The organism is Pseudomonas sp. GW821-FHT10C09 (assembly GCF_059415465.1).
In genome coordinates, this window is the sequence record NZ_JBWKNG010000028.1 from 1 (window position 1) to 87,456 (window position 87,456).

The 87,456-nt window shown below is 59.7% G+C and carries 82 protein-coding genes, 2 tRNA genes, 2 pseudogenes and 1 riboswitch; of the genes and pseudogenes, 38 read left to right on the forward strand and 48 right to left on the reverse strand.

Annotated features, from left to right (window positions below):
- Positions 1-174: 174 nt before the first annotated feature.
- Genes AC07N8_RS24840 through AC07N8_RS24850 form a run of 3 tightly spaced genes read left to right on the forward strand, consistent with a single transcriptional unit; the run spans position 175 to position 3,740 of the window.
- Complete coding sequence (locus AC07N8_RS24840) at positions 175-834, forward strand: paraquat-inducible protein A (RefSeq protein WP_483842769.1); 660 nt, start codon at positions 175-177, stop codon at positions 832-834.
- Positions 821-1,444 carry a paraquat-inducible protein A gene (locus tag AC07N8_RS24845; protein WP_483842770.1) on the forward strand — a complete coding sequence of 208 codons (624 nt, stop codon included), beginning with the start codon at positions 821-823 and terminating at the stop codon, positions 1,442-1,444. The genes AC07N8_RS24840 and AC07N8_RS24845 overlap by 14 nt, the downstream gene beginning before the upstream one ends.
- Positions 1,437-3,740, forward strand: coding sequence for a PqiB family protein (locus AC07N8_RS24850; RefSeq protein ID WP_493146272.1), 2,304 nt, complete (start codon positions 1,437-1,439; stop codon positions 3,738-3,740). Before AC07N8_RS24845 ends, AC07N8_RS24850 begins: the two co-directional genes overlap by 8 nt.
- A 183-nt stretch (positions 3,741-3,923) precedes the next feature.
- Here the strand turns inward: AC07N8_RS24850 and mksF are convergent, their stop codons facing one another.
- The 3 genes from mksF to mksB are packed head-to-tail and all read right to left on the reverse strand — an operon-like array spanning position 3,924 to position 8,741.
- Complete coding sequence (gene mksF / locus AC07N8_RS24855; RefSeq protein ID WP_493146270.1) at positions 3,924-6,764, reverse strand: Mks condensin complex protein MksF; 2,841 nt, start codon at positions 6,762-6,764, stop codon at positions 3,924-3,926.
- On the reverse strand, positions 6,761-7,474 hold the full coding sequence (gene mksE, locus AC07N8_RS24860) for an Mks condensin complex protein MksE (RefSeq protein WP_483842773.1): 714 nt from the start codon (positions 7,472-7,474) through the stop codon (positions 6,761-6,763). Before mksE ends, mksF begins: the two co-directional genes overlap by 4 nt.
- Complete coding sequence (gene mksB / locus AC07N8_RS24865; RefSeq protein ID WP_483842774.1) at positions 7,464-8,741, reverse strand: Mks condensin complex protein MksB; 1,278 nt, start codon at positions 8,739-8,741, stop codon at positions 7,464-7,466. The genes mksE and mksB overlap by 11 nt, the downstream gene beginning before the upstream one ends.
- Before the next feature lie 206 nt (positions 8,742-8,947).
- Here mksB and AC07N8_RS24870 point away from each other — a divergent pair, with 206 nt between their 5' ends.
- Both AC07N8_RS24870 and rimI read left to right on the forward strand, forming a co-directional pair.
- A complete protein-coding gene (locus tag AC07N8_RS24870; RefSeq protein ID WP_493146277.1) occupies positions 8,948-9,697 on the forward strand; it encodes an energy transducer TonB in 750 nt (249 codons plus the stop codon).
- Positions 9,690-10,142 carry a ribosomal protein S18-alanine N-acetyltransferase gene (gene rimI, locus AC07N8_RS24875; RefSeq protein WP_046030107.1) on the forward strand — a complete coding sequence of 151 codons (453 nt, stop codon included), beginning with the start codon at positions 9,690-9,692 and terminating at the stop codon, positions 10,140-10,142. Before AC07N8_RS24870 ends, rimI begins: the two co-directional genes overlap by 8 nt.
- 110 nt (positions 10,143-10,252) lie before the next feature.
- On the opposite strand, the gene AC07N8_RS24880 is transcribed toward rimI, so the two are convergent.
- Positions 10,253-10,657 (reverse strand): serine kinase/phosphatase, encoded by a 405-nt coding sequence (locus AC07N8_RS24880; protein WP_493146267.1) that lies wholly within the window; start codon positions 10,655-10,657, stop codon positions 10,253-10,255.
- A 141-nt stretch (positions 10,658-10,798) separates the two neighbouring features.
- Between AC07N8_RS24880 and can the strand changes: the two genes are divergently transcribed.
- Entirely contained in the window at positions 10,799-11,443 is a 645-nt protein-coding gene (gene can / locus AC07N8_RS24885; protein WP_027925919.1) for a carbonate dehydratase, read from the forward strand.
- A gap of 5 nt (positions 11,444-11,448) precedes the next feature.
- Here the strand turns inward: can and AC07N8_RS24890 are convergent, their stop codons facing one another.
- From AC07N8_RS24890 to AC07N8_RS24910, 5 genes are all read right to left on the reverse strand, one after another.
- Positions 11,449-11,973: an SET domain-containing protein-lysine N-methyltransferase gene (locus AC07N8_RS24890; protein ID WP_493146266.1), complete on the reverse strand. Its 525-nt coding sequence runs from the start codon at positions 11,971-11,973 to the stop codon at positions 11,449-11,451.
- Between the two features lie 168 nt (positions 11,974-12,141).
- The gene (locus tag AC07N8_RS24895; RefSeq protein WP_493146264.1) at positions 12,142-13,314 is read right to left on the reverse strand and encodes a hypothetical protein; all 1,173 of its coding nucleotides are present in this window, start codon (positions 13,312-13,314) and stop codon (positions 12,142-12,144) included.
- Between the two features lie 73 nt (positions 13,315-13,387).
- Positions 13,388-15,085: a J domain-containing protein gene (locus AC07N8_RS24900; protein ID WP_493146262.1), complete on the reverse strand. Its 1,698-nt coding sequence runs from the start codon at positions 15,083-15,085 to the stop codon at positions 13,388-13,390.
- 10 nt (positions 15,086-15,095) lie between these two features.
- On the reverse strand, positions 15,096-16,793 hold the full coding sequence (locus AC07N8_RS24905) for a molecular chaperone HscC (protein WP_493146261.1): 1,698 nt from the start codon (positions 16,791-16,793) through the stop codon (positions 15,096-15,098).
- A 107-nt stretch (positions 16,794-16,900) separates the two neighbouring features.
- On the reverse strand, positions 16,901-18,601 hold the full coding sequence (locus AC07N8_RS24910; RefSeq protein ID WP_493146259.1) for an acid phosphatase: 1,701 nt from the start codon (positions 18,599-18,601) through the stop codon (positions 16,901-16,903).
- Between the two features lie 147 nt (positions 18,602-18,748).
- Between AC07N8_RS24910 and AC07N8_RS24915 the strand changes: the two genes are divergently transcribed.
- The gene (locus AC07N8_RS24915; protein WP_483842782.1) at positions 18,749-19,039 is read left to right on the forward strand and encodes a nucleotidyltransferase family protein; all 291 of its coding nucleotides are present in this window, start codon (positions 18,749-18,751) and stop codon (positions 19,037-19,039) included.
- A 178-nt stretch (positions 19,040-19,217) separates the two neighbouring features.
- Here AC07N8_RS24915 and AC07N8_RS24920 read toward each other — a convergent pair whose 3' ends face one another.
- Positions 19,218-20,636, reverse strand: coding sequence for a short-chain fatty acid transporter (locus AC07N8_RS24920; RefSeq protein ID WP_483842783.1), 1,419 nt, complete (start codon positions 20,634-20,636; stop codon positions 19,218-19,220).
- A gap of 202 nt (positions 20,637-20,838) precedes the next feature.
- Between AC07N8_RS24920 and AC07N8_RS24925 the strand changes: the two genes are divergently transcribed.
- The 4 genes and pseudogenes from AC07N8_RS24925 to AC07N8_RS24940 all read left to right on the forward strand — a co-directional run bounded on the left by AC07N8_RS24925 (position 20,839) and on the right by AC07N8_RS24940 (position 24,243).
- Entirely contained in the window at positions 20,839-22,152 is a 1,314-nt protein-coding gene (locus tag AC07N8_RS24925; RefSeq protein WP_493146257.1) for an MFS transporter, read from the forward strand.
- Between the two features lie 210 nt (positions 22,153-22,362).
- Positions 22,363-23,049: pseudogene (locus AC07N8_RS24930) on the forward strand (PAS domain-containing protein); the annotation flags it as partial.
- 102 nt (positions 23,050-23,151) lie between these two features.
- Positions 23,152-23,589: pseudogene (locus AC07N8_RS24935) on the forward strand (methyl-accepting chemotaxis protein); the annotation flags it as partial.
- Between the two features lie 57 nt (positions 23,590-23,646).
- Positions 23,647-24,243: a flavin reductase family protein gene (locus AC07N8_RS24940; protein ID WP_483842785.1), complete on the forward strand. Its 597-nt coding sequence runs from the start codon at positions 23,647-23,649 to the stop codon at positions 24,241-24,243.
- A gap of 4 nt (positions 24,244-24,247) precedes the next feature.
- Here AC07N8_RS24940 and AC07N8_RS24945 read toward each other — a convergent pair whose 3' ends face one another.
- Together AC07N8_RS24945 and AC07N8_RS24950 are read right to left on the reverse strand one after the other, a co-directional pair.
- Positions 24,248-24,616, reverse strand: a complete 369-nt coding sequence (locus AC07N8_RS24945; RefSeq protein ID WP_483842786.1) for a cupin domain-containing protein — start codon at positions 24,614-24,616, stop codon at positions 24,248-24,250.
- Between the two features lie 76 nt (positions 24,617-24,692).
- Positions 24,693-25,505 (reverse strand): AraC family transcriptional regulator, encoded by an 813-nt coding sequence (locus AC07N8_RS24950; RefSeq protein ID WP_483842787.1) that lies wholly within the window; start codon positions 25,503-25,505, stop codon positions 24,693-24,695.
- 144 nt (positions 25,506-25,649) lie between these two features.
- On the opposite strand from AC07N8_RS24950, the gene AC07N8_RS24955 reads away from it, so the two are divergent.
- Together AC07N8_RS24955 and ddlA are read left to right on the forward strand one after the other, a co-directional pair.
- On the forward strand, positions 25,650-26,291 hold the full coding sequence (locus tag AC07N8_RS24955; protein WP_483842788.1) for a LysE family translocator: 642 nt from the start codon (positions 25,650-25,652) through the stop codon (positions 26,289-26,291).
- Positions 26,292-26,301: 10 nt separating this feature from the next.
- The gene (gene ddlA, locus AC07N8_RS24960; protein ID WP_493146253.1) at positions 26,302-27,396 is read left to right on the forward strand and encodes a D-alanine--D-alanine ligase; all 1,095 of its coding nucleotides are present in this window, start codon (positions 26,302-26,304) and stop codon (positions 27,394-27,396) included.
- Between the two features lie 79 nt (positions 27,397-27,475).
- Here ddlA and AC07N8_RS24965 read toward each other — a convergent pair whose 3' ends face one another.
- From AC07N8_RS24965 to ggt, 3 genes are all read right to left on the reverse strand, one after another.
- A complete protein-coding gene (locus tag AC07N8_RS24965) occupies positions 27,476-27,847 on the reverse strand; it encodes a helix-turn-helix domain-containing protein (protein ID WP_483842791.1) in 372 nt (123 codons plus the stop codon).
- A gap of 2 nt (positions 27,848-27,849) precedes the next feature.
- Positions 27,850-28,152, reverse strand: coding sequence for a type II toxin-antitoxin system HigB family toxin (locus AC07N8_RS24970; RefSeq protein ID WP_493146251.1), 303 nt, complete (start codon positions 28,150-28,152; stop codon positions 27,850-27,852).
- A 253-nt stretch (positions 28,153-28,405) separates the two neighbouring features.
- A complete protein-coding gene (ggt, locus tag AC07N8_RS24975) occupies positions 28,406-30,238 on the reverse strand; it encodes a gamma-glutamyltransferase (RefSeq protein ID WP_493146249.1) in 1,833 nt (610 codons plus the stop codon).
- 165 nt (positions 30,239-30,403) lie between these two features.
- Here ggt and AC07N8_RS24980 point away from each other — a divergent pair, with 165 nt between their 5' ends.
- Positions 30,404-31,513, forward strand: a complete 1,110-nt coding sequence (locus AC07N8_RS24980; RefSeq protein WP_493146247.1) for a DUF2817 domain-containing protein — start codon at positions 30,404-30,406, stop codon at positions 31,511-31,513.
- Between the two features lie 89 nt (positions 31,514-31,602).
- On the opposite strand, the gene AC07N8_RS24985 is transcribed toward AC07N8_RS24980, so the two are convergent.
- Positions 31,603-31,679, reverse strand: a tRNA-Met gene (locus AC07N8_RS24985).
- Between the two features lie 116 nt (positions 31,680-31,795).
- Positions 31,796-33,850, reverse strand: a complete 2,055-nt coding sequence (locus AC07N8_RS24990; RefSeq protein WP_493146245.1) for a methyl-accepting chemotaxis protein — start codon at positions 33,848-33,850, stop codon at positions 31,796-31,798.
- 333 nt (positions 33,851-34,183) lie between these two features.
- On the opposite strand from AC07N8_RS24990, the gene AC07N8_RS24995 reads away from it, so the two are divergent.
- Positions 34,184-35,401, forward strand: coding sequence for an MFS transporter (locus tag AC07N8_RS24995; RefSeq protein WP_483842796.1), 1,218 nt, complete (start codon positions 34,184-34,186; stop codon positions 35,399-35,401).
- Positions 35,402-35,602: 201 nt separating this feature from the next.
- Here AC07N8_RS24995 and ychF read toward each other — a convergent pair whose 3' ends face one another.
- From ychF to AC07N8_RS25035, 8 genes are all read right to left on the reverse strand, one after another.
- Positions 35,603-36,703 (reverse strand): redox-regulated ATPase YchF, encoded by a 1,101-nt coding sequence (gene ychF / locus AC07N8_RS25000; RefSeq protein ID WP_007942650.1) that lies wholly within the window; start codon positions 36,701-36,703, stop codon positions 35,603-35,605.
- Between the two features lie 22 nt (positions 36,704-36,725).
- Complete coding sequence (gene pth, locus AC07N8_RS25005; RefSeq protein WP_046030136.1) at positions 36,726-37,310, reverse strand: aminoacyl-tRNA hydrolase; 585 nt, start codon at positions 37,308-37,310, stop codon at positions 36,726-36,728.
- A 168-nt stretch (positions 37,311-37,478) separates the two neighbouring features.
- A complete protein-coding gene (locus tag AC07N8_RS25010; protein ID WP_123435132.1) occupies positions 37,479-38,081 on the reverse strand; it encodes a 50S ribosomal protein L25/general stress protein Ctc in 603 nt (200 codons plus the stop codon).
- Positions 38,082-38,222: 141 nt separating this feature from the next.
- Positions 38,223-39,164 (reverse strand): ribose-phosphate pyrophosphokinase, encoded by a 942-nt coding sequence (locus AC07N8_RS25015; RefSeq protein ID WP_003208392.1) that lies wholly within the window; start codon positions 39,162-39,164, stop codon positions 38,223-38,225.
- 46 nt (positions 39,165-39,210) lie between these two features.
- Positions 39,211-39,285, reverse strand: a tRNA-Gln gene (locus AC07N8_RS25020).
- Positions 39,286-39,321: 36 nt separating this feature from the next.
- The gene (gene ispE / locus AC07N8_RS25025) at positions 39,322-40,173 is read right to left on the reverse strand and encodes a 4-(cytidine 5'-diphospho)-2-C-methyl-D-erythritol kinase (protein WP_493146239.1); all 852 of its coding nucleotides are present in this window, start codon (positions 40,171-40,173) and stop codon (positions 39,322-39,324) included.
- 2 nt (positions 40,174-40,175) lie between these two features.
- On the reverse strand, positions 40,176-40,793 hold the full coding sequence (lolB, locus tag AC07N8_RS25030) for a lipoprotein insertase outer membrane protein LolB (protein ID WP_493146237.1): 618 nt from the start codon (positions 40,791-40,793) through the stop codon (positions 40,176-40,178).
- A gap of 4 nt (positions 40,794-40,797) precedes the next feature.
- Positions 40,798-42,522 (reverse strand): tetratricopeptide repeat protein, encoded by a 1,725-nt coding sequence (locus AC07N8_RS25035; protein ID WP_493146235.1) that lies wholly within the window; start codon positions 42,520-42,522, stop codon positions 40,798-40,800.
- Positions 42,523-42,704: 182 nt separating this feature from the next.
- Here AC07N8_RS25035 and hemA point away from each other — a divergent pair, with 182 nt between their 5' ends.
- From hemA to AC07N8_RS25065, 6 genes are all read left to right on the forward strand, one after another.
- Positions 42,705-43,994, forward strand: coding sequence for a glutamyl-tRNA reductase (gene hemA / locus AC07N8_RS25040; protein ID WP_123435128.1), 1,290 nt, complete (start codon positions 42,705-42,707; stop codon positions 43,992-43,994).
- Positions 43,991-45,073 (forward strand): peptide chain release factor 1, encoded by a 1,083-nt coding sequence (prfA, locus tag AC07N8_RS25045; protein ID WP_483842800.1) that lies wholly within the window; start codon positions 43,991-43,993, stop codon positions 45,071-45,073. The genes hemA and prfA overlap by 4 nt, the downstream gene beginning before the upstream one ends.
- Entirely contained in the window at positions 45,074-45,904 is an 831-nt protein-coding gene (gene prmC / locus AC07N8_RS25050; protein WP_493146233.1) for a peptide chain release factor N(5)-glutamine methyltransferase, read from the forward strand.
- Positions 45,898-46,653, forward strand: a complete 756-nt coding sequence (locus AC07N8_RS25055) for a molybdopterin-synthase adenylyltransferase MoeB (RefSeq protein WP_123435125.1) — start codon at positions 45,898-45,900, stop codon at positions 46,651-46,653. Before prmC ends, AC07N8_RS25055 begins: the two co-directional genes overlap by 7 nt.
- Positions 46,646-47,437 (forward strand): glutamate racemase, encoded by a 792-nt coding sequence (gene murI, locus AC07N8_RS25060; protein ID WP_483842802.1) that lies wholly within the window; start codon positions 46,646-46,648, stop codon positions 47,435-47,437. The genes AC07N8_RS25055 and murI overlap by 8 nt, the downstream gene beginning before the upstream one ends.
- 114 nt (positions 47,438-47,551) lie before the next feature.
- Positions 47,552-48,070 (forward strand): acyloxyacyl hydrolase, encoded by a 519-nt coding sequence (locus AC07N8_RS25065; protein ID WP_483842803.1) that lies wholly within the window; start codon positions 47,552-47,554, stop codon positions 48,068-48,070.
- Positions 48,071-48,186: 116 nt separating this feature from the next.
- On the opposite strand, the gene AC07N8_RS25070 is transcribed toward AC07N8_RS25065, so the two are convergent.
- The 12 genes from AC07N8_RS25070 to AC07N8_RS25125 form a co-directional block, all read right to left on the reverse strand.
- The gene (locus AC07N8_RS25070; protein ID WP_007942663.1) at positions 48,187-48,492 is read right to left on the reverse strand and encodes a YkgJ family cysteine cluster protein; all 306 of its coding nucleotides are present in this window, start codon (positions 48,490-48,492) and stop codon (positions 48,187-48,189) included.
- A gap of 53 nt (positions 48,493-48,545) precedes the next feature.
- Entirely contained in the window at positions 48,546-49,049 is a 504-nt protein-coding gene (locus AC07N8_RS25075) for a DUF2878 domain-containing protein (protein WP_493146227.1), read from the reverse strand.
- Positions 49,042-50,313, reverse strand: coding sequence for a class I SAM-dependent methyltransferase (locus AC07N8_RS25080; protein ID WP_493146223.1), 1,272 nt, complete (start codon positions 50,311-50,313; stop codon positions 49,042-49,044). The genes AC07N8_RS25075 and AC07N8_RS25080 overlap by 8 nt, the downstream gene beginning before the upstream one ends.
- Positions 50,300-51,115 (reverse strand): DUF1365 domain-containing protein, encoded by an 816-nt coding sequence (locus AC07N8_RS25085; protein ID WP_493146221.1) that lies wholly within the window; start codon positions 51,113-51,115, stop codon positions 50,300-50,302. The genes AC07N8_RS25080 and AC07N8_RS25085 overlap by 14 nt, the downstream gene beginning before the upstream one ends.
- Complete coding sequence (locus tag AC07N8_RS25090) at positions 51,112-52,359, reverse strand: NAD(P)/FAD-dependent oxidoreductase (protein ID WP_483842808.1); 1,248 nt, start codon at positions 52,357-52,359, stop codon at positions 51,112-51,114. The genes AC07N8_RS25085 and AC07N8_RS25090 overlap by 4 nt, the downstream gene beginning before the upstream one ends.
- A complete protein-coding gene (locus AC07N8_RS25095) occupies positions 52,356-53,138 on the reverse strand; it encodes an SDR family NAD(P)-dependent oxidoreductase (RefSeq protein ID WP_493146219.1) in 783 nt (260 codons plus the stop codon). The genes AC07N8_RS25090 and AC07N8_RS25095 overlap by 4 nt, the downstream gene beginning before the upstream one ends.
- Positions 53,135-53,557: a nuclear transport factor 2 family protein gene (locus AC07N8_RS25100; protein WP_483842810.1), complete on the reverse strand. Its 423-nt coding sequence runs from the start codon at positions 53,555-53,557 to the stop codon at positions 53,135-53,137. The genes AC07N8_RS25095 and AC07N8_RS25100 overlap by 4 nt, the downstream gene beginning before the upstream one ends.
- The gene (phrB, locus tag AC07N8_RS25105) at positions 53,550-54,995 is read right to left on the reverse strand and encodes a deoxyribodipyrimidine photo-lyase (protein ID WP_483842811.1); all 1,446 of its coding nucleotides are present in this window, start codon (positions 54,993-54,995) and stop codon (positions 53,550-53,552) included. The genes AC07N8_RS25100 and phrB overlap by 8 nt, the downstream gene beginning before the upstream one ends.
- 20 nt (positions 54,996-55,015) lie before the next feature.
- Positions 55,016-55,957 (reverse strand): MerR family transcriptional regulator, encoded by a 942-nt coding sequence (locus AC07N8_RS25110; protein ID WP_483842812.1) that lies wholly within the window; start codon positions 55,955-55,957, stop codon positions 55,016-55,018.
- Complete coding sequence (locus tag AC07N8_RS25115) at positions 55,958-56,920, reverse strand: YbgA family protein (protein WP_493146216.1); 963 nt, start codon at positions 56,918-56,920, stop codon at positions 55,958-55,960.
- A 109-nt stretch (positions 56,921-57,029) separates the two neighbouring features.
- Positions 57,030-57,245, reverse strand: coding sequence for a TIGR02450 family Trp-rich protein (locus AC07N8_RS25120; protein WP_493146214.1), 216 nt, complete (start codon positions 57,243-57,245; stop codon positions 57,030-57,032).
- A complete protein-coding gene (locus tag AC07N8_RS25125; protein ID WP_493146212.1) occupies positions 57,242-58,228 on the reverse strand; it encodes an NAD(P)/FAD-dependent oxidoreductase in 987 nt (328 codons plus the stop codon). The genes AC07N8_RS25120 and AC07N8_RS25125 overlap by 4 nt, the downstream gene beginning before the upstream one ends.
- Before the next feature lie 196 nt (positions 58,229-58,424).
- Here AC07N8_RS25125 and AC07N8_RS25130 point away from each other — a divergent pair, with 196 nt between their 5' ends.
- The gene (locus AC07N8_RS25130) at positions 58,425-59,327 is read left to right on the forward strand and encodes a TIGR01777 family oxidoreductase (RefSeq protein ID WP_483842816.1); all 903 of its coding nucleotides are present in this window, start codon (positions 58,425-58,427) and stop codon (positions 59,325-59,327) included.
- Between the two features lie 13 nt (positions 59,328-59,340).
- Positions 59,341-60,366, forward strand: a complete 1,026-nt coding sequence (gene hemH / locus AC07N8_RS25135) for a ferrochelatase (protein WP_493146210.1) — start codon at positions 59,341-59,343, stop codon at positions 60,364-60,366.
- 129 nt (positions 60,367-60,495) lie between these two features.
- Here the strand turns inward: hemH and AC07N8_RS25140 are convergent, their stop codons facing one another.
- On the reverse strand, positions 60,496-61,770 hold the full coding sequence (locus AC07N8_RS25140) for a uracil-xanthine permease family protein (RefSeq protein ID WP_483842818.1): 1,275 nt from the start codon (positions 61,768-61,770) through the stop codon (positions 60,496-60,498).
- A gap of 2 nt (positions 61,771-61,772) precedes the next feature.
- Positions 61,773-62,411: a uracil phosphoribosyltransferase gene (upp, locus tag AC07N8_RS25145; RefSeq protein ID WP_027925972.1), complete on the reverse strand. Its 639-nt coding sequence runs from the start codon at positions 62,409-62,411 to the stop codon at positions 61,773-61,775.
- Between the two features lie 164 nt (positions 62,412-62,575).
- Between upp and AC07N8_RS25150 the strand changes: the two genes are divergently transcribed.
- From AC07N8_RS25150 to AC07N8_RS25165, 4 genes are all read left to right on the forward strand, one after another.
- Positions 62,576-63,133: a hypoxanthine-guanine phosphoribosyltransferase gene (locus tag AC07N8_RS25150; protein WP_493146207.1), complete on the forward strand. Its 558-nt coding sequence runs from the start codon at positions 62,576-62,578 to the stop codon at positions 63,131-63,133.
- 4 nt (positions 63,134-63,137) lie between these two features.
- Positions 63,138-63,611, forward strand: a complete 474-nt coding sequence (locus AC07N8_RS25155) for a WbuC family cupin fold metalloprotein (protein ID WP_483842820.1) — start codon at positions 63,138-63,140, stop codon at positions 63,609-63,611.
- A 112-nt stretch (positions 63,612-63,723) separates the two neighbouring features.
- Positions 63,724-64,209, forward strand: coding sequence for a hypothetical protein (locus tag AC07N8_RS25160; RefSeq protein WP_493146205.1), 486 nt, complete (start codon positions 63,724-63,726; stop codon positions 64,207-64,209).
- 63 nt (positions 64,210-64,272) lie between these two features.
- A complete protein-coding gene (locus tag AC07N8_RS25165) occupies positions 64,273-64,560 on the forward strand; it encodes a PA4642 family protein (RefSeq protein WP_090180157.1) in 288 nt (95 codons plus the stop codon).
- A 110-nt stretch (positions 64,561-64,670) separates the two neighbouring features.
- On the opposite strand, the gene mqo is transcribed toward AC07N8_RS25165, so the two are convergent.
- Positions 64,671-66,179 carry a malate dehydrogenase (quinone) gene (gene mqo / locus AC07N8_RS25170; RefSeq protein ID WP_483842822.1) on the reverse strand — a complete coding sequence of 503 codons (1,509 nt, stop codon included), beginning with the start codon at positions 66,177-66,179 and terminating at the stop codon, positions 64,671-64,673.
- A 738-nt stretch (positions 66,180-66,917) separates the two neighbouring features.
- On the reverse strand, positions 66,918-67,151 hold the full coding sequence (locus AC07N8_RS25175; protein ID WP_027925979.1) for a hypothetical protein: 234 nt from the start codon (positions 67,149-67,151) through the stop codon (positions 66,918-66,920).
- 204 nt (positions 67,152-67,355) lie between these two features.
- On the opposite strand from AC07N8_RS25175, the gene AC07N8_RS25180 reads away from it, so the two are divergent.
- Entirely contained in the window at positions 67,356-67,940 is a 585-nt protein-coding gene (locus AC07N8_RS25180; protein ID WP_027925980.1) for a YajG family lipoprotein, read from the forward strand.
- Between the two features lie 87 nt (positions 67,941-68,027).
- Here the strand turns inward: AC07N8_RS25180 and AC07N8_RS25185 are convergent, their stop codons facing one another.
- Complete coding sequence (locus AC07N8_RS25185) at positions 68,028-68,234, reverse strand: hypothetical protein (RefSeq protein ID WP_483842823.1); 207 nt, start codon at positions 68,232-68,234, stop codon at positions 68,028-68,030.
- A gap of 194 nt (positions 68,235-68,428) precedes the next feature.
- Between AC07N8_RS25185 and AC07N8_RS25190 the strand changes: the two genes are divergently transcribed.
- Entirely contained in the window at positions 68,429-68,707 is a 279-nt protein-coding gene (locus AC07N8_RS25190) for a hypothetical protein (protein ID WP_123435105.1), read from the forward strand.
- Positions 68,708-68,846: 139 nt separating this feature from the next.
- Here AC07N8_RS25190 and AC07N8_RS25195 read toward each other — a convergent pair whose 3' ends face one another.
- On the reverse strand, positions 68,847-70,010 hold the full coding sequence (locus AC07N8_RS25195; RefSeq protein ID WP_483842824.1) for a 1-acyl-sn-glycerol-3-phosphate acyltransferase: 1,164 nt from the start codon (positions 70,008-70,010) through the stop codon (positions 68,847-68,849).
- A gap of 142 nt (positions 70,011-70,152) precedes the next feature.
- Between AC07N8_RS25195 and AC07N8_RS25200 the strand changes: the two genes are divergently transcribed.
- Genes AC07N8_RS25200 through AC07N8_RS25210 form a run of 3 tightly spaced genes read left to right on the forward strand, consistent with a single transcriptional unit; the run spans position 70,153 to position 71,267 of the window.
- The gene (locus AC07N8_RS25200) at positions 70,153-70,335 is read left to right on the forward strand and encodes a CPXCG motif-containing cysteine-rich protein (RefSeq protein WP_007947091.1); all 183 of its coding nucleotides are present in this window, start codon (positions 70,153-70,155) and stop codon (positions 70,333-70,335) included.
- 12 nt (positions 70,336-70,347) lie between these two features.
- Positions 70,348-70,608, forward strand: a complete 261-nt coding sequence (locus AC07N8_RS25205) for a putative signal transducing protein (RefSeq protein WP_123435102.1) — start codon at positions 70,348-70,350, stop codon at positions 70,606-70,608.
- Positions 70,609-70,643: 35 nt separating this feature from the next.
- Positions 70,644-71,267, forward strand: coding sequence for an SOS response-associated peptidase (locus AC07N8_RS25210; protein WP_027925985.1), 624 nt, complete (start codon positions 70,644-70,646; stop codon positions 71,265-71,267).
- Between the two features lie 106 nt (positions 71,268-71,373).
- Here AC07N8_RS25210 and AC07N8_RS25215 read toward each other — a convergent pair whose 3' ends face one another.
- Complete coding sequence (locus tag AC07N8_RS25215) at positions 71,374-73,515, reverse strand: methyl-accepting chemotaxis protein (protein ID WP_495065928.1); 2,142 nt, start codon at positions 73,513-73,515, stop codon at positions 71,374-71,376.
- A gap of 213 nt (positions 73,516-73,728) precedes the next feature.
- Here AC07N8_RS25215 and AC07N8_RS25220 point away from each other — a divergent pair, with 213 nt between their 5' ends.
- Positions 73,729-74,544 (forward strand): M48 family metallopeptidase, encoded by an 816-nt coding sequence (locus AC07N8_RS25220; RefSeq protein ID WP_483842825.1) that lies wholly within the window; start codon positions 73,729-73,731, stop codon positions 74,542-74,544.
- A 124-nt stretch (positions 74,545-74,668) separates the two neighbouring features.
- Here the strand turns inward: AC07N8_RS25220 and AC07N8_RS25225 are convergent, their stop codons facing one another.
- The 3 genes from AC07N8_RS25225 to AC07N8_RS25235 all read right to left on the reverse strand — a co-directional run bounded on the left by AC07N8_RS25225 (position 74,669) and on the right by AC07N8_RS25235 (position 77,504).
- Positions 74,669-75,250: a TMEM165/GDT1 family protein gene (locus tag AC07N8_RS25225; protein ID WP_027925988.1), complete on the reverse strand. Its 582-nt coding sequence runs from the start codon at positions 75,248-75,250 to the stop codon at positions 74,669-74,671.
- Positions 75,251-75,341: 91 nt separating this feature from the next.
- Positions 75,342-75,466, reverse strand: a riboswitch (yybP-ykoY riboswitch).
- A gap of 40 nt (positions 75,467-75,506) precedes the next feature.
- Positions 75,507-76,505 (reverse strand): methyltransferase, encoded by a 999-nt coding sequence (locus AC07N8_RS25230; protein ID WP_493146199.1) that lies wholly within the window; start codon positions 76,503-76,505, stop codon positions 75,507-75,509.
- Positions 76,506-76,538: 33 nt separating this feature from the next.
- Positions 76,539-77,504: a 2-hydroxyacid dehydrogenase gene (locus tag AC07N8_RS25235; RefSeq protein ID WP_483842827.1), complete on the reverse strand. Its 966-nt coding sequence runs from the start codon at positions 77,502-77,504 to the stop codon at positions 76,539-76,541.
- 263 nt (positions 77,505-77,767) lie between these two features.
- Between AC07N8_RS25235 and AC07N8_RS25240 the strand changes: the two genes are divergently transcribed.
- From AC07N8_RS25240 to AC07N8_RS25260, 5 genes are all read left to right on the forward strand, one after another.
- A complete protein-coding gene (locus AC07N8_RS25240) occupies positions 77,768-78,397 on the forward strand; it encodes a LysE family translocator (protein ID WP_109787839.1) in 630 nt (209 codons plus the stop codon).
- A gap of 153 nt (positions 78,398-78,550) precedes the next feature.
- Entirely contained in the window at positions 78,551-80,233 is a 1,683-nt protein-coding gene (locus tag AC07N8_RS25245; RefSeq protein ID WP_483842828.1) for a fatty acid--CoA ligase, read from the forward strand.
- Between the two features lie 337 nt (positions 80,234-80,570).
- Positions 80,571-82,472, forward strand: coding sequence for a DUF1302 domain-containing protein (locus AC07N8_RS25250; RefSeq protein ID WP_483842829.1), 1,902 nt, complete (start codon positions 80,571-80,573; stop codon positions 82,470-82,472).
- A gap of 28 nt (positions 82,473-82,500) precedes the next feature.
- Complete coding sequence (locus AC07N8_RS25255; protein ID WP_483842830.1) at positions 82,501-83,865, forward strand: DUF1329 domain-containing protein; 1,365 nt, start codon at positions 82,501-82,503, stop codon at positions 83,863-83,865.
- A 352-nt stretch (positions 83,866-84,217) separates the two neighbouring features.
- Positions 84,218-86,956, forward strand: coding sequence for a winged helix-turn-helix domain-containing protein (locus AC07N8_RS25260; protein WP_493146196.1), 2,739 nt, complete (start codon positions 84,218-84,220; stop codon positions 86,954-86,956).
- A gap of 81 nt (positions 86,957-87,037) precedes the next feature.
- Here AC07N8_RS25260 and AC07N8_RS25265 read toward each other — a convergent pair.
- Positions 87,038-87,456: calcium-binding protein (locus tag AC07N8_RS25265; RefSeq protein WP_495065929.1), on the reverse strand; the 419-nt coding region annotated here is incomplete at its 5' end.

The following is an 87,456-nucleotide window of genomic DNA, read 5'->3' on the forward strand; positions in this document are numbered from 1 at the left end:
TCCCCATGTGAGAGTAGGTCATCGTCAAGATTAAATTCCGAAACCCCAATTGCGAAAGCAGTTGGGGTTTTGTTTTGTCTGCGAAAAAGTACTCCATCTTGAGGCACAAATTGGCGCAGTTATTTTTGACTCATGCCTCTAGAATAGGACCAACTTTTTCGGAACAGAGCCTTTATGTCAGATCCGGTTGACGCCACAAGGCTGTCAGAATTACCGCTAGACGATTTGGTCGCGTGTCATGAGTGCGACTTGCTGATGCGCAAACCCGAACTCGGCCATGGCGAGAAAGCGCTGTGTCCGCGCTGCGGCTATGAGCTCTACGCCCATCGGCATAATGTCGTACAACGCAGTCTCGCTTTGGTTATCGCCGCTTTATTGTTGTACGTGCCGGCGAACTTTTTACCCATTATGGAGCTCAATCTACTCGGACAATCCTCAAAGGACACTGTCTGGAGCGGCGTTGTGGCTTTGTTCGACACTGGCATGCAAAGCGTCTCGGTAATTGTGTTCCTGTGCAGCATGGGAATCCCTTTGCTCAAACTGCTCTGCCAATTGGCAGTCTTGTTGAGCATTCGCTTTGATATCGGACGCAGTTACGGCTTGCTGCTCTATCGCATCTATCACCATCTACGGGACTGGGGAATGCTCGAGGTTTACCTCATGGGCGTACTGGTCGCGTTCGTAAAACTGGCAGATATGGCAGCCATTAGCGTAGGTCTCGGTCTGGTGTGCTTTATCAGTTTGCTGTTGGTTCAGGTCGGATTGGAGGTTGTGATGTCGCCTCATCAGATCTGGCAGGCTTTATCAGGAGAGGATGCCCATGCGGGCGATTGATGCAGGCATTCTGATTTGTGCGGAATGCCATGAGTTGAACAAGCAGGACGCTGACACCGATGAGCAAGTCTGCACCCGTTGTGGTGCGCTGGTTCATGCCCGTCGCCCGAACAGCCTGGTACGCACCTGGGCACTGTTGATTACCGCGGCGATTCTCTACATTCCGGCCAACGTGCTGCCGATCATGACGATCAACTCACTCGGTAAGGGCGCCCCCAGCACCATCATGTCCGGCGTGATTGACCTGGTTCATTACGGCATGTTTCCCATCGCGGCGGTGGTGTTCATTGCCAGTATTCTAGTGCCGACGTTCAAACTGGTGGGCATCGGCTTGCTGCTGTTTTCGATACAGCGCCGCCAGCCACTCTCGGCTCGCCAACGAATCTGGATGTACCGCTTTATCGAGTTCATCGGCCGCTGGTCGATGCTGGATATCTTTGTGATCGCCATCCTGGTGGCGGTCGTGAATTTTGGACGGCTTGCCAGCATCGAAGCCAATCTTGGCGCCATCGCCTTCGCCAGTGTGGTGATTTTGACGATGCTTGCCGCAGTTTCTTTCGATCCCCGACTGATTTGGGATAACACGGAGTCGGACGACGACCATGACTGATTTGCCTACAGCGAAAACCCGACCGGCCTCGAACTGGTCCGCCATCTGGATCCTGCCCCTGGTCGCGTTGATCATCGGCGGCTGGCTCGGCTGGCGTGCCTATAACGAGACCGGCATCGAAGTTCAGGTGCGGTTCGAAAGCGGCGAAGGCATCCAGGCCAACAAGACTGAAGTCGTCTACAAAGGCATGTCCGTCGGTAAGGTGAAAGCTCTGAAACTCGATGACGAAGGCGCTTCCAAAGGCGTGATCGCAACCGTCGAGATGAACAAGGATGTCGAGCAATACCTCAGGACCAGCACCCGCTTCTGGCTGGTCAAACCGAGCGTGACGCTGGCCGGTATCACCGGTCTGGAAACCCTGGTGTCGGGCAATTACGTGGCGATCAGCCCTGGTGAAGGCGAGCCCACTCGCAAGTTCAAGGCGCTGGCAGAAGAGCCGCCTCTGTCCGACGCCAAACCGGGTTTGCACCTGACCATCAAGGCTGATCGCCTCGGCTCGCTGAACCGTGGCAGCCCCGTGTTCTACAAGCAGATCAAAGTCGGCCAGATCAAAAGCTATGTGCTCTCGGAAGACCAAAGTACGGTCGAGCTCAAAGTATTCATCGAACCCACCTACGCCAATCTGGTGCGCAAACACACACGTTTCTGGAACGCCAGCGGCATCAGCATCGACGCCAATCTGTCCGGTGTGAAAATTCGCAGTGAGTCACTTGCCAGCATCGTCGCCGGGGGTATTGCGTTCGCTACGCCGGAGAACCGCAAGGATAGCCCGCCCACCGACCCGAGCCTGCCGTTCCGTCTCTACGAAGACTTTGACGCCGCCGCCGCCGGTATTCGGGTCAAGGTCAAGCTCACCGATTTCGAAGGCTTGCAGGCTGGCCGTACGCCGGTGATGTACAAAGGCATCCAGGTCGGCAACCTGAAAGCGCTGAAGATCGATCCGGACCTGTCCGGTGCCACCGCCGAACTGACTCTCGATCCATTGGCCGAAGATTACCTGGTCACCGGTACTCAATTCTGGGTGGTCAAACCGTCGATTTCCCTCGCGGGCATCACGGGGCTGGAAGCGTTGGTCAAAGGTAACTACATCGCCGTGCGCCCTGGCGATAAAGGCTCCGCACCACAACGCGAATTCGTGGCACGGCCCAAGGCTCCGCCGCTTGACCTGCGTTCCCCGGGCTTGCACCTGGTGTTATTCACCGAAAACCTCGGTTCGCTGGAAGTCGGCAGCCCGATTCTCTACAAGCAGGTCAAGGTCGGTTCGGTCCAGAGTTATCAGTTCTCCAAGAAGAAGAAACAACTGGTGATTGGTGTTCACATCGAGAAGGAATACGAAGGGCTGGTCAACGCCTCGACGAGATTCTGGAATGCCAGTGGCATCACGCTCACGGGCGGGCTGACGGGCGGGATACAGGTCAAAAGTGAATCGTTGCAAAGCCTGATGGCCGGTGGCATCGCCTTTGAGACACCGGAAGCCAAAGCCCCGCTGCAAAAGAAGATCCCGCGTTTCCGCCTGTTCGCCAACCATGAGGAGGCCAATCAGAAAGGCACCGTAGTGACCATCAAGGTTGAGCGCGCTGATGGCTTGCGTAACGGCACGCCGGTGAGATTCAAAGGGCTGGACGTCGGCAAGATCGAAGACGTTGACCTCACCGATGATCTGCAATCGGTGATGCTCACCGCGCGTATCACCGAAGTACCGGAGCGCATTGCCCGCGTCGGCAGCCAGTTCTGGGTGGTCAAGCCTGAATTGGGGCTGATCAAGACCCGTAATCTGGAAACGCTGGTGACCGGTCAATACATCGAAGTACAACCTGCACCGAAGAACCTCGGTCCGCAAAAGAATTTCGTCGCGTTGGCCAACCCGCCAGAGACGGCCAAGCAGGAAGCCGGCTTGAGTCTGGTGTTGAGCGCCGCGCGCCGTGGATCGCTGAAAGCCGGTGTGCCGGTGACGTATCGCGAAATTACTGTCGGCAAGGTCACGGGCTACGAGCTTGGGCAGACGGCAGATCGTGTGCTGGTGCACATTCTGATCGAACCGAAATACGCGCCGTTGGTGCGCAGCGGTACGCGTTTCTGGAACAGCAGCGGTTTTGGTTTTGACTACGGCTTGTTCAAAGGCGCAACGGTACGCACTGAGTCGCTGGAGACGCTAATTCAGGGCGGCATTGCCTTCGCCACCCCGGAAGGCGATCGCATGGGTAGCCCGGCGCGAGCTGAGCAAACCTTCCCGCTGTTCGACAAGTTTGAAGATGAATGGCTGACCTGGGCGCCGAAGATCTCGATCGGCAAATAGTTTATTGGTGTCTGTGATGTCGCCATCGCGAGCGAGCTCGCTCCCACATTGAATCCGGTGTACACACCGAACCACTGTGGGAGCGAGCCTGCTCGCGAAGAGGCCCTCAAACACACTGAAAGGCGCCCACAAAAAAGGCCGCGATCCATTGGATCGCGGCCTTTTCGTTTCTAGCGGTTTAACTCAAACCGCATCCAGCTCAGGCTCATCAGCCTGCGCAACAACGCTCGCCTTCACCTCATCATGACGGCGAATGTACTTCCAGTCCGCCTCATCGATGTAGATCCCGTTCGGCCCGCTGCCACCTTCCAGGTCAATCGCAACACTGGCGCAAACCTGCGGCTTCACACTTGCCAGGATCGGCACGAAGCCCAGTTGCAGGCTGGTTTCCAGCAGCGCTGCCTGGTTCTTCTCATCGATGTCCGCCGCCTCGTCGAGGTAGTACGGCAGACGCACGCGACCGGCCTGGTCGCGGTCCATCAAGTGCAGCAACAAGTACATGTTGGTCAGCGCCTTGATGGTCATCGTGGTGCCGTTGGACGCGGCGCCGTCGATGTCGGTGTGGATAACCGGTTGACCGTTGACCTTGGTGATCTCGAAGGCCAGTTCGAACAAGTCCTTGAGGCCGAGCTGGTTGTGGTTGGCCGCCACCAGCCGTGCCAGGTATTCCTTGGCTTCTTCGTTCTTGTTGTCCTGCTCGGCGCTTTGGCTCAGGTCGAACACGGAGAGGGTTTCGCCTTCTTCGTATTGGCCGGCACTGTGGATGATCTGGTCGATGTGCTTGAGCGCTTCCTTGTTCGGCGCGAGGACGATGCGGAAGCTTTGCAGGTTGGACACCTGACGCTTGTTGATCTCGCGGTTGAACAGCGCCAGTTGATGTTCGAGGCTGTCGTAGTCGCTGCGAATGTTGCGCAGGGTCCGGGCGATGTCGGTGACCGCCGCCCGGCGTGCCTTGCCCAGCGTCAGGGCTTCGTCGGTGCGGTGCGCGTAGGCGTTGATCAGCAGTTGCAGGCGACGTTCCATATCGTCTTCGCTGTCGAACTTGGCCACGCCTTTGAGGCGAACCTGGGCGTACAGCGCCTCGATCTGACCGTCACTGCGCAGCAATCCCTGCCAGCTGTCCTGATAGTCGTTGAGCAGCGGCAGCAGGTTGTCCATGGAATCGTCGATCGGGTCCATGAACGGTGTGCCGAACGGCAGGTCTGCCGGCAACAGCTGACGGCGGCGCAGGGCGTCGTCGAGGGTGCGTTGCTTGGCCTCCATGTCGCCGATCTGACGGCCGACCAGTTGCAGCTTGGCCGACAGTTGCTGGACGCGTTCGGTGAAGGCGTCGCTGGAACGTTTCAATTCGTCCTGCGCCGCTTCCATCTGCGCCAATTGCTCAAGCTTGTCGCCTTCTTCAGCGCTCAAGGTTTGCGCGCGACGGAAGTCTTCCAGGGCTTTCTGCGCATCCAGCACTTGCTGGTACAGCGCTTCAGTCTGGGTCTTGCTCGCGGCGCGGTCGGCGGCGACGGCTTGTTGGGTCTTCAGTTGCTTGAGTTCTTTGTCCAGACGCTCTTTCTGATCGCGCAACGCCGCGCGGTCAGCCAACGCTTGCAGCGCCGGCGGCTCGATGTTCGAGATGTCGATGGACAGGCCCGGTACTTCGAAGCGCTCGCCTTTGAAACCGTCGAGGATCAGTTCCATGGATTTGACCCACTGACCGTCCTCGTCCAGCGTAATCCCATGCTCGCCCAGCGGCAGGCTGAACAGCGCGCTGTTGAACAGGCGCATCAGGCGTTCGACGTCCTGTTGCGAGAACTCTTCGCGCAGTCGGGCGTAGCTGTTGTTGTCGGCGTGATCGAGTTGTTGCTTGACCGACTTCAGGCGTTTTTCCAGATCGCGCAGACGCTCTTCGAGGTCTTCGGCAGAGAACTGCCGCGACTGTGCCAGCGCTCCGGCCAGTTCATCGTGCGCGTCCTTGGCCGCGAGCAGTTGTTGCTCCAGCACTTTGACGTCATCGACCAACGCGAAGCGATGCTTGAGCACCGACAACTCGCCGAGCCAGCGCTGGATGCCGGTGATTTCCCGCTCCAGGCGCATCAGCTCTTGCGTGCCACCACGCTGATCGTTTTGCAGTGCGTCTTGCTCGTTGCGGTAATGCTCGGCCTGAATCGTCAGCTCTTCCTTGCGCGCACTGGCGTAGTCCGACCAGGTGCCGAGCAGGGAGTCGAGCAGTGGCGAGATCCGGTGCAATTTACCGCGCAGGATATTGCGCTGAGCCACGCCTGAGGCCAGTGCTTCAACCAGCGGGCCGGCGGTCACCAGCGAGTTGTAGTCCTGCTCCATGCGGCGTACATCGCGGAAGGCTTCTTCGCACGCGGCGATGTAATCGACGCTGCCGGAACGCAGGCTGTGCTCGAACGCATCGAGGAACAATTGCTTGAGCTTGGCCGCGGTGATTTCGCGCATGTGCAGCAAGTTGATGAACAACGCGCGGAAGGTCTTCAGGCTCTGCTCGCTGGTGGAACGCAACGGGATCAGCGTCAGGTCCAGCGGAATCGAGGTGTGACCGCCAACCAGCAAGCGACGCAGCTCATCAGGCTTCAATTCGTAGGCTTTCAGGCCTTCGCGCTCAAGGTTGGTGAACAGTTCTTTCTGGCGCAGGCAGGTGTCGTTCTTCTGGTAGTGCGCCAGATCCAGTTTGCCGGCATAGGCAAAGAACTGGTGACCGAAACCACCGCCCGGGCCGCGACCGACCACGCCGATCACGTGCGGGCCGTGGGGCAGCGACACTTCAACCAGGATGTAACTGGTGTCCGAGGCGAAGTAGAAACGCCGGGATTGTTCCAGGCTGTACTTGCCGAAACTCATGTCCGACATGCGCGCCAGAATCGGGAACTGCAAGGCGTTGATCGAGGCGGATTTGCCGAGGTTGTTCGCGCCGTAGACCGACAGCGGCTCTTCCAGCGGAAACAGACCGAGGCTGTAACCGGCGGTGTTCAAAAGGGCAAAGCGGCGAATGCCGTAGCGTTCCTTGCTCATGCGTCGGTCTCCTGTTCTTCGGCGATGGCGCGGGCCATGGCGTCTTCTTCGCTTTCTTCTTCGCTCTCTATCTCAAAGGCACTCAAATCCAGCGGGTCATCGGTTTCCAACAGCTTTTCGTCACTGTCGTCATCGATCAATACCGGAACTGGCAATGGCAACACGCTGTGCAGGCTGGCCGCCAGATCACGGTCCTGCTGAACCGACAGGCAGACATCGAGGAAGCGGTGCATCGGCGGCAGGAAACGGTAGATGCCGTTTTCTTCGCCGGCGAAACCGAGCTGGGTCATGCGACGCATGATTTTTTCTTCGAGCTCTTCGACGGTCTGCACTTCGGCCTGGATGAACAGGTCGCGGTACTTTTCCAGCAAGGAAGGCAATTCATCGCGGCCGAGGCTGCCACCGTCGAGCACGGCAACCGGGTCACGGCCCTGATCCGCCAGGTGCTCGACGAGGATGAAGGTGAACAGCGCCAGTCGTTGTGCAGTTTTGTTCACCGCGGCGGCAGCGAGGTCCGGCACGAAGTAGTAGAAACCACGGGTGTCGCACACCAGCTCAAACCCCAGCGCCTTGAACAGCGTGCGGTACTGGTCCTGGAAGTTCGACAGTTGCGCATACAGCTCAGGGTCGCGGCGGCTGACGTGGTAGCCCTTGAACAACTCGCGAAAGATCGGCGCCAGCTGGGACAGTTCGTTTAGATCAAGATGCATTTGGGATGCTCGCAGAATCCTCGGCGGCGGTGTCGCCGGCCGAGAGCAGGGCGAAGGAGCGCAGGCTGACCTGATGCTCATGAGTGTGGTATTCGCGGCGTTCCAGACGCTCGCGTTTGAAGCGTTTCTCGCGAGACAGGCGCGAGAACCAGTACAGCAACTCGTCGGTCGCGCCGTCCGGCTCTTGCTCCAGCAGCCAGGTCATCAGGTCCGGCATCGGCAGGGCGTCTTCGCAGCGTTCGAGCATTTCGCGAACGGTACGTGGCGCGCGCGGGGCTTCGCCTTTCTGGGTCTTGTGAGCCTTGGGGAAACGCGCTGGTTTCGGTTCGAAACGGGCCAGCGCATACACGTAGGCTTCGACCTGACTGGCACTGCCGAGAAAGGTGCTTTGCGGGCGGGTGAACATTGGCATCGCGGCTTGCGGTACGGCGTCGATGCCTTTGCGACGAATGGCTGACAGGGCCAGCGCCGCGCCACGGGTCACGGCATTGTGGCGACGAGCTTCTTCACGTAGCGGCAGCAACAGTTCGCGGGCATGACGCAGGGTCAATTGAGCGCTGGTCTGCATTTCAAGGATGCGCGCGTGGGTACGCAGCAGCATGTCGTCGTCGACCAGATGGCCAAGGCGCTGCTGCTCGCTGAGCATCTTCAGCAGCACGGTTTCGACCTTGCGAACGCCTTGTTCGAAGGCGCCGTCGGCGTTCACCAGGTCAATCATCGGTTCGACGTATTCGTCCCAGGTCGCCAGCACTTCAGCGTAACGCTGACGCAACGGAATCTGCCGATCGCTGGTTTTCGCCCGTTCGGCGACGGCTACCAGCGCCTGTTCATCGTTGTCGAGCTTCTTCAATACGTCGCGTACGCGCATATCGAGCAAGCGCAATTGGCGCGCCAGATCATGGCCATCGCGAATGTCGAACGCATCCTGGATGTAACCGGCCAGGCGCTCGAGGTGACGCAAATAGGCTTCGATTTCCAGGCACAGGCCCAGACGGTGCTCACGGCGCAGGTAGGCGAGGAAGTCATGGATCTGCGCATTGAGCTCGAAGCGGTTCGGGCTTTTCGCCACAGGAACCAGAATATCGAGGCGGATCCACACGTCCAGCAGGCTGGTGATGTCCTGCGGCGTACTGTCGAGTTGCTGGGCGGCCAACTGTGAACGCAGTTCGTTGAGGCTCAATGTGCCTTGGTCGAAGTGCTCGCACAGTGGCTCCAGAAGTGCCCAGTGTTCAGCGAGGGCGCGCAAGACGCGCTTGGGTTCGATCATCGGAATGGCCGGCTGGTTGGCGATTAAAAGCCGCGATTGTACTGCATCGCGGGCGTGTCGATTCACTCTCGGGACGGACTGTAGGGTTTCTATCGATCAAGCGCGGGCGATCTTGAGCGAAGGGCGGTAGAATCACCGCACTTTAGTTATCCACAAGTGGCCGACCTTTGCTTATCGAGTCCCGTCGCCGCGCTTATTTGACCGCCATGCAGGTGGTCAATTGGCTGCCGCGCACCGAATTGCCCTTCGCCGCGCCCTCGCGCCCCGAGCTGCTGGAGATGCCTGAGCCGTTGGTCGTCGCGCCAATGGTTCCGGTTGCGCCCGCGCCTGTGGCGGATTCGCCCGTGGAACCGCTGGTTAAACCGGCCGAACGGGTGAAGATCGAAGTGCCGCGTCCTTCGTTGGCCAGTACGCGCACCAACGCCAAGGTCGAAGAAGAGGCGGTTCCGGTCGTCGCCAAGGTTGTGCAGGTGCCGCCACCGCGCTTCGCCCTGCAATTGCTGCGGGCCGGTCGCTGCCTGCTGCTGGTGGAGTTACCCACAGGCGAAACGTTCCAGACCCGCGATCCTGCCTATTTACTGCTCAAGGACATGCTGCGCGCGGCCGGTCTGCCGGACAGCCCGCAGATTGTCGGCGAACCGGTACGCTGGCCGCTGCTGGCTCGCGGCACCATGGATCAAGGCCCGGAAGCGGCGCGCGACTTCGTGCAAGGCTTTCTCTCGGCGCGCATCGAAGACGCGCCGTGCGTCTGCGTGTGGCTGATCGGCCTGCCAGCGGTGCGTTTTGCCGGTGAGGCCAACGCCGAATCATTCAACCGCGAACTCCAGGTCGAAGGCCTGGGCTCGGTCTGGGCCCTGCCGGGTCTGGAATTATTAATGGAAGAGCCACAGCGTAAGGCTGATGTCTGGCAAGCCATGCGTCGGCTGATGGCGCGCTGGAAAGAATCAAATGAGTGACGCTGTATCGTTTCGCCCGATGACCGAGGCGGACCTGGACGCTGTACTGAAAATCGAATACGCGGCCTACAGCCATCCCTGGACCCGCGGGATTTTTCTCGACGGGCTGGGCAAGTACCAGATCTGGCTGATGTTCGAAGGGCAGCAGCAGGTCGGCCATGGCGTGGTGCAGATCATTCTGGATGAGGCACATCTGCTCAATATCACCGTCAAACCGGAAAATCAGGGCCGTGGCCTGGGTTTGACGCTGCTGGAGCATTTGATGTCGATTGCCTACAAGGCTGAGGCGCGGGAGTGCTTTCTGGAAGTTCGCGACAGCAACCGCTCGGCGTTTCGCTTGTATGAGCGGTATGGCTTTAACGAAATTGGCCGACGTCGGGATTATTATCCGGCTGTTGGTGGTCGGGAAGATGCGGTGGTCATGGCCTGCACCCTGGTCGACTGATCCTTTTTAAAAGCTTCGCGAGCAGGCTCGCTCCCACAATGAATTTATGTCGTACATAAAACCTGTGGGAGCGAGCCTGCTCGCGAAGGCGACTTAACAGGCGCTGAAGATCACCGATCCTTATCCAGCGGATCCCGCCGCGCCATCTCCGCTTCATCCAGCCCATTTCCCCCGCCAATGTCGTCCTCATCGACAATGCTCAAATCCCAATCTGCCTGATCACCGTCACCCGCTTCATGAGCATCCCGCGCACCATCTTCATGGATCAACGTTTCCGGGCTCATGTCATCATCGGTAGACTCGTGATCATCGGTCGAGGCCCCCGTCATACCGGCTTCACGCACACGTTCGCGAGGCATCAGCCGTTCGCGTTCGGATTGCGGCAGTTCGTCACCGATTTTGGCGCTGGGTTCTTCCTCATCGAAATCCAGCTCATGCATCGAGCCCATGCGGTCTTCGTTGTCGTCGATCGGCTCAGGTTGCGCCGCATCGTACGGACGTCGTGATTCAGTCATGGCAATTCCTCATACTGTGGGCCTTACTAGGGTGGACCCACTGGGCTCCTGAGAATTCCACCGGCCTAACTTGCATCAAGCGCGTGACCCCGACGGGTGGTTGTCTGTCAAACCAGCGCATCATTCTTGAGGCTTTACAGCATGAACGAATTACAAGATCTGATTGATAACAACGAACGCTGGGCTGAAGCGATCAAACAGGAAGATCCGGACTTCTTCTCCAAGCTGGCGCGCCAACAGACGCCGGAATACTTGTGGATTGGCTGTTCCGACGCGCGGGTGCCGGCCAACGAGATCGTCGGCATGTTGCCGGGCGACCTGTTCGTGCACCGCAACGTGGCCAACGTGGTGCTGCACACCGACCTCAATTGCCTGTCGGTGATTCAGTACGCGGTGGACGTGCTCAAGGTCAAACACATCCTGGTCACCGGCCACTATGGCTGTGGCGGCGTGCGCGCTTCGATGCAGGATCGTCAGTTGGGCCTGATCGACGGCTGGCTGCGCTCGATCCGTGACCTTTATTACGAAAAGCGCGAAGAACTGGCCGAGCTGGCGACCGAAGAAGAACAGGTCGATCGTCTCTGCGAGCTCAACGTGATCCAGCAAGTGGCGAACGTCGGCCATACCAGCATCGTGCAAAACGCCTGGCACCGTGGGCAGCCGCTGTCGATCCATGGTTGCATCTACGGGATCAAGGACGGTCGCTGGAAGAGCCTGAACACGACCATCAGCGGATTTGAGCAACTGCCGCCGCAATACCGTCTGCGCCCGGTCGAGAAGCTGTAAACCGTCTAGCAGAGACCGCGCCGACGCAAGTGGTGATAAAACAACTGGCCGTCGGCGTTCGGCGGTTCATCGTAACCGGTGATCCAGCCTCGGCACTCAGGCGACGCGCACTGGCAGGCAAACTGGCGCAGCAGTTTGTCTTCCGTTGCCGCGAAGTCCATCGTCAGGCTGTCGCCTTTCTTGATGTCCTTCAGCGCCCACAACCACAGTTCGCTCATGTCGAAAAACACGTTGGGGTCACAGGAATGCCGCAGCAGGCCGCTGAAGAGCGGGTCATAAACGTGAATCCCGGACGCCAGTTGCCGCGTGTGTCGAGTGCGATAAGGCAGCAAATGCCCCGACACCCGGCAGATTCGACTGATCCGTGGAAATTCGCGCAGTGCTGCGACGGCTACCGCTGAACCATCGGCGTTGCAGATGATTTCGAAATCGGCCAGCGATGGAAATCCACGGCTGACCGGCAGCTCTGGAAACGGATAAACGCCATCCGGCGGGTGTTCTGAAGTGTGGTGCACGGGATGAGTTTTCATAACGATCCTTGTCGGCAGTGCGTTGCGACTTCCCAAACTGACGAGCCTGTCAGCCCTGCAACACGGGTATACCTCACGATCTCGCATATGAAACGATGGGTCTACTGTCAAAACTGACAGGGGGGATGTGCGCTTTTGCGCGTCAGCCTTGACTGACGCGCAAGGTGATTACAGCGCAGGTGCCGGAATCGCTGTTGCGGGCGCCGGGGATTGCAGTTGTTGGAGCTGGGCCTTGATCGGCGTTGTCGCGCACTTGGCCACGGCTTGTTCAGGGGGCAGATTGCGGATCGAGTTGTAGAACAACTCGCAGGTTTTTTCTTTCTGGGTCACTTGCCAGGTTTGCGTGCAGCTTTCCAGCTGGGCAGCAGGGTCGCTGCCCGGTGTGCTGCCCATGCCGGCCTGCCAGCACGCGGCGCTCAAGTCCTGGCCCATGACGGTCAGGCCCGCCGCATCGGCTTTCGCCTGAGCATCGTCGCCGGTGTAGCTGTCCGGGTTGGCGGCGTACCAGATGTAACTCGGATGGTTCGAGCCCAATACCGGCACGTTCAGGCCTTTCTTCGGGCTGATCATCGCCAGACCCAGCACGTCGACTGTCACACCATATTGCTGCTTGATCCAGTTACGCACCGGCGCGCCGAAGGCGACCATCGGCAGCGCCGCACCTTTTGCGTTCTGGCTGACTTCCTTGACCATGGTGGTCTGGTAATCCTTGAAGTAGCCGTAGACACCCTCCAGATCCTTGCCGGCGCTGGCCGGTGCGGCAATGGGCGCGATGTCGATGATGGTCTGATAACCCGGTGTCTGGACGGCGGGGATGCCGTTATCCGTCAGCAACGTGGCCCAGCGATCCGTGGTCGCGGAGCGCAGGTAATCCTGGGCCTGGGTCAGGGAGTAATCCGGCGGGAAGTGCAGCAGCTCGACACTTTTGCGGTTTTCCAGGGCCATGCCCAACGGCAGGAACAAGTACCAGTTGTAGGCCCATTTACTGTCGGCATTGAGTTTTTTGGCGCCGGTGTAGGCCAGATCGCCGGCATCGAGCAGTGCGGCCAGCGGTTTTTCATAGCCCTTTGGCACGCCGCTGATGTCGGCGTAAAGCTGATGGTTGTCCGTTTTGACGCGCACTTTCGCAGTGCTGTAGCCATCGCGTTGCACGCTTTGGGTCAGGTAATGCTCGACGGTTTGCTCAAGCGTCCAGTTGCGAAAGCAGATCACATTGCAGTTGTTGGGGTAGGCGAAGAGTCGCGTGACGCGTTCGGTGCTGCCCAGTTTCAGATCGACATTGGCGTGGGCGGCGGCGCTCAGGGCGAGGGCGGCAAAGGTGAGTCCTGTGAGTTTCAGCATGCTCAGATCCTTTTCAGCGTGGGCCCGCGTGCATCGCGGGCCACCGTACTAAAGCAGATCGGCCGGTCGTCGTTTAGCTGAAACGCAGTTGAGTCAGGTGATAGTCAGGAAAGTAAATCTGGCACGCCAGGTCGAGGCCGACCATCACCAGCAAGAACACCACTTGCAGCGGGCTCAAATGCGCCCAATGCAGCGCCGTCAGCCATGGACGACGTGCACGAAGTTCAGGGTCGAGTTCGCCGATGCGCCGTGTGTGCAAGAAACCGATCAGCATAAAACCGACGTACGTCACGATCCCGAACCAACCCTGTAGCAGCGCAAACAGCATCAGCATGACGGCCTGTGGTCCGCCGTGGCGGATCAGCAACCAGCGCGTTTCCGGGTTCAAGCGTCGCGGAATCACTTCTTCTGTCAGCCGCAGGTCCTGGACAATAAAGTGGGAGGTGATCACCACCCACCAACTCAGCGCGAAGCGACAAAACGAGAACGGAGCGAGAGCGAGAATCAACGGTATGCCGATGCTGTAACCGAGGGAGTTATGGTTGGAGGGGAAAAAAAACAAATACAGCGCCAAGGCGAAGCCCGCCCAGACTAGCAGCCAGGTTTCGGCGGCGATCGGGCGTGGCAAAAAACGGCGCCAGAAAAACACATCGGTGCGCGGCAGGCGCAGGAGCAAATGCGGATAGCGCCACTTGAGCGTGTGCGCAAGGTCATGGCAGGCCTGCCATTCGTTCTGGCCAAAGCCATCGATCAGTTTTTTCTGTTGTCCGGGCCGCATTGGATTCATCAGCAGATGCGCGGCCTGTACATCGGCCGCCCATACCCGGCTGTCTTGCGCCTTGGCCTGCAGGTTTTCGTAGAAACTTTCCTGATTGCAGCGCTCGATCAAGGCCTGCCAGGTCGACGCCGGTTCCGGGTGAATGCCTTTTTGGTCGTCCCAGCCAAATACCTGTCCTACGCGGTCGAACAGCGGCAGGCTCCATTCGGTGTCGTTGAACAGTTGCAGGATGATTCGCTGCCATTCCTGGCGTCGATCGAACACCTGAAGCCAGGGTTGAGCGGTGTCACTTTTCAGCTGAGTGAGGAATTCTCGTTCTTTGCCAGCTTCAAGCAATTCCTGCAACACCTGCCGATAGTCCTGCAGCAAACCACTGGCCAGGGCATCTCGCTGCCCATCGGTCATGACGATGTTTTGCCAGGGTGCCAGCCAGTCCAGATGCTGCACGGCCCAACTGGCAATCGAACTGCGCAAACCCGGGTGATCGAAGCACAGTTGCAGCAGCAACTGTTCAAACACCTGGGCACAGTGCTGTTGTTGCGCCTGCTCCCAACGCTCGGCGAGGTTCTGATCCGTGAGCCCGTCCAGAAGCGCCCGTGCAGCTTGCTCGACCGGTGAAACGTGCAGGGGCGGGGGAATTGAGGGGGCAAGGTTCAGCGAATGCAGCGCGCGTGGACGTTCAATGCCAAGCGGTTGAAGCACGCGTGGGCTTTCGTTGTTCAGCGGTCGAAGTTCGAGCGTCTCGGACCACGCCGGGAGATTGGCCTGATGCGGTTGTTCGACGACTTCGGCGGTCGCCACTTCAACGTTGTCAGCCGCGAATTCAGCCCGCCATTGGGCAACCCCCAGCGCTTGCTCATAAGCTTCGCGCAAGCGTTGAAAGCCTTCGGGGTCTTCATCGGGCCGGTAGGTTTTCAGCAACCGCGCGTAACTGCGCTTGATAGTGCGTGCGTCGGCGTCTTCGGCCAGTTCCAGCAGAGACCAGCAATCCATGTGCGGCTCCTTACTGCCAGACGCCGTTGTCCAGCGTACTCAGTTGCTGCGTCAGCTCGCTGCGCGCTTCACGGATCCGGCGGTCATCCTGGGACTCAAGCACGCTCTGGAACTGCTGGGCCCAGTGACCGATCTGTTCGCGCATCTGCCCCAGACTTTCCTGATAAAGACGCTCAAGACGTGCGGTCAACACGGTGTTGACCTGCTGATCGCGAGGATGAATTTTCAGCAGCGCCAAACCCTGCAAACGCGCTTGAATCTCCTCCGGGGTGAGCACGCCGGGATTGTTCTCGATCACCAGAGAGTGCAGGTCACCGGTCAACGGCACGACCACCTGGGCTTCCAGCAAGCCATTGTTGTCGTAGGTGAAGCGCACATCCAGCGACACTTCGCCAGCCTTGCGCTTGGGTACTTTGATCTCAAGTTCACCCAATGCCACGTTGTCTTTGACCAGGCGACTTTCGCCCTGAAAAATATTCAGCTTCACGTGTTCCTGGTTGTCATGGACGGTGTAAACGGTCTTGACCCGGCTCACGGGCACAATGCTGTTGCGCTCGATGATCGGCAGGTAATGGCCACTTTCGCGTTGCCCGCCCACCTGCGTCGAGGTTTCGATGCCCAATGTGTAAGAGCAGACGTCCGTCAGCACAACTTCTTCCAGCGCGGCAGAGCGTGCTTTTAGCGCCGCTTGAATGGCTGCGCCGTGGGCCACCACTTCGTCTGGATCGAGGCTGATGGACGGGAAGCGACCAAACAGGCCCGCCGCGAGTTTGCGCACCAGCGGCATGCGTGTCGTGCCACCGACCAACAGGATTTCGTCGAGATCACTCACGCGAATGCGCGCGTCTCGCAGCGCCCGTTCAATCGGCGTGCGCAAGCGCTCAAGCAGCGGCGTGTAGAGCGTGGCCAATTGCTGTTGGGTGATTGTCTGGGTCCATTGCTGGCCATCCACCCGCAAGCTGAAGTCGGCGCTGGCGTCATGGCCCAGGGCTTTGCGCACACGCTCGGCTTCGCGACGAAGCGGCTGAATGACGCTGTTGCGGTCGGGGAAGTTGTCGGTGTTGCGATGGTGATCCAGAAAGTGTTCGAGCAGCACGCTGTCGAAATCTTCACCGCCCAGAAAGTTGTCGCCGGCGCTGGCGCGCACTTCCATCACTCCGTCGAAGAGCTCCAGGATCGACACGTCGAACGTACCGCCACCGAGGTCAAACACCAGGAACGAGGTTTCCTTGTCCCGTTGGTGCAGTCCGTACGCCAGCGCTGCCGCCGTCGGTTCGTTGATCAGTTTTTCAACCTTCAGCCCGGCCAGTTCCCCGGCAATGCGCGTGGCTTTGCGCTGGGCATCGCTGAAATAGGCCGGGACGCTGATGACCGCTTCATGCACCGTTTCGCCGAAAGCCCGTTCGACGTCTTCCTTCAGGCTCTTGAGCACCAGCGCCGAAAGCTCTTCGGGACGGAATGTCCGGTCGCCGAGGCGCACTTCGGTGGCACTGCCCATGTGACGTTTGAACAGTGAGGTGGTTTGGCGCGGGTGGGTGTGCAATCGCTCACGGGCAGCCTGGCCGACCAGCACTCGGCCCTGATCGTCGAGACCGACCACGCTGGGGGTCAGGAACTGGCCCAGCGCATTGGGCACCAACTCGCTGGACTCTCCCCGCCAGATGGCGATGAGGCTGTTGGTGGTGCCCAGGTCAATCCCTACGATCATCAAGTGAACTCCCTTTCCGGTCTGCAAAAAACTGAAACAATTAATATCCGCCCAAGGATATTACCGGAGCAGTGGAGGGGGCAAAGGAAAATAGTGGCACTGGGCTATTATTTTGCGAAGCTCAATGCGTTGCTCAAATCTCCCATGGGTTTCTGACCCCGAGCGACCATCGCCTCGTCACGCTGCTTGAGCCCGTCGAGCTTCTCCAGCCCGAACACCCGAGTGATTAACCGCAGAATCGACGCGGTGTCATAGACCGTGTGATCCACCGTGCCTTTGCGCGCGAAGGGCGAGACCACCAGCGCCGGCACCCGCGATCCCGGCCCCCAACGATCGCCTTTGGGCGGTGCAACGTGATCCCACCAGCCACCGTTTTCATCGACCGTGACCACCACCACCATGTTTTTCCATTGCGGGCTTTCGCGCAGCACTTTCAGGGCGCGCACAATGTGCCGATCGCCGGACGCCACATCAGCGTAACCGGCGTGCATGTTCAGGTTGCCTTGGGGTTTGTAGAAACTCACCGCCGGCAGCTTGCCAGCCTCGGCATCGGCGAAGAACTTGTTGGTGTTCGATTCATCACCCAGGCCGGCGTCGCGCAGACGTTTGTTGCGTTCGGCCGGATTTTCCGGACCCAGCTGTTTGAAGTAGTTGAACGGCTGGTGGTGATACTGGAAGTTGGGAATCTTGGGGATGCCACCGGAGTCCTTGAACTGATCCAGCGTCGCCTGCCAGGCGCCGGCGTACCAGGCCCAGTCGATGTTCTTTTTGGAGAGCTTGTCGCCGATGTGCTCGTGGGTCTGCGGGACCATCACGTTCGGCAGATCCGGTTTGGCGTAGGCCGGACGGTCCGGGTCGCGAATCCAGGTCGGCCAGTACGGCGGCGCGAGCGTGTTGACGCCGTAGCCATCCGGGGTCAATGCGCTGGGGCCGAACTGCGGTGGACCGGTCATGGCGCTGGCCGGGGATTTGTCCAAAGGTTTGAGCCGCGGGTCCGCCGGATCATCGCTTTGCAGCACTGCGATCTGCGCCTTGGCCACGGAGTTGGCGACGTCGGGATAAAACGGCGCGGTGGCGCTGATCAGGTACTGGTGATTGAGAAACGAACCGCCGAAAGCGCCCTGGAAAAAGTTATCGCAGAGCACAAACTCCTGGGCGACGTCCCACAAGCGCAGGGAATAACGACTCTGCGCGTAATGGCCCATGGTCAGGCCGCCGGAGTCGGCCCACGCGACAAAACCATCATTCTTGCCGCCATTGATCTGCATCTGGTTTTGATAGAACACGTGCCACAAATCGCGAGTCACCAAGCCGAACGGCAGGTCCTCAGCGTTCGGGCCTTTGAGGGCAAACGGCGCGTTGGGCAGTTGCTCCTGAAACTGGGATTCATTGGGGTACGTCACGCCATCCAGGGTTTGCGGACCGATCTGCAAAACCCCGCCCCACACCGGTGGCAGCGTCTGCAACAGACTGCCATCGCGATCACGCTGTTGATATTCGGCAGGCTGGAGCGATGACAGCGGTTTTTCGACGCCGGGGAAATTGCCGAACAGATTGTTGAAACTGCGGTTCTCGGCGTAGATCACCACCACGGTTTTCACCTGGTCGTGCAGGGCTTTGTCCAATTCCGTCGGGGACAAAGGATGTTCGACCGGTTTGCCCGGCTCATCCCCCTGATTGCCACAAGCACTCAGCGTTGCGCCGACACCCAGCACTGCGACACCACCCAGAAAGCGCCGGCGACTGGTGTCGGTGGGGGCGTCTGAGTCGGGAGAAGGAGCGTCGATGTTGTCTTTATCGTCAGTCATGCCACGTCCCGTTTAGCTGAGTTTGTTGCAGTATGTTTCGGCGGACGCTAGCAGCGGGATGTGACAGAAGGGTTACAAGTGACGCGGTGTTTCCCTGTCCCAAGCACTGCTAGACTGGCGCAATACTGGACTTGGCAAAGGTCAATCATGAAACCTTCAATCGCACTGGATCTGAAACGCGCCGCCGTGCGCGAGGTCGTAGGCCGTTTTCGCACGTCCAATCCTCGTGTATTCGGCTCCGCATTATTGGGCACCGATCAAGAGGGGAGTGACCTGGACTTACTGGTGGATGCGCTCCCGGGTGCCACGCTGTTCGATCTGGGCGGTCTTCAGGTTGAGCTCGAAGATTTGCTGGGGGTCAGTGTCGATCTGCTGACACCGGGAGACCTTCCGTTGAAGTTTCGTCAGCAGGTGCTGGAACAGGCACGGCCTGTATGACCGTCAACCGCCTCGGGGATTACCTTGACCATATGCGCCAAGCCGCTGGGTGATGCACTTGTCTTCGTCGAGGGGTTGAGCAAAGAAGAGTCAGTCAGCCTTGCCGCAGCTATTGAAGGTTTTACCCAACGACCAAACTTGATTGCACCTGCTCTAGAACAGGTGCAACCAGTCGATTTTAAGGCATCACCGGCGCCGTATACGTCAGCGTCGTCCCCAGCGCCCACAGCAGAAACAGCACCAGCGGCGTGTGCACCAGCAATTGCACGAACGAGAACCCGATCAAGTCCCGCGCCTTCAACCCGAGCACGCCCAGCAGCGGCAACATGTAGAACGGGTTGATCAGGTTCGGCAGCGCTTCGGCTGCGTTGTAGATCTGTACGGCCCAGCCCAGGTGGTAGTTCAGGTCCGTGGCCACTTGCATGACGTACGGCGCTTCGATGATCCACTTGCCGCCGCCGGACGGGATGAAGAAACCGAGAATCGCCGAGTACACGCCCATCAGCAGCGCGTAGGTATCGTGGGTGGCGATGCTGACGAAGAAGGTCGAGATGTGGTGCGCCAGGGTCTGAGCATCTGCGCCTTTGACTGTGGTCATCAGCGCAGCGATCGAGCCGTACAGCGGGAACTGGATCAGCACGCCGGTGGTGGTCGGGACTGCGCGGGCCACGGCATCGAGGAAACTGCGCGGGCGCCAGTGCAGCAGCGCGCCGAGCATCAGGAACAGGAAGTTGTAGGTGTTCAGCCCGGAGATGGCAGTAAGCGCCGGTTTGGTCGAAAACTCGTGAAACAGCCAGCCAGCCGCGAGTGCCACCAGCAAAAGGGTCAGCACCGGGCTGTACTCCAGCCATTCGCCGGGACGAGTGCGTGGTTGCAGTGGCGGCAGATTGAAGCTCGGGTCGACGCCGCAGGCCTTGGCGTCACGGGCGGTGTTAGGGCCTGGTGCGGTGGCGTAGGCAATGATCAGCGAAACCACGATCAGCGTCAGCAGCATCACGCCGGACTGCCACAGAAAGATCGTTTGGGTGAAGGGAATGACCCCGGTGATCGCCAGGATCGACGGCGGCAGACTGGCCGGGTTGGCCTGCAGTTGTGCAGCGGACGACGACAGGCCCAGGGCCCACACAGCGCCGAGGCCCAGATAGACGGCTGCACCGGCGGCACGGTAGTCCATTTTCAGGTCGACGCGGCGGGCGAGGGCGCGCACCAGCAAACCGCCGAACACCAGCGACAAACCCCAGTTCAGCAGCGAGGCAGTCATGGAAATCAACGCGACCCACGCCACGGCCGAGCGCCCGTTTTTCGGGATGCGCGCCAGGCGGTCGATGAGTTTCACGGCAGGTGGCGAGGCGGCGACGACATAGCCACCGATGACCACGAATGCCATCTGCATGGTGAAGGGGATCAGGCTCCAGAATCCGTCACCGAACGCCATCGCGGCGTCAGTCGGTTTGGCGCCCATGAACAGCGTGGCGACGGCGACGATGATCACCGCCAGCGCGGCAAATACCCAGGAATCGGGGAACCAGCGTTCGGCAAAACTTGAGCAGCGCAGGGCAAAGCGGGCGGAGCGGGTATCTTCGATATCAGCGGCCACGGGTGTACCTCGAATTTTTATGTTTGTTGTGGTCTTTCGGGCCGCAAAGGCCCGTCTGGACAGATGCCAACAGTAAATCAACCGCTGCTGATTTGTGACGAAACTTTACCAAAACAGGACTATGGTCTAACGGCTTGTCCATGGGCGCGTTTGCGTAGACCATGGGCGCCTTGGTTTTTTACCGGCTGCAGAGTTCTTTTTCATGACTGCCAACACCCCTTCGCGCCCGACGCCTTTTACCCGCTCGGATTACAAGACCCTTGGCCTTGCGGCCCTTGGCGGCGCGCTGGAAATCTACGATTTCATCATTTTCGTGTTCTTCGCCCTGACCCTCAGCCAACTGTTCTTCCCGCCGGAAATGCCCGAATGGCTGCGCCTGCTGCAAAGCTTCGGGATCTTCGTCACCGGTTATCTGGCGCGCCCATTGGGCGGGATTCTGATGGCGCATTTCGCCGACCGGCTGGGGCGCAAGAAAGTCTTCAGCCTGAGCATCCTGATGATGGCGCTGCCGTGCCTGCTGATCGGGATCATGCCGACCTACGCGCAAATCGGCTATTGGGCGCCGCTGCTGCTGTTGGCGCTACGTGTCCTGCAAGGCGCGGCGGTGGGCGGTGAAGTGCCGAGTGCCTGGGTGTTCGTCGCCGAGCACGCGCCGGCCGGGCATCGCGGTTATGCCCTCGGTTTCCTGCAAGCCGGGCTGACCTTTGGCTACCTGATTGGCGCACTGACGGCGACCTTCCTCGCACAGGCGTTCACCCCGGCGGAAATTCTCGATTTCGCCTGGCGTTATCCGTTCCTCCTGGGCGGTGTGTTCGGGGTGATTGGCGTCTGGTTGCGCCGCTGGCTCAGTGAAACCCCGGTATTCATGGCGATGCAGGCCCAGCGCGATGCCGCCGTCGAATTGCCGTTGCGCACGGTCTTGCGTGAGCATCGTCTGGCGATGTTGCCGGCGATGATCCTCACCTGTGTGCTGACCTCGGCGGTGGTGGTGTTTGTCGTCATCACACCGACCATGATGCAGAAAACCTTCGGCATGACCGCCAGCCATACCTTTGCCCTGAGTGCGTTGGGCATCGTGTTCCTGAACATCGGCTGCGTGCTCGCCGGGTTGCTGGTCGACCGCATCGGCGGCTGGCGCACGGTCATGCTCTATAGCCTGCTGCTGCCGCTGGGGATTGGCGTGCTTTACGGCTGCCTGATCATGGGGGGCACCTGGATCGGCCTGGCGTACGCGATTGCCGGTCTGAGTTGCGGCGTGGTCGGCGCGGTGCCGTCGGTGATGGTCAGCCTGTTCCCGGCACGGGTACGCGTCTCGGGAATTTCCTTCACCTACAACATTGCCTACGCCGCGTGGGCGAGCATCACACCGCTGTTGTTGATTGGTCTGATGCCGTGGAGCCCGTGGATCTGCGTGATCTTCTGTGCGGTCATGGGCGCGGTAGGTGTGGGCAGCGCGGCGTATTTTGGCGCACGCCTGCCCAGAGCCGGCCATTGCGCGGCCGCTGGCGCGATGTAATCGCCGGGGGATACGGCAACTATTTTTGTAGGACAACCCTGAATCAGTCTTCAGAAAACACCTGCACCGCCGATGGCTAGGCTGTATGCCGCTTTCCATCCAGTCCATCGGTGCTTTCCCATGTTCAACAAACGCTTGAAGCAGGAGCTGTCGGCTCTTCGCGAAGAACTCTCCAGCCTTCAGCAAGTGAAGGACAGTCTGGAAAGCGAGATGCTGGTCCTGACCCTTGATCCCGATGGCCGGATTCAATCGGCCAACCAGAACTTCCTGGGTGAAATGTTCTACAAGAGCGGCGACCTGGCCGGCCGCAACATCGACGAGATCGTCCCGGTTCATGTCAAATCCGATGAATTCCACCGTCGCTTCCAGAACGCGCTGAGCCGTGGCGAGCATTTCGCCGGGGCCGTGCGTTTGCTCCGTGGCAATGGCAAGGAAGCGTGGTTGCGTTCGATTTTGCAGCCGGTGCGTTCGGCGGATGGCCGGATCAAGCATTTCTCGATTTACTCCAGCGACCTGACCCGCACCATCGAAGCGTCCCGTGAACATGAGAATCTGATTGGCGCGCTGGTGCGTTCGACCGCGGTGATCGAGTTCGACCTCGATGGCAATGTGCTGGCGGCCAACGACCGCTTCCTCAGCGGCATGGGTTACAGCCTCGCGCAGATCAAGGGCAAACATCACCGTACGTTCTGTGAACCGCAGGAGGCCAGCAGCGCTGAGTACCAGAATTTCTGGCGACGCCTGAACGCCGGTGAGTTTGTCGCCGGCCGTTTCAAACGCGTCGACAGCCATGGTCGTCTGGTCTGGCTGGAAGCGTCCTACAACCCGGTGGTCGACGCTAACAACAAGCTCTACAAAGTGGTGAAGTTCGCCACCGTGATCACCGATCAGGTCAACCAGGAAAACGCCGTGGCCGAAGCGGCCAACATTGCCTACAGCACCTCTCAGCAAACCGACCAGAGTGCCCAGCGCGGAACGGCCGTGGTGACTCAGGCGGTGGACGTGATGCGCGACCTGGCCAAGCACATGCAAACCGCTGGCGATGGCATCGAGGCCTTGAACGAGCAATCGCTGGTGATTGGCACCATCGTCAAAACCATCAGCGGCATCGCTGAGCAGACCAACTTGCTGGCGCTCAACGCGGCCATCGAGGCGGCTCGGGCAGGTGAACAGGGCAGGGGCTTTGCCGTGGTCGCGGACGAAGTCCGGCAGTTGGCGTCTCGCACCAGCCAGGCCACTGATGAGATCGTCGGTGTCGTGCGGCAGAACCAGGAGATGGCGCGTAATGCCGTGGCTCTGATGACCGACGGCAAGCTTCAGGCGGAACAAGGCCTGGCGCTGGCTGCGGAAGCCGGTACGGTGATCGTCGAGATTCAGGACGGTGCGCAGAAAGTGGTGAACGCGGTCGGCCAGTTTGCCAATCAACTGGCGACTTGATACCCGCCCTCGCGGTGGAAATCGCTACAATCGGCTCTTTTCCCAGGAGCAGACACCATGAGCGTTTCCCACCGCCGCCCGGTTCCTTTGTCCAAGGCTTATCGCCTGCTCAATCACGGGCCGACCGTACTGGTGAGCGCCGCCCATGACGGCCAGCGCAATATCATGGCCGCTGCCTGGGCCATGCCGCTGGATTTCGAACCGCCGAAAATTGCCGTGGTGCTGGACAAGTCCACCTGGACCCGGCAACTGCTCGAAGCCTCGGGCACCTTCGTCCTGAACGTGCCCTGCGTCGCTCAAGCCGATATCACCCAGACCGTTGGCTCGACATCAGGCCTGGAATTGACCCAGGGCCAAGGTCAGGACAAGTTCCAGGCGTATGGTTTGCAAACGTTTAGCGGTGAGCTGATCGACGCCCCTTTGCTCGAGGGCTGCGTGGCATGGCTGGAATGTCGACTGCTGCCAGAGCCCAGCAATCATCAGCAATACGATCTGTTCCTGGCCGAGGTGATTGCCGCCCAGGCAGATGAGCGGGTCTTCAGCGACGGCCGTTGGCACTTCGAGGGGCATGACGCACTGCGCACCTTGCACCATGTCGCGGGCGGGCATTTCCTGATGATTGGCGACCCGGTGGACGGCAAGACCTTGGCGTAACGCCTCACACCCACACGTCATTGACCGCCGTGCGTTCGCCGCCTTCGCTGCCGGTGTTGAGCACACCCTTGGGCTCGATCAGCAGCAGCTTCACCTCTTGCTCGGCAGAGGGTTTGTGCTCGACCCCTTTGGGCACCACGTACATTTCGCCGGCGTTGACCAATACGAAACCGTCACGAAAATCGAGGCGCAGCTGGCCTTCGAGCACGATGAAGGTTTCGTCGGTTTCCAGATGATCGTGCCAGATGAAATCCCCCAGCAGCTTCACCACCTTGAACTGGTAGTCGTTCATTTCGGCGATGACCCGGGGCGCCCAGTGCGCATCGATCCGGGCGATTTTTTCAGCGAAGTTCAGGCTTTTGTAAGCGTTCATGCAGCAGCTCCCGTGGTTGATCTTGAACCCACGATAACCAGCGCTCAGGTCTGCTTCTTGTACGATTGTGCGTCGCTTAGCGACGGTGCATTTTCATCCAGCGGGCCGGCGACAGACCGTAGGTTTTGCTGAATTGCCGGGTCATGTGGCTTTGATCGGTGAAGCCAGTAATCAGCGCAGCGCTGACCAGTGACTGGCCCTGGATCAGTAGCGAGCGCACCAGGTCCAGGCGCCGCATGGTCAGGTATCGATAAGGGCTGGTGCCGAACAACAGGCGAAAGTCCCGTGACAGGCTCCAGCGATCACGACCGCTGTGGTGCGCCAGCTCCTCCAGCGTCACGGTGCGATCCAGCGCACTGTGAATGAACTCCCGCGCGCGCTCCGCCGCCACGTAGTCGAAGCTCTGGTGGCGGGCGAAAGGTGTTCCCGAAACGCTGCTCAGGGCCTGCGCCAGATCGTACAGCGCGTCCTGTTCCTCCAAAGGGTCGAGGGGGCAATCCAGACTGCGCAGCAACACGTCGGTGGCGGCGAACAGGCGAGGGTCAGTCGACAGTCCGTTCTTGATGAACGGCAGCGGTTGTCCGCCAAGCATCTGCTGGATCAGCGCCGGTTCGATGTACATCATTCGGTATTTGAACCCGGCCTCGGTGCCGGCCTCGCCATCGTGGACTTCGTCCGGGTGCAACACCAACGTCCCGCCCGGCAGGCTGTGGCGCCATCCGCCGCGGTACTGAAAACTCTGCACACCGGCCAGGGTTCGGCCGATGGCGTAGGTGTCGTGACGATGAAGGTCGTAGCCGTGACCCGCAAAAAACGCTTCGAAACGTTGCAGGCCGCCCACGTCGGGCGCGCGGTGGAACCAGTCGATGGGAGGCGTTTGCTTGGCCATGGCGTTGTAGTCGTGAAATCAATGCAGAACACGGTAACCCAGTCACCTGTGCGCTGCCCGATAAACCCGTTGGACGGGTAGAAAAGCCGGGGTAAATGTTGCAAGGTGTTGAGCATTATCGAGGCCAAGAAGGCACCCCGCATCATGGAAAATACCTCACTGGGCTACGCTGCGCCGCTATTGTCGCTGGCGCTTTTATGGACCGTTGCCGTGGTCACGCCGGGTCCTAATTTCTTCAACATCGCGCAATTGGCCGCCAGTCGCACACGCCGTCATGGCGTGGTGGCTGCGTTGGGCGTGGCGACGGGCACCGTGCTCTGGGGGCTGGCGGGAGGCCTGGGGATCAAGTCGTTGTTCAGTGCAGCACCGACGCTGTACCTGGGGTTCAAGATTGCGGGTGGTTGTTACCTGATCTATCTGGGCCTGAAGCAATTCAAGCGTAAACCGTCAGCGGCGCCGGGTGATGCTGGCGCGCTGAACGAGACAGGGCATACGTTGCTGTCGGCGTATACCCAAGGCTTTTTGGGGAACATGACCAATCCGAAATCTGCGCTGTTCGTCGCCACCATTTTTGCTACCGCCATGCCCGCCTCACCGCCACCGATGTTGCTCGCGCTGGCCGTGCTGACTATGGCGAGCCTGTCATTCAGTTGGTATTGCAGCGTTGCGCTGTTGTTCGCCAGCCAACGAGTCGCGGTCGTCTACGAGCGTTCGCGCACATGGCTGGATCGCTTCGCAGGCAGTTGCTATCTATTGTTCGGCGCGCATTTGGTGGCCAATCGTTGAGGTGGTTTGCATGAGCAAATTGCGGGTAGGGATTATTTTTGGTGGTCGTTCGGCGGAACACGAAGTGTCGCTGCAATCGGCGAAGAACATTGTCGATGCACTGGATCGCTCGCGCTTCGAGCCGGTGCTGATCGGCATCGACAAACAGGGTCACTGGCACCTCAACGACCCTTCGAACTTCTTGCTCAATCAGGAAAATCCAGCCCTGATCGCCCTCAACCAGTCCAACCGTGAATTGGCGGTGGTGCCGGGCAAAGTCAGTCAGCAATTGGTGGAAACCTCCGGTCAGGAGCTGCTCGGGCACGTCGATGTGATCTTCCCGATTGTTCACGGCACCCTGGGTGAAGACGGTTGCCTGCAAGGCCTGTTGCGCATGGCCGACCTGCCCTTTGTCGGCTCCGACGTGCTTGGTTCAGCGGTGTGCATGGACAAAGACATCAGTAAACGCCTGCTGCGCGACGCGGGCTTGGCGGTCACGCCGTTCGTCACCCTGAACCGCGCCACGGCAGCGCGTACCGGGTTCGTCGAAGTTCAGGGCAAACTCGGACTGCCGCTGTTCGTCAAACCGGCGAACCAGGGCTCTTCCGTGGGCGTGAGCAAGGTCAATGACGAAGCCGAGTACCAGGCGGCCGTGGAACTGGCCCTGGGGTTCGACGAAAAGGTGCTGATCGAATCCGCCGTCAGCGGCCGTGAGATCGAGTGCGCCGTACTTGGCAACGAAGATGCGATCGCCAGCGGTTGTGGTGAAATCGTGGTGAGTAGCGGTTTCTACTCCTACGACAGCAAATACATCGACGCCCAGGCGGCGCAGGTCGTGGTACCGGCCAACATCAGTGTCGAGTCCAGCGAGCGTATTCGGGCTTTGGCCGTTGAGGCATTCCAGGTGCTGGGCTGCTCCGGGCTGGCGCGGGTCGATGTGTTCCTCACCGACAGCGGCGAAGTGCTGATCAACGAGATCAACTCGCTGCCCGGTTTCACCCGGATCAGCATGTACCCCAAACTCTGGCAGGCCACCGGCATGACCTACAGCGAACTGGTCAGCCGCTTGATTGATCTTGCCCTGGACAAGCATCAGGCGCGACAGGCGTTGAAGATCTCGCGCTAAGCTGAATGTTTGGGCGGTGATCAAGGCGTCGCATATTATTTTGGGTGTGCCGGCCTGATTTCAGAGGAGTAACGCCTGATCAGGCCTGCTTCACTGGCTTGATCAGGCTCTCAGCCGGGATCCCGAACAACTCATGCAGTTTCCAGATCATTGGAAGCGTCAGGGCGCGTTTGCCATTGAGTACTTCATAGACCCGGTTTGTCCTGCCAATAGCGGGCGCAAGGTCTGAGGCAGATAAGCCGGATTGCTCCATACGAAACTTGATGGCGTCGATTGGATTGGGTAGATCGACCGGAAAATTTCTTGATTCATAAGCTTCGATAAGCGTGATCATGATGTCGAAATAATCACCCTCAGGGGTGCCAGGCTCTGGTTCGTTGTCAAACAGTGCCGACACGTTTTTCAGTGCCGCACGGTAGTCCTCGTCGGTGTGAATCGGATGAATATTCATGGTTACTCCATCTCGACGGTGTCGGCGTCGATTGCGTCGTACTGCTTGTGAGTGCCGACGAATTTTATGTATATGGCGCCGAAGCGATAAGCCACGGCGACCACCAATCTAAAGTCGTTACCCTTGATGTTGAATACGACTCTGCGGCTCTTGAGAATACTGGCAGTAGCAAAGTGAGCCTTTATATCCAAAGGCGCTTTCCAGTTCGCATTTTTTGCCTCGTCAATCCAGGCTAGGAAAGATTGTTCCGAGTCGGGGTATTTCCCCCAAAACTTTTTCAGCTGACCAACTGCGATGATTCTCATGGCACGATCCTAGTCCCGTGCTGGGACTGATGCAAGTCTGTGGAGGCATAACCGATAGGCGGGGAAGTAAGCTCGACTCTATGGTCAGGTGCATCAGACATCTAATTTGATGGGACAAACCTGGTGCGAAACTCTACTCAAGAAACATATTTTTGCGTGTAGGAAATGGCATCACGCGACAGCCGATCAGATTGCAATATCTGTAAAAAAGGGCCTACCTCCCGGTAAGCCCTTTTTCATTCCCGCGTACGAATCAATCCCCCAACGCTTCCCCCTCACGCCGAGGATCAGCCCCGCCCGCCAGTGACGCATTCCCTTGCGCATCCTTCACCCGAACAATCGCCTGGGTGCCGCTGGTCATGTCGATCTCGCTGACGCTGTGTCCCTTGTCCTTCAACGCCTGGATCAGCTCCGCGCTGAACTGCCCCTGCTCCAGCTCCGTCGGGCCATTGCGGCTGCCGAAGTTGGGCAGGTTGATGGCGGCTTGCGGATCGAGGTTCCAGTCGAGCAGGCCGATAGTGGATTTGGCCACGTACTCGATGATTTGCGAGCCACCGGGGGAGCCGATGGTGGCGAGGAATTCGCCGCTCTGGCGGTCGAAGATCAGGGTCGGCGCCATGGACGAGCGTGGGCGTTTGCCGGGCTCAACGCGGTTGGCGACTTTTTGCCCGTTTTCTTCGGGGATGAAGGAGAAGTCGGTCATCTCGTTATTGAGCAGGAAGCCCTGGACCATCACGTGCGAGCCGAAGGCGGACTCGATGGTGGTGGTCATCGACACGGCCCCGCCTTGGTCATCCACCGCCACCACCTGTGAGGTGGAGATGCGCAGTGGTGAGCGATCCGGCGCGTAGGCCACCTGAATGCCTGGCGGGGTACCGGGTTTGGCCACGCCCATGCTGCGATCACCGATCAGGGCGGCGCGGCTGGCCAGATAGGCCGGGTCTACCAGCCCTTTGACCGGCACGGGCACGAAGTCGGCGTCGGCCACGTACTGTGCGCGGTCGGCGTAAGCCAGGCGCTCGGCTTCGGCGATCAGGTGCACGGCTTGCGGAGCGGGCTCGGTGCCTGCGGGTTTTTGCGTCTTCACCGGTTTCAGCGGCGCGAGGGCGAAACGCGGGTCGCGGGTTTCCAGGGCCTGCAAGGTGCCGAGAATCTGCGCCACGGCGATTCCGCCCGATGATGGCGGTGGCATGCCGCACACCTGCCAGCGTTTGTAATCGGTGCACAGCGGCGCGCGTTCCTTGGCCTGATAGCCTTGCAGATCGTTCAGGGACAAGCTGCCGGGGTTGGCGTGGCCCTGAACCTTGGTGACGATCTCTTGCGCGATGGCGCCTTTGTACAGCGCGTCAGGCCCTTCGTTGGCGATGCGTTTCAGCACAACGGCCAGTGCCGGATTTTTCAGCAACGTACCGGCCGCTTTCGGGCTGCCGTCCGCATTCAGGAAGTAGGCCACCATGTCCGGCGAACTGCGCATGGACGAATCCGAGGCGATCAACAGATGAAGGCGCGGCGAGATGGCGAAGCCTTGCTCCGCGAGTTTGATGGCGGGTTCGAACAGCTTCGCCCACGGCAGACGACCGTGTTTGCGGTGCGCCAGCTCAAGCGCTCGCAACACGCCCGGCGTACCCACCGAACGCCCGCCAATCTGGGCCGGGGTGAACGCCATCGGTTTACCGTCGGCCTGTAGGAAAAGCTTCTCGGTGGCGCCGGCCGGCGCGGTTTCGCGACCGTCGAAGGTGCGCACTGCCTTGCCATCCCAAAGCACGATCAATGCACCGCCGCCAATGCCGGAAGATTGCGGCTCGACCAGTGTCAGCACCGCTTGCATCGCAATGGCGGCATCAATCGCCGAGCCCCCCTGACGCAGCATCTCCCGCCCGGCTTCGGCCGCCAGCGGGTTGGCCGCTGCCGCCATGTGCGTGGAGGCGTGCCGGGTTTGCAGGTCGGTGCGATAGCCCGAGGCGTTTTCGGGTGCCACAGGCAACGTCGAAGTGGGTGGCGCGTTACAGGCGGTGAGGGTCAGCGTCGCGACGATCAGCGACAGGGCCGAGCGGCGATAGCGGCTCAAATGGAAGGCTGAGAACACGTTGGGGCACTCCGTCCGTGGGGAAAGTTACCGGGACTTTATCGGCCGACTCGGCAGGGTGCAAACCAGGGCCTACAGTAAAGCTGCTTTTATCCTTCATGAGTCGACGGATTTTCTGTAGGGTCGAGGGCAATAGACGGGCCAGAAGATCAACAAGAGGCAGACATGCAAACCGAGTTTCCCACCCAGCCAAGTTACCGTCATCAGCGAGAGCTGTTCCTCGCGGCCGCCACCGAGGCCGGTGCGACGTTGACCGAATACCCGCATCCGCTCAAAGGGCCTTTCGGCGAACCCTTGAGTACCGATGTCGCAGTACTGGGCGATCCTGGCGCCAAGCGGTTGCTGATTGCGCTGAGCGGCACCCATGGTGTCGAAGGCTTCTACGGTTCGGGTTGTCAGATCAAATGGATGCAGGAATTGGGCAAGCGCTCACTGCCGGCGGATGTGGCCGTGGTGTTCATTCACCTGATCAATCCCTGGGGCACTGCCTGGCTGCGGCGGGTTAACGAAGACAACATCGACCTGAATCGCAATCACCTGAATTTCGAACGGCCGTTGCCGGACAATCAGGCTTACGCAACGTTGCATGACATCTACGCCTGCACCGAGCTGCAAGGTCCTGAGCGTGAGCGCGCGGATGCCTTGCTCGACGCGCAGATCCGCGGACATGGCTGGCCGGCCGTGATGTCGATTGTCGAGGGTGGCCAGCACAGTCACCCCGACGGCCTGTTTTTCGGTGGGCTGGCGCCAAGTTGGTCGAACCGTACATTGCACGCCATCCTGCAAAAGCACATCGCCCATGCCGACGTGGCCATGTGTTTCGACTTGCACACGGGGGCCGGCGAGTACGGTCATCCGATGCTGTTGACGATCACTGAAGCTGCTTATCCCGCGCTGCCCGATGCCCAGGCCATTTACGGGCCGTGGCTGTACACGCTGCTGACCGGCGCCGACACGTTAAGTGAAACCGGTGTGGCGGCAACCGCGACTGGCTACACCTCGCAGGCGTTGATCGACGCGTTGCCGCAGGTTCGGTTGATGCCGTTTGTGATTGAGTGCGGGACGTACCCGGGGGCGGACGTGCATCGTCATTTGCGCGATGACCACTGGCTGCATCTTCATGGCGATCCGAGTGATGCGCTGGGGCGGGGAATCAAGCTGAATCTGCTGGAGCAATTCTATCCGGCCGACAGCGACTGGCAGGCCATGGTGTGGCTGCGGACGTGGCAGATTTGGGAGCGAGCGTTGTCGGCGTTGCCGACGATTCGCACCTGAGGCGGATCACCCTGGACCCGTGGGGTTCAGGGTACTTTTCCCGAGCCATAAAAAAACGGCCTACCTTTCGGTAAGCCGTTTTTAGTACTTGGTGGCTACACAGGGACTTGAACCCCGGACCCCAGCATTATGAATGCTATGCTCTAACCAACTGAGCTATGTAGCCAAGTGGCGCGCATTATTGGCTTGGAACGATGATGTGTCAAGCGTAAATCTAAAATATTTCTCTACGCTTTCAACTGCTTATCCTCCTGACCCGAAAAATCGGGCCGGAGGAAGGCGTCAACTGAGCTGAAATCTCCCGGTATTCGCGCTCAAGGCCTTGCTGCCCTGGCTCAAGGTGTCTGCCGCCAGGTTCACCGCCCGTGCGCCTTCGAGCAACCTGACTGCCGCCTGATCGACTTGCTGGATGTTGCCGCTGACTTCATCGGCGGTGCTGGCCTGTTCTTCCACGGCGGTCGCGATGTGCGCCAGGGTATCGGTCACGCCCTGAACCGCGAGGGCGATTTCCCCCAGGCGTTCGCCCAGGCCGGTGACGGATTGGGCATCACTTTGTGCCTGGCTACAGGCCGCTTCCATCAGGCTCACCGCTTCATTCACGGTGTTGCGCAGGCTGTCGACCGTGCCGGCAATTTGCGCGGTGGACGACTGGGTGCGTTGCGACAGGCTGCGCACTTCATCGGCTACCACGGCAAAACCGCGACCTTGTTCGCCTGCACGGGCGGCCTCGATGGCGGCGTTGAGCGCCAACAGGTTGGTTTGCTCGGCGACCCCGCGAATGGTGTCGACCACCAGCTGAATCTGTTGCCCTTGCTCACTGACCCGGCCCAGTGCCGCAGCGGTGTCGTTCAAGCGCTGATTAAGCTGTTGAATGCTCGCTGTGGTGCGTTGACTGTCTCGGCTGCTGTCGGCGGCAATGCGCTGGGTGTGCTGAGCGCTGCCTGACGCCTGTTCGCAACTCTGGGCAACCCCTTGAGAGGTCGCCGCCAGTTGCGTGGCCGCCGCGGCAATCTGGCTGATTTGCAATTGTTGCGCCTCGACTTCGCCGAGTGCGCCACTTGAGTGATGGTTCAGCGTGCGCACCGCGTTGCTCACCTGCAAGGTTTCGTGATCGACTCCCTGCAAGCTGTTGCGTAATTGCACCACCGCGACGTTCAGGGCGGTGCTGATGGCCGCCAGTTCGTCACGGCCCTGTACGGGGGCTTGCAGGCTCAGATTGCCGTCACGCAGGGCTTCGGCCAGCAGGGTGATGCCGCTGGCGCTGCGCCGGATCGAGGCTTGCAGGCAGATGAACAGGTACAGCGCGGCCAGCAGCAGGCAGCCAAAGATCGTCGCCACCAGCATGAATTGACGAATCGCCGAGTCGTGGTAGTAATCCAGGCGCTGATCCAGCGACATCAACGATTGCTGACGCAGGGCCGCAAGGTCTGTGAGCAGGCCGTCGAGGTTGCGTTCGAACTCTTCCGGCTTGAGGCTGATGCTGCCACCGAATACGCCGTCATCCAGCACCTTCAAACTCGCGTCGAGGTGTTTCAGGTTGTCATGGTATTGCCCGGCCCAGCTTTGCAATGCGCTGGGCAGGCGCGCTTCCAGGAGCGTGGCGGTTTTTACCAGTTGCTCCCGGGCATCGCCGATACGGCTGCGCAAGTCACGCAATTGCAGGCGGCTTTGCAGGGTGAACTGGCCCGAGACCACGGACGCCTGGCCGACGGCGGCCAGGCGACCGACCCGTTCAATCAGGTCTGGCGCGTGCTGGGTGGAAATCTGCGTCAGCAAATAGGTTTCCAGCCATGGCGCGAGCGTCAGGCGATTGTCCATGGCGATCTGTTCGCGCAGGGCTTGCAGGGCGCTCAAGGCGTTGGTGAAACGGTCGTATCCGTCCGGCCACCAGCCGACGCCGCTCAGGCTTTTCGAATCCAGGCCATTGAGGGCCGTTTGCAAGGCTTGATAGCGGGTAAGCGTTTCGCCCTCGGCGCCTTCGACTTTCAGCGCGTTGCCGAGGTCTGAAGTGGCTTGAGCGACGGCAGGCTGCACCGCATCAAACGCGCCCATGGCGGCGAGGGTGGCTGGCGTCGGTTGGCGATTGGTTTCCGTGGCGCGCCAGCGAGCCGCGCGGTCACGCTGGGCGGCGAGCAGGTTATCCAGAGCATCCAGAGCAAGCAGCTGCCTGACCCCGGCGCGTTCGCCGGAGATGAGGCTGAGTTTGGCGCGATAATCCTGGCCAATCATCAACAGGCTGCCGGCCAGCGGCAGGATAAACAGCAGGAACAACAGCTGAAATTTGCGTGCGAAGCCAAAACGCCCCAGCAACCCGATCCCCGGTGATAAAAACGACATGCCCCATGACTCCTCTGGACACCACGCACCATCGGCGTGCGTCGAGGCCGTTGCGACCGCGACTCGTGCCCTTTTAAAAGGCCTCGAAAGTTCACCCTCGCCAGCTCTGTAGGCCGACTCTGTAGCGAAACTTCCCATTCTCGGTCCCCTTTGTAAGAGGCCCGCGTTGAAGGTGTTAAACAAGGCAAGATTCAGACCATGGCGTTGCGCTATCACCTACCGGCCGATGAAAGATTAGTTCGTTAGCTGGCTAAGGGGATGGCGCTCTCGCACCGAAAAATGGCACATTGACGCACCTGCCCGCGTGCACCCATCCGCTGTACGGAAATACTCATGGCTATCAGCAACGCTCAGACCGGCGCGACGTCGGCACCCGCGACTTCACAAAGCAGCCCCTTGGTCATGCGCATCATCGGCGCAGTGGCGCTGGCGCACCTTATCAACGACCTGATCCAGTCGGTGCTGCCGTCGATTTATCCGATGCTCAAGGCCAACTATGGCCTGACCTTTACCCAGGTCGGCCTGATCACGCTGACCTTTCAACTGACCGCTTCGCTCTTGCAGCCGTGGGTCGGTTACTACACCGACAGACATCCCAAACCCTGGCTGCTTCCTGCCGGGACGGTGTGTACGCTGATCGGCATTGTGATGATGTCGATGGTCGGCACTTTTCCGTTGATTCTGCTGGCGGCAGGGCTGATCGGTATCGGTTCGTCGACCTTTCACCCGGAAGCCTCCCGCGTGGCGCGACTAGCCTCGGGCGGACGATTTGGCCTGGCGCAATCGACCTTTCAGGTCGGCGGTAATGCCGGGTCGGCGTTCGGTCCGCTGCTCGCGGCCGCGATCATCATCCCGTATGGTCAGGGCAATGTGGCCTGGTTCGGGCTATTCGCTGTGTTCGCGCTGTTCGTGCTCTACCGGATCAGCCGCTGGTACGCCAATCACTTGAATCTGTTCAAGCTCAAGCAAGGCCAGGCGGCGACTCACGGTCTGTCGAAGGGCAGAGTGATCAGTGCGCTGGTGGTGCTTGGGATGCTGGTGTTCTCCAAGTACTTCTACATGTCCAGCCTCACCAGTTACTTCACGTTCTACCTGATCGAGAAGTTCGACCTGTCGGTAGCCAGTTCGCAGCTGCACCTGTTCCTGTTTCTGGGTGCGGTCGCGGCGGGGACTTTCTTCGGTGGGCCGATTGGCGACAAGATCGGGCGTAAGGCGGTGATCTGGTTCTCGATCCTCGGCGTTGCACCGTTCACGCTGCTGTTGCCGCACGTTGACCTGTTCTGGACCAGCGTCCTGAGCGTGATTATCGGCTTTATCCTCGCCTCGGCGTTTTCTGCAATTGTGGTGTACGCGCAGGAATTGGTGCCGGGCAATGTCGGGATGATTGCCGGAGTGTTCTTCGGGTTGATGTTTGGTTTCGGCGGGATTGGAGCGGCGTTGCTCGGGCATTTGGCGGATGTGCACGGCATTGAATACGTGTACTTCCTGTGCTCGTTCCTGCCGTTGCTGGGTGTGCTGGCGATCTTCTTGCCGCGAACCAAAAAGGCCTGATCCCACACCATTCCCATGTGGGAGCGAGCCTGCTCGCGAAGGCGGAATATCAGCCAACATCATCGTTGAATGTTGGACCGCTTTCGCGAGCAGGCTCGCTCCCACAGGAGTTGGGGGGGGCGGCGTGTAAATCTTTCAGGCACAAAAAAGCCGCGTATCAAACGCGGCTTTTTCTTGGGCGGGTGCTTCGCACCGAAAAACTTAGACGTTGAAACGGAAGTGCATCACGTCGCCGTCTTTAACGATGTAATCCTTGCCTTCCAGACGCCATTTGCCGGCTTCTTTGGTGCCGGCTTCGCCCTTGTACTGGATGAAGTCGTCGTACGCGATCACTTCGGCACGGATGAAGCCTTTTTCGAAGTCGGTGTGGATCACGCCAGCGGCTTGTGGTGCGGTGGCACCGACGCGGACGGTCCAGGCGCGGACTTCTTCGACACCGGCGGTGAAGTAGGTCTGCAGGTGCAGCATCTCGTAGCCAGCGCGGATCACGCGATTCAGGCCAGGCTCTTCGAGGCCCAGGGCTTCGAGGAACATGTCTTTCTCTTCGCCGTCTTCCAGCTCGGCGATTTCCGCCTCGATCTTGTTGCAGACCGGAACCACCATGGCGCCTTCTTCTTCGGCGATGGCCTTGACGATGTCCAGCAGCGGGTTGTTCTCGAAACCGTCTTCAGCGACGTTGGCGATGTACATGACCGGCTTGGTGGTCAGCAGGTGGAAGCCACGAATCACGGCCTTGTCGTCGGCGCCCATGTTCTTCATCAGCGTACGCGCAGGCTTGCCGAGGGTGAAGTGAGCGATCAGTTGCTCCAGCAGGCCTTTCTGGACCACGGCGTCCTTATCGCCACCCTTGGCGTTACGGGCGACTTTCTGCAGTTGCTTTTCGCAGCTGTCGAGGTCGGCGAAGATCAGTTCCAGGTCGATGATCTCGATGTCGCGTTTCGGGTCGACGCTGTTGGAGACGTGAATCACGTTCTCGTCTTCGAAGCAGCGGACCACGTGGGCGATGGCATCGGTTTCACGGATGTTGGCGAGGAACTTGTTGCCCAGGCCTTCACCTTTCGAAGCGCCGGCAACCAGGCCCGCGATGTCGACGAATTCCATGGTGGTCGGCAGGATGCGCTTTGGATTGACGATGGCCGCCAGGGCATCCAGACGCGGATCCGGCATCGGCACGATACCGGTGTTCGGCTCGATGGTGCAGAAGGGGAAGTTCTCGGCCGCGATCCCGGATTTGGTCAGGGCGTTGAACAGGGTGGACTTGCCGACGTTAGGCAGGCCGACGATGCCGCAATTGAATCCCATGGTGTTTCCCCTCGGAGTAGAGTCAGGCCTTCTGGCTGTGCAGGTTTTTCATCGCGCGGTTCCATTCACCGGCGAGGATATCCGGCAGCACGCCGAGGGCAAAGTCGATGCTGGCATCGAGTTTTTCCTGTTCGGCGCGTGGCGCACGACCCAGGACGAAATTTGAAACCATACTGGCAACGCCCGGGTGGCCAATGCCAAGCCGCAAGCGGTGAAAGGTATTCTGATTGCCCAGTTGCGCAATGATGTCGCGCAACCCGTTGTGACCGCCATGGCCGCCGCCCTGCTTGAGCTTGGCAACGCCCGGAGGCAGATCGAGTTCGTCGTGCGCCACGAGGATTTCTTCAGGCTTGATGCGGAAGAAGCCCGCCAGAGCTGCTACGGCCTGGCCGCTACGGTTCATGTAGGTGGTGGGAATCAGCAGACGAACATCCTGACCCTGATGCGAATAGCGTCCGGTCAGGCCAAAATATTTGCGATCGGCGACAAGGTTGACCCCTTGTGCGTTTGCGATGCGCTCAACAAAAAGGGCCCCTGCGTTATGCCGGGTCTGTTCGTATTCAGCGCCTGGATTTCCCAGGCCAACGATCAGTTTAATGGCAGTCACGATAGGGGCCCTTCCTTGGAGTGGTGGATGACATCGCCGCAATCAGTGTGTGCGGCGAAAGTGGACGAAAATTGCTCATTTACCATTATGTAAACTCCGCGTTCTCGCCCGCTTTCTCGCTACGTTCCAGTCCGCGATGTTCCAATCACTCCGGCGTACAGAGTGAAATTACTCTGCAGCGCCTTCTTCGGTAGCTTCTGGAGCAACACGTGGAGCGTGGACGTTGGCAACAGCCTTGTCATCACCGTGTGCCAGAGCAACAAACTCAACGCCTTTAGGGGCTTTGAGGTCGGACAAGTGAATGATCGAACCGACTTCGGCGTTAGCCAGGTCAACTTCGATGAATTCAGGCAGGTCTTTTGGCAGGCAGGTCACTTCGATTTCAGCAACAACGTGCGAAATCTCGCCGCCTTTCTTCACTGGAGCAGCTTCGTTGATGAAGTGCACAGGAACGATAGCGGTCAGCTTTTGGCCGGCAACTACGCGAACGAAGTCAGCGTGCAGCACGTGGCCTTTAGCCGGGTGACGTTGCAGAGCCTTGATGATTACGTTTTGCTTGGTGCCGCCAACGTTCAGCTCGATGATGTGGCTGTAAGCCGCTTCGTTTTCGAGCAGTTTGGCAACTTCTTTAGCCAGCATGCTGATGGATTCAGGGGCTTTTTCGCCACCGTAAACTACAGCTGGTACCAGGCTTGCGAGACGACGCAGGCGGCGGCTCGCACCTTTCCCCAGGTCGGAACGCACTTCAGCATTCAGAGTAAAATCGTTCATGTTGTATCTCCAAAATAACCACATTCGCCCCAGCGTTTGCGACCAGCGCTAAAGGCGATATGGGCAAAAAAGCCCCGCCCCGACAGGAATGCCGGGGCGGGGCGCTTTTCGTCAACGAGACATTCGAGAAGGGCAGGGCCCTTAGCGGAACATCGCGCTGATCGATTCTTCATTGCTGATGCGGCGGACCGCCTCGGCAACTACCGGCGCGATATCCAGTTGACGGATACGCGAGCAGGCTTGTGCAGCAGCGGACAACGGGATGGTGTTAGTCACCACCAGTTCGTCCAGCATGGAATTTTCGATGTTTTCGATCGCCCGACCGGACAGCACAGGGTGTGTGCAGTAGGCGAAAACCTTGGCAGCGCCATGCTCTTTCAAAGCCTTTGCCGCGTGGCACAGAGTGCCGGCGGTATCGACCATGTCATCGACCAGAATACAGGTACGCCCTTCGACATCACCGATGATATGCATCACTTCAGAGTGATTGGCTTTCTCACGGCGTTTGTCGATGATCCCGAGATCCACGCCCAGGGATTTGGCAACAGCACGTGCACGCACGACGCCACCAATGTCCGGGGACACGATCATCAGGTTTTCGAAGCGCTGATCTTCAATGTCATCCACCAGAACCGGGGAGCCGTAGATGTTATCTACCGGAATATCGAAGAAACCCTGGATTTGGTCAGCATGCAGATCAACCGTGAGAACACGGTCGATGCCGACTACGGTAAGCATGTCAGCAACGACTTTCGCGCTGATAGCCACACGTGCGGAACGCGGACGGCGATCCTGACGGGCATAACCAAAGTAAGGAATAACAGCAGTGATACGAGTAGCCGAGGAGCGGCGGAAGGCATCAGCCATCACTACCAGTTCCATCAGGTTATCGTTGGTCGGAGCGCAAGTCGGCTGAATAATGAAGACATCTTTACCGCGGACGTTTTCATTGATCTCGGCTGTAATTTCGCCGTCGGAAAACTTACCGACAGAAATGTCACCGAGAGGGATATGCAGCTGACGTACGACACGTCGAGCCAGATCGGGGTTAGCGTTCCCCGTAAAGACCATCATCTTGGACACGCGCAGTACCTGAAGGCTGAGGGTAACCTGGATGAGTATAGGAAAATGGCAGGGGCGGCTGGATTCGAACCAACGCATGGCAGGATCAAAACCTGCTGCCTTACCGCTTGGCGACGCCCCTGTATCTGTTGCAACGATTACCCAGTAATCGGTTCCTTTAGAGCAGACTTTGCAGCTTGCGATGCAACATCGAAACGTTGCTTCCTTTTGCTACAAACCCTGTAAGGGTCTCTGTAAGAAGGGCCGAGACTTTATCAGCTTCAGCTTTGCTTGGGAAGCCCCCAAACACACAACTTCCAGTGCCAGTGAGTTTTGCTTCGGTAAATTTACCTAACAAATTCAACGCGTTACGTACCTCTGGATAACGCCTTGCTACTACTGGCAAGCAGTCATTACGACTGTTTCCCTTGGGAACGGGGCGCACTTTAATGGGAGGAGAGTTACGTGTCAACAGCGGATCGGAAAAAATTTCTGCTGTACTTACAGATACTTGCGGTACCAGCACGACATACCACGGTTCTTCGGGGTCTACAGGGGTCAGTTTCTCCCCAACGCCTTCGGCAAAAGCGGCGTGGCCACGCACGAAAACCGGGACGTCAGCGCCCAGCTTGAGGCCCAGCGCGGCCAGTCGATCCTCGTCCCAGCCCAGTTGCCAGAGATGATTCAGGCCGAGCAATGTGGTCGCGGCATTGGAACTGCCGCCGCCAATGCCGCCGCCCATGGGCAGGATTTTTTCGATCCAGATATCAATGCCGAGTGCACTACCGGATTGCTCCTGAAGTTGCTTCGCAGCCTTGACGATCAGATTGCTGTCGTGGGGAACGCCGTCGAACTCGGTGTGCAACCGGATCACGCCATCGTCGCGCACGGCGAAGGTGATTTCATCGCCGTAATCGAGGAACTGAAAAATCGTCTGCAACTCGTGATAACCGTCTTCACGGCGACCGAGGATGTGCAGCATCAGATTGAGTTTGGCCGGGGAGGGCAACGTCAAGCGGGGGGCGGTCATGTTCACTGCCCCAGCTTGCGTGGTTGCCATTCCTTGATCACCAGCGTGACATCAAGGTCGGTGCCGTGCAGCTTGATCTTTTCAGGTAGCCAGAAACCGTTTTGTTGCGTGTAACTGGTGTATTCGACCTGCCAGCCGTCCTGTTCCAGACTGGCCAGGCGGCTGTCGGCATCCAGATTCAGCTTGCTTTTGCTGTCCGGCGCCGGGAGCCCGCGGACCCACCAGGCCAGGTTCGATACCGGTAATTTCCAGCCCAGTTGTTCTTCCAGCAGGACTTCCGGGTTCGGTGCGTCAAAGCGCCCCTGATTGGCCACTTCCAGCGAGACCTTGCCAGGTCGGCCGGTCAGGCGTGCCGCGCCACGACCCAACGGGCCGGACAGGCGGATGTCGTAGTAATCCTGACGTTGCAGCCAGAACAGGGTGCCGCTGCCCGAATCCTTGGGGGCGCGGATGCCGATCTTGCCGTTGATCTGCCAGCCGTCGAGGGCGGTCAAATGCTGTTTGTGTTCACGCCATTGGGCCGGGTTGCCGTGGCCTTCGACGGATTCACGAGCACCGAAGCCCGCGCAACCGGCGAGCAGGGCGATAAAACTGAAAACGATGATGTGGCGCAAAAACATAATCTTAAAGAGTCTCTGATCCGGTCAGGCGCTTGATAGTGCCGCGCAGGGTAGGGCTGTCAGGTTGTTCCTTGAGGAATTTGCCCCAGACTTGTTTGGCTTCGCGTTGTTTGCCATTGGCCCACAGCACTTCACCCAAGTGGGCGGCCACTTCCTGATCGGGGAAGCGCTCCAGTGCCTGGCGCAGATAACGCTCGGCTTCATCGAGATTACCCAGGCGGAAGTTCACCCAGCCGAGGCTGTCGAGTACCGCCGGGTCTTCCGGATTGATCTGGTGGGCCTGTTCGATCAGCGCCTTGGCTTCGACATAGCGCGTGGTGCGGTCGGACAGGGTGTAGCCAAGCGCATTGAGTGCCATGGCGTTGTCCGGGTCGCGCTTGATGATCAGGCGCAGGTCTTTTTCCATCTGCGCCAGGTCATTGCGTTTTTCCGCCTGCATGGCGCGGGTGTACAGCAGGTTCAGATCGTCCGGATACTGCTTCAAGGCTTTGTCCAGGACAGCCCAGGCCTTGTCGCCCTGATTATTGGCGGACAGGGTTTCGGCTTCGATCAGGTACAACTGAATCGCGTAATCCGGCTGCTCGTCGCGCTCGGCGGCCAGGCGGCGTTGGGCTTCGGCGGTCTTGCCGTTGTTGATCAGGATGTCGGTCTGACGCAATTGGGCCGGCAGGTAGTCGTTACCCGGGCCGACTTTGCCGTACTCGATCAACGCACCTTGAGGGTCGTTGCGCTCTTCGGCGATACGGCCGAGGTTCAGGTGAGCAGAGTCGACGTGGCTTTCGCGGGCGATAAGGTCTTCGAGCAGGCTCTTGGCCTCGTCCCAGTCCTTGGCTTCCAGGCAGACCAATGCCAGGGAGTAACGCAGTTCGTCGTCTTCCGGGTATTGCTGCACCAAGCTGGAAAACTCGGCTTTGGCGTCTGCCATGCGGTCTTGCTCAACCAGCATCCGCGCGTAAGTCAGGCGCAGGCGCTTGTCGTCCGGGTACTTCTTGATGCTTTTTTGCAGCAGCGGCAAGGCTTCGTCGCCACGGTTGAGCACTTGCAGCAGGCGCGCGCGCAACAGGATCGGGGCAATTTCGCCGTCGTCTGGCGGATTGTCTTCCAGCAGGGTCAGCGCACCTTTGGCGTCACCGTCCTGTTGCATCAGCAAGGCCTTGCCGAAGATCAGCTGGCTGTTTTTCGGATGGCGCTGCAACAAGCGGTCGAAACTTTTCATCAAACCGTTGCGCGTGTCCTGGTCGGTGTCGGCCGCGGACAGGGCAAGGAAATCGAAATGCGTGTCGCCTTTGCCTTGCAGGACTTTCTCCATGTAGACCATGGAGTCGTCATAACGCCCGGCGCGCGCCAGTTGCACGGCCGCTGCGCGTTGCGCTTCGAGGTCGTTCGGGGCGTTTTTTGCCCAGATCAGCGCGGTGTCCAGGGCGGCCTGATCGGCGCCCAGGTATTCGGCAATGCGAAATGCCCGCTCGGAGATGCCCGGATCCTGGGTGTTGATGGCCTGGGTCACGTAGTTGTCCAGCGCAATGTCGAAACGATTACGCTGGCCAGCCAGTTCGGCGCTCAACAGGCTGAAGACGGTTTCTTCACTGAATGAGCTGTAGACCTTGGGCTTTTCAGGGGCCGGAGTGCTGTCTTCAACCGGCGACGAACCGTCCGGCGACGAGGGTGCCAAGGCCTGGCAGCCGCTGAGGAAGACAAAAGCGAGGAGCAACGCGGAAGATCTATTCATATAGGAAGAGGACGACTAACCTGCGGTCGGATCATCATGACACAAGCCTTCGGCCAAACATAACCGAGTCTCAATCGAGGCCTTTATAGAGGCAGGACATTGGGACAATAGTCAGCGGTAGTTGTTCTGTCTGTGGCGAAGTAGGACAATTGCCGGCTTCACGTCACCATCAGCGACCTTGAATGGCCTTCCTTGCACTCGGTATCAACCACAAGACTGCGTCAGTAGACGTGCGCGAGCGCGTGGCCTTTACCCCTGAGCAGCTGGTGGAGGCCTTGCAGCAGCTCTGCCGCCTCACCGACAGCCGCGAAGCTGCGATCCTCTCCACCTGCAATCGCAGTGAACTTTATATAGAGCAGGATCACCTTTCGGCCGACATCGTGTTGCGCTGGCTGGCCGATTATCACCATTTGAGCCTCGAAGAGCTGCGTGCGAGCAGTTATGTGCACGAAGATGATGCGGCAGTTCGTCACATGATGCGGGTCGCCTCCGGGCTTGATTCGCTGGTATTGGGCGAGCCGCAGATTCTCGGCCAGATGAAATCCGCTTACGCCGTGGCGCGTGAAGCCGGCACCATCGGTCCATTGCTCGGGCGCTTGTTTCAGGCGACGTTCAACGCAGCCAAGCAGGTGCGTACCGACACCGCCATCGGCGAAAACCCGGTGTCCGTGGCATTTGCCGCGGTCAGCCTGGCCAAACAGATTTTCAGCGACCTGCAACGCAGCCAGGCCTTGTTGATCGGCGCCGGCGAAACCATCACCCTGGTCGCCCGTCATCTGCACGAATTGGGTGTGAAACGCATCGTCGTCGCCAACCGCACCCTGGAGCGCGCGAGCATTCTGGCCGAGCAGTTCGGTGCTCACGCTGTGTTGCTCTCGGACATCCCGGCCGAACTGGTGCGCAGCGACATCGTCATCAGCTCCACCGCGAGCCAGTTGCCGATCCTTGGCAAAGGCGCGGTGGAAAGCGCGCTGAAACTGCGCAAGCACAAGCCGATCTTCATGGTGGACATCGCCGTTCCGCGCGATATCGAGCCGGAAGTCGGCGAACTCGACGACGTTTACCTGTACAGCGTCGACGATCTCCACGAAGTGGTCGCCGAGAACCTCAAGAGTCGCCAGGGCGCAGCCCAGGCGGCCGAAGAGATGGTCTCGGTCGGCGCCGAAGATTTCATGGTGCGCCTGCGCGAACTGGCGGCGGTGGATGTGCTCAAGGCTTATCGTCAGCAAAGCGAGCGCATGCGCGACGAAGAATTACAGAAAGCCCAGCGGCTGCTAGCCAACGGCACCAGCGCCGAAGACGTGCTGGTGCAGCTGGCGCGCGGCCTGACCAACAAACTGTTGCATGCGCCCAGCGTGCAATTGAAAAAGCTCTCTGCCGAAGGCCGCCTCGATGCGCTGGCCATGGCTCAAGAGCTCTTTGCCCTGAATGAGGGCTCATCGGATAGCTTTTCGGATAAAAAACCGCAATGAAAGCTTCACTGCTCAATAAGCTGGACATCCTCCAGGACCGTTTCGAGGAATTGACCGCCTTGCTTGGCGATGGCGAAGTCATTTCCGACCAGACCAAATTCCGCACCTATTCCAAGGAATACGCGGAAGTCGAGCCGATTGTCAGCACCTATAAACAGTTGCTCAAAGTGCAAGGCGACCTCGAAGGTGCCCAGGCACTGCTCAAGGACAGCGACCCGGACATGCGCGAAATGGCCGTGGAAGAAGTCCGCGAAGCCAAGGAGCAATTGATCGAACTCGAAGCCAGCCTGCAACGCATGCTGCTGCCGAAAGACCCGAACGACGGGCGCAACGTGTTTCTCGAAATCCGTGCCGGCACCGGCGGCGACGAGGCGGCGATTTTCTCCGGCGACCTGTTCCGCATGTATTCGCGTTACGCCGAGCGTCGCGGCTGGCGGGTGGAAATCCTCTCCGAGAACGAGGGCGAACACGGTGGCTATAAAGAAGTCATTGCCCGGGTCGAAGGCGACAACGTTTACGGCAAGCTGAAATTCGAATCCGGCGCGCACCGCGTGCAACGGGTGCCGGCCACTGAATCCCAGGGCCGCATCCACACCTCGGCCTGCACCGTGGCGGTGTTGCCCGAGCCGGACGAGCAGGAAGCGATCGAGATCAACCCGGCGGACCTGCGGGTCGATACCTATCGCTCCTCTGGCGCCGGTGGTCAGCACGTCAACAAGACCGACTCGGCGATCCGCATCACGCACTTGCCGTCCGGTATTGTCGTGGAGTGCCAGGAAGAACGTTCCCAGCACAAGAACCGCGCCCGGGCGATGTCCTGGCTGTCGGCCAAACTCAATGATCAGCAAACCAGCGCCGCGGCCAATGCCATCGCCAGCGAGCGTAAGTTGCTGGTCGGTTCCGGTGATCGCTCGGAGCGGATTCGTACCTACAACTTTGCCCAGGGCCGGGTCACCGACCATCGGGTCAACCTGACGCTGTACTCGCTCGACGAAATTCTCGCCGGCGGGGTCGATGCGGTAATCGAGCCGTTGCTCGCCGAATACCAGGCCGATCAATTGGCGGCGATAGGTGAGTAAATGACCATCATTGCCAGTTTATTGCGCGCCGCCGACTTGCCCGACTCGCCCACCGCGCGTCTGGATGCCGAGTTGTTGCTGGCTGCCGCATTGGGCAAGCCGCGCAGTTTTCTCCATACCTGGCCGGAGCGCATCGTTCCCAGTGAAGCGGCGCTGACGTTTGCCAGCTATTTGCAGCGTCGTCGTGGCGGCGAGCCGGTGGCTTACATTCTGGGGCAGCAAGGGTTCTGGAAGCTCGACCTGGAAGTGGCGCCGCACACATTGATCCCGCGTCCTGACACCGAATTGCTGGTGGAGGCCGCGCTTGAGCTGTTGCCGGCCACCCCGGCCAAGGTCCTCGACCTCGGCACCGGCAGCGGCGCCATCGCCCTGGCCTTGGCCAGCGAGCGTCCGGCCTGGAAGGTCACGGCGGTGGATCGCGTGCTGGAAGCCGTGGCCCTGGCCGAGCGCAACCGCCAGCGCCTGCACCTCAATAACGCCACGGTGCTGAGCAGTCATTGGTTCAGTGCTTTGGCAGGTCAGCGTTTTCAACTGATCATCAGCAACCCGCCTTACATCCCGTCTTCCGATCCGCATCTGGTGGAAGGTGATGTGCGCTTCGAGCCGGCCAGTGCTCTGGTGGCCGGTGTCGACGGGCTCGACGATCTGCGCTTGATCGTCGCCCAGGCGCCGGATTATCTGGAAACGGGCGGCTGGCTGATGCTCGAACACGGCTACGATCAAGCGAGTGCCGTGCGCGATTTGCTGCTGACTCGCGGCTTTGAAAATGTCCACAGCCGAATTGATCTGGGTGGACACGAACGTATCAGCCTGGGGCGCCTGCCGTGCTGAATGATCAGGAATTGTTGCGCTACAGTCGACAGATTCTGTTGCAGCACGTCGACATCGACGGCCAGTTGCGACTGAAAGAAAGCCGCGTGTTGATCGTCGGCCTCGGCGGGCTCGGCTCACCGGTTGCGCTGTACCTGGCCGCGGCGGGAGTGGGTGAGCTGCACCTCGCCGACTTCGACACGGTCGACCTGACCAACCTGCAACGCCAGATCGTTCACGACACCGATAGCGTCGGCCTGAGCAAGGTTGATTCGGCGATTCGCCGTTTGACCGCCATCAATCCCGAGATTCAATTGATCGCCCACCGCACTGCGCTGGACGAAGATTCCCTGGCCGCGGCAGTTGCCGCGGTGGATCTGGTGCTGGACTGCTCCGACAACTTCTCTACCCGCGAAGCGGTCAATGCTGCCTGCGTCGTCGCCCGCAAACCGCTGGTCAGCGGCGCGGCGATTCGCCTCGAAGGGCAATTGTCAGTGTTCGACCCGCGCCGCCCGGAAAGCCCGTGCTACCACTGTTTGTACGGGCATGGCAGTGAAGCCGAGCTGACGTGCAGCGAGGCCGGCGTGGTCGGTCCGTTGGTGGGGCTGGTCGGCAGCCTTCAGGCACTGGAAGCCCTGAAACTGTTGGTCGGTTTCGGCGAACCGCTGGTGGGGCGTCTGCTGTTGATCGATGCTTTGGGCTCGCGATTCCGTGAATTGCGGGTCAAGCGTGATCCGGGCTGTAGCGTCTGTGGTTCGACACATGCGTGAAGCGCCGATTGGCGTGTTCGACTCCGGCGTCGGTGGGCTCTCGGTGCTGGCCGAGATCCAGCGTCTGCTGCCCAACGAGTCGCTGCTGTACGTCGCCGATTGCGGGAACATTCCCTACGGCGAGAAAACCCCGGAATTCATCCGCCAGCGCTGCAGCGTCATGGCCGATTTTTTCCAGCAGCAGGGCGCCAAAGCCCTGGTGCTGGCGTGCAACACCGCGACCGTCGCTGGCGTTGCCGACTTGCGTCGCGATTACCCGCACTGGCCCATCGTCGGCATGGAGCCGGCGGTCAAACCGGCTGCAGCCGCGACCCGCAGCGGCGTGGTCGGCGTGCTCGCCACCACCGGCACCTTGCAGAGCGCCAAGTTCGCCGCCTTGCTCGACCGTTTCGCCACCGATGTGCGCGTCATCACTCAGCCGTGCCCCGGCCTGGTCGAGCTGATTGAAAACGGCGATTTGCACAGCGAGGCACTGCGCCAGTTGCTGGCCAGGTATGTCGAGCCGCTGCTTGGCGCCGGCTGCGACACCTTGATTCTCGGCTGTACGCATTACCCTTTCCTGAAGCCTTTGCTCAAGCAGATGATCCCGGATGACATCAGCCTGATCGACACGGGGGCGGCTGTTGCGCGACAACTTCAGCGTCTGTTGGCCGAGCGTGAATTGCTCGCTGACGGGCCGGCGCGTGCCGCCGAGTTCTGGACGAGTGCCGATCCGGTTCATTTCAGAAATATCTTGCCGATACTGTGGAATACGTCCGGCGTTGTGAGAAGCTTCGAGCGTTGACTAAAAAGTTGGGGCAGTGCGGGTAATTGGGGTGAACTTCTGATTAAGCGTCGACTTCTATAGCGTTGAGTTACAAAAAAACCATACGAAATCGTTCGGAAAAGGATGTTTCTAGTGAAGCGACTATTCTGCTTGGCCGCGATTGCGGCCGCTTTGATGGGGCAAAGTTTCACCGCACAGGCGGCAGGCGTGGAATTCGGGGTCGGTCAGACCACCGAATCAACCATGACCTATCGATTGGGCATGGTCTTCGATTGGGATCAGAGCTGGTGGCAAAGCGACGTGGGTCGCCTGACCGGTTACTGGAGTGGCGCCTACACCTATTGGGATGGCGACAAGAGCTCCAGCAACAACAGCCTGTCGTTCTCGCCGGTGTTCGTTTACGAGTTTGCCGGCCAGTCCGTCAAACCTTACCTCGAGGCGGGGATTGGTGTGGCGGTGTTCTCCCACACTGAAGTTGAAGACAACAACCTTGGCCAGGCCTTCCAGTTCGAAGACCGTTTCGGATTTGGCCTGCGCTTTACCGGTGGGCATGAAGTCGGGATTCGTGCGACGCACTATTCCAACGCCGGTATGAGCAGTCACAACGACGGCGTAGAAAGCTACTCGCTGCACTACACAATGCCGTTGTAAACAAGTGGGAGCGAGCCTGCTCGCGAATGCGGTGTGTCAGTCAGCATCAATATTGACTGACAGTCCGCTATCGCGAGCAGGCTCGCTCCCACATGTGTATTCGGGTGATTTTGGAATCAGCGATACGCCGTGCTGATTCCCTGACGTTCTTCAATGCATTCCGGTGCGCCCATCTCGAACTCCCGGCAGATCAACGGGCGCTTTTCGTAGATGGTGCACATCATGCTGTTGCGATCCAGCGCCGCGCACCAGCCGTCGTCCAGACGCAGCATGACTTCCCCGCCCCAATCATCGGTATCGATAAAGCGTTCGGGCACGCCCGTGTCGGTGATCAGCATCACTTCAAGCTGACAGCAGCAAGCCGCGCAGGTCGAGCACGTCACGGCCGGCTCGGCGATTTGCGTGTGGGGAATGGTTTTCATGGCGCGCAGTGTAAGGCAGTGGGCCGATGCTGTGTTAAAGGCCGGACGGACGCTCAGTCGCGGGTGTCTGAGGCTAGCCGCTGGGCCATGAAGTGAAGTGCAGGAAACAGCGCCGCCCAGAGTAGACCGATGCCGGTCAAGGTCGGCCATTGTCCATACGGAAACTGCACTCCCGCCAGTTGTCCGCCTGCGTAATACGACAGTGGTCCGCCGACGGCACCGAGCACGCTGCCAAGCCACCAGGGGTTGGTGGTCCACGCCAGGCAATGGCGCAACGTCGTTGCCAGCAGTGCCCACAACAGAATCAGCCATAACGGAATCAATGGCGCGGCGTCGTTGAAATCGAATACGCCCAGCCAGCGCAATGTGCTGTCGATGGTGGTGCCCAGCAGCACCACGCTGAGGATCAATCGACCTTCATCGCTCCAGTGACTTATCCACAGCAGATGAATCACCAGCACTGCGAGTGCCACCAGCAACCACGGGCCGCTGCCGCCGAGCACGCAGGCAAACCAGCCGAGCTGAAACAACACGGCATTCGCCACGCGTTCAAGCATCGAAACGGCCCAGCAGCGGCGCGGTGATCGCCGACGGTTTGGCCAATAGCAATTGTGCCGTGCCGATGGTGCGCTCCAGAAAGCCGCCTTCGCAGTAGCACAGGTAAAACTCCCACAATCGCAGGAAATAGTCGTCGTAGCCCAACTCGCTCAAACGGCCCTGGGCGCGTCGAAAGTTTTCATGCCACAGGCGCAGGGTCCGGGCGTAGTGCAAGCCGAAATCTTCCATGTGCAGCAGGTTCATGTCGGTGTCGCGACTGACGATCTCGAGCATTTTTTGCACGCAGGGCAGGGCGCCGCCCGGAAAGATGTAACGCTGGATGAAGTCGACATTGCCCTTGGCCTGTTCGTAGCGTTGTTCGCGAATGGTGATGGCCTGCAACAGCATCAAGCCGTTGCTCTTGAGTAAGTGCGCGCATTGCTTGAAGTAAGTCGGCAGAAAGCGGTGACCGACCGCTTCGATCATTTCGATCGACACCAGTTTGTCGTATTGGCCGGTGAGGTCGCGGTAATCCTTGAGCAGCAGCGTGACCTGGCCTTGCAGGCCAAGGCTTTCGATTCGTTGCGCGGTAAACGCGAACTGCTCTTTGGAGAGCGTGGTGGTGGTGACCTTGCAGCCGTAATGCTGCGCGGCGTACAGCGCCATGCTGCCCCAGCCCGTGCCGATTTCCAGCAGGTGATCGCTGGGTTTCAAGGCAAGTTTCTGGCAGATCCGTTCGAGTTTGTTTAACTGCGCCTGTTCGAGGCTGTCTTCGGGGCTCAGGAATTGCGCGGCGGAATACATCATGGTCGGATCGAGAAACTGCTCGAACAGGTCATTGCCCAAGTCGTAATGGGCGGCGATGTTCTTCTGCGAGCCCTTGCGGGTGTTGCGATTGAGCCAGTGCAGTCCTTGAACGAAAGGTCGTCCGAGTTTCGCCAGGCCGCTTTCCAGCGCATCCAGCACGTCGAGGTTGCTGACGAACACGCGCACTACGGCGGTCAGGTCCGGCGAACTCCAATAACCGTGGATGAACGCTTCACCCGCGCCAATCGAACCGTTGCTCGCTACCCATCCCCATGCTGCGGCGTCGAGGATATGAATCTCCCCCATCAATTGGCTGCCGGGCGTGCCGAAGACATGCCGTTCACTGTCTTCGATAACCACCAGTTGCCCATGTTTAAGCGCCGCAAGTTGTCGTAGCACGCCGCGACGCAGTAACGCTCCGGTCAAGCCGTGAGTGCCGGGTAGAGTGGCTTTGGCCAAAATGCTAAGGGATTTCATGACGGCGATCCTTGGAGGAAGCGGTGGCGGTTTGAAAGCTGCCAACGGCAACCCGATGAGCAAAGACCGGGGCGCGCTTGAGAAAAAGGCGTAGCGCCTGCCAGTAAATCGCCAGGCAGGTTTTCGCGGTCATCCACGGAAACTGCCGCAGATAACGGTGCAGGCTGCTGCGGTTTAACGCTTCGCGATGCAGGTTAAGCGTGGCGTCGAAGAGTTTCAGTTCGCCCTGCCAGTCCGCCATGTGCACCCCGAGCTTATTGGCGACAGGGCTGAAGCTCATTCGGTATTCCAGATCCGGCGGTAAAAATGGCGACACATGAAACGCCTTGGGCACCACGAAATGCTGATGGAAATCGAACCGGTTCTCAGGCGACCTCGCTGGCAATACATAGAGAAAGCGTTCTCGCCACGGTGTGTTAGTGACTTCGCAGACAATCGCCGCCAATTGCCCATCGGCTTCATGGCAATAGAAGAAACTCACCGGGTTGAACGACAGGCCCCAACTGCGGGCCTGTGTCAGCAGGCAGATCGACCCTTGCGGCGCATGGCCGATGGCTTCGCTGACTTGCTGGCGAACCGCATCGATCAAGCGCATGCCCTTGCCGGTAAAGGTTTTCAGGTAGTCCGATTCGCGAAACGAGAAAGGCGCAAAGCGGCTGGTGCCGGACAGGGGCGACAAGCCGAGCACGCTGTCTTGCTCGTCTAGGTCCAGGTACAGCAGGCCGATCCGGTAGCGGAATTCGTGGTGCCTTGGGGCAAACCGCCGGTGGGCAATCCAGCCGCTGTAAAGGGCGCTGTTCACAGCACTTCTCCAAAGGAGCGGGCGACTCGCAAGGCGCTGACGACGCCGTCCTCATGGAAACCGTTGGCCCAATAAGCGCCGCAAAAATGGCTATGGTGCGTGCCATCCAGTTCATCCCAGCGACCTTGCGCGGCGACGGCTGCCAGGCTGTATTGCGGATGGGCGTAGGTGAATGTGCCGAGCACCTTGTGCGGGCTGATGCCGGCGCTCTGGTTGAGGCTGACGCAAAATGTCGTATCGCTTTGCAAACCTTGCAGGATGTTCATGTCGTAGGTGACGGCGGCCAGTGTGTGACCGGCGCCCCCGAGGCGATAATTCCAGCTGGCCCACGCCCGTTTGCGCACGGGCAGCAAGCGCGTATCAGTGTGCAGCACCACTTCGTTATCGGCGTAGGGCAGGGCACCGAGGATTGCCTGTTCGGCATCGCTCGGGCTGGCCAACAGTTCCAGCGCTTGATCACTGTGGCAGGCGAAGACGACTTTATCGAAACGTTCGCTACCCGCGGCGCTGTGGATAACCACGCCCGTGTCATCGCGCTCGACACGCGTCACAGGGCAGTTGAGACGAATCCTCTCGCGAAATGAGGCGGTCAGCGGTCCGAGGTAGGCATTCGATCCGCCTTCTATCACGCACCATTGCGGACGATTGCTGATGGACAGCAGCCCGTGATTCTTGAAAAACCGGACAAAAAACTGCAATGGGAAGCGGAGCATGTCCGCCATGGACATCGACCAGATAGCCGCGCCCATTGGCACGATGTAATGCAGGATAAAACGCTCGCCGTAGTGTCCGGCCTTCAAGTAGTCGTCCAGCGTGGTGTCGGCGGTGATGCGCCCTTGGGCCAGGTCGCTCTGGGCTTCTTTATTGAAGCGCAGAATGTCACGCACCATGCCCCAGAATCCTGGCGACAACAGGTTGCGACGTTGGGCGAACAGGCTGTTCAGGTTATTGCCGTTGTACTCAAGACCAGTGTCCGGGTCCGTCACCGAGAAACTCATTTCAGTCGGTTTGAAACCTACCCCGAGCTGGCCCAGCAGGCGGATGAAATTCGGGTAGGTCCTGTCGTTGAAGACGATGAAACCGGTGTCTACCGCATAGTGCTGGCCATCGACCGACACGTCGACCGTGTGGGTGTGACCGCCCGCCCGGTCGCTGGCCTCGAACAGGGTGATCGCATGCCTGCGATTAAGCAGGTAGGCGCAGGTCAGCCCCGAGATGCCGCTGCCGATGATGGCGATGTTCATGGGATATCCCGAATCGGCGCAGGGCTGCGCACCATGCGCTTGCCGATGGCCAGTTTCACCGCGTTGGGCATTTTCGAAAGCGGCCACAGCACCGCCATGAACAGTCCCGGAAACGCGATCTCCAATGGCCGGTTCTTGAGTTTGGCGAAGATGTACCGTGCCGCTTTACCCACTGGCCAACTGAGCGGCATCGGGAAGTCATTCTTGGCCGTCAGCGGTGTCTCGACGAAGCCCGGACTGACGATCGTGACTTCGATGCCTTCCGGAGCGAGATCAATGCGCAGCGATTCAAACAGGTAACGTAGCCCAGCCTTCGACGCGCCATAAGCTTCGGCGCGCGGCAGCGCCAGGTACGTCACGGAGCTCGCCACGGCGACCAGGTGCGGCGCTGTGCCTTTGCGTAGCAACGGTAACGCCGCTTCGATGCAGTAGGCGCTGGCGAGCAAATTGGTGCGCACGACGTGTTCGACAATCGATGAATCAAATTGCTGGACGTCGATGTATTCGCAGGTGCCCGCGTTGAGAATGACCGTGTCCAGCGAGCCCCATTCTGCAGCGATCTGCTCGCCGATCTCGCGCACGCACTGGCTGTTGGTCAGGTCACCGGGCACCACCAGCACTTGTCCGGGATAGCGCAGGGACAAGACTTTCAGCACCGCTACCGAGCGTGCACTGACGGCCAGGTGAGCACCGGTTTTCAGTATTTCTTCGGCCAGCGAGGCGCCAATACCGCTGCTGGCGCCGGTTAACCAATAGCGCCGGGGAGGTGTAAGACTCATCCCATTCTCCTTTTCAGCCAGGCAATCGCCCGACCCAATACGGGTAGGTGTTCGTAAATTAGCGCACCGGCATCGAAGTAATCCCGATGTCGATAAACCTTGTCGCGCCAAAGCAGGTGCGAGCAGCCGTCCACACGGATCAACTGGCCGTTGGCCAGGCGCGGGTGGCGGTAACTCATAACCCAGCGCAGATAGCCTTCGCCCTCACGGATCTGATCGAAACCGTGAAAATCGAAACGCAGATCACTGACATTGATATAGAGCTCGGTGAAGTAGCTGCGCAGCTGCACCAGACCCTGTACTTCATGCAGTGGATCGGTGAAGTGCACGTCATCGCTGTAGAGCTGATCGAGGTGCTGCAGGTTGTCCTTATCCAGGGTCGCAAACTGCTGGGCAAAACGCCGCAGGAAATCACTCATGGAGACCCCCTGCTTGCTGTCGCGATGGAAGGTCCTTGAACGCGGCCAGCGCCCGTTGTCGTGATGTACTCAGGTTGACGATCGGCGATGGATAATCCGCCACGCCGAACAACCCGCCAAGGTTGGCCGGATTGTGAACTTCCTTTTTATTGAGCCCGGCCAGTTCTGGCAACCAGTGCTTGATAAATACGCCTTCGGCGTCGAATTTCTCCGACTGGCTCAGCGGGTTGAAAATCCGGAAGTAGGGTGCCGAATCGGTGCCGGTGGACGAACTCCATTGCCATCCACCGTTGTTCGCCGCCAGATCGCCGTCGATCAAATGCCGCATGAAAAAGCGTTCACCTTCGCGCCAGTCGATCAGCAGGTTCTTGGTCAGGAACATCGCCACTACCATGCGCAGCCGGTTGTGCATCCAGCCGGTTTCCAGCAATTGACGCATGGCTGCGTCGATGATCGGCAGTCCGGTGCGCGCTTGCTGCCAGGCCAACAGTTCTTCCGGAGCGTTGCGCCAGGCAAGGGCTTCGGTTTCCGGGCGAAAGGCACGGTGGCGGGAGACCCGCGGGTAACCCACCAGAATGTGTTTGTAGAACTCGCGCCAGAGCAATTCGTTGATCCAGGTGACAGCGCCGACCTTGCCGCTTTCGAACTCCCCCTGATTGGTTTGCAGGGCGGCGTGCAGGCATTGGCGCGGGGAAATCACCCCAGCGGCGAGATAGGCCGACAGCTGGCTGGTGCCGGGCTTGGCCGGGAAGTCCCGTTCGTCTTTGTAGTAGTCGATCTGGGCATCGGCGAAGGTGTCGAGACGGCGACGGGCTTCGGCTTCACCGGCAGGCCAGAGCGTGCGCAGGCTTTCACTCGGTGTATCGAAGCCGTCGACGCGTGAGGGAATGTTCTCGCTGTTGATTGTCAGTGGCGCCTGCACGGCGGGTGCAGTGATCAGGCTCGGCAGGGCACCGTGCAGTCTGTCGTAGCAGACCTTGCGGAACTGGCTGAAGACCTGAAAGTAAGTGCCGGTCCTGGTGAGCACGGTGCCCGGTTTGAACAGCAACTGGTCAAGGTAGCTATGGAAGTCGATGCCATTGGCTTGGAGCGCCTGGGCCACAGCCGTATCACGACGGCTTTCGTGAACACCGTACTCTTCGTTGGCGTGAACGGCGTCGACCTTCAATTGCTGACACAGCTCGAGCAGCACTTTCGGCGCTTCATCCCAGCGGGATGCCGTGCGGATCAGCAAGGGAATGTTCAGTTCGCCCAGCGCGTGGCTCAACTCGCTCAAGTTGCGCAGCCAGAAATCCACTTTGCAGGGCGCATCGTCGTGTTCCAGCCACTGCTGCGGACTCAACAGATACACCGCCACCGTAGGGCCGCGAGCCGCGGCAGCCGTGAGGGCGGTGTTGTCGTGTAGGCGCAAGTCGCTACGCAGCCAGATCAATTGCATGGTGGAGTCCGCACGTTTCATTAAATTAGCCCACGCTGAACCAGATCCTGATGCGCCGATAACGGGTCTTCGGCGAAGGACAAATCAGCGATTTCAGTCGTTCTTACGGACAACTCGGCGTGGTGGATGCATACCGTTGGTCCGGCAATCATTTTTGGGCAACTGACTCCATTCAGTAGTTTTGGCAGCTGCGAAAGGTTCATGGCTTTGCTGGAATACAGCAGCACGCCGCGGGCTTGCAGGTGTTCGACCGCCATCGCCAGTTCGCCGGCGGGGAGCGGCCAGTCGAACACCTCCACCGGGCAATCGGCGCTGCTGATCAGCCAGGCGGTGAGCCACAGATGAGGTTCCAGTGGCACATCCGAGTGATTGATCAGCAACAGGGGCGCGGTGCGCAATTGACGGTTGTTATGGTAGATGCGTGCGCCGAATTTGCTGCGTAACCAGGAATAAAAGAACGCCCGCTCCATCTGCGCGCCGAATTGACCCTGCCAGCGCTGGTCCAGTTCTGCCAGCAACGGCATCAACAGGAGCTCGCACAAGGTGCGCGGTGGGTATAGCGCCATGGCTTGATTGACGGTGTCATCGAGGGTGCGTTCGTTCAGGTGTGACACCGCGTGCAGCAGTGTCTGGCGCAACACCTGCCAATCGTTTTCAACGGGTTCGCTAAATGCTTGCGGCGTGTCCAGCAGTTGCTTGACCTGGCTGACGGCAACGCCGCGGTTGAGCCAGGTGAGGATCGTCAGGATGCGTTGAACGTGTTCGGCAGAGAACAGCCGATGGCCCTTGGGTGTGCGATGCGGAACGACCAGGCCGTAGCGCCGTTCCCACGCGCGCAGTGTCACGGCGTTGACACCGGTCTGGCGCGCCACCTCGCGGATCGGCAGCCAGCCGTCGTCCAGCGCCTTTTTAAAGTCGTCGCCGAGGTCTTCGCTGGCGCTGGTGTCGAGTTTGGATTTCATTTAGATCGCGTTTCGCAGGCTGAGGTTTTCCGGATGCGGTTGCAGGTAAACCTGTTGCGCAATGTAGGGATCCGGGTACTGGCGGAAGTAGTGCTTGAGCAGGGTCAATGGCACCACCAGCGGCACGATGCCTTGGCGGTATTGGCTGATGACGTGCTGCATTTCCTGTTTGTCTTCAGGGCTGATGGCCTGCTTGAGGTAGCCGCTGATGTGTTGCAGGACGTTGGTGTGGGTGCGCCGCGTGGCGCATTTTTTCAAGGCCGCCATCAGTTCGCTGAAATAGCGCGGGCCGAGTTCATCAGGATCGGACTGGCCCATGTTGCCCAGCAGATTGCCCAGGGCTTTGTATTGCACCGGGTTATGCGCCATCAGCAGGTATTTATAGCGCGAGTGGAATTCGGTGAGATCGCGGCGGGTCAGGCCTTTTTGCAGCAGTTGCTGCCAGGCGCTGTAGGCAAACACGCGCGTGAGGAAGTTTTCCCTCAACACCGGGTCGTTGAGCCGACCGTCTTCTTCAACCGGCAGGTCAGGGTGCAGTGCGCAGAACGCCTGCGAATAGAGGCCGCGTCCGCCACCCTTCACCGGTGCACCGTTGGCTTGATAGACCTTGACCCGTTCCAGGCCGCAGGAAGGGGATTTTTGCATGAAGATGTAGCCGCAAATGTCGCTCAACTGACCCGCCATTATCTGGCCGTACTCGGTGAGCGCCCGGGTGACATTAAGCTCGGCGTGAACGCTGCCGACCGCTTCGGGATGCAGCGGGTTGCCCACCAGCCGAATCGGTTCACGGGGGATACCGAGGCCGATGGCGACTTCCGGGCATACCGCAACGAATTCGAAATAATCAGTAAGCGTGTCAGTGCACAGCCGTGATGCCTTGTGCCCGCCGTTGTAGCGAACCTCGGCGCCCATCAGGCAGGCGCTGATAGCGATTTTTGGTCGGGTCGCTGACTGATCGCCCATCGAGGCACCTCGAATCTAAACTTGTACAGAGTTTGTTCTCTGTACAACATAATCTTCATCATAGATTCAAAGGTGTACAAGTCAAATTGTTTGTACAAGTTTTGTGGTTCTACTTCCAGCCCAATTGCCAGATGTCGCCGTTCTTGAGGGTTCGCCAATCGAGGCGCTCACTGCGCTTGGTCAGCACCGCCTGTAGCTCGACGTCCAGCACCGTGCCTTCCTCGTCGCGGAATACCTCGGTCACCAGAAAGTGTTTTTCGCGGTGTTGCGGATGGGCTGCTGTCCACTTCGACAGCAGCAATTTGCCGGGATTGATGCGGTTCACTGCAAATGTTCATGCAACCGGCGAGCAGCTTCCTGGCCGCTCAGCCAGGCGCCTTCGACACGCCCGGAAAGGCACCAGTCGCCGCACACATACAGGCCCAGATCGGCATCGGCGAGTGCGCCCCATTCGTGGCTGCTGGCGGGGCGGGCATAGAGCCAGCGATGGGCGAGGCTGAAACTCGGGGCAGGCATGGAATCGTGCAGCAGTTCAGCGAATGCACCGTGCAGTTGCTCGATCACCGCTTCCTTGGACAGGTCGATGTGTTGCCGGCTCCAGGCGCTGGTCGCGTGCAATACCCACGTGTCCATGGTGTTGTCGCGTCCTGGTTTGCTGCGGTTGCGGGCCAGCCAGTCGAGCGGGCTGTCCTGGACGAAGCAGCCTTCCATGGGCGTTTCCAACGGCGTTTCGAATGCGAGGGCGACGGCCCAGGTCGGGTCCATTTTCACCCCGGCGGCGGCTCCAGCCAGCTTCGATGCCGCGGCCAGCAATGCGGTGGCCTGAGGTGCTGGCGTGGCGATCACCACATGACTGAACGGACCGTGAGTGAAACCGTCGGCATCCTGCAGGTGCCAGTGTTCTTCGCCGCGATAGACCTCGGTGATCCGGCAGGCGAACTGCACTTCCAGGTCGCCGAGCAGGCCACGGGTGATGGCGCTCATGCGCGGCGTGCCGACCCAGCGCGTCTGTTCGTCCGGCGACAGGTTGAGCTGGCCACCGTGATAGGTGTAGAGCTGCGGCGTCCATTCGGCGACCCAGCCGTTGGCTTGCCAACGCTGGACCTCGGTGACGAAGCGCCGGTCGCGGGCAGTGAAATATTGCGCGCCCATGTCCAGGGCACCCGCATCACTGCGCTTGCTCGACATACGTCCGCCACTGCCGCGGCTTTTATCAAAAAGTTGCACGACATGCCCTGTATCTGTCAGGGCTTGCGCGGCTGAGAGCCCGGCGATGCCGGTGCCGATGATTGCGATAGGTACAGTCATAGGGGCCTCGTTTACCTTTCTGTACAGACTACGCCGTGGTTCAAACCTGTACAATATTGTTTTTTGGTATAACTTTTAGCGTTCTCGATCTGACAGCTTGGCCTATGGTTAAACACAGAGCCTGCCCGATACCAAAGATCCCTGCTTATAAAAATAGACTAGTGATCAGGGTTAAACGCCACGCGAGGAAGAAGTCATGCACATATTGCTGACCGGCGGTACTGGTTTGATAGGACGTCAGCTCTGCAGACACTGGTTGAGTCAGGGGCACAGCCTGACGGTCTGGAGTCGCAAGCCTGAAAAAGTCGCAAAAATCTGCGGCACACAAGTCAGGGGAATTGCCCGGCTCGAGGACCTCGACCAAGTTCCACTGGACGCCATTATCAATCTGGCGGGAGCACCGATTGCCGATCGGCCATGGACACACAAGCGCAAGGCGTTGCTCTGGAGCAGCCGCATCACCCTGACGGAAACGCTGCTGGCGTGGCTCGAAAAACGTGAGCAAAAACCTTCGCTGTTGATCTCCGGTTCTGCGGTGGGCTGGTATGGCGATGGGGGGGAGCGTGAACTGACCGAGGCATCGCCCCCTGTCATCGATGATTTCGCCAGCCAGTTGTGCGTTGCCTGGGAAGAGACCGCCCAGCGTGCCGAGGCCTTGGGACTTCGTGTCGTACTGATTCGAACCGGGTTGGTGTTGTCGGCCGAGGGCGGCTTTTTGTCGCGGCTGTTGCTGCCGTTCAAACTGGGGCTGGGCGGGCCGATCGGCAATGGTCGGCAGTGGATGCCGTGGATTCATATCAACGATCAAATCGCCCTGATTGATTTTCTTCTGCATCAGAATGACGCCAGCGGTCCTTATAATGCCTGCGCGCCAAAACCGGTGCGCAATCGCGAATTTGCCAAGACGCTGGGCAGCGTGCTGCACCGCCCGGCGTTCATGCCGATGCCGGCCCTGGCGTTGAAAGTGGGGCTTGGCGAGTTGTCATTGTTGTTGCTGGGTGGGCAGAAGGCCCTGCCGGTTCGCGCGCTGGACGCGGGTTTCACTTTCCAGTTCACCGATTTGCGCGCGGCCCTGGACGATCTGTCCAGCCGCCTTTGAAATAGGACGTTGCATGACCGATCACGCATTGCTTCTGGTTAACCTGGGTTCACCGGCCTCCACCTCGGTGGCGGATGTGCGCAGCTACCTCAATCAATTTCTGATGGACCCGTATGTGATCGACCTGCCATGGCCGGTGCGACGCTTGCTGGTGTCGCTGATCCTGATCAAACGCCCGGAGCAGTCAGCCCACGCCTACGCATCGATCTGGTGGCAGGAGGGCTCGCCCCTGGTGGTGCTCAGCCGTCGCCTGCAACAGGCCATGACGACGCAGTGGGCCCACGGTTCGGTCGAGTTGGCGATGCGTTACGGCGAGCCGTCGATTGAAACGAAACTGGTGCAGCTGGCCGCTCAGGGCCACAAAAGAATCACCCTGGCGCCGCTTTATCCACAGTTCGCCGACAGCACCACCACGACGGTGATCGAAGAAGCCAAGCGTGTGCTGCGTGACAAAGGACTCGATATCCAGCTGTCGATTCTGCAGCCGTTCTACGATCAGCCGGAATACCTCGACGCATTGGTCGCCAGCGCGAAGCCTCATCTGCAGCAGGATTACGATCACTTGTTGCTGAGCTTCCACGGTTTACCGGAGCGGCACCTGACCAAGCTCGATCCGACGGGGAAGCATTGCTTCAAGAATGAGGATTGCTGCAAGAACGCTTCGCCAGCGGTATTAGCCACCTGCTATCGCGCGCAATGTCTGCGCACGGCGTCGGAGTTCGCCAAGCGCATGGGTTTGCCAGACGGCAAATGGTCGGTGTCGTTTCAGTCGCGTCTGGGGCGAGCCAAATGGATCGAACCCTACACCGAAGCGCGGCTCGATGAACTGGCCAAGAGTGGTGTGAAGAAGATTCTGGTGATGTGCCCGGCGTTTGTTGCCGATTGCATCGAGACGCTGGAGGAGATCGGTGATCGCGGGCTGGAACAATTCCGCGAAGCGGGAGGGGAGGAGTTGGTGCTGGTGCCATGCCTGAACGATGACCCGCAATGGGCGCGGGCGTTGAGTGCACTGTGCGAAAGAGCGCCGTTGGCCCTTTAAAAGCTTCGCGAGCAGGCTCGCTCCCACAGTGGATTTTCTGTGAACACACTATTTGTGAGCACTGAAGATCAAATGTGGGAGCGAGCCTGCTCGCGAAAGCTATCTATCAGGCAACCAAGAACTTAAGCCTTACAACAGCGGCTCATCCGCCTTCTTGTGCTTCCAGCTGTCATTCCCCGGCAGCAACAGGTTCAGCGCAATCGCCACCACCGCGCACAGCGCGATGCCTTTGAGGCCGAAGTCGTCCGGGCCAGTCCCGGTACCGACCAGCACACCGCCAATCCCGAACACCAGGGTCACCGACACAATCACCAGATTGCGTGCTTCGCCCAGGTCGATCTTGTGGCGAATCAGCGTGTTCATGCCCACCGCCGCGATCGAACCGAACAACAGGCACAGAATCCCACCCATCACCGGCACCGGAATGCTTTGCAGAAGCGCGCCGAACTTGCCGACGAACGCCAGGCTGATGGCGAAAATCGCCGCCCAGGTCATGATTTTCGGGTTGTAGTTCTTGGTCAGCATCACCGCGCCCGTCACTTCGGCGTAGGTGGTGTTGGGTGGGCCGCCGAACAGGCCGGCTGCGGTGGTGGCAATGCCATCGCCGAGCAGGGTGCGGTGCAGGCCGGGCTTCTTCAGGTAATCGCGACCGGTCACGCTACCCACGGCAATCACGCCACCGATGTGCTCGATGGCTGGAGCCAGGGCGACCGGAACGATGAACAGAATCGCCTGCCAGTTGAACTCCGGCGCGGTGAAGTGCGGAATGGCGAACCACGGGGCAGCGGCAATCTTCGCGGTATCGACGACACCGAAATAGAAGGCCATGGCAAAACCGACCAGCACGCCGGAAATGATCGGCACCAGGCGGAAAATGCCTTTGCCGAACACCGCGACGATCAGGGTGGTCAGCAGCGCAGGCATCGAGATCAGCATCGCCGTCTGGTAATGAATCAGCTCAGTGCCGTCGCCGGCCTTGCCCATTGCCATGTTGGCAGCAATTGGCGCCATGGCCAGGCCAATGGAGATGATCACCGGACCAATCACCACCGGCGGCAGCAGACGGTCGATGAACCCGGTGCCTTTGATCTTCACGGCCAGGCCGAGGAAGGTGTAGACGAAACCGGCCGCCATCACGCCGCCCATGGTCGCCGCGAGGCCGAACTGGCCCTTGGCGAGAATGATCGGGGTAATGAAGGCAAAGCTCGACGCCAGGAACACCGGCACCTGACGCCCGGTGACGATCTGAAACAGAATCGTCCCCAGGCCCGCAGTGAAGAGCGCGACGTTCGGGTCGAGGCCGGTAATCAGCGGCATCAACACCAGGGCGCCGAAGGCCACGAACAGCATCTGTGCACCCGACAGCACCGTGCGCCAGAGCGGATCGTTGAACTCTTGCTGCATGCTCAAGCGTCCTTCTGCTTGGTGCCGAAGATCTTGTCACCGGCATCGCCCAAGCCCGGGATGATGTAGCCGTGTTCGTTCAGTTTTTCATCAATGGAGGCGGTGTAGATGGTCACGTCCGGGTGAGCCTTCTCCACGGCGGCGATGCCTTCCGGCGCGGCGACCAGCACCATGGCGCGGATGTCGCGGCAACCGGCCTTTTTCAGCAGGTCGATGGTGGCGACCATGGAGCTGCCCGTGGCGAGCATCGGGTCGATGATCATCGCCAGGCGCTCGTTGATTTCCGGGACCAGTTTTTCCAGGTAGGTGTGGGCCTGCAGGGTTTGTTCGTTGCGGGCCACGCCGACGGCGCTGACCTTGGCGCCCGGGATCAGGCTCAGCACGCCTTCGAGCATGCCGATACCGGCGCGCAGAATCGGGACTACAGTAATCTTCTTGCCGGCGATTTTCTCGACCGACACGGTGCCGCACCAGCCTTCGATATCGTAGGCTTCCAGCGGCAGGTCTTTGGTGGCTTCATAGGTCAGCAGGGCGCCGACTTCCTGAGCGAGCTCACGGAAATTCTTCGTGCTGATGTCTGCACGGCGCATCAGGCCAAGTTTATGACGGATCAGCGGGTGGCGGATCTCGAGGATGGGCATGGGAAAGGCTCCGGCGGCGGGCAAAAAAACCGGCCTAGATTAATCTATCCGAGGGTGTTGTCCTATAGACATACAGTACGTTAGTCCACAAACGCTTGATCTGGCCGTGCGGGATGCGTACCTTTGCCCGCTTTTCCTGAATACGCCACCCCTTGGAGAGCGCCATGTCCGCTGATCTCGAGCATATCCGTCAAATCATGCGAGAGGCTGACTGCCTGTACACCGAAGCTGAAGTCGAGGCGGCCATTGCCCGCGTCGGTGCACAAATCAACGACCAGCTGGCTGAAAGCAATCCGGTGGTGTTCTGTGTGATGAACGGCGGCCTGATTTTCTCCGGCAAGCTGCTGACCTATCTGAACTTCCCGCTGGAAGCGTCCTACCTGCACGCCACCCGCTATCGCAACGAAACCAGCGGCGGCGACCTGTTCTGGAAAGCCAAGCCGGAAGTGTCGTTCATCGACCGTGACGTCCTGATCATCGACGACATTCTCGATGAAGGTCACACCCTGGGCGCAATCATCGACTTCTGCAAACATGCCGGCGCGCGCAAAGTGCACACCGCCGTGCTGATCGACAAGGACCACGACCGCAAGGCTCGCCCGGACCTGAAAGCCGATTTCGTCGGCCTGCCGTGCATCGACCGTTACATCTTCGGTTACGGCATGGACTACAAAGGCTACTGGCGTAACGCAAACGGGATCTTTGCTGTTAAAGGAATGTAATTGTATGACCACGCCGAGCTTTCTTGATCAAACCCTGTTCACAGAGCTGGCCGAGAAAGCTGCGGCTAATCCTCGTGGGCGTCAGCATCACAACTTCCATCAGATGGACGACGCCTGTCATCGGATGGTCGTGGGTTTGCAGCCCGAGACCTACATCCCGCCTCACCGGCATTTGGCTGAAAACAAGGCTGAAACCTTGCTGGTCCTCAAAGGGCGGCTGGGGGTGTTGATCTTCGACGAGTCCGGCACGGTGGTGAAAAAGCAAATCCTGCAGGCCGGCGGCGATTGTGTCGGTGTGGACCTGCCCATCGGCGTATTCCATGGATTGGTGGTGCTGGAAGCCGACAGCTTGATGTTCGAATGCAAGGCCGGCCCTTATCGCCCGGTGGGTGAAGGTGAGCTGGCTCACTGGGCGCCCCGTGAAGGTGAGCCGGGTGTGGCTGAGTATCAGGCGTGGATGCGCGCGCAGTTCGACTGATGTTCACCCCTGTGGGCGCGAGCAGGCTCGCTCCTACATTATTGGATGGCGTCCACAGAAGTATTTTCATAAGTCCGTGATAAAGTCCCCGGCCTCGTCTTCGGAGCCCGTCATGAGCCTTTTGATCCGCAGCTGCGCCGCCCTGTTGCTGACCCTCAGCCTGCCACTGGCGGCTGCCCCGGCGCCGATGCACGCACAGTTTCTGCCACCCGATGACCTGACCCTGCGCGACGCCGAGCCCGAGCAGCAACAACTCCTGCAGGTCACCGAGTATTCGGTAGTGGTGGGCAGCCAGCGCCAGTCCAATCAACAGCCCATTCCCGTCACGTCACCGGTGCTGATCCGCCTCAAGGGCAAATCCTTGAACAAGGGCGCGACCATCAGCCAGGTACTGGTCAACTTCGATGGCGAAAGCAAAAGCCTGAAAAAACCGGTCTACGACGACAAAAGCAAAACCCTGACGTTGTTTTACCCGATGGCGCAGTACCGCGTGGTGATCGACTTGTTGCGCAATGACACGGTGTATTGCCAGTTCCTCAGTTATGCCAACGGCCATGTCTGGGCAGATTTGCACACCGGGGCCACTCGCGCGCGTTGAGCCCGGCGTCAAGGGAGGGGTAAACTGCCCGCCCTGTGTAATGTCTGCGAGCTGGAGTCGGCAATGCGTAAAGATAAGAAACAAGTGATTGGTGACGAGATCGGCGACGAGCAGATCAAGTTGTTCCTCGATTTCGAGCCAGTCGACGCCACTTCGCCGTCGCTGCACAAGCTGATCAAGGCCTACCGCGGCCTGCGCATCGATGACTTCGAGCGTTTTCTGACGTTCTTCGTCGAAGCCGGCCTGGACCTGGACGGCAAGGATGAGCACGGCAATGACTTCGTCGCCCTGATCAAGGATCAGCGCAATGCGGCCGAATACATCGAGCTGATCGCCAAGGCCCGCGGCTAGCCCGGTACTTGTGGCGAGGGAGCAAGCTCCCTCGCCACAATGGTTGTTTCACCGGCCATAAAAAAACGCCCCGCTCTCACTGAGAGCGGGGCGTTTTTTATGGGGCCGAATCAAGCGTAGCTTTCGGTCTCGTTACTGGCTTCAACCAGCTCCAGCGCGATGTTGTTGTGCGCATTGATCTTGCGATACAGCGCCGCGTCGGTTTCCAGGACCTTTTCACGAGCCGGGAAGATTTCGGCCAGTTTGGCCGCCCACTCACCGGACGCTTTGCTCGGGAAGCATTTTTCGATCAGCTCAAGCATGATCGAAACCGTCACCGAAGCACCCGGGGAAGCACCAAGCAGGGCCGCAAGGGAACCGTCCTTGGCCGCGACCAGTTCGGTACCGAATTGCAGGACGCCGCCCTTTTTCGGGTCTTTCTTGATGATCTGCACTCGTTGGCCGGCCACTTCCAGGCGCCAGTCTTCGGCTTTCGCTTCAGGGTAGAAGCGACGCAGGGATTCCAGACGCTGCTCCATCGATTGCATCACTTCGCTGACCAGGTACTTGGTCAGGTCCATGTTGTTTTTCGCCACGGCCAACATCGGGCCGATGTTGCCGGCGCGAACCGACATCGGCAGGTCCATGAAGGAGCCGTGCTTGAGGAACTTGGTGGTGAACCCGGCGTAAGGTCCGAACAACAGGGACTTGCTGCCATCGACGACACGGGTGTCCAGGTGCGGCACGGACATCGGTGGCGAACCCACGGCGGCCTGGCTGTACACCTTGGCCTGGTGGTGCTTGACCACTTCCGGGTTATCGCAACGCAGCCACTGGCCACTGATCGGGAAGCCGCCGAAGCCTTTGCTTTCTTCGATACCCGAAGCCTGCAGCAGCGGCAATGCCGCGCCGCCAGCGCCGAGGAAGACGAATTTGGCGTCGACGTCACGGGTGTTGCCGCTGTTGACGTCCTTGATGCTGACAGTCCAGCCGCCGTTATTGCGCTTCAGGCCAGTCACGCGCTTGCAGTACTTGACCTGTGCGTCGGGCGCGCTGGTCAGGTGCTTGAGCAGTTGATTGGTCAAGGCGCCGAAGTTGACGTCTGTGCCATTCATCACGCGGGTTGCCGCGACGACTTCGTCGGCGGGACGGCCCGGCATCATCAGCGGCATCCAGTCGGCCATCTTGGCTTTGTCTTCGGTGTATTCCATGTCCGCGAAGGCGTGGTGCTTGCTCAGCACCTTGAAGCGTTCCTTGAGGAAGGACACGCCACCGTCGCCTTGCACGAAACTCAGGTGCGGCACCGGGCTGATGAACGACTTGCAAGAACCGAACGTGCCTTTCTTGGTCAGGTAGGACCAGAACTGCTTCGACACTTCGAACTGAGTGTTGATGTGCACGGCTTTCTTGATGTCGACGGTGCCATCGGCAGCCTGTGGCGTGTAGTTGAGCTCACACAGCCCGGCGTGACCGGTACCGGCGTTGTTCCACGGGTTGGAACTCTCCGCAGCACCGGAATCCATCAGCTCGACGACTTCCAGCTTGATCGCGGGGTCGAGCTCTTTGAGCAATACCGCCAGGGTGGCACTCATGATGCCGGCCCCAACCAGTACTACGTCGACTGCTTCGTTATGCGCCATTTAACGCGTCTCCAAAATCTGCAGCACCAAATTGTCGGCATGGCGGCCAGGCGTTCAGGGGCGTGTCAGTGATGCCCCAGGTACCCATGGCCAGTATTGCCATGTCCGAATCTTCGCAATTTTTTGCAACTTCGACGGACGCTACCGGCCGGGTCAATGAGGTCTATGAACTCATTTGAACGCGCGACTGGCAATTCGACTTATGGTCGATACATCCGTTTGTGCAACCAAATCCGTAGCGGACAGGCTTCAGGCTCCGGTATTCGAGGAACGCTCGGTCCTGTGTCGTTGGGCTGTTTCAGACGCTAATGGTGCATGTTCAGACGCAAAACTATTCATTTGCTCGCCACACTCTTGTGAAGTTGTGAAAACCCGTTTTTTTCACGCTCTTTTGAAGACGTGAACCTCAAAAAAGGGCTGTCCCAGCCTGGCACCGTGCCCGGATGGATTGCCGTCATGGGGTACATGACTGACAAAACGGGCAAACAGCTCAGTGACCGAGCGTAATGACAGCTCTGCAGATTCGCGAAAAGCAGGGTTTTTGCTCAGGGAACAGCAAGCGCGCCAGCTTCACTCGATCTGTGTGGGCGGCTCTCTGTGGGCGGTGCGGGGTGTCAATACCAAGGCATTGACGATGCTGCGAGGCCCGATCAGGAGACGTCCTTATAATCGGGGGGAGATTGTATCTAAGAAACGCAGGGAAATGGACGTGTTTAATGACTTTTATTAGGCGTTCGGTCAGGTGGTCAACAGATGTTGCACCCGTGCGCGTGGCTGGCGGGTGCTGACGCGGGCGCTAGGGGGCAGAGGTTGATGCAACCAGTTGAGACGGATTTCTTCGATTTCGACCCAGCTATCGCCCATCGGCTGGAGGCTGCACTGCTTGAACGCCTGGCAATGACCATTGCTGTCGAGCAGGGCAAAGCAACGGTGCAGCGGGCGTGGCGCGAACAATGAGATGAGGTAGCGCATGGCGAAGTACCTGATGGTGGGCTGCAGTGAAGTGTGCCCACTAGCCGTTACGTGCCAGTGTATGGGCGATGACAGCTGTGTGACAGGAACCGCTTTCCCAAGGGTTTGTCAGACATTTCAGTATTGATTGAAGGCCACTGGTTCGCCGCAGTGGCCCACCGCTATACTGCGGGCCTGTTTGTGCCTGATTCTGGAGAGAAGCGCATGTTGCAACGCCTGTTGTTCGGTTTGATCACTGTGACCAGTTTGACCCTTGTCGGCTGCGCCCACAGCCCGCAACAACTGAACCCTGAGCCCAAGCTGACGACTCAGCTGGCGCCGGTCGGCCATGGCCAGCCAGTGGTGGTGCGTGTGGTCGACGGTCGTCCGTCGCCAACGCTGGGCACGCGCGGCGGCCTGTACCCGGAAACCAGCGCGATCACCGTGCAGGGCGCGCAGATTCTGCCGAAGCTGCAGGCGCAGGCCGAAGCGGCCGTGCGGTTGCTGGGCTTTACCCCGACCAACAATGCACCGAACGCCCCGCAAATTACCGTGACCCTGGCGGAGCTGAAGTATCAGTCCCCTAAAGAAGGCATGTACGTGACCGAAGCGACCATCGGCGCGACCTTCCGCTCCGATGTGCAGAACGCCAATCGTCGTTATAGCGGCCGTTACGGTGCATCGCTGGACCAGCGTTTCGGCATGGCGCCGAACCAGGAAACCAACACCAAACTGGTCAGTGACGTGTTGAGCGATGCGTTGACGCGTCTGTTCAAGGATCCGACTGTAGGTCAGGTTCTCGGCGAATAAACGTTCGCTGAAATCAAAAAAGCCCGGAGCCAGCAATGGCCCCGGGCTTTTTCATTCAGGTGTACACCCACAGGAAATGTGGGGGTGTCAGGCAGCTTCGCAGTAGAAGTCCAGCACACTCACCCCGGTCAGCAAATCCGTCTCAGGCAAATCCGCATGTTGATGCCCGCCCAGTGCGCAATACACCAGCCAGTGACGGTCCTGAACATTGAAGGCGAGGCTTCCCACAAGGTTTTGTTGTTCGTCGCTCGGGGCAATGAGGTACAGGCGATCCTGGTTTTCAGCGTGAAGCATGACGATATCCGTGTCTGTTTTCGTGGGGCGGGAGACTGACGGATTCAGATGACGAAGCTGTGACTCAGGTCAGGAATCTGCCAAATGGTCAGTTATTTGTCGTAAAGCGGGTGCAGGAGGGGAGGCATTCGGTAGAATCCGCGCCGCAGTCGTCGGTTCGGCGCCTGCCACACCTGTTTTGTTTGAGGTCCGTGATGTCGCTGCATTTGATGACGCTGTTTACCGCCCATCCCGCCAAACTGGTCAATCTGCTGGCCCTGCTGCTGGCCTTCCCCGGCAGTTGGCTGCTGCACGCCACTCGTCGCCGCGAACAACGCGCCATGGCCAGTATCGTGTCCCAGCGCCAGAGCCAGCCCAACGTCGAACCGACCCTGGACTGGGCGACCTTGCGCATGAACCGCTTTTTCTATCGCTTCGGTTTCGCCTGCCTGGGGCTGGCGTTGCTGGTGTCGTGGATCAGCACGCGGGTCTGAATGTCTGACATGGGATCTGTGGTGAGGGGGCTTGCCCCCGTTGGACTGCGCAGCGGTCCCTGCTTGGGGTCGCTTCGCAACCCAACGGGGGCAAGCCCCCTCGCCACAAGGGCGCCGTTGTCGTATCCAGTCTGAAGCCTTACAGCGGCAACCCGGCCTTCACCCGGTACTGATTGCGCACCGGCGTCGCATATTGCAGCACCAGGAACGGACGATGTTCCTCGGGGCAGCCCTCCAGGCGCTTGTTCCATTCTTCCTGCGCCTTGGCCAGTTCGTCGGCCGCAAATACTTCAGACGCCTTGGGCACCTGCAATTGCGGGTCGGCGTCTTTCCATTGGGCGTAGGCCAGGTAATGCACCGGGAACAGGCGATAGCCACCGAGGATTTGCTTGTCCATCTCGACCGCCAATAGCTTGGTGTCTTCGAACAGCTCGGTGATCGGCGCGGCGAAGTTCACGTGGACCCGGCCCTTGTAGCCGGTGATGCCCTTGGCAATGCTCACATCGTCCTCGCCCGGCACTTTGGTGTAGCTGCCGGTGGTGGCGCGGATGAACAATTCTCGTGCCTTGGCCTGATCGCACGGGTCGTATTCGTAGCTGATCGACACCGGGGTGAGATTCAGCGATTGAATGACTTCGCCGAACGGCTCGTCCTTGCGGCTCATGTGGAACATCTTGAGGATGGCCGACTCGGTACGGTCGTCGCCGTCCTTCGCCCGGCCTTCAGCCTGGGCGATCCAGATCGACGCGCAATCGTTGCGGATCGAGTGGTTGATGTAGGCCGACAACAGTTGATAAGCCGCCATCTTCTCGCGCCGACCGGTGATCGAACGGTGCACGATGAAACTCTTGTTCAGGCGCATCAGGTCGCTGACGAAAGGCTTTTGCAGCAGGTTGTCGCCAATGGCAATGCGCGGTGTCGGCAGGCCGGCGTGGTACACGGCGTAGTTGACGAAGGCCGGGTCCATCACGATGTCGCGGTGGTTGGCGATGAACAGGTAGGCGCTGCCGGACTTGAATTGCTCGACGCCGGTGTAGGTGACACCGTCTGTGGCGCGTTCGATGGTGTGGTCGACGTACATCTCGACCTTGTCCTGCAACGTGGCCACCGAATGCACGCCCGCGAACTCGCGGCGCAGCCGATGAGCTATAAGAGGTTTGAGCATCCAGCCGAAAGCACCGGCAAAACGCGGGAAGCGGAAGTGGATGAGGATATCTAGAAACGCCTTGTCACCAAGCAACCTGTCCAGTACCGCTGGGACTTCGCTGTCGTTGTAAGGTCGGATGGCATCGAATTCGCCCATCATGCTCTCTTGTTAGAAACGGCTAGGGTAAGTAAAGGTTTTGATCAAAAACCGGCGGGGCACGGTCTGAAAAAATAGCCAGACAAAAATAGCCCTGCAAATAGACCGGCGATTATACGCACAAGTCACCTGGGAGACCGCGATGCTGGAAACCGAGCGCTACGAATGTCCGTATTGTGGTGAAGAAGCAGAGGCGGTACTGGATTTGTCCGGAGGCGATCAGACCTATATCGAGGATTGTCCGGTGTGTTGTCGGCCAATAACGTTTGTCCTGCAGACCGACGGTCAGGAATGGATGCTCGAAGTTCACAGTGAAAACGAATGAAAGGGGCACCCGATGCAGCGAATCTACGAGCCAGAAAACCTGATGGAAGGCGAGTTACTGCAAAGCATGCTGGCCAGCGAGGGCGTCGAGGCGCATCTGGTGGGGCGCGATTTGCTCGGCGGCACCGGTGAACTGCCGATCTTCGGCCTGTTGGGTTTGTCGGTGGATAACGACCAGGCCGAATACGCCCGTGAGCTGATCACCGCGTACAATGCCGCGCTGCCGCTGCCCGGCGATGAACCGGAAAGCTTTCCCGGCACGCTGGTCTGTTAGGCTGGCGTTCGTTTTATTCAGAGTCGTGTTGCCCCATGTGTGGACGTTATGCCCTGTTTCGCTGGAACCCCGCCTTCGCGGCCCTGCCCGGTTTCCCCGCCGATCAGCAGGCCCAGTGGAATATTTCCCCCAACGATTCGGTGTTGATGCTGCGTGCCGGTGCAGACGGCCAGCGTGAGCTGGCCCGCGCCCGCTGGGGCCTGACGCCACCGTGGCTGACCGACCTGTCCCGCACCCCGGCCCATGCCCGGGCGGAAACGGTTGCCGAGCAACCGATGTTTCGCCAGGCCTTTCGTGAGCGTCGCTGCCTGCTGCCGGCCAACGGTTTCTATGAATGGCGCGGGACCACGCGCAAGCGCCCTTACTGGCTGACGCCGGGGGAGGGTTCTTCGCTTTTTTTTGCCGCGATCTGGGAAGCGTACCCGGTGCAGGAGCAGGTATGGCTGAGCACGGCGGTGATCACGCAACCGGCGGCGAGTCAGCGTCGGCCATTGATTCTGGATGAGGCGGGGCAGGCGGCGTGGCTCGATCCCGAGACGCCGTTGCATACCTTGCAGGCCTTGCTTGCCAGTGAACCGGCGGCATTGCGCGAGCGGGTGTTGGCGAACCTGGTGAATGATCCGAAGCTGAATGCGCCGGAGTGCCTGACCCCGGGTTGATGCGTTGTCTGGGCTGGCTTCTTCGCGAGCAGGCTCGCTCACATTGGATCTGTGTCGTTCACAAATCCCTTGTGGGAGCGAGCCTGCTCGCGAAGGGGCCTTCGGATCAAACCTTGAACTGATTGATCAACCGCCGCTGCTGTTCAGCCAGCTTGGTCAGGTCCGCACTCGCCGCGCTCGATTCATCCGCGCCGCCCGCCACTTCATTGGCCACTTGCCCAATGTTGATCACATTACGGTTGATGTCATCCGCCACTGCGCTCTGCTCCTCGGCCGCGCTGGCAATCTGCGTGTTCATGTCGTTGATCACCGACACCGCCTGAGTAATCGTCTCCAGCGCCTCGGCGGCTTTCGCCGCGTGCTGCACGCTTTCGTCCGTGCGGTTCTGGCTGTCTTCCATGACCCGTACCACGTCGCGGGTGCCTTGTTGCAGTTGCTGGATCATGGTCTGGATTTCTTCGGTGGCCTTCTGGGTTTTCTGCGCCAGGTTGCGCACCTCATCGGCCACCACCGCAAAACCACGGCCCTGTTCACCGGCGCGGGCCGCTTCGATGGCCGCGTTCAGGGCCAGCAGGTTGGTCTGCTCGGCGATCCCGCGAATGGCCGTGAGGATCGCGTTGATGTTTTCGCTGTCCTTGGCCAGGGTTTGCACCACACCTACAGCCTTGCCGATTTCCACGGCCAGCACGCCAATCGAATTCGAGGTGTCCCGCACGATCTGCATGCCCTGCGCCGCTGCCTGGTCGGCATGGCTGGCGGCTTGCGCAGCCTGGGTTGCGTTGCGCGCCACGTCCTGGGCGGTGGCGGTCATTTCATGCACCGCCGTGGCCACCTGATCGATCTCGGCCATTTGCTTCTGCACGCCGATGTTGGTGCGGATGGCGATGTCGGCGGTGTGTTCCGACGAATCGCTGACACTCTGCACCGACGTCACGACTTGGGTGATCATCGCCTGCAACTTGGCGAGGAACGTGTTGAAGCCTTTGGCAATCGAGCCCAGTTCGTCAGCGCGATCACTGGTCAGGCGGCGCGTCAGGTCGCCTTCGCCTTTGGCAATGTCGTCGAGCATGGCGACCATTTGCTTGAGCGGCCGGGCGATGCCGTGGCCTACCAGCCAGATCACCAGCAAGCCGATACCGGCGATCAACAAGCCGACCATGGCCATGCCGAAGGTGTCGGATTTGCGTTGGGCGTTGAGGTCGCCCTGGAGTTTTTGCAGGTCGGCCATCACCGCGTTCAGCGGCAATTGCAGCATCAGGGTCCAGCGCGCGTCGGTCTGGCCGATGCCGAACGGCAGGTACAGCTCGATCCGGTCGTGGGCCTTGTCAACGGTGTAGGTCACTTCGCCGCGCTTGAGATTGCTCATGTTGGCGATCTGCTGGCTGTCGAGGATGTCGCTGACCTTCTCGCCGAATTTGCTCGGGTCTTTGGTGTAGGCGACGATCCGGCCGTTACCGCCGATCAAGGCCATTTCCCCTGCGCCGCTGTACAGTTTCTGGTTCGCGCCGAGGAGCATTTCCTGAATGAAGTTCACCGACAGGTCCGCGCCGACGATGCCCTGGAAGGCGCCATTGAGCATGATCGGTTCAATAAAGGAGGCGAGCATGACGATTTTGTCGCCGACCTTGTAGGGCGCCGGATCGATCACGCAGGATTTTTTGGTTTCCTTGGAGCACAGGTAGTACTCGCTGGCGCGCACGCCGGTGGACAGGGTTTTCTGGTCGTCGACGTCCACCAGTTTGTCCAGGCCGAGGGTGCCGTCATCGTTGCGGAACCACCACGGCAGGAAGCGTCCGTTGCTGGCGTCGATGCCGGTCACTTTGGTGTCGACGTAGGCGGCATCGTTGTGGTCGAGGGCGTTCTTTTCCCAGCCGATGTAAGTGCCGAGGATCTTCGGGTTCTTGGCGACGTTTTCCTTGATCAGGCTGATCAACTGCTCGCGGCTCACATTCAGCTGCGGCTGGCCATCGGGCCCCGGCGTGCCGATCAGGGCGTTGACCCGCACCAGTCCGCCGGCAATCAGCAGCGGCGCTTCGAGTTCACGCTGGATCTGGCTGACCTGGGTTTGCGCCAGGGACGTCAGGCGCTGCTCGATGACTTGCTCGAATTGTGCCTGGGTCCGTTGCTGGACCATGTCTTGCGTTCGTGCGCCGGAAAATAGCGCGTACAGCACTAACGCTGCGACTACGCTGAGAACGATGGCGCCGGCGAGGGCGGCCACGGAAAACTGGATCGACTTGAATTTCATGGGTGCTCCGCACGCAAGAGGACGTCTGCGCTGGTGTATCGGCAGCGGGGCGGACAGCCATGAGCGGGGGCAGGCCAAATGACTGTTTTGGACGTGCCCGTGTCGCAATCAGAAAGGTGCCGAACCTTTGTGCGGCAGGGCAGTCAGTGCTGTATGAATTTTTTGCTACTGCCGTCGTCCCGAGTCGGGTAACGGCTTTACAGGAGTGCGGTGATGAACAAGTCTCTGGTGGCGTGCGTGTTGAGCTCGGCCTTGCTACTTAACGGCTGTGAGACCGTCAACACGACCAGTGCGGGTGAAGTGGGTGTCGTTCGCCAGCAACACATGACCACATTGTTGTCGAGCGCACAGGTCAATCAAGCCTACGCGCAGGATTACAAGCAGACCCTGGGGGATGCGAGCAGCAAAAACATCCTCGACAAGACCAGTACCGAAGCCGCGCGCGTACAGGCGATTGCCGATCGACTTATTGCCCAGGCGCCAACGTTTCGCCCGGATGCGGCGCAATGGCAGTGGGAGGTCAATCTGATCAAGAGCGATGACCTGAACGCCAACTGCGGTCCTGGCGGCAAGATCATTGTGTACACCGGGCTGATCGACAAGCTGCAACTGACTGACGACGAACTGGCCGCGGTGATGGGGCATGAAATCGCCCACGCCTTGCGCGAGCACGGCCGTGAAGCGCTCTCCAAATCCTATGGATTGAATATCGCGCAGCAAGTGGCGATAGCGGCAGGTGCACCGGCGTCGATTGTCGAGGTGGGAAATAACGGCGTAAACCTGTTGATGACCTTGCCCAACAGCCGTACCAATGAAAACGAAGCCGACCTGATCGGCCTGGAGCTGGCAGCGCGTGCGGGTTACAACCCGAATGCGGCGATCACTCTGTGGGAGAAAATGAGCAAGGCTGACGAGGGGGCGCCACCGGAGTTTCTCAGCACTCACCCGTCTTCCAGCAGTCGGACCGCGGCGTTGCAAGGGGCGATTCCGAAGGTGATGCCGTTGTATGAGAACGCGCGTAAATCCTGAGGTTTTTGTATCGCCGGTGAGGGCCTCTTCGCGAGCAGGCTCGCTCCCACAAGGGTTAGTGTCGATCACAAATCCAGTGTGGGAGCGAGCCTGCTCGCGAAGAACGATAACGCGGTCTACCGGGTTAAACCCAACCGCTGCTCTGCATCGCCTTGTACACCGCAACAATTGCCAGGATGAAGAACGCCGACGCCGCCAGTCGACGGATCAGGGTCAATGGCAGTTTGTCCGCCGCAAAGTTACCGGCCAGTACCACCGGTACGTTGGCAATCAGCATGCCGGCGGTGGTGCCGATGATGACCAGCCACAGATCCGGGTATTGCGCCGCCAGCATCACGGTGGCGACCTGGGTCTTGTCACCCATTTCCGCCAGGAAGAACGCAATCAACGTGGTCAGGAAAGGCCCGAACTTGCGCGCGGTGCTGACGTCGTCGTCCATCTTGTCCGGCACCAGGGTCCACAACGCAGTCGCGGTGAAGCTGGCAGCCAGGATCCAGTGCAATGTCGCATTCGAGAAGAAGCTGCCGAACCAGGCACCGACCGCACCGGCGGCCGCGTGGTTGGCCAAGGTCGCGGCGACGATGCCGGCGATGATCGGCCATGGCTTGCGGAAGCGGGCAGCGAGAATGAGCGCGAGCAGTTGCGTCTTGTCGCCGATTTCGGCCAAGGCAACGATTGCGGTAGGAACGAGAAGTGAATCCAGCATCATCAGGGTTTTCCTAAGGGGCGGGTCGACACGGCTATGACACGTACAGCCTTCCCGCCCCGGGTAAGGTGTTCGTGTCATAGGTCTTGTCAAACCCTGCGAACCGTCTGATGCGGACGCTTGGGTCGCATACGCCATGGTCTGAGGACCAAGTATGTTGACGTATGCCGGACGAGCATGGCGCTCGTGGGAGACTACTCCCCTAGGACGGAGCGGATTCTGCCTAGGCAAAATCCGTTAGGCAAGCACTTATTTGTCAGCCGCGTTTGGCCCGGTAGATTCTGAAACCCTGTCCCTCGGCCTTGATTGCGCACACGCCGAGGTGCTCTTCGATCAGCGGCTGGTACTTCAGGAAGCTGTTGGCGACCAAGCGCAGTTCGCCGCCATTTTTCAGATGTTTGGCCGCTTTTCGCAGCAAGTTCTCTGTGGCGAAGTAATCGGTATGAACGCCGACATGGAACGGCGGGTTGCTCAAAATCGCACTCAAACCCATCGGTGCAGCGTCGATCCCGTCACCGGTAATCACGTCGGCTTCCAGACCGTTGGCAGCCAGGGTCAGGCGACTGCTGGCGGCGGCGAACGCATCGACGTCGAGCAAGGTGACCTGATTGTGCGGATAACGACGCTTCACCGCGGCGCCCAAAACGCCCGCGCCACAACCGAAGTCCAGCAAGTGGCCGCTCGGCAGCTTGTCCAGATGCTCCAGCAGCAGTGCGCTGCCGCGATCCAGTCGACCGTGGCTGAACACCCCAGGCAGGCTGATGACTTTCAATGGCCCTTCGGCCAGTGGCAATTCGTAGGTCTGCGCCAGGCTTTCCAGCGACTTGGCTTCTGGCGCGTTGGCCACGGTGACGAGCCAGAGTTGGCAATGACGGGCACTGTCGAGCTTGCGTGGCTTGCCGAACGGGTTCAGTTGTTTGGCGGCGCCTTCGATGCCGCTGCGTTTTTCACCGACCAGATACAGCTCGCGACCGGCCAGGCGCGAGGCGAGGGCGTTGAGGATGTAGTCGGTCAGGTCCTTGGACTTGGGCAAAAACACCACGGCGGTTTCAAACTCTCGCTCGGGGGCGTCCACGCCAAAATGGCTGCGCTCGGCGAAACGGGCGTCCAGCGCGGCCTGGTCGCCGGCATGCCAGCACCAACCGTGGGCAGCGGGCAGTCGGCCCAGCAGATCGTCGGCGGGCAAACCGGCCAACAACACCGACCCCTGGAATAACTCGGGCTGACGAAGCAGTACTTCACTGCGCGGATCCATACTCTGCTCCTTGAAAAAAAGTGCGGCAGTTTATCAACTGACGACCCGTAGCGCTGTACCGCTGAAGAATGCCTGCGCGTTTTCGGTCAGCTGCCCCACGATTCGCTGCCGTGCTTCGCGACTGCCCCAGGCGTTGTGCGGGGTCACGATCAACCGTGGGATGTCAGCAGCCAGCAAAGGATTGCCTGCGGTCGGTGGCTCGACGCTCAGCACATCCGTGGCGGCGCCGCCCAGATGACCGTTGCGCAGGGCATCGGCCAGTGCTTGTTCATCGATCAATCCACCGCGCGCGGTATTGACCACAAAGGCGCCGGGTTTCATCGAAGCCAGTTCACGGGCGCCGATGAAGTGGCGGGTGTGTTCGTTGAGCGGGCAGTGCAGGGTGAGGGCGTCAATCTGCGGCAGCAATTGATCCAGTGGCAAACGATCTGGCCGGGCAGGGCGCCCCGGGATCTGACCCAGTAGCACGCGCATACCGAACGCTTCGGCCAGCCGTGCGACGGCTCCGCCGAGTTCGCCATGGCCGAGTAGGCCGAGGGTTTTACCTTCCAGTTCGACAATCGGGTAATCGAGCAGGCAGAACTGTTTCGCCTGCTGCCAGCGACCTTCGCCCACGGCTTTTTGATAGTCGGCCAGGCGTGTCGCGAGGTTAAGCAGCAACATGATCGTGTGCTGCGCCACCGACGGCGTGCCGTAACCCTGGCAGTTGCAAACGGTAACGCCATGGGCGCGGGCGGCGGCGAGATCGACGTTGTTGGTGCCGGTGGCAGTGATCAGGATCAGCTTCAGGTCGGGGCTGGCGGCGATGGCGTCGGCGTTGATCAGGATCTTGTTGCTGATGGCCACCGTGGCGCCTTTGAGGCGCTCGATCACTTGTTCTGGCAGGGTTTGCGCAAACAGCTGCAAGTCATCAAAGCAATCACGCAGCGGACTGAGGTCGAGGTCGCCGAGGTCCAGGGACGGGTGGTCGAGGAAAACGGCGCGGCGAGAGTTCGTCATCAACTGTACCTTTTGTGCATTGAACTGAAGGCGTAATCTGCCGAGCCTACCAGATGAAACAAATGGTTACCCATTGGCAGGGCTGGCTCAAAACCTGTGGCGAGGGGGCTTGCCCCCGTTGGGTCGCGTAGCGGCCCTTTTTCCGGCACCGGTGAGTGGACAGGTTTACGACTGCTGCGCAGCCGAACGGGGGCAAGCCCCCTCGCCACAGATGAATAGTTCGCTACAGATTTTTTTCTTTCGATTGCCCCAAAGGAGCCCCCATGTACTGGACAGAGTTCTTGACCGTTGCCCTGATTCACTTGCTCGCCGTGGCCAGCCCCGGCCCGGACTTTGCCGTGGTGGTGCGTGAAAGCGTGACGCACGGTCGGCGTGCCGGCACCTGGACGGCGCTGGGCGTCGGCACCGCCATTTTCCTGCACGTCGGCTATTCGCTGCTCGGCATTGGCTTGATCGTGTCCCAATCGATCGTGCTGTTCAACGCGCTCAAATGGGCCGCCGCCGCGTACCTGCTGTACATCGGCTACAAGGCCCTGCGCGCGCAACCGGCCAAGGCTGTCGATGACAACTTGCACAAGGAAGCCGGCGAGCGCACCGCCCGTGGCGCCTTCACCTCCGGTTTCGTGACCAACGGCCTGAACCCGAAAGCCACGCTGTTCTTCCTGTCGTTGTTCACCGTGGTCATCAACCCGCATACGCCGCTGGCGGTGCAAGCCGGTTACGGGGTTTATCTGGCGGCGGCGACGGCGTTGTGGTTTTGCCTGGTGGCGCGGCTGTTCAGCCAACAGCGTGTGCGCGCCGGTTTCGCCCGCATGGGCCACTGGTTTGACCGCACCATGGGCGTGGTGCTGATCGCCATCGGCGTGAAACTCGCGTTCACCGAGATGCATTGATAGCGGCTTGATCCTCGATATCCTGCAAATGCTGGCGCAAAGCTAGCATTTGTACGGCTCTGCAAATCATTCCTTTGGCTGATTTGGCTGACATTGAAGGGCACTAAAGTGCTTTCATTCAGCCAACACCGTGCAGCCAGAAAAGGGATTCATATGTTGCAGACTCGCGTTATCCCCCCAGCCGAAGGCGCTTACCAGTATCCGCTGCTGATCAAGCGGCTGCTGATGTCCGGCGCTCGTTATGAGAAAACCCGCGAGATCATTTACCGCGACCAGTTGCGCTACAGCTATCCGACCCTGATTGAACGGGTCGCGCGGCTGGCCAATGTGCTGACGGCCGCCGGGGTCAAGGCCGGGGATACCGTGGCGGTGATGGACTGGGACAGCCATCGCTACCTGGAATGCATGTTCGCCATTCCGATGATCGGCGCGGTGATTCACACCATCAACGTGCGCCTGTCGCCGGAGCAGATCCTCTACACCATGAACCACGCCGAGGACCGCTTTGTGCTGGTCAACAGCGAGTTCGTGGGGCTTTACCAGGCAATTGCCGGGCACCTGACCACGGTCGAGAAAACCCTGCTGCTGACCGACCTGCCGGAAAAAACCGCCGACCTGCCGAACCTGATCGGCGAGTACGAGCAGCTGCTGGCGGCAGCCAGTGCGCAATACGACTTCCAGGACTTCGACGAAAACTCCGTCGCGACCACGTTCTACACCACCGGTACCACCGGTAATCCAAAGGGTGTGTATTTCACCCACCGGCAACTGGTCCTGCACACCATGGGCGTGTCGACCATCATGGGTTCCATCGACAGCGTGCGCCTGTTGGGGACCAGTGACGTGTACATGCCGATCACCCCGATGTTCCATGTGCATGCCTGGGGGTTGCCGTATGTGGCGACCATGCTCGGGCTCAAGCAGGTGTATCCCGGCCGTTATGACCCGGAATACCTGGTGGAGCTGTGGCGCAAGGAGAAGGTCACCTTTTCCCACTGCGTACCGACCATTTTGCAAATGATCCTCAACGCCAAAGCGGCGCAAGGCACGGATTTCGGCGGCTGGAAAATCGTCATCGGCGGCAGTGCGCTGAACCGCACGCTGTACGAAGCGGCCAAGGCCAAGGGCATCCAGTTGACGGCGGCTTACGGCATGTCGGAAACCGGGCCGCTGGTGTCGTGTGCTCACCTCAATGATGAATTAATGGCCGGCAGCGAAGACGAACGCACCACCTATCGCATCAAGGCCGGCGTGCCGGGGCCCTTGGTGGAGGCGGCGATCGTCGACACAGACGGCAATTTCCTGCCCGCCGATGGTGAGACCCAGGGCGAGCTCGTGCTGCGTGCGCCATGGCTTACCGAAGGCTATTTCAACGAACCCCAGAAGGGCGCCGAGCTCTGGTCCGGAGGCTGGCTGCATACCGGCGACGTGGCGACGCTGGACGCCATGGGCGTAATCGACATCCGTGACCGCATCAAGGACGTGATCAAGACCGGTGGCGAGTGGATCTCGTCCCTGGACCTCGAAGACTTGATCAGTCGCCACGTGGCGGTACGCGAAGTAGCAGTGGTGGGCATCGCCGATCCGCAGTGGGGCGAGCGCCCGTTCGCCCTGCTGGTGCTTCGCGAAGGGCATGAGATCGGGGCCCGGGAACTCAAGGAACACCTCAAGCCATTCGTGGAATTGGGGCACCTGAGCAAGTGGGCAATTCCTAGCCAGATTGCCCTTGTTACTGAAATTCCCAAGACCAGTGTCGGCAAGCTCGACAAGAAGCGTATCCGCCTCGACATCACTGAATGGCAGGCCAACAACAGCGCGTTCCTCTCGACGCTTTAAGCGTCCTCTGGTGTGCCCGAAAGGGCACGCCAGCCCCACCAAGCAAGCGCTTGGCTTGTGTAATCCGAATTTTCAGCCATCCTTGCCGTGCCGACATGTGTCGGACTGGCGAAAGGACTGTTCCAGAGTGGCCGGCAGCTGCAAATCACACTTTAGAGGGATCAAGCTCTACTACCTGCTGGCTATAGTCCGCTCAAGGATTTTTAAGAACGGAGCAAACGCACAAAACGGGGCGATGCAATTTTGGAGTGACTTCGGGACGCCTTGGCTCCCCGTCACCCACAACGTTTTTAGAAGTACTCACTGCCATAACAATAATGCACATGGAGTAGCGTCGATGACATCAGTAAACAAGTTCTGGCGCCGGGCGAAATTGCCCCTGGCGGTCAGTCTCGCCTCTTCGCTCGCCGGGCCTGCATTCGGCGTCAGTTTCAACGTTGGTGAAATCGAAGGTCAGTTCGACTCGTCGCTGTCCCTGGGTATGAGTGTCTCGACCCAACAGCCGAACAAGAACCTGATCGGCGTCAACAACGGCGGGCATGGCCTGTCCCAGACCTCCGATGACGGTCACTTGAACTTCAAGAGCGGGCAAGCGTTCTCGAAGATCTTCAAGGGCATCCATGACCTTGAATTGAAATACGGCGATACCGGCGTGTTTGTCCGGGGCAAATACTGGTACGACTTCGCACTGCAAGATACCAACCTGGAATACAAGAACGTCGAAAACGACGGTCGCAAAGAGGGCGCCAAGTCCTCCGGCGGGCAAATCCTCGACGCCTTCGTCTACCATAACTACGCCATTGCCGATCAGCCGGGCTCCGTGCGTCTGGGCAAGCAGGTCGTGAGCTGGGGTGAAAGTACCTTCATCGGCGGCGGCATCAACTCGATCAACCCGATTGACGTGTCCGCGTTCCGTCGTCCGGGTGCCGAGATCAAGGAAGGCCTGATCCCGGTCAACATGTTCTACGTGTCCCAGAGCCTGACCGAAAACCTCTCGGCCGAAGCGTTCTACCAGCTGGAATGGGACCAGACCGTTGTCGATAACTGCGGCACGTTCTTCTCTCAGCCAGACATCGTCGCCGACGGTTGCGACAACAACCTGCGCGTGCTGAACAAGCGCTCGACGATTCCAGCCATTGCGCTGGGCCCGTTGGCAGCCAATGGCGTGAACGTCAACGAAGAAGGTGTTCTGGTCCAGCGTGGCGGCGATCGTGATGCACGCGACAGCGGCCAATGGGGCGCGTCCTTCAAGTACATGTTCGACCCGCTGGACACCGAGTTCGGTGCCTACTTCATGAACTACCACAGCCGTGCGCCAATTTTCAGCGCCACGGGTGCGCCACAGTCGGTCTACAACGGCGTGGCGGCATTGCCAGGCCCGTTCCAGGCGCTGGGGCCGTTGCTGGTCGCGGGTAACTCGAAATACTTCATCGAATACCCTGAAGACATTCGCCTCTACGGCTTGAGCTTCTCCACCACCCTGCCTACCGGTACGGCGTGGAGCGGTGAGATCAGCTACCGTCCGAACGCACCGGTGCAGTTGAACTCCACCGACATTCTGTTCGCCGGCATTCGTCCTTTGGGCAATGGCAATGCGAACAATCCGCTGACCAACGCTTCGTTGCTGTCCGCCGCACCGGGCACTGACCTGAACGGTTATCGTCGTAAAGAGGTCACCCAGTTCCAGACCACCCTGACGCACTTCTTCGATCAAGTCATGGGCGCCAGCCGCCTTACACTGGTCGGTGAAGTGGGCGTGACCCATGTCGGTGGCCTGGAAAGTACCTCCGACGTTCGTTATGGCCGCGACCCGGTCTACGGTCCGGGCAGTCTGCCTGCCTCTGGCGCCACGGACACTTGTGTTGCACTCAACACCAGCACCATCAACGGGGCCGGTCCAGGCGCTGCCACCAACAACCGCAGCCGCAACTGCGACAACGACGGCTTCACTACGGCGACTTCGTGGGGCTACCGCGGTCGTGCAATCTGGGAATACAACGACGTGTTCGCCGGCGTGAACCTCAAGCCGAACGTGGCCTGGTCCCACGACGTGAACGGTTACTCGCCAGGCCCTGGCGGCAACTTCGAAGAAGGTCGTAAAGCAGTGAGCCTGGGCGTCGATGCCGAATACCAGAACACCTACACCGCGAGCCTGGCCTACACCAACTTCTTCGACGGCAAGTACACCACCGTAGATGATCGCGACTTTGTTGCGCTCAGCGTCGGCGTGAACTTCTAAGCACTGTTTATTCAGGACGAACACACATATGAAAATAACAAAAAGTCTGTTCCACGCCGGTGTTCTGGGGCTTTCGCTGCTGGCGACCAGCGTGATGGCGGCGGTCCCTGCGGCCGAAGCCGACAAACTGGGCAAGAGCCTGACGCCGATGGGTGCCGAGATGGCGGGCAACGCCGACGGTTCGATTCCGGCCTGGAAACCCATGCCGAAAAATGCCGGCACGGTCGACAGCAAGGGTTTCCTGTCCGACCCGTTCGCCAGTGAAAAGCCGCTGTTCACCATCACCGCGCAGAACGTCGACCAGTACAAAGAGAAACTCGCCCCGGGCCAGTACGCGATGTTCAAGCGCTACCCGGAAACCTTCAAGATGCCGGTTTACCCGTCCCATCGCGGTTCCACCGTGCCGGATGACGTGTTCGCCGCCATCAAGAAAAACGCCACCACGACGACCCTCGTGTCCGGCGGCAACGGCCTGGAAAACTTCGAAACTGCCGTACCGTTCCCGATTCCGAAAAGCGGCGTTGAAGTCATCTGGAACCACATCACCCGCTATCGCGGTGGTAGCGTGACCCGCCTGGTGACCCAGGCCACGCCACAGCCGAATGGCTCGTTCAGCCTGGTGTACTTCCAGGACCAGTTCGTGTTCCGCGACAAGATGAAGGACTACGACCCGAAAAACCCGGGCAACATCCTGTTCTACTTCAAGCAGAAAGTGACCGCGCCGGCACGTCTGGCCGGTGGCGTACTGCTGGTGCACGAAACCCTCGACCAAGTGAAGGAGCCGCGTTCGGCGTGGGTCTACAACGCCGGTCAGCGTCGTGTGCGTCGTGCACCACAAGTGTCCTATGACGGGCCAGGTACCGCGGCGGATGGCCTGCGTACCTCCGACAACCTGGACATGTTCAACGGTGCACCGGATCGCTACGACTGGAAGCTCGAAGGCAAGAAAGAGATGTACATCGCCTCCGACAGCTACAAGCTCGACTCGCCGAACCTCAAGTACGCCGACATCATCAAGGCTGGTCACATCAACCAGGACCTGACCCGTTACGAGCTGCGCCGTGTCTGGCACATCGTGGCTACCCTGAAGGAAGGTCAGCGTCACATCTACGCCAAACGTGACTTCTACATCGACGAAGACACCTGGCAAGCCGCCGTGATCGATCACTACGACGGTCGTAACCAGCTGTGGCGTGTGGCGGAAGCTCACTCCCAGCAGTACTACAACGTGCAAGTGCCGTGGTACACCCTGGAAACCTTGTACGACCTGCAATCGGGCCGTTACCTGGCGCTGGGTATGAAGAACGAAGAGAAGCAGGCGTATGACTTCGGCTTCACCGCCACCACCAGTGACTTCACACCGGCAGCACTGCGTCAGGACGGGGTTCGTTAACCTGTACTGAGCAGAGGCCGCATCCTCGAAAACGCCCCGACTGGTTCGGGGCGTTTTTTTGTCTGGCATTTGGTCAATGAATACTCGGTGCCTTTTATGGCCCCGTTCGCGAGCAGGCTCGCTCCCACATTTAACCCAGTGCTTTCAGAAAGAATGCGGTGGAATGTGGGAGCGAGCCTGCTCGCGAACGGGGCAACCCGGTCTCCAGGGAAAACTGTATCGCGGACCCGGCCGCTTCTGCTTGTAGACTTTTTGTAGCCATTTGTAGCAATAACCTTCATTCCCTATCCGTTTACCGCTAGTCTGCGGACATCTGCAACGCCGCCATCCGCAATTCAAACAAGAGCCGGCCATGACTGATCTGTCCCCACCCCCGGGCCCCGCAAGCGTTTCCATCGCCGCATTGGACGGGCGCTTTTTTCGGCCCCCGTTGCCCGACGGCCATGTGCTGCGTCCTCGTTTATGCGAGCGCCTGAGTGCCGGTCTCGGTGGCAGGCTGTTGCTGGTCAGCGCACCCGCCGGGTTCGGCAAGAGTTCATTGGCGGTGGAGTTCTGTCAGGGCTTGCCGCCTCATTGGCAAAGCCTCTGGCTGGGGTTGAGTCCTCGAGACAGCGACCCGGGGCGGTTCCTTGAGCGGTTGCTCGAAGGGCTCCAGGATTACTTTCCTACACTGGGCAGCCAGGCGCTGGGGCTACTGAAAATGCGCCAGCGCCATCAGCCGTTCGCTTTTGAAGAATGGCTGGACGGGTTGCTGGACGAGTTGGCCGTTCACCTGTCGACGAGTACGCCTTTGCTGCTGGTGCTCGATGATTACCATCTTGCGCAAGGCCCGGTGCTCGATCGTTGCCTGCAGTTTTTCCTCAATCATTTGCCCGATGGCTTGCTGGTCATGGTCACCAGTCGGCAGCGCCCGGACTGGCACCTCGCCCGGTTGCGCCTGTCGCGCCAACTGCTCGAACTGCATGAGCAGGACCTGCGACTGACCCACGATGAAGCCCTCACGTTGCTTGATCGCCACAGCAGTTCATTGCGTGGCGAGGCACTGGAAAGCCTGATTCAACGCAGTGAAGGCTGGGTCGCGGGGCTGCGATTCTGGTTGCTGGCGGCCTCCGAGGCGGGCACTGACGGGGCATTGCCGCAGTCGCTGCACGGTGGGGAAGGGCTGATTCGTGATTACTTGCTCGAAGAAGTCATCGATTGCCTGCCGGCCGAAGTGCAGCAGTTCCTTTACGACACGGCACCTCAGGAACGTTTTTGCAGCGAACTTTGCGACGCGGTTCGCGAAGCTCATGACAGTGCCGAAATCCTGCGTTTCCTCCAGGCACATCAAGTGTTCCTGGTGCCACTGGACGAGCACGGCCACTGGTATCGCTATCACCATCTGTTTTCCGACCTGCTGCGCACCCGTCCCACCGCGCAGACGATAGTGCCTGCGGCCAGCCTGCATTTGCGCGCATGTCGCTGGTTCAATGCACAGGCGCTGCTCGATGAGGCGGTGGAACAGGCGTTGCGCGCCGGGCATCTGGACGTTGCGGCCAACCTGGTGCAAAACCTCTCCGAAGAACAACTGCTCGCCGAACAAAACGTCGGCATGTTGCTGCGCTGGAAAATGGACCTGCCCGACAGTTTGCTGATCAGCACCCCAAGGTTGATCGTGCTCTACAGCTGGGCGCTGGGGCTGGCCTGTCAACTGGACGCCGCCGAGGAACTGGCTGCGCATTTGAGCCGCTTCCTGCCGGCCCCTTCGGCCACCGCGCAGAAGTCGATGCTGGCGCAGTGGCTGGCCCTGAGCGGCATCATCGCTCGCGGGCGCGGCAACCGCGACCTGACGCTTCTTTATTGCACTGAAGCGCTGCAGAGCCTGCCGGCCAAACGCTACGGGCAACGGCTGATGTGCTTGTCGACCTTGTCCAACCTGGCCATCGCCGACGGTGATTTGTGGCGCGCTCGCAATTTGAACCGAGAGTCGCTTGAATTGGCGCAGCGGGTCGGCAATCCGTTGTTTGAAGCATTGGCTCATTATGACCGTGCCCGTGTGCTGCAAGCGCGCGGGGAAATCCTGCGTTCGCTGCAAGAAGTCCGTCAAGGCCTGCAACGCTTGCAAGGGCTGCCCCCACAACGGCTTTATGCCGTACGCGCCCGCTTGACCATGTATGAGGGTTTCCTGCTGGCCATGCAGCTGCAACCGCAGGTCGCGCGGGCACGCTTGCAAGCCGGTTTGAGTGAAGCACGGGCCTGTCGCGATATCAGCGTGTTGCTCGGCCATTGCGTGATCGCCCGGCTTGAGGGCAACAGCGGCGAGTTCGCCAAAGCCTTCGCCGAGCTGGCCGAAGCCGAGCGGCTGATGCACATCTGGGACGTGCCGCCGATTTACTATCTGGCGATGATCACTCTGGTCAAATGCGAACTCTGGCTGGCCCAGGGACGCACCGACCTGGCCGAAGCCTGGCTGGCGCGTCTGGGCCAGACCTACAACGGCGAACACGCAGCAGCGCCGCCGGAGTTTCATCCACAGCTGCCGCTGCATATCGAATTACAGCAGGCGTTGCTGGAAGTCATTCAAGGGCAACCGATGCTCGCCGAGGGCCGCTTGAATGCGTTGCTTGAGCATGGACAGCAAACCGGACGGCAATTGCTCTGTGCAATGGCGCTGACTCAAAAAGTGACCTTGTTATTGACCAGCGGACGCGAGCCCGAGGCCCGCAAGGCGCTGGCTCAGGCACTGGAAGCTGCCGCCGGTGGCGTCTTGCAACCGTTCGACGGGGTGCTCGCCGAACATCCGGAGTGGCTGCGTGGGCAACTTCAACTCTGTCCCCAGACTGCTTTTTCGCAGAACCTTGCTGAACAATTACCGATCGTGGCCGTGCGCCCGGCCGTGGAGTCATGTGCGGGCGCAGAACAGCTGAGCGCCCGTGAACTGGCGGTGCTGCGACTGATTGCCCAAGGTTGTTCGAACCAGCAAATCAGCGATCAACTGTTCATCTCGCTGCACACGGTCAAGACCCACGCCAGCCACATCAACAGCAAGCTCGGGGTTGAGCGGCGTACACAAGCAGTGGCCCGGGCGAAAACGTTGGGCGTGTTGGCCTAGTCGAAAGCTTTGCGGTTGCCTCAAAACAAAAACGCCCCGAACCAGTCGGGGCGTTTTTGTTTGTTCAGGTGAGTTAAACAGTCACGCCATCAAGTCGTTGGCGCTAAAGGTGTTTACACCGACCAGTTGGATTTCAAAGTCGGCACCCGCGTTGCCGCTGACGTTACCCGACAGCGCGTGATCGACGAATCGCAGCTGCCCGGCGCCGGTAAAATCTCCGGAACCGACGAAGGTAAAGCCGTTGAAGCCATTGAGCTGCAGATTGGCATCGAACTGCGACAGATCGATCTTGTCACCCTGCAAGGTGCTGAAGTCGGTAACGACGTCGCGGTTGCTGCCAGTGCCCATGTCGCTGACGCTGCTGAACACGAACTTGTCAGCGCCGGCGCCACCGGTGAGGAAATCCGAGCCTGTGCCGCCGTTGAGCGTGTTGCTGTCGGCGTTGCCGATCAAGGTGTTGTTCAGGCTGTTGCCGGTGACGCTAAACGCCCCGGTGCCCA

Bases quoted from the DNA above. Each gene is read 5' to 3' on its own strand.
- AC07N8_RS24900 (WP_493146262.1), bottom strand. From the start codon at position 15,085: ATGGATTGCTGGTCTCTGCTGGAACTGGCCGAAGACGCCGACGCACGC.
- AC07N8_RS25075 (WP_493146227.1), bottom strand. From the start codon at position 49,049: ATGCTTGAACGCGTGGCGAATGCCGTGTTGTTTCAGCTCGGCTGGTTT.
- AC07N8_RS25110 (WP_483842812.1), bottom strand. From the start codon at position 55,957: ATGAAATCCAAACTCGACACCAGCGCCAGCGAAGACCTCGGCGACGAC.
- AC07N8_RS25165 (WP_090180157.1), top strand. From the start codon at position 64,273: ATGCGTAAAGATAAGAAACAAGTGATTGGTGACGAGATCGGCGACGAG.
- AC07N8_RS25080 (WP_493146223.1), bottom strand. From the start codon at position 50,313: ATGAAATCCCTTAGCATTTTGGCCAAAGCCACTCTACCCGGCACTCAC.
- AC07N8_RS25115 (WP_493146216.1), bottom strand. From the start codon at position 56,920: ATGGGCGATCAGTCAGCGACCCGACCAAAAATCGCTATCAGCGCCTGC.
- AC07N8_RS25095 (WP_493146219.1), bottom strand. From the start codon at position 53,138: ATGAGTCTTACACCTCCCCGGCGCTATTGGTTAACCGGCGCCAGCAGC.
- upp (WP_027925972.1), bottom strand. From the start codon at position 62,411: ATGCCCATCCTCGAGATCCGCCACCCGCTGATCCGTCATAAACTTGGC.
- AC07N8_RS24915 (WP_483842782.1), top strand. From the start codon at position 18,749: ATGAAACCTTCAATCGCACTGGATCTGAAACGCGCCGCCGTGCGCGAG.
- AC07N8_RS24880 (WP_493146267.1), bottom strand. From the start codon at position 10,657: ATGACTGAATCACGACGTCCGTACGATGCGGCGCAACCTGAGCCGATC.
- AC07N8_RS24980 (WP_493146247.1), top strand. From the start codon at position 30,404: ATGCAAACCGAGTTTCCCACCCAGCCAAGTTACCGTCATCAGCGAGAG.
- AC07N8_RS25140 (WP_483842818.1), bottom strand. From the start codon at position 61,770: ATGCAGCAAGAGTTCAACGATCCGCTCTGGCGCACGGTGCTGTCGGGT.
- AC07N8_RS24995 (WP_483842796.1), top strand. From the start codon at position 34,184: ATGGCTATCAGCAACGCTCAGACCGGCGCGACGTCGGCACCCGCGACT.
- mksF (WP_493146270.1), bottom strand. From the start codon at position 6,764: ATGAGCAAGGAACGCTACGGCATTCGCCGCTTTGCCCTTTTGAACACC.
- AC07N8_RS25150 (WP_493146207.1), top strand. From the start codon at position 62,576: ATGTCCGCTGATCTCGAGCATATCCGTCAAATCATGCGAGAGGCTGAC.
- AC07N8_RS25010 (WP_123435132.1), bottom strand. From the start codon at position 38,081: ATGAACGATTTTACTCTGAATGCTGAAGTGCGTTCCGACCTGGGGAAA.
- phrB (WP_483842811.1), bottom strand. From the start codon at position 54,995: ATGCAATTGATCTGGCTGCGTAGCGACTTGCGCCTACACGACAACACC.
- AC07N8_RS25175 (WP_027925979.1), bottom strand. From the start codon at position 67,151: ATGCGCTACCTCATCTCATTGTTCGCGCCACGCCCGCTGCACCGTTGC.
- AC07N8_RS24940 (WP_483842785.1), top strand. From the start codon at position 23,647: ATGAGCGTTTCCCACCGCCGCCCGGTTCCTTTGTCCAAGGCTTATCGC.
- AC07N8_RS25240 (WP_109787839.1), top strand. From the start codon at position 77,768: ATGTACTGGACAGAGTTCTTGACCGTTGCCCTGATTCACTTGCTCGCC.
- prfA (WP_483842800.1), top strand. From the start codon at position 43,991: ATGAAAGCTTCACTGCTCAATAAGCTGGACATCCTCCAGGACCGTTTC.
- AC07N8_RS25215 (WP_495065928.1), bottom strand. From the start codon at position 73,515: ATGAAATTCAAGTCGATCCAGTTTTCCGTGGCCGCCCTCGCCGGCGCC.
- AC07N8_RS24990 (WP_493146245.1), bottom strand. From the start codon at position 33,850: ATGTCGTTTTTATCACCGGGGATCGGGTTGCTGGGGCGTTTTGGCTTC.
- AC07N8_RS25090 (WP_483842808.1), bottom strand. From the start codon at position 52,359: ATGAACATCGCCATCATCGGCAGCGGCATCTCGGGGCTGACCTGCGCC.
- AC07N8_RS24910 (WP_493146259.1), bottom strand. From the start codon at position 18,601: ATGACTGACGATAAAGACAACATCGACGCTCCTTCTCCCGACTCAGAC.
- murI (WP_483842802.1), top strand. From the start codon at position 46,646: ATGCGTGAAGCGCCGATTGGCGTGTTCGACTCCGGCGTCGGTGGGCTC.
- hemH (WP_493146210.1), top strand. From the start codon at position 59,341: ATGACCGATCACGCATTGCTTCTGGTTAACCTGGGTTCACCGGCCTCC.
- mksB (WP_483842774.1), bottom strand. From the start codon at position 8,741: ATGATCGAACCCAAGCGCGTCTTGCGCGCCCTCGCTGAACACTGGGCA.
- AC07N8_RS25160 (WP_493146205.1), top strand. From the start codon at position 63,724: ATGAGCCTTTTGATCCGCAGCTGCGCCGCCCTGTTGCTGACCCTCAGC.
- AC07N8_RS24850 (WP_493146272.1), top strand. From the start codon at position 1,437: ATGACTGATTTGCCTACAGCGAAAACCCGACCGGCCTCGAACTGGTCC.
- AC07N8_RS25255 (WP_483842830.1), top strand. From the start codon at position 82,501: ATGAAAATAACAAAAAGTCTGTTCCACGCCGGTGTTCTGGGGCTTTCG.
- AC07N8_RS24845 (WP_483842770.1), top strand. From the start codon at position 821: ATGCGGGCGATTGATGCAGGCATTCTGATTTGTGCGGAATGCCATGAG.
- AC07N8_RS25245 (WP_483842828.1), top strand. From the start codon at position 78,551: ATGTTGCAGACTCGCGTTATCCCCCCAGCCGAAGGCGCTTACCAGTAT.
- can (WP_027925919.1), top strand. From the start codon at position 10,799: ATGAACGAATTACAAGATCTGATTGATAACAACGAACGCTGGGCTGAA.
- AC07N8_RS24890 (WP_493146266.1), bottom strand. From the start codon at position 11,973: ATGAAAACTCATCCCGTGCACCACACTTCAGAACACCCGCCGGATGGC.
- AC07N8_RS25155 (WP_483842820.1), top strand. From the start codon at position 63,138: ATGACCACGCCGAGCTTTCTTGATCAAACCCTGTTCACAGAGCTGGCC.
- AC07N8_RS25185 (WP_483842823.1), bottom strand. From the start codon at position 68,234: ATGCTTCACGCTGAAAACCAGGATCGCCTGTACCTCATTGCCCCGAGC.
- AC07N8_RS25225 (WP_027925988.1), bottom strand. From the start codon at position 75,250: ATGCTGGATTCACTTCTCGTTCCTACCGCAATCGTTGCCTTGGCCGAA.
- mqo (WP_483842822.1), bottom strand. From the start codon at position 66,179: ATGGCGCATAACGAAGCAGTCGACGTAGTACTGGTTGGGGCCGGCATC.
- AC07N8_RS25035 (WP_493146235.1), bottom strand. From the start codon at position 42,522: ATGAATAGATCTTCCGCGTTGCTCCTCGCTTTTGTCTTCCTCAGCGGC.
- AC07N8_RS24945 (WP_483842786.1), bottom strand. From the start codon at position 24,616: ATGAACGCTTACAAAAGCCTGAACTTCGCTGAAAAAATCGCCCGGATC.
- AC07N8_RS25100 (WP_483842810.1), bottom strand. From the start codon at position 53,557: ATGAGTGATTTCCTGCGGCGTTTTGCCCAGCAGTTTGCGACCCTGGAT.
- AC07N8_RS24840 (WP_483842769.1), top strand. From the start codon at position 175: ATGTCAGATCCGGTTGACGCCACAAGGCTGTCAGAATTACCGCTAGAC.
- ddlA (WP_493146253.1), top strand. From the start codon at position 26,302: ATGAGCAAATTGCGGGTAGGGATTATTTTTGGTGGTCGTTCGGCGGAA.
- hemA (WP_123435128.1), top strand. From the start codon at position 42,705: ATGGCCTTCCTTGCACTCGGTATCAACCACAAGACTGCGTCAGTAGAC.
- AC07N8_RS24950 (WP_483842787.1), bottom strand. From the start codon at position 25,505: ATGGCCAAGCAAACGCCTCCCATCGACTGGTTCCACCGCGCGCCCGAC.
- ychF (WP_007942650.1), bottom strand. From the start codon at position 36,703: ATGGGATTCAATTGCGGCATCGTCGGCCTGCCTAACGTCGGCAAGTCC.
- AC07N8_RS24870 (WP_493146277.1), top strand. From the start codon at position 8,948: ATGCAGGTGGTCAATTGGCTGCCGCGCACCGAATTGCCCTTCGCCGCG.
- AC07N8_RS25195 (WP_483842824.1), bottom strand. From the start codon at position 70,010: ATGGGCGAATTCGATGCCATCCGACCTTACAACGACAGCGAAGTCCCA.
- AC07N8_RS25180 (WP_027925980.1), top strand. From the start codon at position 67,356: ATGTTGCAACGCCTGTTGTTCGGTTTGATCACTGTGACCAGTTTGACC.
- ispE (WP_493146239.1), bottom strand. From the start codon at position 40,173: ATGACCGCCCCCCGCTTGACGTTGCCCTCCCCGGCCAAACTCAATCTG.
- AC07N8_RS25190 (WP_123435105.1), top strand. From the start codon at position 68,429: ATGTCGCTGCATTTGATGACGCTGTTTACCGCCCATCCCGCCAAACTG.
- AC07N8_RS25205 (WP_123435102.1), top strand. From the start codon at position 70,348: ATGCAGCGAATCTACGAGCCAGAAAACCTGATGGAAGGCGAGTTACTG.
- AC07N8_RS25220 (WP_483842825.1), top strand. From the start codon at position 73,729: ATGAACAAGTCTCTGGTGGCGTGCGTGTTGAGCTCGGCCTTGCTACTT.
- AC07N8_RS24895 (WP_493146264.1), bottom strand. From the start codon at position 13,314: ATGCTGAAACTCACAGGACTCACCTTTGCCGCCCTCGCCCTGAGCGCC.
- AC07N8_RS24965 (WP_483842791.1), bottom strand. From the start codon at position 27,847: ATGAATATTCATCCGATTCACACCGACGAGGACTACCGTGCGGCACTG.
- AC07N8_RS24955 (WP_483842788.1), top strand. From the start codon at position 25,650: ATGGAAAATACCTCACTGGGCTACGCTGCGCCGCTATTGTCGCTGGCG.
- AC07N8_RS25235 (WP_483842827.1), bottom strand. From the start codon at position 77,504: ATGACGAACTCTCGCCGCGCCGTTTTCCTCGACCACCCGTCCCTGGAC.
- AC07N8_RS25210 (WP_027925985.1), top strand. From the start codon at position 70,644: ATGTGTGGACGTTATGCCCTGTTTCGCTGGAACCCCGCCTTCGCGGCC.
- AC07N8_RS25125 (WP_493146212.1), bottom strand. From the start codon at position 58,228: ATGACTGTACCTATCGCAATCATCGGCACCGGCATCGCCGGGCTCTCA.
- AC07N8_RS24925 (WP_493146257.1), top strand. From the start codon at position 20,839: ATGACTGCCAACACCCCTTCGCGCCCGACGCCTTTTACCCGCTCGGAT.
- AC07N8_RS25070 (WP_007942663.1), bottom strand. From the start codon at position 48,492: ATGAAAACCATTCCCCACACGCAAATCGCCGAGCCGGCCGTGACGTGC.
- lolB (WP_493146237.1), bottom strand. From the start codon at position 40,793: ATGTTTTTGCGCCACATCATCGTTTTCAGTTTTATCGCCCTGCTCGCC.
- rimI (WP_046030107.1), top strand. From the start codon at position 9,690: ATGAGTGACGCTGTATCGTTTCGCCCGATGACCGAGGCGGACCTGGAC.
- AC07N8_RS25250 (WP_483842829.1), top strand. From the start codon at position 80,571: ATGACATCAGTAAACAAGTTCTGGCGCCGGGCGAAATTGCCCCTGGCG.
- AC07N8_RS25130 (WP_483842816.1), top strand. From the start codon at position 58,425: ATGCACATATTGCTGACCGGCGGTACTGGTTTGATAGGACGTCAGCTC.
- AC07N8_RS24905 (WP_493146261.1), bottom strand. From the start codon at position 16,793: ATGATCGTAGGGATTGACCTGGGCACCACCAACAGCCTCATCGCCATC.
- mksE (WP_483842773.1), bottom strand. From the start codon at position 7,474: ATGCATCTTGATCTAAACGAACTGTCCCAGCTGGCGCCGATCTTTCGC.
- prmC (WP_493146233.1), top strand. From the start codon at position 45,074: ATGACCATCATTGCCAGTTTATTGCGCGCCGCCGACTTGCCCGACTCG.
- AC07N8_RS24970 (WP_493146251.1), bottom strand. From the start codon at position 28,152: ATGAGAATCATCGCAGTTGGTCAGCTGAAAAAGTTTTGGGGGAAATAC.
- AC07N8_RS25230 (WP_493146199.1), bottom strand. From the start codon at position 76,505: ATGGATCCGCGCAGTGAAGTACTGCTTCGTCAGCCCGAGTTATTCCAG.
- AC07N8_RS25200 (WP_007947091.1), top strand. From the start codon at position 70,153: ATGCTGGAAACCGAGCGCTACGAATGTCCGTATTGTGGTGAAGAAGCA.
- AC07N8_RS25260 (WP_493146196.1), top strand. From the start codon at position 84,218: ATGACTGATCTGTCCCCACCCCCGGGCCCCGCAAGCGTTTCCATCGCC.